115 protein-coding genes (2 of these 115 running past the window's edge) are annotated in these 111,465 nt (G+C 69.6%); 50 read left to right on the forward strand and 65 right to left on the reverse strand.

What is annotated here, in order from left to right:
* The 3 genes from ACWEIJ_RS15980 to ACWEIJ_RS15990 all read right to left on the reverse strand — a co-directional run.
* On the reverse strand, positions 1-609 hold the 5' portion of the coding sequence (locus tag ACWEIJ_RS15980) for a GntR family transcriptional regulator (protein ID WP_449837917.1). It extends 24 nt beyond the left edge of the window; only the first 609 of its 633 coding nucleotides appear in the window; its start codon is at positions 607-609; its stop codon lies off the left edge, out of view.
* 87 nt (positions 610-696) lie between these two features.
* The gene (locus ACWEIJ_RS15985; protein ID WP_449837918.1) at positions 697-1,260 is read right to left on the reverse strand and encodes a GNAT family N-acetyltransferase; all 564 of its coding nucleotides are present in this window, start codon (positions 1,258-1,260) and stop codon (positions 697-699) included.
* Entirely contained in the window at positions 1,257-1,745 is a 489-nt protein-coding gene (locus ACWEIJ_RS15990) for a YbaK/EbsC family protein (RefSeq protein ID WP_449837919.1), read from the reverse strand. Before ACWEIJ_RS15990 ends, ACWEIJ_RS15985 begins: the two co-directional genes overlap by 4 nt.
* A gap of 203 nt (positions 1,746-1,948) precedes the next feature.
* Between ACWEIJ_RS15990 and ACWEIJ_RS15995 the strand changes: the two genes are divergently transcribed.
* Together ACWEIJ_RS15995 and ACWEIJ_RS16000 are read left to right on the forward strand one after the other, a co-directional pair.
* On the forward strand, positions 1,949-2,353 hold the full coding sequence (locus ACWEIJ_RS15995; protein ID WP_449837920.1) for an SAV_6107 family HEPN domain-containing protein: 405 nt from the start codon (positions 1,949-1,951) through the stop codon (positions 2,351-2,353).
* The gene (locus ACWEIJ_RS16000) at positions 2,350-3,096 is read left to right on the forward strand and encodes a maleylpyruvate isomerase N-terminal domain-containing protein (RefSeq protein WP_449837921.1); all 747 of its coding nucleotides are present in this window, start codon (positions 2,350-2,352) and stop codon (positions 3,094-3,096) included. Before ACWEIJ_RS15995 ends, ACWEIJ_RS16000 begins: the two co-directional genes overlap by 4 nt.
* Here the strand turns inward: ACWEIJ_RS16000 and ACWEIJ_RS16005 are convergent.
* Complete coding sequence (locus ACWEIJ_RS16005; RefSeq protein WP_449837922.1) at positions 3,073-4,638, reverse strand: alkaline phosphatase D family protein; 1,566 nt, start codon at positions 4,636-4,638, stop codon at positions 3,073-3,075. The genes ACWEIJ_RS16000 and ACWEIJ_RS16005 overlap by 24 nt on opposite strands.
* A gap of 24 nt (positions 4,639-4,662) precedes the next feature.
* On the opposite strand from ACWEIJ_RS16005, the gene ACWEIJ_RS16010 reads away from it, so the two are divergent.
* Positions 4,663-5,157, forward strand: a complete 495-nt coding sequence (locus tag ACWEIJ_RS16010; RefSeq protein ID WP_449837923.1) for a VOC family protein — start codon at positions 4,663-4,665, stop codon at positions 5,155-5,157.
* An 85-nt stretch (positions 5,158-5,242) separates the two neighbouring features.
* Here the strand turns inward: ACWEIJ_RS16010 and ACWEIJ_RS16015 are convergent, their stop codons facing one another.
* Positions 5,243-6,895: a DUF885 domain-containing protein gene (locus ACWEIJ_RS16015; RefSeq protein WP_449837924.1), complete on the reverse strand. Its 1,653-nt coding sequence runs from the start codon at positions 6,893-6,895 to the stop codon at positions 5,243-5,245.
* A gap of 97 nt (positions 6,896-6,992) precedes the next feature.
* Between ACWEIJ_RS16015 and ACWEIJ_RS16020 the strand changes: the two genes are divergently transcribed.
* Entirely contained in the window at positions 6,993-7,655 is a 663-nt protein-coding gene (locus ACWEIJ_RS16020; RefSeq protein WP_449837925.1) for a DUF3153 domain-containing protein, read from the forward strand.
* Here ACWEIJ_RS16020 and metF read toward each other — a convergent pair.
* On the reverse strand, positions 7,652-8,533 hold the full coding sequence (gene metF, locus ACWEIJ_RS16025) for a methylenetetrahydrofolate reductase [NAD(P)H] (protein ID WP_449837926.1): 882 nt from the start codon (positions 8,531-8,533) through the stop codon (positions 7,652-7,654). The genes ACWEIJ_RS16020 and metF overlap by 4 nt on opposite strands.
* 95 nt (positions 8,534-8,628) lie before the next feature.
* On the opposite strand from metF, the gene ACWEIJ_RS16030 reads away from it, so the two are divergent.
* The 3 genes from ACWEIJ_RS16030 (at position 8,629) to ACWEIJ_RS16040 (ending at position 12,196) form a co-directional block, all read left to right on the forward strand.
* Positions 8,629-9,705: a polyprenyl synthetase family protein gene (locus ACWEIJ_RS16030; RefSeq protein WP_449837927.1), complete on the forward strand. Its 1,077-nt coding sequence runs from the start codon at positions 8,629-8,631 to the stop codon at positions 9,703-9,705.
* A gap of 104 nt (positions 9,706-9,809) precedes the next feature.
* Complete coding sequence (gene mptB, locus ACWEIJ_RS16035; RefSeq protein WP_449837928.1) at positions 9,810-11,324, forward strand: polyprenol phosphomannose-dependent alpha 1,6 mannosyltransferase MptB; 1,515 nt, start codon at positions 9,810-9,812, stop codon at positions 11,322-11,324.
* Positions 11,321-12,196: a phytoene/squalene synthase family protein gene (locus ACWEIJ_RS16040; RefSeq protein ID WP_449837929.1), complete on the forward strand. Its 876-nt coding sequence runs from the start codon at positions 11,321-11,323 to the stop codon at positions 12,194-12,196. Before mptB ends, ACWEIJ_RS16040 begins: the two co-directional genes overlap by 4 nt.
* 8 nt (positions 12,197-12,204) lie before the next feature.
* Here the strand turns inward: ACWEIJ_RS16040 and ACWEIJ_RS16045 are convergent, their stop codons facing one another.
* Positions 12,205-12,606: a hypothetical protein gene (locus ACWEIJ_RS16045; RefSeq protein WP_449837930.1), complete on the reverse strand. Its 402-nt coding sequence runs from the start codon at positions 12,604-12,606 to the stop codon at positions 12,205-12,207.
* A 69-nt stretch (positions 12,607-12,675) separates the two neighbouring features.
* Entirely contained in the window at positions 12,676-13,041 is a 366-nt protein-coding gene (locus ACWEIJ_RS16050) for an Rv2175c family DNA-binding protein (RefSeq protein ID WP_355444013.1), read from the reverse strand.
* A gap of 77 nt (positions 13,042-13,118) precedes the next feature.
* Between ACWEIJ_RS16050 and pknB the strand changes: the two genes are divergently transcribed.
* The gene (gene pknB, locus ACWEIJ_RS16055; protein ID WP_449837931.1) at positions 13,119-15,143 is read left to right on the forward strand and encodes a Stk1 family PASTA domain-containing Ser/Thr kinase; all 2,025 of its coding nucleotides are present in this window, start codon (positions 13,119-13,121) and stop codon (positions 15,141-15,143) included.
* A gap of 81 nt (positions 15,144-15,224) precedes the next feature.
* On the opposite strand, the gene ACWEIJ_RS16060 is transcribed toward pknB, so the two are convergent.
* Positions 15,225-16,613 (reverse strand): class II 3-deoxy-7-phosphoheptulonate synthase, encoded by a 1,389-nt coding sequence (locus ACWEIJ_RS16060; protein WP_449837932.1) that lies wholly within the window; start codon positions 16,611-16,613, stop codon positions 15,225-15,227.
* Positions 16,614-16,778: 165 nt separating this feature from the next.
* On the opposite strand from ACWEIJ_RS16060, the gene ACWEIJ_RS16065 reads away from it, so the two are divergent.
* Positions 16,779-17,786 carry a DUF2891 domain-containing protein gene (locus tag ACWEIJ_RS16065; RefSeq protein WP_449837933.1) on the forward strand — a complete coding sequence of 336 codons (1,008 nt, stop codon included), beginning with the start codon at positions 16,779-16,781 and terminating at the stop codon, positions 17,784-17,786.
* A gap of 355 nt (positions 17,787-18,141) precedes the next feature.
* On the opposite strand, the gene ACWEIJ_RS16070 is transcribed toward ACWEIJ_RS16065, so the two are convergent.
* From ACWEIJ_RS16070 to ACWEIJ_RS16080, 3 genes are all read right to left on the reverse strand, one after another.
* Positions 18,142-19,170 carry a 6-phosphofructokinase gene (locus ACWEIJ_RS16070; protein WP_449837934.1) on the reverse strand — a complete coding sequence of 343 codons (1,029 nt, stop codon included), beginning with the start codon at positions 19,168-19,170 and terminating at the stop codon, positions 18,142-18,144.
* A 76-nt stretch (positions 19,171-19,246) separates the two neighbouring features.
* Positions 19,247-19,759, reverse strand: a complete 513-nt coding sequence (locus ACWEIJ_RS16075; RefSeq protein WP_449837935.1) for a polyadenylate-specific 3'-exoribonuclease AS — start codon at positions 19,757-19,759, stop codon at positions 19,247-19,249.
* Positions 19,760-19,781: 22 nt separating this feature from the next.
* Positions 19,782-20,516, reverse strand: a complete 735-nt coding sequence (locus tag ACWEIJ_RS16080; protein ID WP_449837936.1) for a lysophospholipid acyltransferase family protein — start codon at positions 20,514-20,516, stop codon at positions 19,782-19,784.
* A 178-nt stretch (positions 20,517-20,694) separates the two neighbouring features.
* Here ACWEIJ_RS16080 and ACWEIJ_RS16085 point away from each other — a divergent pair, with 178 nt between their 5' ends.
* Together ACWEIJ_RS16085 and ACWEIJ_RS16090 are read left to right on the forward strand one after the other, a co-directional pair.
* Entirely contained in the window at positions 20,695-21,165 is a 471-nt protein-coding gene (locus tag ACWEIJ_RS16085; protein ID WP_449837937.1) for a hypothetical protein, read from the forward strand.
* A 66-nt stretch (positions 21,166-21,231) separates the two neighbouring features.
* Positions 21,232-21,363 (forward strand): hypothetical protein, encoded by a 132-nt coding sequence (locus ACWEIJ_RS16090; protein WP_449837938.1) that lies wholly within the window; start codon positions 21,232-21,234, stop codon positions 21,361-21,363.
* Between the two features lie 43 nt (positions 21,364-21,406).
* Here ACWEIJ_RS16090 and ACWEIJ_RS16095 read toward each other — a convergent pair whose 3' ends face one another.
* From ACWEIJ_RS16095 to ACWEIJ_RS16120, 6 genes are read right to left on the reverse strand one after another with little or no spacing between them, the layout of a single operon-like run.
* Positions 21,407-22,366 carry an ROK family glucokinase gene (locus ACWEIJ_RS16095; RefSeq protein WP_449838196.1) on the reverse strand — a complete coding sequence of 320 codons (960 nt, stop codon included), beginning with the start codon at positions 22,364-22,366 and terminating at the stop codon, positions 21,407-21,409.
* A 14-nt stretch (positions 22,367-22,380) separates the two neighbouring features.
* A complete protein-coding gene (locus tag ACWEIJ_RS16100; protein ID WP_355443985.1) occupies positions 22,381-22,731 on the reverse strand; it encodes a hypothetical protein in 351 nt (116 codons plus the stop codon).
* A gap of 25 nt (positions 22,732-22,756) precedes the next feature.
* Entirely contained in the window at positions 22,757-23,965 is a 1,209-nt protein-coding gene (locus ACWEIJ_RS16105) for an ArsA family ATPase (RefSeq protein ID WP_449837939.1), read from the reverse strand.
* Positions 23,962-24,402, reverse strand: coding sequence for an SRPBCC family protein (locus ACWEIJ_RS16110; protein WP_449837940.1), 441 nt, complete (start codon positions 24,400-24,402; stop codon positions 23,962-23,964). Before ACWEIJ_RS16110 ends, ACWEIJ_RS16105 begins: the two co-directional genes overlap by 4 nt.
* Positions 24,403-24,425: 23 nt before the next feature.
* Complete coding sequence (locus ACWEIJ_RS16115; protein WP_449837941.1) at positions 24,426-25,214, reverse strand: metallophosphoesterase family protein; 789 nt, start codon at positions 25,212-25,214, stop codon at positions 24,426-24,428.
* Between the two features lie 58 nt (positions 25,215-25,272).
* Positions 25,273-25,653, reverse strand: a complete 381-nt coding sequence (locus tag ACWEIJ_RS16120) for a polyketide cyclase / dehydrase and lipid transport (RefSeq protein WP_355443972.1) — start codon at positions 25,651-25,653, stop codon at positions 25,273-25,275.
* A gap of 98 nt (positions 25,654-25,751) precedes the next feature.
* Between ACWEIJ_RS16120 and ACWEIJ_RS16125 the strand changes: the two genes are divergently transcribed.
* A complete protein-coding gene (locus ACWEIJ_RS16125; protein WP_449837942.1) occupies positions 25,752-27,548 on the forward strand; it encodes an AMP-dependent synthetase/ligase in 1,797 nt (598 codons plus the stop codon).
* Positions 27,549-27,793: 245 nt separating this feature from the next.
* On the forward strand, positions 27,794-30,652 hold the full coding sequence (locus tag ACWEIJ_RS16130; RefSeq protein ID WP_449837943.1) for a BTAD domain-containing putative transcriptional regulator: 2,859 nt from the start codon (positions 27,794-27,796) through the stop codon (positions 30,650-30,652).
* Between the two features lie 450 nt (positions 30,653-31,102).
* Here the strand turns inward: ACWEIJ_RS16130 and ACWEIJ_RS16135 are convergent, their stop codons facing one another.
* The 4 genes from ACWEIJ_RS16135 to ACWEIJ_RS16150 form a co-directional block, all read right to left on the reverse strand.
* The gene (locus tag ACWEIJ_RS16135) at positions 31,103-32,212 is read right to left on the reverse strand and encodes a glycosyltransferase family 4 protein (RefSeq protein ID WP_449837944.1); all 1,110 of its coding nucleotides are present in this window, start codon (positions 32,210-32,212) and stop codon (positions 31,103-31,105) included.
* Between the two features lie 10 nt (positions 32,213-32,222).
* The gene (locus ACWEIJ_RS16140) at positions 32,223-32,990 is read right to left on the reverse strand and encodes a hypothetical protein (RefSeq protein ID WP_449837945.1); all 768 of its coding nucleotides are present in this window, start codon (positions 32,988-32,990) and stop codon (positions 32,223-32,225) included.
* A gap of 10 nt (positions 32,991-33,000) precedes the next feature.
* Positions 33,001-34,005, reverse strand: a complete 1,005-nt coding sequence (locus ACWEIJ_RS16145) for an NlpC/P60 family protein (RefSeq protein WP_449837946.1) — start codon at positions 34,003-34,005, stop codon at positions 33,001-33,003.
* Between the two features lie 65 nt (positions 34,006-34,070).
* Positions 34,071-35,414, reverse strand: a complete 1,344-nt coding sequence (locus ACWEIJ_RS16150) for an NYN domain-containing protein (RefSeq protein WP_449838197.1) — start codon at positions 35,412-35,414, stop codon at positions 34,071-34,073.
* A gap of 184 nt (positions 35,415-35,598) precedes the next feature.
* Between ACWEIJ_RS16150 and ACWEIJ_RS16155 the strand changes: the two genes are divergently transcribed.
* Positions 35,599-37,299, forward strand: coding sequence for a DEDD exonuclease domain-containing protein (locus ACWEIJ_RS16155; RefSeq protein WP_449837947.1), 1,701 nt, complete (start codon positions 35,599-35,601; stop codon positions 37,297-37,299).
* 4 nt (positions 37,300-37,303) lie between these two features.
* Here the strand turns inward: ACWEIJ_RS16155 and ACWEIJ_RS16160 are convergent, their stop codons facing one another.
* Positions 37,304-38,017, reverse strand: coding sequence for an MIP/aquaporin family protein (locus tag ACWEIJ_RS16160; protein WP_449837948.1), 714 nt, complete (start codon positions 38,015-38,017; stop codon positions 37,304-37,306).
* Positions 38,018-38,147: 130 nt separating this feature from the next.
* Here ACWEIJ_RS16160 and ACWEIJ_RS16165 point away from each other — a divergent pair, with 130 nt between their 5' ends.
* Complete coding sequence (locus ACWEIJ_RS16165) at positions 38,148-38,435, forward strand: Lrp/AsnC family transcriptional regulator (protein ID WP_045309335.1); 288 nt, start codon at positions 38,148-38,150, stop codon at positions 38,433-38,435.
* 108 nt (positions 38,436-38,543) lie between these two features.
* Here ACWEIJ_RS16165 and qcrB read toward each other — a convergent pair whose 3' ends face one another.
* The 4 genes from qcrB to ctaE are packed head-to-tail and all read right to left on the reverse strand — an operon-like array spanning position 38,544 to position 42,802.
* Positions 38,544-40,208, reverse strand: a complete 1,665-nt coding sequence (gene qcrB, locus ACWEIJ_RS16170) for a cytochrome bc1 complex cytochrome b subunit (protein WP_449837949.1) — start codon at positions 40,206-40,208, stop codon at positions 38,544-38,546.
* The gene (qcrA, locus tag ACWEIJ_RS16175; protein ID WP_449837950.1) at positions 40,205-41,329 is read right to left on the reverse strand and encodes a cytochrome bc1 complex Rieske iron-sulfur subunit; all 1,125 of its coding nucleotides are present in this window, start codon (positions 41,327-41,329) and stop codon (positions 40,205-40,207) included. The genes qcrB and qcrA overlap by 4 nt, the downstream gene beginning before the upstream one ends.
* Positions 41,326-42,138 carry a cytochrome bc1 complex diheme cytochrome c subunit gene (gene qcrC, locus ACWEIJ_RS16180; protein ID WP_449837951.1) on the reverse strand — a complete coding sequence of 271 codons (813 nt, stop codon included), beginning with the start codon at positions 42,136-42,138 and terminating at the stop codon, positions 41,326-41,328. Before qcrC ends, qcrA begins: the two co-directional genes overlap by 4 nt.
* A gap of 52 nt (positions 42,139-42,190) precedes the next feature.
* The gene (gene ctaE / locus ACWEIJ_RS16185) at positions 42,191-42,802 is read right to left on the reverse strand and encodes an aa3-type cytochrome oxidase subunit III (RefSeq protein WP_355443939.1); all 612 of its coding nucleotides are present in this window, start codon (positions 42,800-42,802) and stop codon (positions 42,191-42,193) included.
* A gap of 93 nt (positions 42,803-42,895) precedes the next feature.
* Here ctaE and ACWEIJ_RS16190 point away from each other — a divergent pair, with 93 nt between their 5' ends.
* The 4 genes from ACWEIJ_RS16190 (at position 42,896) to ACWEIJ_RS16205 (ending at position 45,614) form a co-directional block, all read left to right on the forward strand.
* Positions 42,896-43,297, forward strand: coding sequence for a hypothetical protein (locus ACWEIJ_RS16190; RefSeq protein ID WP_449837952.1), 402 nt, complete (start codon positions 42,896-42,898; stop codon positions 43,295-43,297).
* Positions 43,298-43,340: 43 nt separating this feature from the next.
* Positions 43,341-43,751 carry a hypothetical protein gene (locus ACWEIJ_RS16195; protein WP_355443933.1) on the forward strand — a complete coding sequence of 137 codons (411 nt, stop codon included), beginning with the start codon at positions 43,341-43,343 and terminating at the stop codon, positions 43,749-43,751.
* A 7-nt stretch (positions 43,752-43,758) separates the two neighbouring features.
* Entirely contained in the window at positions 43,759-44,799 is a 1,041-nt protein-coding gene (gene trpD / locus ACWEIJ_RS16200; RefSeq protein ID WP_449837953.1) for an anthranilate phosphoribosyltransferase, read from the forward strand.
* A 143-nt stretch (positions 44,800-44,942) separates the two neighbouring features.
* The gene (locus tag ACWEIJ_RS16205) at positions 44,943-45,614 is read left to right on the forward strand and encodes a lysophospholipid acyltransferase family protein (protein ID WP_449837954.1); all 672 of its coding nucleotides are present in this window, start codon (positions 44,943-44,945) and stop codon (positions 45,612-45,614) included.
* Positions 45,615-45,914: 300 nt separating this feature from the next.
* On the opposite strand, the gene ACWEIJ_RS16210 is transcribed toward ACWEIJ_RS16205, so the two are convergent.
* Positions 45,915-46,331, reverse strand: coding sequence for a cytochrome c oxidase subunit 4 (locus ACWEIJ_RS16210; protein WP_449837955.1), 417 nt, complete (start codon positions 46,329-46,331; stop codon positions 45,915-45,917).
* 14 nt (positions 46,332-46,345) lie between these two features.
* Positions 46,346-47,278, reverse strand: a complete 933-nt coding sequence (ctaC, locus tag ACWEIJ_RS16215; protein ID WP_449837956.1) for an aa3-type cytochrome oxidase subunit II — start codon at positions 47,276-47,278, stop codon at positions 46,346-46,348.
* A gap of 168 nt (positions 47,279-47,446) precedes the next feature.
* Here ctaC and asnB point away from each other — a divergent pair, with 168 nt between their 5' ends.
* Positions 47,447-49,375, forward strand: coding sequence for an asparagine synthase (glutamine-hydrolyzing) (asnB, locus tag ACWEIJ_RS16220; RefSeq protein WP_449837957.1), 1,929 nt, complete (start codon positions 47,447-47,449; stop codon positions 49,373-49,375).
* 36 nt (positions 49,376-49,411) lie between these two features.
* Here asnB and ACWEIJ_RS16225 read toward each other — a convergent pair whose 3' ends face one another.
* The gene (locus ACWEIJ_RS16225; protein ID WP_449837958.1) at positions 49,412-50,176 is read right to left on the reverse strand and encodes a class I SAM-dependent methyltransferase; all 765 of its coding nucleotides are present in this window, start codon (positions 50,174-50,176) and stop codon (positions 49,412-49,414) included.
* 7 nt (positions 50,177-50,183) lie between these two features.
* Positions 50,184-51,116 carry a carbohydrate kinase family protein gene (locus tag ACWEIJ_RS16230; protein WP_449838198.1) on the reverse strand — a complete coding sequence of 311 codons (933 nt, stop codon included), beginning with the start codon at positions 51,114-51,116 and terminating at the stop codon, positions 50,184-50,186.
* A gap of 159 nt (positions 51,117-51,275) precedes the next feature.
* On the opposite strand from ACWEIJ_RS16230, the gene ACWEIJ_RS16235 reads away from it, so the two are divergent.
* Complete coding sequence (locus ACWEIJ_RS16235) at positions 51,276-51,449, forward strand: hypothetical protein (RefSeq protein WP_449837959.1); 174 nt, start codon at positions 51,276-51,278, stop codon at positions 51,447-51,449.
* A gap of 91 nt (positions 51,450-51,540) precedes the next feature.
* On the opposite strand, the gene ACWEIJ_RS16240 is transcribed toward ACWEIJ_RS16235, so the two are convergent.
* Positions 51,541-51,909, reverse strand: a complete 369-nt coding sequence (locus tag ACWEIJ_RS16240) for a HesB/IscA family protein (protein ID WP_109640568.1) — start codon at positions 51,907-51,909, stop codon at positions 51,541-51,543.
* A gap of 209 nt (positions 51,910-52,118) precedes the next feature.
* Positions 52,119-53,165, reverse strand: coding sequence for a glycerate kinase family protein (locus ACWEIJ_RS16245; protein ID WP_449837960.1), 1,047 nt, complete (start codon positions 53,163-53,165; stop codon positions 52,119-52,121).
* Between the two features lie 42 nt (positions 53,166-53,207).
* Here ACWEIJ_RS16245 and ACWEIJ_RS16250 point away from each other — a divergent pair, with 42 nt between their 5' ends.
* Genes ACWEIJ_RS16250 through ACWEIJ_RS16260 form a run of 3 tightly spaced genes read left to right on the forward strand, consistent with a single transcriptional unit; the run spans position 53,208 to position 55,487 of the window.
* Complete coding sequence (locus ACWEIJ_RS16250) at positions 53,208-53,834, forward strand: DUF3043 domain-containing protein (protein WP_449837961.1); 627 nt, start codon at positions 53,208-53,210, stop codon at positions 53,832-53,834.
* Positions 53,835-54,467, forward strand: coding sequence for a class I SAM-dependent methyltransferase (locus tag ACWEIJ_RS16255; protein WP_449837962.1), 633 nt, complete (start codon positions 53,835-53,837; stop codon positions 54,465-54,467).
* A 33-nt stretch (positions 54,468-54,500) separates the two neighbouring features.
* The gene (locus ACWEIJ_RS16260) at positions 54,501-55,487 is read left to right on the forward strand and encodes an aldo/keto reductase family protein (RefSeq protein WP_449837963.1); all 987 of its coding nucleotides are present in this window, start codon (positions 54,501-54,503) and stop codon (positions 55,485-55,487) included.
* A 12-nt stretch (positions 55,488-55,499) separates the two neighbouring features.
* Here the strand turns inward: ACWEIJ_RS16260 and ACWEIJ_RS16265 are convergent, their stop codons facing one another.
* The gene (locus ACWEIJ_RS16265) at positions 55,500-55,700 is read right to left on the reverse strand and encodes a hypothetical protein (RefSeq protein WP_449837964.1); all 201 of its coding nucleotides are present in this window, start codon (positions 55,698-55,700) and stop codon (positions 55,500-55,502) included.
* A 17-nt stretch (positions 55,701-55,717) separates the two neighbouring features.
* Between ACWEIJ_RS16265 and cobU the strand changes: the two genes are divergently transcribed.
* Genes cobU through cobS form a run of 3 tightly spaced genes read left to right on the forward strand, consistent with a single transcriptional unit; the run spans position 55,718 to position 58,027 of the window.
* Positions 55,718-56,257 (forward strand): bifunctional adenosylcobinamide kinase/adenosylcobinamide-phosphate guanylyltransferase, encoded by a 540-nt coding sequence (cobU, locus tag ACWEIJ_RS16270; protein ID WP_449837965.1) that lies wholly within the window; start codon positions 55,718-55,720, stop codon positions 56,255-56,257.
* Positions 56,258-56,269: 12 nt separating this feature from the next.
* The gene (cobT, locus tag ACWEIJ_RS16275; RefSeq protein ID WP_449837966.1) at positions 56,270-57,313 is read left to right on the forward strand and encodes a nicotinate-nucleotide--dimethylbenzimidazole phosphoribosyltransferase; all 1,044 of its coding nucleotides are present in this window, start codon (positions 56,270-56,272) and stop codon (positions 57,311-57,313) included.
* A gap of 12 nt (positions 57,314-57,325) precedes the next feature.
* On the forward strand, positions 57,326-58,027 hold the full coding sequence (gene cobS, locus ACWEIJ_RS16280; protein WP_449837967.1) for an adenosylcobinamide-GDP ribazoletransferase: 702 nt from the start codon (positions 57,326-57,328) through the stop codon (positions 58,025-58,027).
* Here cobS and ACWEIJ_RS16285 read toward each other — a convergent pair.
* Positions 58,024-59,112, reverse strand: a complete 1,089-nt coding sequence (locus tag ACWEIJ_RS16285; RefSeq protein ID WP_355443890.1) for a branched-chain amino acid aminotransferase — start codon at positions 59,110-59,112, stop codon at positions 58,024-58,026. The genes cobS and ACWEIJ_RS16285 overlap by 4 nt on opposite strands.
* 91 nt (positions 59,113-59,203) lie before the next feature.
* Between ACWEIJ_RS16285 and ACWEIJ_RS16290 the strand changes: the two genes are divergently transcribed.
* Entirely contained in the window at positions 59,204-59,485 is a 282-nt protein-coding gene (locus tag ACWEIJ_RS16290) for a hypothetical protein (RefSeq protein ID WP_449837968.1), read from the forward strand.
* On the opposite strand, the gene ACWEIJ_RS16295 is transcribed toward ACWEIJ_RS16290, so the two are convergent.
* Positions 59,412-60,659 (reverse strand): amino acid permease, encoded by a 1,248-nt coding sequence (locus tag ACWEIJ_RS16295; protein WP_449837969.1) that lies wholly within the window; start codon positions 60,657-60,659, stop codon positions 59,412-59,414. The two genes, ACWEIJ_RS16290 and ACWEIJ_RS16295, sit on opposite strands and share 74 nt — an antisense overlap.
* Positions 60,660-60,861: 202 nt before the next feature.
* Here ACWEIJ_RS16295 and ACWEIJ_RS16300 point away from each other — a divergent pair, with 202 nt between their 5' ends.
* The 3 genes from ACWEIJ_RS16300 to ACWEIJ_RS16310 all read left to right on the forward strand — a co-directional run bounded on the left by ACWEIJ_RS16300 (position 60,862) and on the right by ACWEIJ_RS16310 (position 63,741).
* On the forward strand, positions 60,862-62,334 hold the full coding sequence (locus ACWEIJ_RS16300; protein ID WP_449837970.1) for a leucyl aminopeptidase: 1,473 nt from the start codon (positions 60,862-60,864) through the stop codon (positions 62,332-62,334).
* 178 nt (positions 62,335-62,512) lie between these two features.
* Positions 62,513-63,244 carry a S1 RNA-binding domain-containing protein gene (locus tag ACWEIJ_RS16305; protein WP_449837971.1) on the forward strand — a complete coding sequence of 244 codons (732 nt, stop codon included), beginning with the start codon at positions 62,513-62,515 and terminating at the stop codon, positions 63,242-63,244.
* A 32-nt stretch (positions 63,245-63,276) separates the two neighbouring features.
* Positions 63,277-63,741, forward strand: coding sequence for an OsmC family protein (locus ACWEIJ_RS16310; RefSeq protein WP_449837972.1), 465 nt, complete (start codon positions 63,277-63,279; stop codon positions 63,739-63,741).
* Here the strand turns inward: ACWEIJ_RS16310 and ACWEIJ_RS16315 are convergent.
* Positions 63,738-64,064: an oxidoreductase gene (locus ACWEIJ_RS16315; RefSeq protein WP_449837973.1), complete on the reverse strand. Its 327-nt coding sequence runs from the start codon at positions 64,062-64,064 to the stop codon at positions 63,738-63,740. The genes ACWEIJ_RS16310 and ACWEIJ_RS16315 overlap by 4 nt on opposite strands.
* 179 nt (positions 64,065-64,243) lie before the next feature.
* Here ACWEIJ_RS16315 and lpdA point away from each other — a divergent pair, with 179 nt between their 5' ends.
* The 6 genes from lpdA (at position 64,244) to ACWEIJ_RS16345 (ending at position 70,258) form a co-directional block, all read left to right on the forward strand.
* Positions 64,244-65,632, forward strand: coding sequence for a dihydrolipoyl dehydrogenase (gene lpdA, locus ACWEIJ_RS16320; protein WP_449837974.1), 1,389 nt, complete (start codon positions 64,244-64,246; stop codon positions 65,630-65,632).
* Positions 65,633-65,682: 50 nt separating this feature from the next.
* Entirely contained in the window at positions 65,683-67,407 is a 1,725-nt protein-coding gene (gene sucB, locus ACWEIJ_RS16325) for a 2-oxoglutarate dehydrogenase, E2 component, dihydrolipoamide succinyltransferase (RefSeq protein ID WP_449837975.1), read from the forward strand.
* 135 nt (positions 67,408-67,542) lie between these two features.
* Positions 67,543-68,433, forward strand: coding sequence for a TIGR01777 family oxidoreductase (locus ACWEIJ_RS16330; RefSeq protein WP_449837976.1), 891 nt, complete (start codon positions 67,543-67,545; stop codon positions 68,431-68,433).
* Complete coding sequence (locus ACWEIJ_RS16335) at positions 68,430-69,008, forward strand: phosphatase PAP2 family protein (RefSeq protein WP_449837977.1); 579 nt, start codon at positions 68,430-68,432, stop codon at positions 69,006-69,008. Before ACWEIJ_RS16330 ends, ACWEIJ_RS16335 begins: the two co-directional genes overlap by 4 nt.
* Positions 68,965-69,693, forward strand: coding sequence for a lipoyl(octanoyl) transferase LipB (gene lipB / locus ACWEIJ_RS16340; protein ID WP_449837978.1), 729 nt, complete (start codon positions 68,965-68,967; stop codon positions 69,691-69,693). Before ACWEIJ_RS16335 ends, lipB begins: the two co-directional genes overlap by 44 nt.
* 40 nt (positions 69,694-69,733) lie before the next feature.
* Entirely contained in the window at positions 69,734-70,258 is a 525-nt protein-coding gene (locus tag ACWEIJ_RS16345; protein WP_449837979.1) for a hypothetical protein, read from the forward strand.
* 519 nt (positions 70,259-70,777) lie between these two features.
* On the opposite strand, the gene ACWEIJ_RS16350 is transcribed toward ACWEIJ_RS16345, so the two are convergent.
* The 3 genes from ACWEIJ_RS16350 to ACWEIJ_RS16360 are packed head-to-tail and all read right to left on the reverse strand — an operon-like array spanning position 70,778 to position 73,006.
* Positions 70,778-71,710 (reverse strand): LLM class F420-dependent oxidoreductase, encoded by a 933-nt coding sequence (locus tag ACWEIJ_RS16350; protein WP_449837980.1) that lies wholly within the window; start codon positions 71,708-71,710, stop codon positions 70,778-70,780.
* Positions 71,711-71,720: 10 nt separating this feature from the next.
* A complete protein-coding gene (locus ACWEIJ_RS16355; protein ID WP_449838199.1) occupies positions 71,721-72,719 on the reverse strand; it encodes a CaiB/BaiF CoA transferase family protein in 999 nt (332 codons plus the stop codon).
* Positions 72,716-73,006 carry an antibiotic biosynthesis monooxygenase family protein gene (locus ACWEIJ_RS16360; RefSeq protein WP_449837981.1) on the reverse strand — a complete coding sequence of 97 codons (291 nt, stop codon included), beginning with the start codon at positions 73,004-73,006 and terminating at the stop codon, positions 72,716-72,718. The genes ACWEIJ_RS16355 and ACWEIJ_RS16360 overlap by 4 nt, the downstream gene beginning before the upstream one ends.
* 87 nt (positions 73,007-73,093) lie before the next feature.
* Here ACWEIJ_RS16360 and ACWEIJ_RS16365 point away from each other — a divergent pair, with 87 nt between their 5' ends.
* Positions 73,094-73,888 (forward strand): cyclase family protein, encoded by a 795-nt coding sequence (locus ACWEIJ_RS16365; protein ID WP_449837982.1) that lies wholly within the window; start codon positions 73,094-73,096, stop codon positions 73,886-73,888.
* A 132-nt stretch (positions 73,889-74,020) separates the two neighbouring features.
* Here ACWEIJ_RS16365 and ACWEIJ_RS16370 read toward each other — a convergent pair whose 3' ends face one another.
* The 8 genes from ACWEIJ_RS16370 to ACWEIJ_RS16405 form a co-directional block, all read right to left on the reverse strand.
* A complete protein-coding gene (locus tag ACWEIJ_RS16370) occupies positions 74,021-74,923 on the reverse strand; it encodes an acyltransferase domain-containing protein (RefSeq protein ID WP_449837983.1) in 903 nt (300 codons plus the stop codon).
* 94 nt (positions 74,924-75,017) lie between these two features.
* Positions 75,018-76,232, reverse strand: coding sequence for a ketosynthase chain-length factor (locus ACWEIJ_RS16375; RefSeq protein WP_449837984.1), 1,215 nt, complete (start codon positions 76,230-76,232; stop codon positions 75,018-75,020).
* Complete coding sequence (locus ACWEIJ_RS16380; RefSeq protein ID WP_449837985.1) at positions 76,229-77,497, reverse strand: beta-ketoacyl-[acyl-carrier-protein] synthase family protein; 1,269 nt, start codon at positions 77,495-77,497, stop codon at positions 76,229-76,231. The genes ACWEIJ_RS16375 and ACWEIJ_RS16380 overlap by 4 nt, the downstream gene beginning before the upstream one ends.
* Complete coding sequence (locus tag ACWEIJ_RS16385) at positions 77,494-78,204, reverse strand: hypothetical protein (RefSeq protein WP_449837986.1); 711 nt, start codon at positions 78,202-78,204, stop codon at positions 77,494-77,496. The genes ACWEIJ_RS16380 and ACWEIJ_RS16385 overlap by 4 nt, the downstream gene beginning before the upstream one ends.
* A complete protein-coding gene (locus tag ACWEIJ_RS16390) occupies positions 78,205-78,390 on the reverse strand; it encodes a hypothetical protein (RefSeq protein WP_449837987.1) in 186 nt (61 codons plus the stop codon).
* A gap of 9 nt (positions 78,391-78,399) precedes the next feature.
* Positions 78,400-79,335 carry an aromatase/cyclase gene (locus ACWEIJ_RS16395; RefSeq protein ID WP_449837988.1) on the reverse strand — a complete coding sequence of 312 codons (936 nt, stop codon included), beginning with the start codon at positions 79,333-79,335 and terminating at the stop codon, positions 78,400-78,402.
* Positions 79,336-79,360: 25 nt separating this feature from the next.
* A complete protein-coding gene (locus ACWEIJ_RS16400; RefSeq protein WP_449837989.1) occupies positions 79,361-79,612 on the reverse strand; it encodes an acyl carrier protein in 252 nt (83 codons plus the stop codon).
* A gap of 168 nt (positions 79,613-79,780) precedes the next feature.
* Positions 79,781-80,590 carry an AfsR/SARP family transcriptional regulator gene (locus ACWEIJ_RS16405; protein ID WP_449837990.1) on the reverse strand — a complete coding sequence of 270 codons (810 nt, stop codon included), beginning with the start codon at positions 80,588-80,590 and terminating at the stop codon, positions 79,781-79,783.
* Between the two features lie 222 nt (positions 80,591-80,812).
* Here ACWEIJ_RS16405 and ACWEIJ_RS16410 point away from each other — a divergent pair, with 222 nt between their 5' ends.
* Genes ACWEIJ_RS16410 through ACWEIJ_RS16425 form a run of 4 tightly spaced genes read left to right on the forward strand, consistent with a single transcriptional unit; the run spans position 80,813 to position 86,301 of the window.
* Positions 80,813-80,998, forward strand: a complete 186-nt coding sequence (locus ACWEIJ_RS16410) for a hypothetical protein (protein WP_449837991.1) — start codon at positions 80,813-80,815, stop codon at positions 80,996-80,998.
* A gap of 17 nt (positions 80,999-81,015) precedes the next feature.
* Positions 81,016-83,265, forward strand: coding sequence for a TOMM precursor leader peptide-binding protein (locus ACWEIJ_RS16415; protein WP_449837992.1), 2,250 nt, complete (start codon positions 81,016-81,018; stop codon positions 83,263-83,265).
* A 29-nt stretch (positions 83,266-83,294) separates the two neighbouring features.
* Positions 83,295-83,954 (forward strand): hypothetical protein, encoded by a 660-nt coding sequence (locus ACWEIJ_RS16420; protein ID WP_449837993.1) that lies wholly within the window; start codon positions 83,295-83,297, stop codon positions 83,952-83,954.
* Positions 83,955-84,009: 55 nt separating this feature from the next.
* Complete coding sequence (locus ACWEIJ_RS16425; protein WP_449837994.1) at positions 84,010-86,301, forward strand: sensor histidine kinase; 2,292 nt, start codon at positions 84,010-84,012, stop codon at positions 86,299-86,301.
* An 84-nt stretch (positions 86,302-86,385) separates the two neighbouring features.
* Here the strand turns inward: ACWEIJ_RS16425 and ACWEIJ_RS16430 are convergent, their stop codons facing one another.
* Entirely contained in the window at positions 86,386-86,991 is a 606-nt protein-coding gene (locus tag ACWEIJ_RS16430) for a response regulator transcription factor (RefSeq protein ID WP_449837995.1), read from the reverse strand.
* 140 nt (positions 86,992-87,131) lie between these two features.
* Between ACWEIJ_RS16430 and ACWEIJ_RS16435 the strand changes: the two genes are divergently transcribed.
* Complete coding sequence (locus tag ACWEIJ_RS16435) at positions 87,132-87,719, forward strand: flavodoxin family protein (protein ID WP_449837996.1); 588 nt, start codon at positions 87,132-87,134, stop codon at positions 87,717-87,719.
* A 4-nt stretch (positions 87,720-87,723) separates the two neighbouring features.
* Complete coding sequence (locus tag ACWEIJ_RS16440; RefSeq protein WP_449837997.1) at positions 87,724-88,758, forward strand: ketoacyl-ACP synthase III family protein; 1,035 nt, start codon at positions 87,724-87,726, stop codon at positions 88,756-88,758.
* Positions 88,759-88,818: 60 nt separating this feature from the next.
* On the opposite strand, the gene ACWEIJ_RS16445 is transcribed toward ACWEIJ_RS16440, so the two are convergent.
* Genes ACWEIJ_RS16445 through ACWEIJ_RS16460 form a run of 4 tightly spaced genes read right to left on the reverse strand, consistent with a single transcriptional unit; the run spans position 88,819 to position 92,354 of the window.
* Positions 88,819-90,027 (reverse strand): NAD(P)/FAD-dependent oxidoreductase, encoded by a 1,209-nt coding sequence (locus tag ACWEIJ_RS16445; protein WP_449837998.1) that lies wholly within the window; start codon positions 90,025-90,027, stop codon positions 88,819-88,821.
* 1 nt (position 90,028) lies between these two features.
* The gene (locus ACWEIJ_RS16450) at positions 90,029-90,796 is read right to left on the reverse strand and encodes an SDR family NAD(P)-dependent oxidoreductase (RefSeq protein WP_449837999.1); all 768 of its coding nucleotides are present in this window, start codon (positions 90,794-90,796) and stop codon (positions 90,029-90,031) included.
* A 9-nt stretch (positions 90,797-90,805) separates the two neighbouring features.
* Entirely contained in the window at positions 90,806-91,129 is a 324-nt protein-coding gene (locus ACWEIJ_RS16455; protein WP_449838000.1) for a 2Fe-2S iron-sulfur cluster-binding protein, read from the reverse strand.
* A gap of 13 nt (positions 91,130-91,142) precedes the next feature.
* A complete protein-coding gene (locus ACWEIJ_RS16460; protein WP_449838001.1) occupies positions 91,143-92,354 on the reverse strand; it encodes a cytochrome P450 in 1,212 nt (403 codons plus the stop codon).
* Between the two features lie 217 nt (positions 92,355-92,571).
* On the opposite strand from ACWEIJ_RS16460, the gene ACWEIJ_RS16465 reads away from it, so the two are divergent.
* On the forward strand, positions 92,572-93,780 hold the full coding sequence (locus ACWEIJ_RS16465; RefSeq protein WP_449838002.1) for a cytochrome P450: 1,209 nt from the start codon (positions 92,572-92,574) through the stop codon (positions 93,778-93,780).
* 19 nt (positions 93,781-93,799) lie between these two features.
* The gene (locus ACWEIJ_RS16470; protein ID WP_449838003.1) at positions 93,800-94,819 is read left to right on the forward strand and encodes an MDR family NADP-dependent oxidoreductase; all 1,020 of its coding nucleotides are present in this window, start codon (positions 93,800-93,802) and stop codon (positions 94,817-94,819) included.
* A 47-nt stretch (positions 94,820-94,866) separates the two neighbouring features.
* On the opposite strand, the gene ACWEIJ_RS16475 is transcribed toward ACWEIJ_RS16470, so the two are convergent.
* The 4 genes from ACWEIJ_RS16475 to ACWEIJ_RS16490 form a co-directional block, all read right to left on the reverse strand.
* The gene (locus ACWEIJ_RS16475) at positions 94,867-96,012 is read right to left on the reverse strand and encodes a winged helix DNA-binding domain-containing protein (protein WP_449838004.1); all 1,146 of its coding nucleotides are present in this window, start codon (positions 96,010-96,012) and stop codon (positions 94,867-94,869) included.
* A 35-nt stretch (positions 96,013-96,047) separates the two neighbouring features.
* Positions 96,048-97,169 (reverse strand): epoxide hydrolase family protein, encoded by a 1,122-nt coding sequence (locus ACWEIJ_RS16480; protein ID WP_449838005.1) that lies wholly within the window; start codon positions 97,167-97,169, stop codon positions 96,048-96,050.
* Entirely contained in the window at positions 97,166-98,323 is a 1,158-nt protein-coding gene (locus ACWEIJ_RS16485) for a nucleotide disphospho-sugar-binding domain-containing protein (protein ID WP_449838006.1), read from the reverse strand. The genes ACWEIJ_RS16480 and ACWEIJ_RS16485 overlap by 4 nt, the downstream gene beginning before the upstream one ends.
* A 76-nt stretch (positions 98,324-98,399) precedes the next feature.
* Positions 98,400-99,872: an MFS transporter gene (locus ACWEIJ_RS16490; protein WP_449838007.1), complete on the reverse strand. Its 1,473-nt coding sequence runs from the start codon at positions 99,870-99,872 to the stop codon at positions 98,400-98,402.
* Positions 99,873-100,068: 196 nt separating this feature from the next.
* Here ACWEIJ_RS16490 and ACWEIJ_RS16495 point away from each other — a divergent pair, with 196 nt between their 5' ends.
* Positions 100,069-100,665 (forward strand): malonic semialdehyde reductase, encoded by a 597-nt coding sequence (locus ACWEIJ_RS16495; RefSeq protein ID WP_449838008.1) that lies wholly within the window; start codon positions 100,069-100,071, stop codon positions 100,663-100,665.
* A gap of 76 nt (positions 100,666-100,741) precedes the next feature.
* Here the strand turns inward: ACWEIJ_RS16495 and ACWEIJ_RS16500 are convergent, their stop codons facing one another.
* The 4 genes from ACWEIJ_RS16500 to ACWEIJ_RS16515 all read right to left on the reverse strand — a co-directional run bounded on the left by ACWEIJ_RS16500 (position 100,742) and on the right by ACWEIJ_RS16515 (position 105,349).
* A complete protein-coding gene (locus ACWEIJ_RS16500; protein WP_449838009.1) occupies positions 100,742-101,950 on the reverse strand; it encodes an acyltransferase family protein in 1,209 nt (402 codons plus the stop codon).
* A gap of 152 nt (positions 101,951-102,102) precedes the next feature.
* Entirely contained in the window at positions 102,103-102,951 is an 849-nt protein-coding gene (locus ACWEIJ_RS16505) for a superoxide dismutase (RefSeq protein WP_449838010.1), read from the reverse strand.
* Positions 102,948-103,913, reverse strand: coding sequence for a Gfo/Idh/MocA family protein (locus ACWEIJ_RS16510; protein ID WP_449838011.1), 966 nt, complete (start codon positions 103,911-103,913; stop codon positions 102,948-102,950). Before ACWEIJ_RS16510 ends, ACWEIJ_RS16505 begins: the two co-directional genes overlap by 4 nt.
* A gap of 2 nt (positions 103,914-103,915) precedes the next feature.
* Entirely contained in the window at positions 103,916-105,349 is a 1,434-nt protein-coding gene (locus ACWEIJ_RS16515; protein WP_449838012.1) for an NDP-hexose 2,3-dehydratase family protein, read from the reverse strand.
* A 130-nt stretch (positions 105,350-105,479) separates the two neighbouring features.
* On the opposite strand from ACWEIJ_RS16515, the gene ACWEIJ_RS16520 reads away from it, so the two are divergent.
* Together ACWEIJ_RS16520 and ACWEIJ_RS16525 are read left to right on the forward strand one after the other, a co-directional pair.
* Complete coding sequence (locus tag ACWEIJ_RS16520; protein ID WP_449838013.1) at positions 105,480-106,886, forward strand: MFS transporter; 1,407 nt, start codon at positions 105,480-105,482, stop codon at positions 106,884-106,886.
* 18 nt (positions 106,887-106,904) lie between these two features.
* Positions 106,905-108,323 (forward strand): alpha/beta fold hydrolase, encoded by a 1,419-nt coding sequence (locus tag ACWEIJ_RS16525; protein ID WP_449838014.1) that lies wholly within the window; start codon positions 106,905-106,907, stop codon positions 108,321-108,323.
* A gap of 61 nt (positions 108,324-108,384) precedes the next feature.
* On the opposite strand, the gene ACWEIJ_RS16530 is transcribed toward ACWEIJ_RS16525, so the two are convergent.
* The gene (locus ACWEIJ_RS16530; protein ID WP_449838015.1) at positions 108,385-109,506 is read right to left on the reverse strand and encodes a hydrolase; all 1,122 of its coding nucleotides are present in this window, start codon (positions 109,504-109,506) and stop codon (positions 108,385-108,387) included.
* Positions 109,507-109,541: 35 nt separating this feature from the next.
* Positions 109,542-109,964, reverse strand: coding sequence for a nuclear transport factor 2 family protein (locus tag ACWEIJ_RS16535; protein WP_449838016.1), 423 nt, complete (start codon positions 109,962-109,964; stop codon positions 109,542-109,544).
* Between the two features lie 155 nt (positions 109,965-110,119).
* Here ACWEIJ_RS16535 and ACWEIJ_RS16540 point away from each other — a divergent pair, with 155 nt between their 5' ends.
* A complete protein-coding gene (locus ACWEIJ_RS16540; protein WP_449838017.1) occupies positions 110,120-110,605 on the forward strand; it encodes an SRPBCC domain-containing protein in 486 nt (161 codons plus the stop codon).
* Positions 110,606-110,679: 74 nt separating this feature from the next.
* Here ACWEIJ_RS16540 and ilvN read toward each other — a convergent pair whose 3' ends face one another.
* Both ilvN and ACWEIJ_RS16550 read right to left on the reverse strand, forming a co-directional pair.
* A complete protein-coding gene (gene ilvN / locus ACWEIJ_RS16545) occupies positions 110,680-110,949 on the reverse strand; it encodes an acetolactate synthase small subunit (protein WP_449838018.1) in 270 nt (89 codons plus the stop codon).
* 7 nt (positions 110,950-110,956) lie between these two features.
* Positions 110,957-111,465, reverse strand: the 3' end of a protein-coding gene (locus tag ACWEIJ_RS16550) for an acetolactate synthase large subunit (protein WP_449838019.1). It continues 1,210 nt past the right edge of the window; 509 of the gene's 1,719 nt are visible here — the last part of the coding sequence; the start codon falls outside the window, past its right edge; it ends in the stop codon at positions 110,957-110,959.

The raw sequence follows: 111,465 nt of genomic DNA on the forward strand, positions 1-111,465 counted from the left end.
CCAGTTCTCGTCGACCAGGCGGGCGGCGAGCGCGTGATCGCCCTGCTCGCACGCGTCGATGATCTGCTGGTGCTGGGTGACGGAGTGGCGGGCGCTGGGCGAGGAGAAGCGGCTGTGCTCGGCCCGGCGGACCAGCGGCGTGTAGCGGTCGATGGTCGCGGTGATCGCGAAGTTGTCGCAGCGGTGGACGGCTACCGCGTGGAACTCGTCGTCGGCGGCCAGGGCGGCGACGGCGTCGTTGGCGTCGAGAGCCTTCTTGAACGCCTTGTTCGCGGCGCGCATCGCGGCGATGTCCTCGGCCGGCATCTCCCTCTTGACCGCGATGCCGATGGCGAGGGAGTGCATGGACTGCACGACGACGAGAGCGTCGAGCACCGGTTCCGGTTCCAGCGCGGTCACGCGGGTGTACGCGTGCGGCTTGGTCTCGACGAGACCTTCGTCGGTCAGCGTGGCGAGCGCCTCGCGCACCGGGGTGCGGGAGAGGCCGAGCTTCTCCGCCAGCTCGACGTCCTTGATGGCCGTGCCCGGTTCCAGGTCACCCCGCACGATCGCCGACCTGATCTCGGCGGCGGCCCGCTCCTTCAGTGACCCATATCCAATATATTGCATATCAGTGAGCGTAGGGCGAGGGTCTGGTGATCGCAACAAAAAGGCCCCGAGTCGTGGACTCGGGGCCTGAAGTGGTTCCGGGGCGGGCTAGACGATCGGCAGGGTGCGGCCGAGCACCGCGAACGGGCGTGGGTCGCCGGTGAACTGGTAGTGCCGCAGCACGTCCTGGAAGCCGACGCGCCGGTAGAGCTTCCACGCCTTGCTCGGACCTTCCGGCGTGGACAGCAGCACGCGGGACGACCGCACGCCGTCCATGAGGTGGCGCAACAGGTCCTCACCGAGGCCACGGCCCTGGGCGCGGGGCAGCACGTGGAGCTCGGTCAGCTCGAAGTAGTCGGTGAGCCACGCCTCGACGACGGAAGGGGACGCGACGGCCATCAGGCCGCGCCGCACCTGTTCGTGCCACCACTGCCCGGCGGCGCCGCGGTAGCCGTAGCCGATGCCGACGAGCTCGTCCTGCTCCCCCAGTGCCACGACGCAACGCCAGTCCTCGCGCATCATGTGCGCGAGCCACATCGGGGCGCGTTGCTCGACCGTGCCGGGTGGGTAGTTCATCGCGGTCACGTACAGCGCGAGCGCTTCACCGAGCCGGACGTTCAGCTCGGACGCGGACATCTCGACGATGCGCTCCAGGCGCGGCGACGCCGTCATGCCGACACCACCGCCACGCGCCCGCCGGTCAGCGCCACCAGGTCCGCGAACGTCGTGGGGTACACGGCGTGCGGATGGCCCGCGGCCGCCCAGATCTCCTCGTAACCGGACAACGCCTCGTCCACCAGGGTCTCGATCGGCGCGGGGTGCCCGACCGGCGACACACCACCGATCACCTGTCCGGTGTGCTCACGCACGAACTCGGGATCGGCGCGCTTCACCGCGTCCGCGCCGACCAGCTCGGCCACCAGCGACGTGTCCGCCCGGTGCGCGCCCGAGGTCAGCACCAGCAGCGGGGCCGCCACGCCATCGCGCACGGCGGCGAACAACAGGCTGTTCGCGATCGCCCCGACCTGCACGCCCACCGCCTCGGCCGCGGCCGCCGCGGTCCGCACGGCGTCCGGCAGCACGACGATGCGTTCGGCGGTGGCGACCGGGAGGGCTTCCGCGACTTTGCGGATTCCGGGGTGTTCGAGCGCGCTCACATCACCATCAGACCACGACTGGCCGCTACGTGGTGGGCCGGGTTGAGGAATCCATCGGCCGGGAGCTACGCTGGACGTGGCTCGAACATGTGTTCGAGTCTCACCATGCCTCGGAGGTGGGGTGGGGGAAGCACCCCACCTCCGAGAGCCGCCGGCTTCCCCTCGGCGGAGACGTCGTTCACCGACGCCACGAGGAGGCCGAGATGACTGCCATCGACTTCCCCATCCCGTTACCGCCCGCTTCCGCGCTCGCGCTGCTGCAGCAGGCCCGCGACTCGCTCGCCGAGTCCGAACGCACGCCCGAGCCGCCGGAGCGGTTCGCCACCGCCTACCTCGCCGCGTTGCGTGCTGCCGCCGCGGTGCTCGCGTTGCGCGGACGACCCCATCGCGGACGTTCGAAGCCGACCAGCGCCTGGGTGCTGCTCGCCTCGATCGCGCCGGAAATGCGTGAGTGGGCCACCTTCTTCGCGTCGTGGTCGTCCACGCGGGCCGCTGTGCTCGCGGGAATCACACGGCATGTCAACGCGCGCACGGCCGACGACCTGGTGCGTCAGACCGGTCAGTTCGTGACCCTCGTCGGCCGCGTCATGAACGAGGCCAAGCAGTGAACGCTCTGGAAGTGCTGCGCCGTGAGGCAGAACTGTTCGCCATGTCCGCGATCGGCCAGCCACCGCACAAGGGCGTGCCCGCCTGTCCCGGGCTGAACCTCGGGGAGACCGTCCGGCACGTCGGCAGCGGTTATCGCAGGGCGCTGGAGTGGATCAGACTCGGCCGCGAGCCGGAAGCCGGGGAATGGCAGGACTTTCCCGCGCAAGGAGAGGACCCGCTGGACTTCATGCGGTCGGGTGCGGAGGCCGTGCTCACCGAACTCGAGGCGCACGAGGAGCACGAGCCGTGTGCGACGTGGTGGCCGGAGCAGCAGAACTACGGGTTCTGGCGGCGGCGGCTCGCACACGAGACCACGTTGCACCGCATGGACATCCAGGGCGCCGCGGGCATGGAGGTGGGCGCGGTCACCGACGAGGTCGCGGTCGACGGCGTCGACGAGGTGCTGACGTTGTGGCTGGGGCACAAGCTGGACGTGCTCGGGGTGCGCGGTTCGCGGGAGAGCCTGGTCGCCATCCAGGTCGAGGACGACGTGTGGCTCACGCGCTGCGGTCCGCGCGGTGCGTCGGCGTGGCGCGTGGTCAACCCGGAGGACGCGCACGCCGCCGATGCGCAGGTGTCGGCGAGCCCGATGACGATGTACCGCTGGCTGTGGGGAAGGCTGCCCGACCGGATGGTCACACCGTTCGGCGACGACGACGCGATCGCGCAGCTGTGGGCGCTACTGCGGCTCGCGACCAAGTAGCACGTTCGCGGTTTCCGCGCCCGTTGCCGACAACAGCCGGTAGCGGGCGCGGCGGCCGTCGAACTCCAGCAGTGCCACGGAGTTCCCGAAGTGCGGCCCGCTGGTCTTGCGCCACCGCATCAGGTCCTTCGGCACACCGGCCAGCGTGGCGAGACCGCGGAACAACCACGCCGCGGCACGGGACCACGACAGCCGGAAGGCGGGCTCGAACACCTTCGGCGGCTCGTTGTGCACCGGCGAGCACACGAGCTGCGTCACCGTCGCCTTGGTGGGCGCGGGGAACTCGGCCTCGGCGACGTAGCTGTGGTGGACGTCGCCGGAGAGCACGCACACCGTCGCGGCGCCGTCGTTCGCGGCCTTCTCGATCATGCGGGTGAGCCGGTCGAACGACTCGCGGAACGCCGGCCAGTGCTCCAGGTCGGCCGCCTGCCGGATCTTCTCCGCGGCCCTGCCCTGCCAGCCGGGTTTGCGCGCGCCGATCTCGTTCAGGGACTGGAAGTGACTGAGCGCGTGCGGCATCAGCCACGGCAGCGACGAGCCGATGAGCAGGTGATCGCAGTCGCCTTGGGCGTTGCGTTCGAGCCAGTCGAACTCCTCGTCGCCGACCATCTGCCGCTTGCCGTCACCGAGGATGCGGCCGCAGCGCGTGTCGACCATCAGCAGCCGGGCGCGGCCGAAGTCGCGGCGGAAGCTCCACCACGTGGACTTGCGGCCCCCAGCCTCCCGGTCCGCCTCCTCGGCGAACTCCTCCAGCAACGGCAGGACGTCCGTGCCCTGCGCCTTCACCTTGGCGTACAAGGGATCCCGGGCGAGCTCCTCCGGACCGAGGTTGCCGAGGTGCTGGTACACCCAGTAGGACGCGATGGCGCCGCGGATCCTGTCGCGCCACCACGGTTTCGCGGCCATCTCCTGCCGCCACACCGCGGAGGTGTTCCAGTCGTCGCGCACGTCGTGGTCGTCGAAGATCATCGACGACGGCACGACCGACAGCAGCCAGCGGATCTCCGGGTCGCCCCAGGTCTCGTGGTAGAGGTGGGCGTACTCGGCGAAGTGCACGACCTCGCCGTCGGGTTCCTCCGTGCCGCGCCTGCGTTCGCGCAGCCACTGCTTGGTGGCCTCGGTCGGTTCGTCGGCGTAAACCTGGTCTCCCAACAGGATCAGCGCTTGCGGCCACTCCTCCTCCGGCATGCGCATGAGCCGTTGCGCGAAGGCGTCGAGGGCGTCGGGCCCGACCGGCTGGCTCGGTGCGGCGCGGCACGACCCGAAAGCGATCCTGGTGACCTCACCGGTGCGGATGACCGGTTTCGGGAACGTGCTGCCGGGCTCCGGCCAGACGAGCTCCTGGTCGAGCCGGACGTCGTACTCGGTGCGCGGGCCCAGGTTCTCCAGCCGGACGAGGGCGAAGTGCTGGCCGCCTGCCTGGAACGTCCTCGCCGTGTGCCCCGCGACCGTGACGTCGCAGGACGCGTCCGTCTCGACCCACACGGTCGCGGACGTCTCGTGCACATGCCTGAGGAGCGGTCCGAGCACCAGCTTCGCCACCCGCGAGACAGTACCCTCGCACGGGTGGAAATCACGTTCGACGCAGCAGATCCCCCCGCTCTGGCCGCGTTCTGGTCCGAGTTCGCCGGCGACGAGATCGAGCTGACGTTCGTGTGGAGCGACGCCCCGAAGATCGAGAAGAACCGGGTGCACATCGACCTGGCCTCGACCTCGCTCGAACACCAGGCGGACATCGTGGCACGCGCCCTGAAGCTGGGCGCCGAGCACGCCGACGTCGGCCAGCGCGATGTGCCGTGGGTGGTGTTGCGCGATCCGCAGGGCAACGAGTTCTGCGTCCTGGAGCCCCGGCCCGAGTACACCGGCGCGATCGCCGCCGTCGTCGTCGACTCGCCGGATCCGCTGGCCTCGGCTCAGGCGACCGGGCACCCGGTGGTGCGCAGCGGTGACGGGTGGGCTTCCGTGCGGCCGGAGCCCGGCCCGTGGCTCGAGTTCGTGCGGACCGACGACTCCGAGCCGATCACGAACCGCGTGCGCGTGCGGTGGGCCGACCCAAGCTGATATCCAATATGCGATATATCAGTTGTGCAAAAGACGTTTGCGGTCGTCCGCAAACGCCTTTTGCAAAGGCACGAATTTACGCAGGTCAGAGGGCGGCCAACCGCTCACGCAAGGTGTCGAGGCCCATCGAGCCCATCTCCAGCGCGTCCTTGTGGAAGCGCTTGAGGTCGAAGTCGGCGCCCTTGCGGGCACGGGCGTCCTCGCGGGCGGCCAGCCAGAGCCGTTCGCCGATCTTGTAGGCCGGTGCCTGGCCCGGCCAGCCGAGGTAGCGGTCGATCTCGTCACGGGCGGCCGCGGGTTCCTGCAGCGTCCTGGTGAGCATGAACTCCAGCCCCAGCTCGGGGGTCCAGCGCTCACCGGGGTGGAAACCGGTGCCCGCCGGGATCTCCAGCTCCAGGTGCATGCCGATGTCGACGATCACGCGGGCCGCGCGGAACAGGTGCGCGTCGAGCATGCCGAGCAGGTCACCGTCGTCGTCGAGGTAGCCGAGCTCGCGCATGAGGCGTTCCGAGTAGAGCGCCCAGCCCTCGCCGTGCCCGGAGACCCAGCACAGCAGGCGCTGGAAGTCGTTGAGCGTCTCCGACTGGTACACGGCCGTCGCGCACTGGAGGTGATGGCCCGGCACGCCCTCGTGGTAGACGGTCGAGGTCTCGCGCCACGTCGGGAACACCGTCTTGCCCTCGGCGATCGACCACCACATGCGGCCGGGACGGGAGAAGTCTGCCGTCGGCGGCGTGTAGTAGGCGCCGACGCCACCGCCGGGCGGCGCGATCCGGCACTCGAGGTTCATCAGCGCGTCCGGCAGGTCGAAGTGCACGTCGCGCAGGTCGAGCAGGGCCTTGTCGGACAGTTCCTGCATCCACGCCTGCAGGCCGTCCTGGCCGTGGACCTGGTAGCGCGGGTGCTCGTCGAGGTGGGCGGCGGTCTCCGCCAGCGAGGCGCCCGGCTTGAGACGGGCCGCGACCTGCTTCATCTCGGCCTCGATGCCGAGGAACTCCTCCCAGCCCCACGCGTAGGCCTCGGCCAGGTCGAGCCGCGACCCCGTGAAGTAGCGCGAGCCGAGGCGGTACCGCTCCTCGCCGACGGCGTCCTTCTCGGGTGCCTGCGGCGCCAGCGTCGTGCGCAGGAAGGAGGCGAACTCGGCGTACGCGGACGACGCGGCGGCGGCACCGGCGTCCAGCGACGACCGCAGCGCGCCCTCGGCACCGGACGAGGCGACGAACGAGGTGAAGAACGTCGAGGCCCAGACGTCGCACTGCGCGGCGACCTTGGTCACCTGGCGCAACGCGGAGACGTGACCGCGGGAAGCGGCGTGCGAGAGAGATGCGCGGAGACCGTCGAGTGCGGCGGGCACAGCGGCAAGACGGCGCCCGATCGTGGCCCAGTCGTCCGGCGTGCTGGTCGGCATCTGGTCGAAGATGTCGCGCACCGACTGGATCGGGCTCGCGATCACGTTCAACGACGACTCGGTGCGGCCGGCCTCGTAGAGCTCGTGCTCCAGACCCGTTCGCTCCAGGAAAACGGCACGCGCCGCCTCTTCCGAGGAGGACGCAGGCGTCGCGGCGGCGATGTCGGCGAGCGCGCGGACGGCGAGTTCGTCCCGTGCCGCGTGGCCCTCCGGTGAGAAGTCCGTCAGCTGGTCCTCGGATCCGGCGAAGCCCAGGTTGGTGGCGGCGATGGGGTCGAGCGCCACGTAGTCGCTGACGTACTTGTTGCTGATGTCGTGCACCGATGCCATGGCGCGAGACGCTACCTCGCGGCTGTCGACACCAAAAGGTAGTTAGTCAAGCTCACGACCAAAGGAGGGACTGCGTCGTTTGGACCGCCCTGGCAGGATGTCCGCCGTGCGTCGATCCCGGGCACTTCTCGTGCCGGTCTTCCTGCTGCTCACCCTGTTCTCGTTGAGCGGTTGTGTTCGCGTGTACGCGGCCATGGCCGTGTCGGACGACGACCGCATCTCGGGTGAGATCGTCGCGGCCACGCCGCCCACGCAGGACAACGACCCCGGTCCGCAGCTGAAGGTGCCGCCGGAGCTCGCGAGCCGGGTCACCACCAAGCCGTACCGGGTGGAGTCGTACTCGGGCACGCAGCTGTTCTTCAACGGCCTGTCGTTCGAGGAGATGCGCACGCTCACGTCGTCGACCAGCTCGTCGAACAGCCGGTACAACCTGAACTTCCGCCGGTCGGGTGATCTTGTCACGCTCTCGGGGTCGGTGGACCTCACCCAGGTGCCCGTGGAACGCGCGGACATCCAGGTGAAGGTCAGCTTCCCCGGCAAGATCGTGAACAGCAACGGCCGCGAGGAGGAGAACAACACGATCGCGTGGTCTCCGAAGCCCGGCCAGGCGTCGATGCTGCAGGCCACCGTGCAGTACGCCGGCGAGAACTCCGACTCGTTCCTCGGCTGGGCACTGCTCGTCGCCGGGCTCACCGGTGGTGCGGCGCTGATCGTCGTCGTGCTCGCCCTCATCGCGCACAAGCGCAACGTGATGACCTAGGCCCTGGCCACCAAACCCAGGCGCCCCAGCACTTCCCGCGTCGCCTTCGCCCGGTTCATCGTGTAGAAGTGCAGCGCGGGCACGCCCTCGTCGAGCAGCCGCTGGCACATCTCGGTCGCGATGTCGATGCCCGTCGCGCGGAAACCCGCGACGTCGTCGGCGTAGGGCTCAAGCCTGCGCGAGACCTCCGGCGGCAGGTCGGCACCGGACAGCTCCACGATCTTGGCCAGGCCGCGCGGCGACAGCATCGGCATGATCCCCGGCAGGATCGCCGCGGAACAGCCGGCGGCAGCCACCCTGTCGCGCAGCCGCAGGAACGGCTCCGGCGCGTGGAACAGCTGCGCCACGGCGTAGTCCGCGCCCGCGTTCAGCTTGCGCAGCAGGAACTTCAGGTCCGTGTCGAGGTCCGCCGAGCGCGGGTGGCCGTACGGGAACGCGGCCACGCCCACGCAGAAGTCACCGAGCTCGCGGACGAGCCGCACCAGCTCGTCGGCGTAGTTGAGGCCCTCGGGATGCGCGACCCACTCGCCCATCGGGTCGCCGGGAGGGTCGCCGCGCAGCGCGAGGATGTTGCGCACGCCGATGGCCGCGTACCAGCCGATCACGTTGCGCAGCTCCGCCACCGAGTGGTCCACGGCCGTCAGGTGCGCGACCGGCAGCAACGTCGTCTCCTGCGCGATCCGCCCGGTGGCGCGGATAGTGCGGTCCCGGCGCGAGCCCCCGGCGCCGTACGTGATCGACACGAACGCCGGGTCGAGCCCCTCCAGCTCGCGGACCGCCTTCCAGAGGACCTTCTCGTCCTCGGCGTCCCGCGGTGGCAGGAACTCGACCGAGAACTTGGGAGACTGCCCCTGCAGCCGATCGACCACCGACGTCATGGGCACAACCCTAGTGCCACTTCCGCCAGGTGGGACACCAGCTCATGATGTGGACGCGGGCCCCGGCATGCGCGTGGTCCGGGACACAGCGGACCATGGAGGACGTGTCCCACCACCCCATCGACGTTGCGTTGCCCCAGAGCGTCGAAGAAGCGTTGACCACGTACCTGGCCTCCCGGCGCGCGTCCGGCGAGGCGATGGACCCCAGCTTCGCGAGCGCGGTGGACGCGCTTTCGGACTTCGTGCTGGGCGGTGGCAAGCGCATCCGCCCGACGTACGCGTGGTGGGGCTGGCGCGCGGCGGGTGGCGATCCCGACGGTGAGCTCGCCGACGAGGTGCTCACGGCGGTCAGCTCGCTGGAGCTCATCCAGGCGTGCGCGCTCATCCACGACGACCTGATGGACGCCTCCTCGGTGCGCCGGGGCAAGCCGACCGTGCACATCGCGTTCGGCGCGCGGCACCGAGAGCAGGGCTGGCTCGGGTCGTCGGAGCGGTTCGGCATGTCGGCGGCCGTCCTGATCGGGGACATCGCGCTGGCGTGGGCGGACGACATGCTGTTCGCCGCCGGGCTGCCGGCCGAGGTGCTGCGGCGGATGAGCGAGCCGTGGCGGGACATGCGCACCGAGATGCTCGCCGGCCAGTACCTGGACGTGCTGACGCAGGCGCGGGGCGACTCCTCGGCGGACGCGGCGCTGCGGATCGACCGGCTCAAGACCGCCGCGTACACCGTCGAACGACCGCTGCACATGGGGGCGGCGATGGCGGGCGGCTCACCGGAGCTGATCGACGGGCTGCGGTCGTTCGGTGCCGACATCGGCGTCGCGTTCCAGCTGCGCGACGACCTGCTCGGCGTGTTCGGCGACCCGGAGGTCACCGGCAAACCCGCCGGCGACGACCTCGCCGAGGGCAAGCGGACGCTGCTCGTGGCGCTGGGCATGCAGTTCGGCGCCGATGTGTTGGACATCGCTCTGGGCAAGCCCGATCTCGACCTCGACACCGTCGAGGAGGTCCGCCGCGCGCTCGTGAAGGTCGGCGCCGTCGACGCCGTCGAGGAGCGCATCGAGGAGCTCACGAAGAGCGCGCTGGCCGCCCTCGACGCGGCTCCCGTGGCCGAGCCGGCCGCGACCAAGCTGGCCGACCTCGCGATCACCTCCACGAAGCGGGCCTTCTGAAGTCCACGACAGCTCACGCGACTGGTCGCTTGATTAACTCCTCGTGACCAGTCCGGGCCGTTGCTTGCTGACGCTTCCGCGCGTTGTGCAACGATGTTCGGGCGATGGCAGCAACTCCGTCCCTCCCCCGCACGAGCTCCGAGGTGTCTCCGCTGGAGCCCTCACCAGTCGTGCGCACGAACACCTACGCCATCCCCATCCGCACGACCATGCTCGGCCTGCTGGGCGTCGCGCTGATCGCGCTCGGCGGCATGGGCGCGGGCGCGATCCTGGAGCGCGATCCGCTGCTCGCCCAGGTCGGTCTGAGCTGGCTGCGCTACGGCCACGGCCGCGACCTCGCGAGCATGGTGCTGTACCTGGGTCTCGGCCTGGTCGTCTGGGCGTGGATCCGGCTCGGCCGGCTCGTGCGGTGGGGCGAGATCGGCGACTTCGCGGTGCTGGTCGCGGTGACGGTCTGGACGTTGCCGCTGCTCTTCGCGCCGCCGCTGTTCAGCAAGGACATCTACAGCTACCTGGCGCAGGGCCAGCTCGCGCTGAGCGGCTACGACCCGTACGAGGTCGGGCCCGCCGTGCTGCAGAGCACGCTGAGCGAGAACGTCAGCTGGGTGTGGCAGCACACGCCCGCACCGTACGGGCCGTTGTTCATCCTCGTCGCCAAGGCGATCGTGTGGATCACCGACGCCAGTGTGATCCTCGGTGTCGTCGCGATGCGCATCTCGCTCGCCGGCGGGCTGGTGCTGCTGTGCTGGGCGCTGCCGGGCCTGAGCCGGCACCTGGGCGGCCGGTCGGCGATCGCGCTGTGGCTGGTGGCGGCGAACCCGTTGCTGCTGATCCACCTGGTCGGCGGCGCGCACAACGACCTGCTGATGATCGGCCTGATGGCCGCGGGCGTACTGCTGGTGCTCGACCGCAGGCACGTGCTCGGCTTCGTGCTGCTCGGGCTCGCGTTCTCGGTCAAGGCGACGGCGGTCGTCATCCTGCCGTTCCTCATCTGGATCTGGGCCGCGCGCCTGGACGGCGACAAGCGCGCCCAGTTCCGCAAGGCGCTGCTGCCGGGGGCGGCGGCGTTCCTCGGGGCGTTCGTGGCGTGCACGCTGGTCGCCGGGGTGAGCCTCGGCTGGATTCCCGCGCTGCGCAGCTCGTCGATGATCATCAACTGGCTGTCGATCCCGAGCGCGGTCGGCGACTTCGTGCGCATGGTCGTGAACTGGTTCGTCTACGTCGACGGCGGCATCTTCATCGGTGTGGCGCGGGCGCTCGGGTCGGTCCTGCTGATCTGGATCGCCTGGACGCAGTGGTGGGCGGCCAGGGACGGCGAGGTCCGCGACGGCATCCGGCGCGGCGCGCTGACGATGCTGGCCGTCGCGCTGCTGTCCCCCGCGACGCTGCCGTGGTACTTCAGCTGGCCGCTGGCGCTCGCCGCCGGGTTCATGTGGACCACGGGCGCGCTGGTGACGGCGTCGCTCGCCTCGGTCTTCCTGCTGCTGGTGACGTTCCCGAACGGCGACACGGCGCTGTACTCGTGGGGCTACCTGTTCTTCGCGCTGATCGTGTCGGCGCTCGCGGCGCGGTCGCTGGTGAAGCCGGACCCGTTCGGCCTGTCCACCCGGTACGAATGAACGCCGATATATTGGATATCGGTGCCGCGTACGCCGCGTGCCGCCGGGTCAACGCGCGGTACGGCAAGACGTTCTTCCTGGCCACGACGCTGTTGCGCCCCGAACAGCGTCCCGCGGTGCACGCGTTGTACGCGTTCGCACGGTGGGCCGACGAGATCGTCGACGCCGCGGGAGTCGACGACCGCGAGGGCGAGCTGAACCGGCTGGAGCGGCTGCTCGACAAGCAACCGTCGAACCCGGTCCTGCACGCGCTGGCGGACACCATGCGCCGCTACGACATCGACCGGTCGCTCTTCACGGACTTCCTCGCGGCGATGCGGATGGACCTCGACGTCACCGAGTACGCCGACCTCGACGCGCTCGGCGTCTACATGCACGGCTCGGCGGAGGTCATCGGGCTGCAGATGCTGCCGGTGCTGGGCACCGTGGTGCCCCGCGCGGAGGCCGAACCGTACGCGGCCCGGCTCGGCGTGGCGTTCCAGCTGACGAACTTCCTGCGCGACGTCGGCGAGGACCTCGACCGCGGCCGCGTGTACCTGCCGCAGGACGTCCTCGGCGCGCACGGCGTCGACCGCGACCTTTTGCAATGGGTTCGCCATCATCGTCGCGCAAACATCCGGGTGCAACGGGCGCTCGACGAACTCGTTGCTCACTCGTATGCGATATATCAGTCGGCGCAGCCAGGCATTTCGATGCTGTCGCCGGCGTCGAGGCCGTGTGTGCAGACGGCGTACACCCTGTATCGCGACATCCTCGGCCTCGTCGGCTGCGAGGTGCTGTGGCGACGGGTCGCGGTGCCGAACTCCCGGCGTCTCGCGGTGGCAGTGCCCGGCGTCGGCCGGGCACTGCTCGCGCGTGTGATGACCAGATGAAACCGGCGTCAGATGACGACGACTCCGACGATGTTGGACGTCGCGGAGGCGTAGACACTGGTGCCCGGGAAGTAGAGGCGCAGGTCGGCGGAAGCGTCGATGGTCAGCTTCGCGGTGAACGTCGAGTTCGGCGTGCAGGACTTGGTGTAGATGTTCGTCCACGTCGAGGCGCCGACCTTGACCTGGGCGAACACGTCGAGGCCCAGGGTGAGCTGACGCCCGCCGCCCTCGGCGCCGAGCTTGCCCTTGATCTGAAGCTGGTTGCCCTTCTTCAGCTTGACCTTGGCGCCACCCGCGTCGAGTTCGAGCGTCGTCGGCTTGGCCTGCACGGCCGGGGCGGCCACGGCCGCGACCGGCGAGAGGAGCAGCCCGACCGCGGTGAGGCCGGCCAGCAGAGTCTTGGTGATCATGGGAACCAGTTCAGGGGTTCCGGACGTCTCACGCCTGCGGAGACGCCCGGAACCGCCACATCGTGTGAACTAGAAGCCCATGGCTTGCGCGCGTCGCTTTACCTCACGCCCACGGTCGCCGCGCAATGCTTCGATCGGAGTGCCAGGGAGGCTCGAGTCCTCCGTGAAGAGCCAGCGCAGGATCTCGTCCGTGGAGAAGCCCTGGTCGCGCAGCACCGTGATCGTGCCGGGCAGACCCTTCACCACGGTTCCGGCGGCGAGGAACGCTTCGGGAACGACGAGAACGCCGTCCCGCCGCTCGGCGAGCAGTTGCCCGTCGCGCAGCAGTTGGTGGACCCGGGTGACCGGAAGTCCCATTCGGTCGGCCACCTCGGGAAGAGGAAGAACCTCCAGGTCGGCAGCCAGTACATCCGCAGCGGCAGGAATCGCACTCACGGGGGTCACGATGCCATAACCGAACTGTGAACGCCCTTCCGCCAACCGGGTCATCCTGAGCTTTACCATCTCGCACTGTGGAGAGGTCGGTTTCGAACGTGATGGGTGGACTGCTCGAGCAGCGCTACCGGGTGGACGCCGTGCTCGCGCGCGGTGGCATGTCCACCGTCTATCGAGGTCGCGACACCCGCCTCGATCGCGATGTGGCCGTCAAGGTGATGGATCCGCACCTGACGGCGGACCCCGCGTTCGTCGCGCGGTTCGAGCGCGAGGCGCGCGCGGCAGCCCAGTTGCATCACCCGGCCGTGGTGTCCGTGCACGACCAGGGCGTCGACGGTGACCAGGTGTACCTGGTGATGGAGCTGATCGACGGCGGAAACCTCCGTGACCTGCTGAACCAGCGCGGCAAGCTGCCTCCCGCCGTTGCGTTGAGCATCCTCGGCCCCGTGCTGTCCGCGTTGGGCGCCGCCCACCGCGCCGGGCTGGTGCACCGCGACGTGAAGCCGGAGAACGTGCTGATCGGACCTGGTGGCCAGGTCAAGGTCGCGGACTTCGGACTGGCCCGCGCGGTCGCCGAGAACGGCGTCACGAGCGACAGCGAGATCCTCGGGACTGTGGCGTACCTCTCACCTGAACAGGTGGAGACGGGGGCCGCGGACGCGCGCAGTGACGTCTACTCGGCCGGAATCGTGCTCTACGAGATGCTGGCGGGCCAGGCGCCGTATCGCGGCGAGACGCCGATCTCGGTGGCCTACCAGCACGTGAACTCGGACGTCCCGTCCATCCCGGAGATCCCGCTGGCGCTCGACACGCTGGTGCGCAAGGCGACGCGGCGCGACCCGTCGCTGCGCCCGGCGAACGCGGACGCGTTCCTCGCCGAGCTGGAACGGGTGGGATCGGAGCTGGGACTCACGCCGCAGCCGGTGCCCGTTCCCGGCACGGCGCCGGAGAACGACAGGACCGTGATCATGCGGCCGGTTCCGGTCGCGGTCGGCGCCACTCCCCCGTCGGTCGCCGAGGCGACCCGGCCGGTCCAGCCGGTTCAGCCGATGCAGTCCGCGATGACCACCGTCCACACGGGCCCGCCGACGCCACCTCCCGGCATCTCCGCCACGCGCACGATGGCGCGGCCCGAGCAGCCACGTCGCCGCCCGCCCCAGGCCCGTGCCAAGAAGCCGAAGGTCGATCCCGTCGAGGAGGAGCGCAAGCGCCGCAAGAGGCTCTTCATCATCTGGGGATCCGTCGTCGCGGTGCTGGCGGTGATCGTCGGACTGTTCGCCTGGTACCTCGGCGCCGGCCGCTGGACGGCGATGCCGGCGGTGGTCGGGCAGTCCGAGCAGAACGCGTCGCAGCTGGTTCGGGCGGCGGACCTGACCGCGTTGATCGACAAGGTCCCGTCGGACGACGTGCCGAACGGGCAGGTCATCAGCACCGAACCCGCCGCGGGCACGGAGCTGCGCAAGAGCCAGTCCGTGAAGCTCGTCGTGTCGCGCGGCAAGCCCGTGGTGCCGTTCATCAACGTCGGTGTCGACGTCGAGGCCGCGACCAAGGAGATCGAGGCGGCGGGCCTGAAGGCGGCCAAGGACCCCACCAAGGACGCGTTCCACGACACCGTGCCGATCGGCAAGGTCGTGGCGCTGGAACCGCGGGCCGGGACGTCGGTGAAGATCGGCAGCCCGGTGATCCTGGTGCTGAGCAAGGGACCCGCGCCGCGCAGGCCGGTGCCGAACGTGGCGGGCAAGTCGAAGGACGACGCGTTCGCCGAGCTCCAACGCGCCGGTCTGGAACCGGTCGAGGCTGGCGGTCAGGACGCCGCGAACGGCGACGACGCACGTGCGGTGCGCACGGACCCGCCCGCGGGCACCGTGCTGGACCCGACGGCGAACAAGCGCGTCACCGTGTTCTTCCAGGACAACTCGGAGGTCGAGGTCCCCGAGGTGACCCGGCTGAAGGTGCGCGAGGCCAAGGAGGAGCTCGAACGGGCCGGCCTGAAGGTGAAGGTCGAGTTCAACCGGAGCAACAACGCGACCGTCGTGAACCAGTCGATCCCGCCGCGGACGAAGGTGCGGCGAGGCACCGAGATCACGATCTTCGGCCTCTGACCCCGCGCTGGGAGCAAAGCGAAGGGCCCCGCGTTCTCGACGCGGGGCCTTTCGTTCTTCAGCTCGTCTTCAGCAAACCCGCTACGAGCGCAGCATCTCCGCGACGAGGAACGCGAGCTCCAGCGACTGCTGCGTGTTCAGGCGCGGGTCGCACGCCGTCTCGTAGCGGCCGGCGAGGTCGTCGTCGGAGATCTCCTGCGCGCCACCGAGGCACTCGGTGACGTCCTCACCCGTGAGCTCGATGTGGATGCCACCGGGGTGCGTGCCGAGCCGGCGGTGCACCTCGAAGAAGCCCTGCACCTCGTCGACGATCCGGTCGAAGTGCCGGGTCTTGTAGCCGGTGCTCGACTCGTGGGTGTTGCCGTGCATCGGGTCGCACTGCCAGATGACCTTGTGGCCGGACGCCTCGACCTTCTCGATGATCGCCGGCAGCACGTCGCGCACCTTCTGGTTGCCCATGCGCGAGATCAGCGTCAACCGGCCCGGCTCGTTGCGCGGGTCCAGCCGCTCGACGTACTCCACCGCCATCTCCGGCGACGTCGTCGGGCCGATCTTGAGACCGATCGGGTTCGCGAGCATCTCCGCGAACGCGATGTGCGCGCCGTCGAGCTGACGGGTGCGCTCGCCGATCCACACGAAGTGCGACGACAGGTCGTACAACCGCGGCTGCTCACCCGTGGTGTCCAGGCGCAGCAGCGCGCGCTCGTAGTCGAGCAGCAACGCCTCGTGCGAGGCGAAGATCTCCGTGCCGTGCAACGACTGGTCGGTGACACCGCACGCGGACATGAACTTCAGGCCGCGGTCGATCTCACTGGCCAGCGCCTCGTACCGCTCGCCCGCGGGCGAGGTGCGCACGAAGTCGCGGTTCCAGTCGTGCACCCGGTGCAGGTCCGCCAGACCCGCGCCGGTCAGCGCGCGCAGCAGGTTCATCGCGGCACCGGCGTTGGCGTAGGCGCGGATCATCCGGCTCGGGTCCGGGATGCGGGCCTCGGGCGTCGCGACCAGGGAGTTGATGATGTCGCCTCGGTAGGACTGCAGGCCGAGGGCGTCGATGTTCGACGACCGCGGCTTGGCGTACTGCCCGGCGATGCGGCCGACCTTGACGACCGGCAGGCTCGCGCCGTAGGTCAGAACCACGGCCATTTGCAGCAGGGTCCGGATGTTCGCGCGGATGTGCGGCTCGGTGTTGTCCGCGAACGTCTCCGCGCAGTCACCGCCCTGCAGAAGAAACGCCTCACCGTTCGCGACCTGCGCCAGTTGCGTGTGCAGCCGGTCGATCTCGGCGGGCACGGTGATCGGCGGCACGCTCTCCAGCACGGCCCGCACACGACGCACCTGTTCGGCGTCGGGCCACTCCGGCTGCTGGGCGGCGGGACGCGACAGTGCGTCGTCCAGGCGCTTGCGCATCTCGGGAGGCAGCGGCGGAAGCTCGGGAAGCGTGTCGATGGGCACGTCCACGGTCCAGTTCACGCTGCTCATCCTAGTTGTCCCACACTGAGAGACCGGGCCGGGCCTGTCAGCAGTTCGCGGGGTGTTGGCCTGGGCGTCATTCGATGGTGTAAAGCGCGGTGAGGTCTGTTACTTGTCAACCATCGACCTCTGCCCTGTTGAGACGACACATTGCATGATGTGGCCATGAATGCCACCCGATTGGATGACAGCACCGCGACCCGGCTGCTGGCCATCGCGATCGACAACATCCAACGCGACCACCCGGTGCATTGGACGCACGTCATCGACGGCGACGACCGGCTGATCCCGCAGCGGGTGCTGCACCCCGTGTTCGCCGGGTCGTTCGACTGGCACTCGTGCGTGCACCAGACCTGGCTGGCGGTGCGGCTGCTGCGGCTACGGCCGTCGCTTCCGGGGGCCGATCTGGCCCGCGACGCGCTGGACAAGGTGATCACGCACGAGAACTGCGCCGTCGAGGCCGCGTTCTTCGCCTCACCGGCGGGACGGCACTGGGAGCGGCCGTACGGGTGGGCGTGGCTGCTGCTGCTCGACGCGGAACTGCGCTCCTCCGGCCTGCCGTGGTCGGTGGCGCCGATCGCGGACGTCCTGCGCGACCGGTGGCTCGAGTGGATCTCGGCCGCGCGGCTGCCGGTGCGCACCGGGACGCACGGCAACACCGCGTTCGCGACCGCGCTGGTGTTCGACGCCGCTCAGGTGAACGGCGACTTCGAGCTGGCCTCGGCGTGCGTCGACGCGGCACTGCGGTGGCACCGCGACGAGTCCGCGTACGGAGGCTTCGAGCCGGACGCCGCCGACTTCCTGTCCCCCGCGCTGACGACGGCCGACCTGATGCGCCGGGCTCTCGACACCGCGGAATTCGGGACGTGGTTCGACGCGTACCTGCCGGAGCTCGACGCGGACCGGTGGCGCGTGCTGCGCGAGCCCTTCCCGGTCGACGACCCCGCTGACCCCTACGGCTCGCACCTGGCCGGGCTCGCGTTGTCCCGCGCCTGGAACTGGGAGGCGATCGCGGACGCCCTCCCGGCCGGGCACCGGTACGCCGAACTGGCCCGCACGGCCTCCGCCGCCCACCGCGAGGCCGGCTGGACCTACGTGTTCGGCGGCCACGGCTACATGGCCGACCACTGGCTGGGCACGTTCGCCGCCTACCTCGACGTGAAGGCCTTCTGACCAGCACAAACTCTCGTTGTGCAAAGAACGTTTGCGGACGTCCGCAAACGTTCTTTGCACAACTGATATATCGGATATCGCTCATCGAAGACGCGCTGCCGGTGATCGCACTGCTCGGCTCACGGGGGTGAGCGCGGTCGCTGACGTCCCGCAGCGCGTTGGCCACCCTCGTGGCGCCGAACACGACGTCGCGACCGGGTTGGACGTCGACGGTGTGCGCCTCGTCGTCCGGGGTCAGCCTGGGCAGACCGAACTCTCCCCGGCATGGCGGTCGTCGCTCATGCGAATGCCGTACGTCGGACGCGTCGCGCCCGACGTACGGCATCGGCGATATATCGGATATCAGCTTCGGCGATCAGGCGCCGAAGAAGACCTCGGCCTCTTCGTAGCGCTCCGCCGGAACGGTCTTGAGCTCGGCCGTCGCCTCGGACAGCTTCACGCGCACGATGTCGGTGCCGCGCAGCGCGACCATGGTGCCGAAGTCGCCGGCCGCGACGGCGTCGACCGCGTGCAGGCCGAAGCGGGTCGCGAGGACGCGGTCGTACGCGGTCGGCGTACCGCCGCGCTGGATGTGGCCGAGGATGGCCGCCCGGGACTCCTTGCCGGTGCGGTCCGCGATCTCCTCCGCGAGCCACTGGCCGACACCGCCGAGGCGGACGTGACCGAAGGCGTCGCGCTCACCGGAGTGCAGCACCTCGGCGCCGCCCTCGGGAATCGCGCCCTCGGCGACGACGATGATCGGCGCGAACTCGCTCTCGAAGCGGCGCTCGACCCACTCGACGACCTTGTCGACGCTGAACGGGCGCTCGGGCACGAGGATGACGTTCGCGCCACCGGCGAGACCGGAGTGCAGCGCGATCCAGCCCGCGTGCCGGCCCATGACCTCGACGACGAGCGCACGGTGGTGCGACTCGGCCGTGGTGCGCAGGCGGTCGATGGCCTCGGTCGCGATGTGCACGGCCGTGTCGAAGCCGAACGTGTAGTCCGTGGCGCCGAGGTCGTTGTCGATCGTCTTCGGCACACCCACGACGCCGATGCCGTCATCGGTGAGGCGCTTGGCGACACCGAGCGTGTCCTCGCCGCCGATCGCGATGATGGCGTCGATGTTGTTGGCCGCGATGGTCTCGCGGATGCGGTCGACACCGCCGTCGACCTTGTACGGGTTCGTGCGCGACGAGCCCAGGATGGTGCCACCGCGGGTGAGGATGTCCTCGACGTCCGCGAGGCCGATCGGCTTGGTGAGGTTCTCGATCGGACCCTGCCAGCCGTTGCGGAACCCGACGATCTCCCAGCCGTGTGCCTTGATGCCCTTGCGGACCACGGCCCGGATCACGGCGTTCAGACCGGGGCAGTCACCACCGCCAGTGAGCACACCGATGCGCATCTGCTTGCCCAATCTCTCGTGTTCTGTGTCACTCAGACTTTCACGAGCTGTATCGGTGCAGCAACGCGGGTCTCACTTATCGGACGGGAAACCCGATTTTGCGCCGATGTTCCTCGATCACCTTCCACCGCGCGAGGTTGTGGCGGGCGTCGGCGAGGGCGTCGTGCGCGTCGGCGGGAGGCGCGGGCAGCCGGGGGCGGCCGACGTCGTCCCAGCGCTGCCGCAGGTCGCGGGTGAACCGGGGCAGGGCGCGCGGCAACGCCGGCATGGCGCCCCACAGCTGTGCCAGCGCGACGTGGTCGTAGGCGGCGAACCACGCCCACAGTTCGATCTCGTCACGGGCGGCGTTGCGGGCGCCGAGGAAGTCGAGCAGGTCCTCGCGGATGCGGTCGCGGCTTCGCCACGCCTTGTCGGCGGGCGACGGCAGCTGGTTGAGGACGTTCTGCCGCACCCACGGACCGGCCCGCTCCGGGTCGAACTCGGTGGACACGGCGTAGAACTCGCGGCCTTCCTCGTCGACCACCCCGATCGACACGAGGTCGATCGTCACCCCGTCCTCGATGAACTCACAGTCGTAGAAGAACCGCACCGCGACACCCTAGGGGGTGCGGTCAGCTCGCCTTCGTCTCGGGCACCCGGTCGGCGGTCTTGCCCTGCTCGGGGACCTTCGTGGCCTCTTCCTTCGCCTTGGCCGCGTAGACGTCGACGTACTCCTGACCGGACAGCTCCATCAGCGAGTACATGATCTCATCGGTGATCGACCGCAGCACGAACCGGTCACCGGACAGCCCCTCGTAGCGGGAGAAGTCGAGCGGCTTGCCGATCTTGATGCGGATCGGGTACGGCTTCCACATCTTCGAGCCGATGGGGTTCGCCTTGTCCGTGCCGAACATCGCCACCGGGATCACCGGCGCACCGGACTCCAGCGCGATCCACGCGACACCGACCTTGCCCTTGTACAGCCGGCCGTCCGGCGACCGGGTGCCCTCGGGGTAGATGCCGAGGAGCTTGCCCTCGCGCACGATCCGCACACCCGTGTCGAGCGCGCCCTGCGCGGCCGAGGCGCTGGACCGGTCGATCGGCACCTGGCCGACGCCGGAGAAGAACCACTTCTGCAGCCGGCCCTTGAGTCCCGTGCCGGTGAAGTACTCGATCTTGGCGGGGAAGGTCACCCGCCGCGACAACATCAACGGCAGGAAGAAGGAGTCGGAGACGGCGAGGTGGTTGCTCGCCAGGATCGCGCCACCTTCCTTCGGGATGTTCTCGGCACCCTCGATGATCTTCGGCTGGAAGAACAGCCGGAGAATCGGTCCCAGGAGGACGTGCTTCATCAACCAGTACAGCACCGTGGGAAGCGCCTCCCTAGACACCACGAACCTTGATCCCGGCAACCAGCCTACGGAGCCGACCGCTCCTCACACAACGAGTCCCGAAGTTGAGCGTCACGGCTTCGACTGCGCCGACTGCCGTAACCCGCAACACATCCCGCCCGTGCAACGATGAGGGGTCAGAGGGTTGCGGCTCATGGAGAGGCTCTGGATGAACGCCCGGCGCGACTCGACCGACGGCCCCGAGAACGTCGACGAGCTCTTTGCCGAGATCGTCGCGGGTCTCGAGCGGGACGGGGTCGGCAAGGACTGGCTCGACCTCGACGAGGCGAGCCCGGAAGACCTCAGGACGCTCGACGACCCGGCCGGAGAGCCCGCTGCCGGCCTGGACGACGAGCCCGATCGGCGTGGCCGCGACGACGAGGACCACTACATCCCGCCGGAGCCGCCGCCGTTCCCGGTGCTGCGCGCTTCGACCATCGCGGCGCTCGGGCTGTTCGTGCTCGGGATCGTCCTGCTGGTCGCCCCCGGCCTCTTCGGACTGGAGTCGCGCATCGGCACCCCGCTGTCGCTCGTCTCGCTCTGCGCGGGCGTCGGCTGGCTGATCCTGCGCATGCGCAACACCCCGCCGCCGGACTCGGGATGGGACGACGGCGCTCAGGTGTGACGCGTCACGTCCCGGTTGGTAACGCCGTGATAACGGCCACTCAAACCTTCAGATAACGATTCGCGCATGCTTACCGTGTCCGGCATGGACCAGATGCAGCACCTGATGATGGCCCGCGCCCTGGCGACCCTGAGCAAGAAGGACGCGGAGCGCGCCAAGCGCCGCCGCCCGCGCATCCTGCGCCTCCTCGGCCGCTAGCCCCGGCCCGAGCGTTCGCGGCGGGCGAACGAACCCCTACCGATCAGGTGCGGCGTGAGCTGTTCTTGGCCATGGCCGCGGTCATCTCCCGGGCGAGGGTCGCCGCGCCCACGATGCCGGCGTCGTCGCCCAGTTGCGCGGTCCGGATCCGCGCCAGCGGACGGTGACCCGCGCCGGTGACCACGGACGCGTAGCGCTCGCGGGCGTCGTCGAGGAACATCGGCGCCGACTCCGACACGCCTCCCCCGATGACGATCACCTCGGGGTCGTAGACGTCGGCCACCAGGGCCAGCCCCTCACCGAGCCAGCGGGCCAGGTCGGCCATCGCGCGCTTGGCCAGCGGGTCGCCGTCACGGGCCGCGCCGGCGACGCGGCGGCCGGTCACCGCACGGGAGTCGCCCGCGGCCTCGCGGGCCAGGACGGTCGAGACGCCGGGGTGCTTGGCCAGGAGCTCGACCGCGGTGGCCGAAAGGGCCGTGCCGCTGCAGTAGCGCTCCCAGCAGCCGTTCTTGCCGCACGGGCACGGACGGCCGTCGGGCACGACGCGCAGGTGGCCCAGTTCGGGGGCCACGCCGTGGGCGCCGCGGAAGACCTCGCCGTCGAGCAGCAGTGCGGCGCCGATTCCCGTGCCGATGGCCACCAACACGGCTGTGCGGGCGCCACGAGCAGCACCGAACCGGTGTTCGGCCAGGGCGGCGGCGTTCGCGTCGTGCTCCAGCACGACGGGCATGCCCAGACGGTCGCTCATGCGGTCCGCCACGTCGGCCTGCCGCCACGCCAGGTGAGGCGCGAAACGGACCGTGCGGCGGTCGGAGGCGATGAAGCCCGCCACGGCCAGACCGACGGCGTTCACCGCGTGCCGGTCCGCCACCTCCTCCACGGCGGCGACGATCGCGTCTTCGAGAGCCCGTTCGCCGGCGGGCGTTGGGGCGCGTGAGGTGTCCAGCACCGAGCCGCGCGCGTCCACGACACCAGCGCGCACGCTGGTGCCACCGATGTCCACTCCGACGGTGAGCACTAGTCCGTCTTCCTGACGACCTTGATGTGCTGCACCCGCTGGCCGGGTTCAGCCGGTTCAGCACCTGACGGCGGTGGCGGCGTGGGCGGGGCGCCGGGCTCGCGCAGGGCCGCGCGCAGCACCGCCACCAGGCCCGCGGCGTGCTCGGCGGCCTTCGCGGCGAGCTCGGAGCGGTCGCCGCGCAGCAGCGCCACGCCGTTGCACAGAGGGCACCAGCCGCACGTCTCGGGCGTGTGCGAGCCATCGCCCGCCTCCGCCACCCGCTGCAGCCACGGCTGCATGCGCTCAGCCGCGGCGTCGATGAGCAGCCGCAGCTCCTCGGCGAGCTTGCCGGTGTTGTCCTGGGTCATCCCAAACTCCTGATCAGCGCCGCACTCAGCGCCACAGCGACGGGTCCGGGCGGAACCCCACGGTCACGCCACCCGAGTCCATCTCCGCATCGGTCACGATGCAGCGCTTCAGCAACGACGGCAGCGCCACGAGCCGACGCCGGCCGTCGATGGTCAACGCGAGGTCGTCGCCCACGCGCGCGAGGTCCAGTTCTGTGTCGTCGGACAGCGGCAACACGATCCGCAGCGAGTATCGGGCGTCGAGACCACGTCCGCTGCCCGACATCTCCAGCAACGACTCGGCGACGGCCGCACCGGGCAACGGGTCTTCTGAGCCGTAGAGCTGCGCGGCGACCTCCAGCAGCGCCGGCACGCCCACGGGCTCGGACGCACGGTGGTCGACCGTGCGGATCTCCCCGATGCCGGTCAGCTCGGCCAGCACCGCGTCCTGCTCGTGCCGGCGCGTCCGCAGCCACGTGGCGGCCGCACCGCGCGCGGAACCCGGCGACGGCACCAGCCGGTTCGCGATCACACTGTCGACGCGGATTCCCTGCAGCGCCAACGCGGTCAGCGTGCGCCGGGTCTCGGCGGCGACCACCCGTTCCGGCGTCAGCACCAGCCGCACCGAGCACGAGGACGGGTCCGACAGCATCGTCCGCAACGAGTCCAGCCGCTCCGCGAGCCGGCTCAACGCGTCCGCGGTCGCGTCCCACTTCTCGACGGTCCCGGTGCCCGCGACGCCGGCCAGCAGCCCGCGCACCACCCGCCGGTGCGTCGGGAACAGTCTCTCCAGATAGCCCGCGAACGCCTCCGGCAACGACAGCAGCCGCAACGTCTCCGCCGTCGGCCCGCAGTCGACGACCACGACCTCCCACGGACCGCTGGATGCCAGCCGCCGCACCTCCGCCAGCGCGAGGAGGTCCTCGACGCCCGGCAGCACGGTCAGCTCCTCGGCGTCGAGCTCGTCGACACCGGCGCCCGCCAGCACGGTCCGCAGGTGCCCGCGCAGCTCACCCCACGCCTCGTCGACGAGGCCGCGAGGGTCGATCTGGCACGCGAAAAGCCCGTCCGCCGTGTCTACTTCGGACGGTGCGGCACCCAGACGGACGTCGAGGGCGTCGCCCAGCGAGTGCGCGGGATCGGTCGACACCACGAGCGCCTTGCGGCCGTTCGCCGCCAGCGAGGCCGCCGTCGCGGCGGCCAGCGTCGTCTTGCCGACCCCGCCCTTGCCGGTGAAGAGCAGGACGCGGCTCAAGCCGCCTTCTCCGCGCGCTTCTTGAGCTCCTTGAGCGCGGTGTCGAGGATCAGCTTCTCGGCCTTGCGGCGGAACAGCCCGATCATCGGGATCACCAGCTGCACCGACAGCGTGTAGGTGACCTTGGTACCGGTACCGGATGGCTCCAGCACGTAGCTGCCGTGCTGCGACTTCTGCATGGTGCCCTTGACGAGGTCCCACTGCACCGAGAGACCGTCGGCGGCCCAGTCGTACTTCAGGACGTACTCGTCCTTGACGGGACCCTGGTCGATCGCGAACCGGACCTGCTCCGCGCGGCCGTCATCGCGCGTGTCGAGGACCTCCACGTCTTTCATCCCGTTCGCCCAGTCCGGGTACGACGGGAAATCCGCGATGATCGCCATGATCTTCTCAGGCGGCGCGTCGATGACGATGGACTGAGTGGACTCGTCGGCCATGTGTGAGGAGGTTACTCGCGTCTTTACCAACTTAGGACGTGAGGCTTGCCGCTGCGCTGGAAGTGCCCGACGTTGACGCACTCGGTGTAGCCGATCCGCACGCGCCGGGCCAACGGCTGGTGCACGTGGCCGAACACGGACCAGCGCGGACGTTCCCGCACGATCTTCTCCAGCGCGGGCCGCGATCCCCATTCGGGACGGCGCGCCACGACGTCGTAGGTCAGGTCCGGGACGGCGGGCGGGATGTGCGTGCACAGGACGTCGACCGGGCCCATCCGGTCAAGCGCGGCCGCCATGTCCTCCTCCGTTCGGAGGTACGGGTACCACGGCGCGTTGGGGTTGCGCACGAGTCCGGGCACCATCAGCCCACCGCCCGCGAACCCGAACTTCAGGCCGCCGATCTCCGCCGTGTCGCCGTCGAGGACGTGCACGCCGTCGCGGGCGAACTGAGGCCACAGCTGCGGACTGTCCACATTGCCCGGTGTCGCGTACGTCGGCGCGGACATCGCGGCGAACAGCGCGTGGTACTGCTCCAGCACCGCCTCCTCGACCACCGAGCGGGCGTCGGCGAGACCGTCCCAGAGAGACCGGATGTAGCCCGCGGTGTCCGCGCGTTTGGTGCCGCGTCTCAACTCGGCGAAGATGCCGACCTTCTCCGGCCCGAAAACGCGCCCGAGGATCCCCTTGGAATGGTCGTGGTAGTCGACGAAGTCGATGAGGTCGCCGAGCACGACGAGCGCGTCCGCCCCGTCACCGGCGCGCGCGAGCGCCTCCGCGTTGCCGTGCACATCCGAAACCACGTGAACCCGCACGGTTGCCAACCTAGTTCACCGGGAGCGCGGTGGTTCTCCTGACGCGGCCAGAGCAAGATCACCCGTGCGGCGGGCAGCCCGCGGGACGACCGTCCTCCAGAGTCAGCTTGAGGCCCAGGGCAACGGACTTCGCGGCGAGCTGACGGCGTTGCACCTCACGAAGCGCGGCGCGCGGAGTGAACGAGCCGGCGGGTGGATCAGCGCGGAGGAAGTAGTGCAACAGGGTGCCGTCGAGCATCGGCTCGAGCCAGACCTCCATCGTGCCGACGAGCGCGCCGCCGACGGTCCAGCGCAGTCCCTCGTCGCCGCGGTCGGCGTAGACGTCGAGTTCGAGGTCCGGCCAGAACGCGCGCCACGACGAAGGCGCGGCGAAGGCGGCGGCGACCACGCTGGGTGGTACCGCCAGGAATGTCTCGTCGACGACGTCCACACTGGCCATGGGGTCAAAAGGTAACGGAAGGGCGTCCCGACCTTTGTATCAGCGGAATCACACGCTAAGTTTCCCCACCAGTAACAAATCACCGTACGGAGGTTGACGTGCGCGAGTTCAGCGTCCCCGCCACGGCCGCAGTGGCTCCGGAGGAGAACCTCACCGACATGGTGTGGGCCAACGCGGAGCGCTTCGGCAACGCCGTCAGCTTCCGCCGGCAGGTCGACGGCACCTGGGTCGACATCACGGCGCGTGATTTCGCCGCACAGGTCATGGCGGTCGCCAAGGGCCTGATCGCCGCGGGCATCGAGCACGGCGACCGCGTCGGCCTGGTCTCCAAGACCCGCTACGAGTGGCAGCTGCTCGACTTCGCCATCTGGGCGGCCGGCGCCATCACCGTGCCGATCTACGAGACGTCGTCGGCGGACCAGATCGAGTGGATCCTGTCCGACTCCGGCGCGAAGGCGGTGTTCGTCGAGACGCCCACGCACCGCTCCTACGTCGACGAGGTCGTCGGCACGCTGCCCGAGCTGCGCCACGTGTGGCAGATCGAGGGCTCGGCCGCCGCGGTCGACGAGCTCACCGCGCTGGGTGCCGAGATCGCCGACGACCAGGTGCACGAGCGCCGCAAGCTGGTGAAGGCGGACGAGACGGCGACGCTCGTCTACACGTCCGGCACGACGGGCCGTCCCAAGGGCTGCACGCTGACGCACCGCAACCTGCTGTCGGAGGTGCGGTCGACGCTGACGCGGTTCCCGGAGATCCTCACCGCGGGCAATTCGCTGCTGGAGTTCCTGCCGCTCGCCCACATCCTGGCGCGCGCTCTGTCGCTGGCGTGCGTGTACTCGCGTGCGACGCTGGGCCACACCGGTGACGTGAAGAACCTCGTCGCGGACCTCGGCCAGTTCCGTCCGACGTTCGTCGTCGCGGTGCCGCGCGTGTTCGAGAAGGTCTACAACGGCGCCAAGCAGAAGGCGCACGCCGGCGGCAAGGGCAAGATCTTCGACGCGGCCGAGGCGACCGCCGTCGAGTACTCGTCCGCGCTCGACAACGGCGGTCCCGGCCTGGTGCTGCGGCTCAAGCACGCGGTGTTCGACAAGCTGGTGTTCGCGAAGCTGCGCGACGCCCTGGGCGGCCGCGCGATCGCGGCGGTGTCCGGTGGCGCTCCGCTGGGTGACCGGCTGTCGCACTTCTTCCGCGGCGCGGGCATCCCCGTGTACGAGGGCTACGGCCTCACCGAGACGTCGGCGGCGGCGTGCGTGACGTTCCGCGGCCAGGAGAAGGTCGGCACGGTCGGCCTGCCGGTGCCCGGCACGTCGATCCGCATCGCCGACGACGGCGAGATCCTCATCAAGGGCGACATCGTCTTCACCGGCTACTGGAACAACGAGGCCGCCACCAAGGAGGCGCTGGAGGACGGCTGGTTCCACACCGGTGACATCGGCGAGCTCGACAGCGAGGGCTTCCTGAAGATCACGGGCCGCAAGAAGGAGATCATCGTCACCGCCGGTGGCAAGAACGTCTCCCCCGCGCAGCTCGAGGACCGCATCCGGGCGCACCCCCTGGTGTCGCAGTGCATGGTCGTCGGCGACAAGCAGCCGTTCATCGGCGCGCTGATCACGATCGACCCGGAGTTCTTCCCGTCGTGGAAGGAGTCGCACGGCAAGCCGGCCTCGGCCGAGGTCGCGGACCTGATCGAGGACGCGGAGCTGCTGGCCGAGATCCAGGCCGTGGTGGACGAGGCGAACAAGTCGGTGTCGAAGGCGGAGGCGATCCGCAAGTTCCGGGTGCTGCCGGTGGACTTCACCGAGGCGGGCGGCGAGATGACGCCGTCGCTGAAGCTGAAGCGCTCGGTCGTGGCGACGACGTACGCGTCGGACATCGACGCCATCTACGCGAAGTAGGGGTCCAATGCGCGAAAGGCCCAGGAGCTGCGAGAGAGCTCCTGGGCCTTTCGACCCCCAGCGATCGTGATCCGCGGATCTCCGCGGAACCCGAGAAGTTTGTTGCCCCGGCCCCCCGACCGGGACATGAAGAAGATTGCCGTATGGCGCTGACGTATCGCTGACGCGCCGATGTCACTCGGCGACAGCGCGCTAATAGGCTGTCCGGCAGGCGGGGGTCGTCCGGCGCTCACGAGGGGTTGGTAATGGCTTCGGGTCCGCAGTTCCGGCTGCTCGGCCCGTTGGAAGTGCGCCTGGACGACTCCTCCGTGGTGCTGCGGGCGGGCAAGCACCGGGCGTTGCTCGCGGCGTTGCTGCTGCGGCCCAACCGCGTCGTGCCCGTGACGGAACTGGTCGAGCACGTGTGGGGGGACGCACCGCCCGCGCGCACGCGTGGCACGTTGCAGACGTACGTGATGCGGTTGCGGGCGGCGCTGGGCGACCCGTCGCTGATCCAGACCGCCGCCGACGGGTACCGGATGCGGGTCGACCCGCTGGCCGTGGACGTGCACCGGTTCGTGGACGCGGCTGCTCGCGGGCGAGCGGCGGCCGGCGCTGACGACCTGGTCACGGCGCGGAAAGCGTTTGCCGAGGCGTTGGAGCTGTGGCGTGGCCCGGTGCTGTCCGACGTGCCTTCGGAGACGCTGTACTCGGAGCACGCGCCGCGGCTGACCGAGCTGCTGATGACGGTGCACGAGCAGCGGATCGACGCGGAGCTCGCGCTGGGCAACCACGCGGACCTGGTGCCGGAGCTGTTCGCGCTGACGCGGGACCACCCGTTGCGCGAGCGGTTCTGGGGGCAGCTGATGCTCGCGCTGTACCGGAGCAGCAGGCAGGCGGAGGCGCTGGAGGCGTTCCGGCAGCTCGACCGGACGCTCGACGAGCAGCTGGGCATCGACCCGTCCGCCGAGCTCCGGTCGTTGCACCAGGCGATCCTGGTGGGAGCGCCTTCGCTGGCCGCGCCGGTCGTCGCGCGCGAGCCGGACCGGGCGCCGGCGTCGCCGATGCGGCTGCCGGACGACATCGCCGACTTCGTGGGGCGCGCCCCGCACGTCGAGCGGATCTCCGCGCTGGTCACCGGTTCGGTGCCGATCGTGACGCTGGCGGGGCCGCCCGGCGTGGGCAAGACGACCTTGGCCGTGCACGTGGCGCACCTGCTGCGGGACCGATTTCCGGACGGGCAGCTGTACGTCGACCTGCGCGGATACTCGGTGGGGCCGCCCGCGGACGGGATGGACGTGCTGTCGCGGTTCCTGCGGGCGCTCGGCGTGCCGCCGGACGAGATCCCGCCGGACGCCGACGAGCAGAGCACGATGCTGCGCTCGCTGCTGTCGGGCCGCCGGATGCTGCTGGTGCTGGACAACGCGTCCGCTCCGGACCAGGTGCGGCCGTTGCTGCCGGGGACGGCGTCGTGCCGGGTGATCGTGACGTCGCGGGACGACCTGCGCGGCCTGATCGCCATGAACGGCGCGCGGACCGTGCCGGTGGACGTGTTCTCCCCCGCCGAGTCCGCGTCGCTGCTGTCCGAGCTGCTGGGGCCGGGTGATCACGCGGAGCTGGCCGACCGGTGCGGGCACCTGCCGCTGGCGTTGCGGGTGGCGGCGGCCTACCTGGCCGGACGCGACGACGTGACGATCTCGGGCTCGCCGATCGAGCTCGCCTACGCGGCCCTGCCCCCGGCGCCGCAGCGGTTGTTCCGGCTGCTCTCGCTCGTGCCAGGACCGGACTTCACGCCCGAGGCGGCCTCCGCGCTGGCCGACGTGGACGCCGAGGGCCTGCTGACCGTGCTGGCGATCGCGAACCTCGTGGTCCCGGTGGTGCCGGGCCGCTACCGGTTCCACGACGAGCTGGTGCGCTACGCGGCGACGTTGCGCGAGGAGTCGGACAGCCCGTCCGAACAGCAGCTGGCCTGGACCGCGCTGCTGAACCACTACCTGCGCGGCGTCGAACGCTGCGCCGAGCTGCTCTACCCCGGCATCGTGCGGCTGCCGTCGTCCGCCTCGGGCCCGGCGCCCCGGATCACGAGCCCGGCGGAGGCGCTGGCGTGGCTCGACGCGGAACGCCCGAACCTGATCGCCGCCATCCGGCACGCCGCCGAGCACGGCCCGGCCCCGATGGCGTGGCAGCTGGCCGACGCCCTGCGCGGCTACCTGTGGATCGGTCAGCACGTCGGTGAGTGGCTCGCGACCGCCCGCCACGGCCTGCAGGCCGCCCAAGCCTCCGCGCACCGCCCGGCCGAGGCCGCGATGCACGCCAACCTCGGCACCCTCTACCTGCGGCTGGGCGAGTACGCGCTGTCGGTGGAACACCACAACCACGCCATCGAGCTGTACCGCGCCCTGGGCGACAAGGACGCCGAGGCGAGCGTGCTGAACAATCTCAGCCTCGTCCACCGCCGCTCCGGCCAGCTGACCGAGGCCAAGGCCGCCCTGGTCCGCTGCCTGGAGATGCTGCGCTCGGCCGACAGCGTCAGCACCGGCCTGTACAACCTCGGCCAGCTCGCGGTGGAGCTCGGCGAGATCGACGACGCCGTCGACCACTTCGGCCAGGCCCTGGCGCTCGCCCCCAACGCCGACAGCCACACCTACCTCGGCATGGCACTGCGCCTGCAGGGACAGTTCGCCGAAGCCCGCACCCATCTCGAACGCGCCCTGGAAATCGGCAACGTCCCCGCCGGCGACGCCGAGGCCCTGGAGAACCTGGCCGCCGTGGAACTCGCCTCCGGCGACGCCGAGGCCGCGCTGTCCTTGGCCTCGCGCGCCCTCTCACTGGTCGCCGACGGCGGTGACCCGCAGGTGGCGACCTCGGTGCGGGTCACCCTGGGCGAAATCCACCGCGCGCTGACCGACTTCGCCGCCGCGGCCGACCTCTTCGACCAGGCTCTCGCGACGGCCCGCCGCATCGGCTACGCCTCCGGCGAGGTCCGCGCGCTGATCGGCCTGGCGGTGGTGTGGCGCGACCTCGACCGGCCTTCCGACGCCCGGTCCGCAGCCGACCAGGCCGTCCGCCGCAGCACCGAACTGGGCCTGCGCGCTTTGGAAGCCCGCGCTCGCGAACTCACCTGATCCGCACCGATATCCAATATATCGATCGCCGATATGTCATATACCGGCTTGCAGATGACAACGTTGTCATCTGCTGCGGCCTCGCACCGATATCGAGAAATCCTCCCGATATCCAATACATCGCACATCAGGATTGCCCGCCGCCAACGCTCAACACGTCATCGTCGATACTCCCGCGAGCCGTTTCCAGCATATTGGATATCAGTGCCGCGCGCCAAAACGCACCGAACACTCCGCCGATATATGGGATATCACCGGTCGCCCACCTGCAGCTGGTAGGCGAACCGCAGACAGTCACGTCCAGCCCGACACGAGAAGCGATATATCGGATATCAGATGCCAGCTGCGCTGCCCGTATATCGGATATCGGATATCGCATGCTGGACAGCGCCACCCAAAGCCGCGCGGGCGTCTCGCGCCGATATATGGGATATGGGGTATTGGATATCGTCAGCCGATGAGGCCTTCGAGGCGGTGTGCGAGCTGGTCCCATCGCCAGTGGTCGCTCACCCATTCCCGTCCGGCGCGGCCCATCTTGGCCGCCATTTCGGGATCGCCGAGCAGCGCGGCGACCCGCTCTGCGACGTTCTCGACGTCGAGGCCGTCGACGACGTTGCCGGTGATGCCGTCGCGCACGGTCTCCGGCGCACCACCGGACCGTCCGGCGATCACGGGCAGTCCGGTCGCCGAGGCTTCCAGGTAGACGATGCCGAGCCCCTCCACGTCGAGACCGCGGCCACGAGTGCGGCACGGCATGGCGAAGACGTCGCCGGCGTTGTAGTGCGCGGGCAGTTCCTCCCACGGCACCGAGCCGGTCAGCACGACGTCGCCGGGCTGCACGCCGGCGGCCAGCTTCTCCAACGTCCCCCGGTACGGCCCGCCGCCGACGATCAGCAACGCCGCGTCCGGCACCTTGCGCTGGATCAGCGGCAGCGCGCGGATCAGCACGTCCTGCCCCTTGCGCGGCACCAGGCGCGACACGCACACGATGACCGGGCGGTCGCCCAGCCCGTACCGGCGGCGCATCTCGGCGCGCGCGGCCGGGTCCGGGCGGTAGAGGTCGGTGTCCACACCGGACGGAAGGTGCTCCAGAGCGGCCATCGGCCCGAATGCCGCGGCGAACCGCGAGCGGGTGTAGCGGCTGACGTAGGTCACGACGTCCACACCGGACCCGATGGCCCGCAGCGCCTGCCGCGCCACCGGCAGCATCGACCAGCCGACCTCGTGCCCGTGCGTGCACGCCACCGCGCGGCTCAGTCCCAGCGATGGCGCGAGCAGCGCCAGCGGGGCCGCCGCGCCGAACCACGCGGCGTCGCACGACTCGGCGCGGGCGATGTCGCGTGCCCGCCGGAGGACGTCGGGCGTCGGCAGCATCAGCGAGGTGGGATGCCGCACCACGGGGAACGGCTGTGCGGCGTCGAACTCGGCCGCGCCCTTCCACTTCGGGGCGTACACGACGAGCGAGTCCGCGGGCAGCCGTGTGGCCAAAGCGTGCAGGTAGGACTGGATGCCACCGGGGCGAGGCGGGAAGTCGTTGGTCACCAGCAAGGTTCGGCGCACGGAACCAACGCTATCCGATGCTCGACCGCAGGAACTCGCGCCAGCCCGCGATGTCCACCGCACGCGCGTCCACAGCGGACGTCGACGCGTGCCGCAGGAAGAAGTCGACGACGCCCCGCTCCCCCAGCCGCGACTCCAGGTAGACCATGATCGAGTACGCCTGCTGGTAGGACAGGTCACGCCCGGCACCGCTGAAGTCGGACGGCAACGCCGACACGTCGGACCTGAGCAACGGCGCGGCCTGACGAAGCGACAACCCCAGGCCGTGGAACGCCACCCAGTCCGCGAACCCCTCCACCAGCCACAGCGGCGCCGAGTCGGACGTCAGGTCACGCGTCGCCACGTGCGTGATCTCGTGCCGCAGCAGCACACGCAGCTCCAACGGCGTCAACGCCGCCGCACGCGTCCGATTGAGCACCACGCGCTGCCCGGAACCGTCACGGATCGCGATCCCGGCCATGTCCGCGAACGCGGGCCCGACCAACGACACCAGTTCGGAGTCCGTCGCCGGAATGACGACGTCGACCCGGCGAGCCCAGCCGATATCCAATATATCGGCGACGCCGGTCACCGACTCGTTCACGAGCCCGGACACCCGCCCGGCCAGCTCTCCGTCACAAGAACTGCTGGTCACGGTGCCCGACGACACCGTCAGCACGGCCTCTTTGCAATGAGGTGTTTCCGTCGGCGGCAACTCAGCAGGCCGCATTGCAACGCTGAGGCCCAGCAGGAACGTCATGGCGACCGTGACGGCCAGCAACGTCCTCAGGTGCTTCACCGGCGTAACGCTAGCCCTCGATGCGCCGAATCACCGCGATGGGCCCGATGGCGTCGATCGGCGCGATCTTCACGGGCTGCCCCTCGGTGGAGGCGTGCACGGCCCTCGCGTTGTCGACCGCCATCGCGACGTGCGACCGGCTCGAGTAGTAGATGATCAGGTCGCCCGCGCGGACGTCGGCACGCGACACCGCACGTCCGACGGCGGCCTGGCCGCCCGAGGTGCGGGGAATCGCGTAGCCGGCGGCCGCGTAGGCCTTCATCGTCAGACCGGCGCAGTCCCACCGATCGGGCCCGGCCGCGCCGTACTGGTAGCCGTCGCCGCGATGCGCGAGCGCGAACTCCAGCGCGATGCCCGCGGTCCCCGCCGGCACGCTGATCCGCGACCGGTCTCCCGGATCCCGCAGCTGGTTCACGACCGGCGCCGGCAGCCGCGTCAACGCCGACCTCACCTCACCGATCTGCGCCTGCAGCGCGCGACTGCGCTCGTCGAGGTCGCTCTTCAGCCGTTCGGCCGCCGAGGTGGCCTCCGCGGCACGGGACCGCGCGTTCTCCGCCGCCTGGTGCGCCTGACGCGCCTTCTCCACCGCACCGGACAGCCGGGCCAGTGAGTCGGCCTTGTCGGAGGCCAGCACCCGCATCATCTCCAGGCGGTTCAGGAAGTCCTGCTGCGAGTCGGCCACGAGCAGCGCCGACAGCTGGTTGAACCGCGCGCCCTCGAACGACGCCTGGGTGATCAGGTCGACCTGGCCGCGGTAGTCGTCCTCGTCTGACTTCGCCTGACGCTCGATCTGCTGCGCCGCCGCCACGTCCGCGGTGGCGCGTTCGAGCTCGGCCCGCCGCAGGACGAGGTCCTCCTGCGCGCGCAGGACTTCCTCGTTGAGCTTCGTCGCCTGCGCGGTCAGATCCGCGTACGCGCGCGCCGGATCGGCCGGCTGCGCGGCGAACGACACGGCCGGAAGAGCCGAGAAGAACAGGGCGGTAACCAGAACACCGCGGGTGAGCTTGCGCGACATCACGTCGCCGATCCCCTTCGCGAGAACAAGACCGTCAAGATCGACGGCGTCAGGCTACCGGGTGATCAAACGCGGCCGAGACGGGCCAGCAACACGGCGGACGGCACCGGGTGCGCACCACGCCGGCGCACCGAGTCGGCGACCGCGCGGTCCGACGTCACCACCACCACGGGACGACCCTCGGGCTCCGCGGTGACCAGCGCGCGGATCACGTCATCGGCCAGCACACCGGGATCGCTGAAGAGCACGCGCACACCCCGCGGCGCCGACGCGGGCACGGCCACGACCCCGGCGCCGTCGAACACCAGCGTCACCTCCGCACCCGTGCGCGCCGCCAGCACGGCCAGCTGGTGCACGAGCCGATCACGCTGATCCGACAACGACAGTTCCGGATAGCCGGTCTTCGTGACGTTGTAGCCGTCCACCACCAAGTGCACCGCGGGCAACGCCAACAGCCGGTCCAGCGCCGCGGGATCCTCCACGCGTCCAACGGCTCCCTGCGACGCGCTCGCGCCCCGCACGAGGTCGGCGGGACGCGGCCCGGTGCCGCCCAGCGCCAGCTCACGGCGCAACCCCGTCACCGCACCGTCGAGCGTGTCCACGAGCAACGCGAGCCGCACCTCGTCCGCCTGCCGGGCCTCGCGCGCCGACTGACGGGCCACCTCGGCGTCCGCGATCGCCCGCTGCGCCTTGCCCCGCTCGGTCTCCGCGCGTTCCCGCTCCCGGTCGCGCTCGGCGGTGAGACGCTTGACCTCGTCGGCCGTGCGTTCCTGGATCTTGTCCACCTCGGCGGCGGCGGCCGCGGCGGCGTCCTTGGCCTCGCGCAGCTTCACGCCCTGCTCGCGCAACCGCTTGCGCAGGCGTTCCAGCTCGATCTCGGCATCCGCGCGGACGCGTTCGGCGGCACCGTCGAGCTGGTTGCGTTCGACCTTCAGCCGCTCCAGCTCGCTCTCCAGCCGTTCCGCCCGCGCCACCGCGGCGTCGCGCTCCGCCCGCAGCGTCGCGTCGCCGACCCGTCGCGACACCAGTTCCACGTAGTGCAGCGCGACGTCGTCACCGGTCAGCACCGCCGCGGCGGCCGCGGTGACCGGGTCCGGCGAGGTGACCTCCAGCGTCGACGGCCGGTTCTTGCGCAGCCACTCCACGACGGCGGTGCGGAAGTTCGCCGAGTCGCGCAGACCCGCGACGACCTGTGCACCGCCCAGCCGGGCGCGTTTGGTGGGAGCGAACTTCGCCACCGGGCGCAGGTGCTGGGGCACGTCGACCTTCGCCATCTCGCCCAGCGCGTCGGCACCGAGCTCCGCCAGCCTCACCCGCAACGGCTCCGGCAGGGTCGACCAGTCCACAGTGGAGTCGTCTGTGGACTCGCCCGCCTCCTCGGCAGGCTGGTCGAACTCGGGCTCGGGCATCGGGTCTGGCACCCCAACAGGCTAGAGCCCTCGCACTTGAGCAGAGCACGGACGTGTCCGCCCTGTGGAACAACGATCTGGAAAAGATCACCGAATCACCACCCCAACGGAGCAACCGCAGGTCAACGCCCCCGCGAATGATCGACACCGAAAATTGTCAGACCCCGTCGCTAACGTCCGAGCCGTGACCGGTCAACTGTCCTTCGACGAGCTCGGAACGCCCCTGCGCGATACGACGTTCGTCGTCTTCGACCTGGAGACGACGGGCGGGAGTGCCGAGGAGGACGCCGTCACCGAGATCGGCGCGGTGAAGGTGCGCGCCGGCGAGGTGCTCGGCGAGTTCGCGACGCTCGTCGATCCCGAACGCGGCATCCCCGTGCAGGTGGCGCAGCTGACCGGCATCACGCAGCTGATGGTCACCGGCGCGCCGACGCTGCGGACGGTGCTGCCGGCGTTCCTGGAGTTCGCGGCCGGAGCGGTGCTGGTGGCGCACAACTCCGGTTTCGACATCGGCTTCCTCAAGGCCGCCTGCGAACGCCACGGCTACCGCTGGCCGAAACCGTCCGTGGTGTGCACGGTGAAGCTGGCGCGACGCGTGCTCAGCCGCGACGAGGCACCGTCGTGCCGCCTGTCCGCGCTGGCGGACCTCTTCCACACCGAGACCAGGCCGACGCACCGCGCACTGGCCGACGCCCGCACGACCGTCGAGGTGCTGCACGCGTTGCTGGAGCGCGTCGGCAACGTCGGCGTGCACTCGCTGGAGGAACTGCTGGCGTACCTGCCGGAGGTGACACCGGAACAACGCCGCAAGCGCTCTCTGGCCGCGCACCTGCCGTCCAAACCGGGCGTGTACCTCTTCCGCGGCCCCAAGGAGGAGGTGCTCTACGTCGGCACGGCCTCGGACCTGCGCCGCCGCGTCCGGCAGTACTTCACGGCCAGCGAGGGCAGACGCAGGCTGCGCGAGATGGTGGCCCTCGCCGTGCGCGTGGACGCCGTCGAATGCGCGCACCCGCTGGAGGCCGAAGTCCGCGAGCTGCGGCTGTTGCGCGCGCACCGCCCCGCCTACAACCGCAGGTCCAAGAACCCGCACCACGCGTGGTGGCTGGTCCTGACCGATGAGCCGTTCCCGCGGCTGTCGCTGGTCAGGAACCCGCGCGACGGCGCCCTGGGCCCGTTCCGCACGCGCCAGGCGGCCGAGTCGGTGGCCGACGCCCTGCTCGACGCCGTCCCGCTGCGCTCCTGCACCATCAAGATCCCGGCGACGAACCAACGCGCGTCCCCGTGCGCGCTGGCCGAGCTGGGCCGCTGCCAGGCCCCGTGCGCGGGGCACCAGACCGTGGAGGAGTACTCCCCCGCCGTCGTGGCGGTGCGAGACCTCGTCGTCGGCCGCAGCGCCGACCCGTTACGCACGCTCATCGCTCAGCTGGGCGACCTGGCGTCGGCCGAGCGCTTCGAGGAGGCCGCCCGGCGCCGCGACCGCCTGGCCGGGCTCGTCCGGTCGCTGGACCGCGCCCAACGCCTGGCCGCGCTCGCCGCACTGCCCCAGCTCGTGGCCGCCCGGCCGGACCGCGAGGGCGGCTGGGAGTTCTCGGTCGTCCGCTACGGCCGGCTCGCCTCGGCCGGAGTGGCCCGCCGCGGCACCCGTCCGATGCCGGTGGTCGACGCACTCGTCGCATCCGCGGAAACGGTCGTCCCGACGGCCGGTCCCCTGCGCGGGGCGCCACCCGAGGAGACCGGCGTCGTGCTCCGCTGGCTCGACCAGCCGGGCACCCGCCTCGTGTACGCGGACGAGCCCTGGTCGTCCCCCGCCGGTGCCGCCGCGGCGTGGCTGCCGTGGGCCGAACAGGCCGCGGGCGCGCGTCCGTTGCACGACCGCTGGAACTGAGCGTTCAGCGGGTGCTCATCGCTTCCGTGCGGCGGGACACGGACGTCACCAGGGCGTAGAGGCCGGCTGCCAGGATGCCGCCGAACACCGGGGCGAGGAGGTACACCGGCAGCTGGCTCCAGGCCGGGTCACCGCCCGCGAAGGTGAGCACGACGTCGGGGCCGAACGTGCGGGCGAGGTTCACCGAGGCGCCAGCGACGGGGCCGAAGGCCAGGATCTGGGTGGCGAGGGCCAGGCCGATGCCGACGCCGTGGAGGCCGCGCGGCGCGTTCGGGTTCACCGCGAGCGCGAAGACGGCGGTCACGAGGATGAACGCGCCCAGCGCCTCGGCCACGACGGCCTGGGTCACGCCGACACCGGAGCCGAACGCGGTCGCGCCCAGGCCCGCCTCGACGGCCTTGGAGCCGTGCACGACGTGGGCGAGCGAAGCGGCCAGCACGCCGCCGGCGAGTTGCGCGCCGACGTAACCGGGCACCTCTCGCCACGGCAGGCGACCGGACACGGCGAGGGCGACCGTGACGGTCGGGTTGAAGTGCGCGCCGGAGATGGCGCCGAACGCGTAGATGCCGACCATCAACGCGAGGCCGTGGGCCAGGGCGACGATGAGAAGGCCGGAGGGTTCGTTGCCGGCCGCGACGACGGACACGGCGGCGGAGATTCCGAACAGGCAGAGGATGGTCGTACCGGCCACCTCGGCGATCAGCTTGCGTGCGAACACGGGTCACCTCGACAACAAAGGGGGAATGAGGAGACCCAAGGTCGCAGCGACGTCCTCACGTCAGCGATAAGCCGGTAGGGCAGACTACGAGTGCTTTAGTTACCCGTGCTGAGACCCAGAGGAGGACAGCGTGGTCACCGCCATCGTGCTGATCCAGGCCGCCGCCGAACGCATTCCCGAGGCGGCGCAGGAGATCGCCGACATCGACGGAGTCACCGAGGTGTACTCCTGCGCAGGTGACGTGGACCTGATCGCGCTCGTGCGGGTGAGCAAGCACGAGGATCTGGCCGCCCTGGTGCCCGGCAAGATCAGCAAGGTCGCGGGCGTGCTGAACACCGACACGCACATCGCGTTCCGCAGCTACTCCAAGCGAGACGACGAGGCGGCCTTCGCCATCGGCCTGGATGACGCCCAGTAGTCACAGCCACGCCACGAACGGCGCAGCGCGCGGAATCATTCGGCGCAACCGACGTAACGAAAAGCCCCCGTGAAGGTTCACGGGGGCTTTTCACAGTTTCAGAACAGCTCAGGCCTTCGGGTCGGCCGGCTTGCCCGCGAGCTCGCCCGCCTTGTCCTCGGCGCTGATCTCCTCGGAGACGTGCGCCTTCTTGCGCGCGTTCTCCAGCGCCACGGTCTCCTCGACCGGGTCCGGTGACCAGGTGCTGCCGGCGACCGGGTGACCGGCCGAACCGAGCTTGTTCATCTTCTTCGGCACCGACGCGCCCTGGTAGGCGAGCGGGATCGGGTGGCCGTGGTCGTCCACCGGGCCGAGCGGCTGGTGGATCTCGATGAACTCACCGTGCGGCAGGCGCTTGATGATGCCGGTCTCGACACCGTGCTCAAGCACCTCGCGGTCGCCGCGCTGCAGGCCGATGCAGACGCGGTAGGCGATGAAGTACGCGATCGGCGGCAGGATCAGCATGCCGATGCGGCCCATCCACGTCGTCAGGTTCAACGAGATGTTGAACTTGTACGCGAAGATGTCGTTGCCGCCCATGAGCAGCAGGACCATGAAGTACGTGATCGCCATCCAGCCGAGCGCGGTGCGGACGGGCACGTCGCGCGGGCGCTGCAGCAGGTTGTGGTGCGCGTAGTCCTTGGTCATCCTGCGCTCGATCCACGGGTAGACCGCCGCGATACCGGTCAGCAGCGGCAGACCGAGGATGAACGGCAGGAACGGCGCCGGGATCGTGTAGTTGCCCAGGTAGAACTCCCACGCGGGCCAGATGCGGACCAGGCCGTCGGTCCAGCCCATGTACCAGTCGGGCTGCGAGCCGGCGGAGACCTGCGCGGGGTTGTACGGGCCGAAGTTCCAGATCGGGTTGATCTGGAAGACGCCACCCATGATCGCGATGACACCGACGACGATGGCGAAGAAGCCACCGCCCTTGGCCGCGAACACCGGCATGATGCGGACGCCGACGACGTTGGTCTCCTTGCGGCCCACGCCCGGGAACTGCGTGTGCTTCTGGTACCAGACCAGCGCGAGGTGCGCCGCGATCAGACCGAGGATGATCGCCGGGATCAGCAGGATGTGGGCGGTGTAGAGCATCGGGATGATGTTCGTGCCGGGGAACTCCCCGCCGAACATCAGCCAGTTCAGCCACGTGCCGATGACCGGGAACGAGATCAGCAGCGCCGCCATGACGCGCAGACCGGTGCCGGAGAGCAGGTCGTCGGGCAGCGAGTAGCCGAGGAAGCCCTCGATCGCGCCGAGCATGAACAGCACGATGCCGATGACCCAGTTGATCTCACGCGGCTTGCGGAACGCGCCGGTGAAGAAGATCCGGAACATGTGCACGACGATCGCGGCCATGAACAGCAGCGCCGCCCAGTGGTGCACCTGGCGGACGAACAGGCCACCGCGGACCTCGAACGAGATGTTCAGGGTCGAGGCGAACGCGCGGGACATCTCGATGCCGCGGAGGTTGCCGAACGCGCCGTTGTAGGTGACCTCGGTCATCGACGGGTCGAAGAACAACGCCAGGTACGTACCCGACAGCAGCAGCACGATGAAGCTGTACAGCGCGATCTCACCGAGCAGGAACGACCAGTGCGTCGGGAAGACCTTGTTCAGCTGTTTGCGCAGGCCCGAGGCCGCGTGGAACCGCTCGTCGGCAGCGTTGGCCGCCGCTCCCGCGACGCGCGCGGCCGCGTTGGCCGGCTTCGTCGGCGTGGTGATGGCACTCATGACTTCCGCTCCCAGAACGCCGGACCCACAGCCTCGATGAAGTCGCTGCGGGCAACCAAGTATCCGTCTTCGTCCACAGTGATCGGAAGCTGAGGCAGAGGACGGGTCGCCGGGCCGAATCGCGGCTTGGCGTATTCGAAGACGTCGAACTGCGACTGGTGGCACGGGCACAGCAGCAGACCGGTCTGCTGCTCGAACAGCGACGTCGGGCAACCCAGGTGCGTGCAGATCTTCGAGTACGCGTACAGGTCGCCGTAGTTGAAGTCTTCCTGACCGGCGCGCTTGGTGATCGCCTGGTTCGGGCGCATGCGGATGAGCATGACCGGCGCGTCGGACCGCTTGAGGGCCGCGACCAGCGCCTCCTCGTTGTCGCGCTCCGACTCGCGGAACGGGAACACCGTCTCGAAGCCGCCCGGCTCGACGTCCTCGGGACGCACCAGGGAGACCTCGTGGAAGTTGCCGGTGTGGCGGCGGAGGTAGACCTTCTCGCCCTTCTCGGACTTCCAGCCGGTGTGCCACAGCGAGGCCTTGGTCTCGCTGTCCGAGTGCGGGTTCTTGATGAGCGCGCCCAGCGGGACGGCCGCGACACCCAGGCCCAGCACGCCGGCGCCGAGGCCGGCGGTGCGCTTGATCAGGCTGCGGCGGCCGATGCCGCTGCGCTCACCCGCGTCGGCCAGCTCGGCGACCAGCGTGGCGCGGTCGACCTCGGCCGACGAGCCGTCGTGCCGCTGCTGCACCGCGAGCTCGTCGGGGAGGAACTTCTTGGTGTAGAGCAGCGCGCCGACGCCCAGGCCCACCACCGACAGGCCCAGGAACAGGCCGATCAGCGGGTTGTAGAGCATGTGCAGCAGGTGGCCGTCGGTGTGCGGGGCCTCGTACTGCCACGGCCAGAACAGGAACACGCCGAGGAACGCGAGACCCGACAACGCGGAGATCAGGAACCACAGCGCGACGACGCGCTGGGCGCGGCGCTCGGCGCGGGTGCCGGGGACCGGCCACTTCTCCTCGTATTGGACGAGCTCGACGCCGTCCAGCTTGGTGCCGAGCCTGACGAGGTCGTCCCGGCTCATCTCCGCGAGCTCTGCCTCGCTGGGCAGCTCGGTCGGCTTGTCGCCGCTCATGCCTTGGCTCCGATCCAGAGGGTCACGCCGATGAGCGCGGCGATACCCACGATGAACGCGATCAATCCCTCGGACACGGGTCCGAACCCGCCCAGGGGGTTACCGCCGGAGTTGTTGTTTCCGTCGGTGACCGACTTGACGTACGCGATGATGTCTTTTTTCTCTTCCGGCGTGAGCTGCCGCTCGCCGAACTTCGGCATGTTCTGCGGCCCGGTCAGCATCGCCGTGTAGATCTGGTCCTCGGTCACGCCGTCGAGCGTCGGCGCGAACTTGCCGGACGACAGTGCGCCACCACGACCCGTGAAGTTGTGGCAGCTGGCGCAGTTGAGGCGGAAGAGCTCGCCACCGCGCGCCGGGTTGTCGCCGCGCAGGGCCTCACCGGACTCGGAAGGCTTCTTCGGGCCCTCGCCGCCGTTCGTGGTGATGTAGGCCATCAGCGCGTTGATCTCCTCGGGGGAGAGCTTCGCGGGCTTGCGCACGGCCTGCGCCTCCTGCCGCGCCATGGGCATGCGGCCGGAGGAAGTCTGGAAGTAGACCGCGGCGTCGCCGACGCCGATCAGGCTCGGCCCGCGGTCCTTGACACCCTCGAGGGACTTGCCGTGGCAGCCCATGCAGGTGTTCAGGTAGATCTGCTCGCCCTGGCGAACGAGAGCGTCCTGCTGCTGCGCCTGCGCGGTCTGCGCCGTGGGCGCGAACGCGGCGAACAGCATGCCGGCGCTCAGCAGGCCGAAGCCCAGCGCGAGCAGGCCGGCGACCCTGCGACGCAGCTTCGTGCGGGCGCCGCGGGGGCGTTTCGTAGTGGTGGTCATGGTGTGCGGCAACCCTTGCTGTCAGTTCGGGAGCTCGTGGCTGGGGAGCAGGTCAGGGCACGATGTAGATGATGGCGAACAGCCCGATCCACACGACGTCGACGAAGTGCCAGTAGTACGACACGACGATCGATGCGGTGGCCTGCGCCGGCGTGAACTTGCTGAGCTTCGTCCGGATCAACAGGAAGACGAAGGCGATCAGACCGCCGATGACGTGCAGGCCGTGGAAGCCGGTCGTCAGGTAGAAGACCGTGCCGTAGGCCGACGACGGGATCGTCGTGCCCTCCTGGACGAGGTGGTAGTACTCGCCAGCCTGGCCGCCGACGAAGATCGCGCCCATGATCAGCGTCACGATGTACCAGCGACGCAGACCGAAGACGTCACCCCGCTCCGCGGCGAACACGCCCCACTGGCACGTGAACGACGACGCCACGAGGATGATCGTGAAGAACGACGCGTAGGGGACGTTCAGCTCGGTGGGGGGCGGAGGCCAGTGCCCCGTGCTGTTCTGGGCCTTCACCGTGAAGAACATGGCGAAGAGGCCAGCGAAGAACATGAGCTCGCTGGACAGCCAGACGATCGTGCCGACGCTGACCATGTTCGGGCGGTTCAGCGAGTGCACGCGCTGGCCGATTGAAGGCGCTGCCGTGGTCACGGGCAGCATTATTGCCTGCGCTATTTCCGTCCGCCCATCGGGTCCTGGGCGGATCATGGGTCGGCTGGGTCACACAGCGGGTGATCGCGAGGAGATCAACGGATGGGCTTGCTGAGCCGATTGCGGGACAGGCTGCGCCAACGGGACGAGCCGTCGCTGTCGATCGACGACCCGGAGCTCGTCGTGGTCGTCGAGGCGTTCGACATCGCGGAGGCGGATTCGGCCGCTCTGGCCCGCTCCCCGCAGTGGCGCGCGGACGAGTCCGCCGTGCTGCGGCACCACGTGCGCATACCGCCTGACCAGGTAGAACGTGCGCGTGAGCTGCTGTCGCCGGACGGCTGGGTGCTAGTCGCCGGTGATATATCGCATATCAGCCGTGTGCAGAAGCTGGACGCCCTGCACTGCGCCCAGGAGCGGTCGCGGATGGCATCGCTCGCGCAACGGCTCGGTGGGGAGGCCCTGGGGTGGGACGCCCTGCAACCACGCTCCTCGGCCGCCCGATAGCATCGCGGCGACCTTGGTCACGTTCGCAGCGGAGGATCGCGACATGAGCACGCAGACCACGAAGATCCTGGTGTTCAGCCACCGGCCCGAGGTGCGTGAGACGATCATCACTGCCGTCGGCCGCCGCCCGGCGCCGGACCTGCCGCGCGTCGACTACGTCGAGGCGGGCGCGATCGCCGACGTCCTCTACGAGGTGGACAACGGCACCGTCGACCTGCTGATCCTCGACGGCGAGGCGCAGCCGACCGGCGGCATGGGCCTGTCGCGCCAGCTCAAGGACGAGATCACGAACTGCCCGCCGATCGTCGTGGCGGTGCGCCGCAAGGACGACCGCTGGCTCGCGACCTGGTCGCAGGCCGACGCGGTGCTCGTGCACCCGCTGGACCCGCTGGCCGCCGCCGAGACCGTGGCCGAGGTGCTGCGGGGCTCGGCTGTCCCTGTCGTCAAGGGCTGAGCTGACCATGAGCGAGCGCACCTGGCCTTCGCTGCTCAACAGGCTTCTGGACGGCGTCGACCTGACCGCGGACGACACGTCCTGGGGCATGGACCAGGTCATGTCCGGCGAGGCGACGCCCGCGCAGATCTCGGCGTTCATCGTCGCGTTGCGTGCCAAGGGCGAGACGCCGGAGGAGGTCGACGGCCTCGCGACCATGATGCTCAACCACGCGCGCCGCTTCACCGTGGACGTGCGGGCCACCGACATCGTGGGCACCGGCGGCGATCATTCCGGTTCGGTGAACATTTCGACGATGGCCGCGATCGTCACGGCCGCCGCGGGCGTGCCGGTGGTGAAGCACGGCAACCGCGCGGCGTCGTCCCAGTGCGGCACGGCCGACGTGCTGGAGGCGCTGGGCGTGGCGATCGACCTGCCGCCCGAGGGCGTGCAGGAGACCGTGCGCGAACTGGGCATCGGCTTCTGCTTCGCGCCGGTGTTCCACCCCGGCTTCCGGCACGCGGGCCCGGTGCGGCGCGAGATCGGCATCCCCACCTCGTTCAACCTGCTCGGCCCGCTGACGAACCCGGCCCAGCCGTCCGTCGGCCTGATCGGCTGCGCGCGGGCGGCCGCGGCGCCGCTGATCGCCGGTGTCTTCGCCCGCCGCCACAACACCGCCCTGGTGGTGCGCGGCGACGACGGCCTCGACGAGATCACCACGACCACGACGACCTCGGCCTGGCTCGCCCAGGACGGTGTCGTGCGCACGGAGACGATCGACCCGGCCGTGCTCGGGGTGAAGCCCGCGCGCGAGGAGGACCTGAAGGGCGGGGACGCGTCCGTCAACGCCCAGGTGGTCCGCGACCTGGTGGCCGGCAAGACGGGTTCGGTGCGCGACGCGGTGCTCGTGAACGCCGCCGGGGCCATCGCGGCGCACGGCGGGTTCTCCGACGACCTGCACGCCGACCTGACGGCCTCTCTGAGCCGCGCGGCGGACGCGATCGACTCGGGAAGGGCGGCTTCGCTGCTGAGCCGCTGGGTGGAACTCTCAACGGCACTGAAGGGCTGATCGGCGCTTTCGGTCACGCGTCGTCGTGGACGCGTGACCGTTCTCGCACGGCCGCCGCATCGGCGTAGCCCGAGCGAGTGACGGGCCGGAGATGCGCACCACGTGGTAACGCTTCGGCAATCGGCACCTGGAATGCTGGAGGCATGGTCCTCTACCCGGTGATGAAACATGTCGTCGCGCGCGCAGCCCGTCTTGTCTACCGCCCGGTGGTGGACGGTCTGGAGAACATCCCCACCGACGGCCCCGTCATCCTGGCGGCCAACCACCTCAGCTTCATCGACAGCGTCGTGATCCCCATGGTCGTGCCGCGCCGGGTGTCGTTCCTCGCCAAGGCGGAGTACTTCACCGGTACCGGGGTGAAGGGCTCGCTGTCGCGCTGGTTCTTCTCGTCGCTGGGCCACGTGCCGGTGCACCGCGGTAAGGGCCGGGACGCCCGCGCCGCGCTCGACACGGCCGCCGAGATCCTCGCGCGCGGTGAGGCGTTCGCGATCTACCCCGAGGGCACCCGTTCGCTGGACGGCAAGCTGCACCGCGGCCGCACCGGCGTGGCCCGGATGGCGCTCGAGTCCGGTGCCCCGGTCGTGCCGGTCGGCATCATCGGCACGGACAAGGTGCAGCCCGTCGGCAGCAAGTTCCCGAAGATCGTGCCTGTGACGGTCCGCTTCGGCGAGCCGCTCGACTTCAGCCGCTACGACGGCATGCAGGAGTCGCTGCCGGTGCTGCGCAGCGTCACCGACGAGATCATCTACCGCATCCTGGACCTGAGCGGCCAGGAGTACGTCGACGCGTACCAGAAGACCCCAGTCGCCGCCTAGCGCCTCCACAGCGCCCTGAGGACCCGTAAGGGCCCTTTCCGCCACCACGGCGGGAAGGGCCCTTCACGTTGTATGCGATATATCGGACACCACGCTGATATATCGGATACGGGATGTGGGGCTGATATATCGCATACGGGATATCGCGCGCTTGCCCGTCGGGCCCGTCGGGGCGGGGGGGTGATATCCCGTATGCGATACATCACATATTGGATATCGGCCGCGAACGGCCACGAACGACTGAGGCCCCCTCCGTCGCGGAGGGGGCCTCAGGCCGAGCGATATCCGATGTACGGGATATCAGTCGTGGTTGGGTCCGGTGTGGTACTCGAACACCAGGCCGCCGACCATGATCAGCACCATGACGATGGCGATCACGAGCAGCCACACGTGCCAGAACGCCACCGCGACACCAGCGGTCGCCGCTGCGGCCGCGAGGCCGACCGGCCAGTACGAGCCGGGGCTGAAGAAGCCCAGCTCACCGGCGCCGTCGGAGACCTCGGCCTCGGGGTTGTCCTCCGGCCGCACCTCGATGCGACGGGCCACGAACCGGAAGTAGGTACCGCTGATGAGGGCCAGGCCGCCGGTCAGCGCGAGCGCCACCGTGCCGACGGGCTCGACGTGGCCGGTCGCCGCATGCGTCCAGTAGCCGTACACGACGGCCATCAGGAACGAGAAACCCATCACCAGGTCGAATACGCGAGCTTCGATCTTCATCGCGGGGCGTGTCCCTACTTCTGACCCGCGCCGGAGGCCTCACGGGCCTTCCGGTCGGTGTTGAACGGGGTGGTCGTGGTGGCCAGCGGCGCGCACAGCTCACCGCAGTTGACCTGCGAAAGCGCCTCGGCCGTGGTGTACGGCTTGCCCGTCTTGGAGTTGATCTCCTTGCGGAGCTCGATGTACTTGTCGAAGTCGGCCTCGTTCAGGGCGCGGACCTCGAAGTTCATCACCGCGTGGTAGGAGCCGCACAGCTCGGCGCAACGGCCGACGAACGCACCGGGACGGTCGATCTGGTCGATCTGGAAGACGTTGTCCTGGTTGTTCTTCTCCGGCATCGGGAAGACGTCGCGCTTGAAGTGGAACTCCGGCACGAAGAACGAGTGGATGACGTCGGTCGAGCGCAGCGTGAACTGGATGCGCTTGTGCGCCGGCAGCACCAGGATCGGGACTTCACCCGAGGTGCCGACCGTGCTGACGACGTTGCCCTCTTGGGTCTTGTGCTCCGGGTACTGGAACTCCCAGTTCCACTGGAACGCGATCACGTCGACGTTCACGTCGGGCTTGCCCGACTTGTCCGTGACGTAGTTCTGCGTGATGGCGGTGAAGTAGAACAACACCGCCACGATCACCGTCGGCACGACGATGAGCACGATCTCCAGCGGAAGGTTGTACGCCGTCTGACGCGGCAGCTCCTCCGACTTCTTGCGGTGGAACACCACCGACCACAGGATCAGGCCCCACACGATGACGCCGACGACGAGCGCGGCGATCACGGACCAGGTCCAGAGCTCGCGCATCCTCTCGGCCTGCGGCGTGACGGCCACTGGCCAGCCGAAGCGCAGCACCTCGTCCGTGGAGCAACCGGTGGCCCCGATACCGACCAGGCCGACCAGCCCGGCGGTCTTCGCCAGCCGGGATGCCCTGGTGCCCTCCTTCAGGCCCACTGCTCGCCCGCCTCCTCGTTCCATGCCAACGGATCAAGCGGGAGCGTAGCCCAGCGCAACCGCGCTCACCCCTTGGGGGCACCGCGCTTGCGGTGCAGTTTCGGTCACACAGAGCAGCTTGGGCATACTGAGGCATTCCCCGTCGCTTTTTTGAGAGGTGCGAGAGCCTTGTGCGGCTTGGCAGGACTGGTATGCCCTAGCGAGAACGAGGCCGAATCCGCCCGCCCGGCTGTCGAGGCCGCGCTGCGCTGCATGCGCCACCGCGGGCCGGACGAGAGCGGCACCCGCCGGGTCGACGAGGTCGTCTTCGGCTTCAACCGCCTCGCCATCATCGACATCGAGCACTCCCACCAGCCCCTGACCTGGGGTCCGCCGGAGTCGCCGAGCCGGTACACGATCAACTTCAACGGCGAGATCTACAACTACCTCGAGCTGCGGGCCGAGCTCACCGAGAAGTACGGCGCGGTCTTCCACACCGACGGCGACACCGAGACCATCGTCGCCGCGTACCACTACTTCGGCCCCGCAGCGATCACGAAGCTGCGCGGCATGTTCGCGTTCATCATCTGGGACGCCGAGCGCCGGATCGTCTTCGGCGGCCGCGACCCGTTCGGCATCAAGCCGCTGTACTGGGCGAAGGGCCAGCTCGGGGTCGCGTTCTCCAGCGAGAAGAAGATCCTGCTGGAGATCGCCCGCACCATCGGCATCAACCCCGGCATGAACGTCAAGGGCCTGCAGCACTACCTCACGCTGCAGTACGTGCCGGAGCCCGCCTCGCTGCACGACCAGATCTTCCGCGTCGAGTCCGGTCACTCGTTCACGCTGGAGCCGGGCGAGGCGCCGGTGTTCGAGCGGTACTTCCCGGCGAGCTTCAAGGTGCGCACGGTCCGCAGCGAGGCCGAGGCGGACGCGCTGTACGACGAGATCACGGCGGCGCTGCGCGACTCGGTCGCCAAGCACATGCGCGCGGACGTGACGGTCGGTTCGTTCCTGTCCGGCGGCATCGACTCGACGGTGGTCGCGGCGCTGGCCAAGGAGCACAACCCGGACCTGATCACGTTCACCACGGGGTTCGAGCGCCAGGGCTTCTCCGAGGTCGACGTGGCCGCGGAGTCGGCGGCGCTGATCGGGGTGAAGCACGTCGTCCGCACGGTCAGCGCGCAGGAGATGATGGACTCGCTGCCGTTGATCACCTGGTACCTGGACGACCCGGTGGCCGACCCGGCGCTCGTGCCGTTGTGGTTCATCGCGCGCGAGGCACGTCAGCACGTGAAGGTCGTCCTGTCCGGTGAGGGCGCGGACGAGCTGTTCGGCGGATACACGATCTACCGCGAGCCGCTGTCGCTGGCGGCGTTCGAGAAGGTGCCCGGCGCGCTGCGCAAGGCGATGGGCGCGGTCTCGACGAAGATCCCGCAGGGCGTGCGCGGCAAGGACCTGCTGCGTCGTGGCGCGCTCACGCTGGAGGAGCGCTACTACGGCAACGCGCGGATCTTCCTCGACCCGCAGCTGCGCGAGGTGTTGCGCACGTACGACCCGAACGTCTCGCACATGGACGTCACGGCCCAGCCGTACCGCGAATCGGCCAACTGGGATCCGGTCACGCGCATGCAGCACGTCGACCTGTTCACGTGGCTGCGCGGCGACATCCTGGTCAAGGCCGACAAGATGACCATGGCGAACTCGCTGGAGCTGCGGGTCCCGTTCCTCGACCCCGAGGTCTTCAAGATCGCTTCGCAGGTCCCGAGCGAGTTGAAGATCACGAAGGACACCACGAAGTTCGCGCTGCGCAAGGCGATCCGCGACATCGTGCCCGCGCACGTGCTGAACCGCCGCAAGCTGGGCTTCCCGGTGCCGATCCGGCACTGGCTCAAGGACGAGATGCACGACTGGGCCGTTGACGTCGTGCGCTCTTCGCAGACCGACCAGTACCTCGACAAGCACGCGGTGCTGCGCCTCATCGAGGAGCACCGGTCCGGGATCATCGACCACAGCCGCCGCATCTGGGCGCTGCTGGTGTTCATGATCTGGCACGGCATCTTCGTCGAGGACCGCATCAAGCCGGTGGTGCCGGAACCGCACTACCCGGTCAAGCTGTAGCGAACGAGGGCCCCTCCGCGGAGGGGCCCTTTCGCTTCACCTGCGGCCTTGGGCGCTGCAGATCGCGTACGAGCTGACCACGGTCTCCGGTGAGGCCATCAGCTGCAGGTAGCGGTCGAACTCCTCGTCGGACAACGGCAGCTTCGCGCGCACCTGACGTGCGGTCGCGGCGAGCAGGCGGCAGCCCGGTGAGCCGCCCTGCCACTCCTGCACCTCGCGGGAGCCGCTGACGTCGTGCAGGCCGGTGTCGAGCAGCGCCTTCTCGATGCGCGCACCCCACGCCAGCTCCGCGCCGGCCTGGTCGAGCAACGTCAGCAGCGCGTTCTTCACCCGCATGATCAGCTCGGCGTCGCCCGGAGCGGCCTTCAGCACTTCGAGCGGAAGGCAGTCGAACTCGTCGAGGACGAGCCATCCGCCGGGCCGCAACGCGTCGCGCAGCTTGCGCAGGACCGCCTCGCGGGCGGGGAGGTAGAAGAGCACCAGGCGGGCGTGGACCAGGTCGAACGCGTTGCCCGGCAATATATTGGATACCACGTCGTGTTCCAGGACGGTGACGTTGTGCCGTTCCTCGAGCCGCGTGACGTCGATGTCGGTGACCGTCACGTGCCCGGACGGCGCGACGACGTCGGCGAGCCAGTTGGCCACCGATCCCCCACCACCGCCGATCTCCAGGCAGCGCCAGCCGTCCGCGATGCCCAGCTGCTCGACGCGGGCGAACGTGCCCGCGTCGAGCAGAGAGCTCAGCGCTTCGAACTGCGGATCGAGCAACTCACCGGTGCCGCCGAACAGGTACGTCCCCATTCTTCGATCATGGCAGGACGGGAGCGATCTCCTCAGCGGCTTCGTCACCGAATGCGCCGCGAATGCGGGCGAGCGCAGCCTCGCGGTGCAGCACCCACTCCTGCGTGCCCACGGTCTCCAGCACCTCGACCGCGATCAGGGAGCCGAGCTGAGCTGCGCGTTCGATGCTCAGTCCCGCGGTGATGCCGGCCAGGAAGCCCGCGCGGAAGCCGTCGCCGACGCCGGTCGGGTCGGTCTTCGCGACCTCGGCGACCGCGGGCACGTGCAGCGAGAAGCCGTCCCGGTCGACGATCTCGACGCCCTTGGCGCCGAGCGTGGTGATCCGCTTGCCGACTCGGGCCAGGACGTCGGCCTCGGACCAGCCGGTCTTCTGCAGCAGGAGTTCCCACTCGTAGTCGTTGCTGAAGAGGTACTCAGCGCCCTCGATGAACGCGCGCGCCTGCTCACCGTCCATGCGGGCGAGCTGCTGCGACGGGTCGACGGCGAACCTGTAGCCGCGCTGACGGCACTCCTCGGCGTGCCGGAGCATCGCCGCGGGGTCGTCGGGGCTGATCACGACGAGCTCGATGTTCTCGACGCGGTTCGCGATCGGCGCCAGCTCGATGTTGCGGGCTTCGGCCATCGCACCGGCGTAGAAGGAGGCGATCTGGCACATGTCGTCGTCGGTGGTGCAGACGAACCGCGCGGTGTGCGCGACCTCGGACACGTACACGCCCGACGTGTCGACGCCGTGCCGTTCGAGCCACGAGCGGTAGTCGTCGAAGTCCTTGCCGACGGCGCCGACGAGCACCGGCCGCACCCCGAGGACACCGAGGCCGAACGCGATGTTCGCGCCGATGCCACCGCGACGGACTACGAGGTCGTCGACCAGGAAGCTGAGCGACACACGGTCGAGACGCTCCGCGACCAGCTGGTCCGCGAATCGACCCGGAAAGTGCATCAGATGGTCGGTCGCGATGCTGCCGCACACGGCTACCGGCACGTCGGCTCTCCCTTACGTTGTTGCTCAAGGTGACTGATCACCCGGACGAGTGCAGCTGTGAAGACTACCGTTTGGTAGGGCTACCGCAGGTCAGACCGCCGTCATACGGTCGGTGGCGTGACGATCCCTGAGGCGACCACGATGAGTGAGCTGATCGAGGACTGCGCGCAGCTCCCCTTCGCTCTGACGCACCCCGAGCACCCCCTTCCCGCCCCGCGCGCGGCCGCGCCCTGGGAGGTCGACGAGCGGTGCACCCACCAGGTCGAAGGCCTGGCCGAGTACGGCGTCTGACCGCCAGAGCCGACCCTCGGCTCAGTTCCCGGTTGACACAGCGAAAGGCCGCGTTCCCGTGCGGGAACGCGGCCTCGCGCGTCTGGTCGCCTTAGTGGAACGAGTCGCCGCAGGCGCACGACCCGCCGGCGTTCGGGTTGTCGATCGTGAAGCCCTGCTTCTCGATCGTGTCCACGAAGTCGATGACAGCGCCTTCGACGTACGGGGCGCTCATCCGGTCAACGGCGACCTTCATGCCGTTGAAGTCGCGGAACGCGTCACCGTCGAGCGTGCGCTCGTCGAAGAACAGCTGGTACCGCAGACCCGCGCAACCACCGGGCTGGACGGCGATGCGCAGGTGCATGTCGTCGCGGCCCTCCTGGTCGAGCAGCGCCTTGGCCTTGACGGAGGCGGCGTCGGTCAGCGTCACGCCGTGGGTGGGCGCCTCGGAGGTCGAAGCGGCATCCTGAGCGGTCGTCATGGCACTCCTAAGAGGTCCTTGCGGGCGGTTCGCCCTTCAACAACACGGGCGTCTCCCGCTTTGTTCCACTGCCATGGTCCCACAGCACGCACGCATGTCGAACGTCACGTGGACCACCCCGAGTCGGGCCAACCGATATATCAGTTACCCCGAAATCGGCCCGCGACCCCTCAGCGCGACCCCTCAGCGCGACCCCTCAGCGCGACCGCTCAGCGCGACCACTGCCGCGCCACGTGCCGCGCCGTTGCAATGAGGCTTTTGCGGGCGTCCGCAATCGACTGTTGCACAGAGCCGACGTGCTCGGAGACGGAGTAGGCGTCCTGGACGCCGGCGGCGGCCATCTCGCGGCGGCCGACGCTGACCTGGCCGGCGATGGCGACACAGGGGATGCCGCGTTCGGCGGCGCCGCCGGCAACGGCGGTGATGAGCTTGCCGCGCAGTGACTGCCAGTCGAAGCTGCCTTCGCCGGTGATGACGACGTCGGCGTCATCGAGGGCGGCGTCGAGGCCGGTCAGCTCGCGGACGAGGCCGGCGCCGGATTTCACCGTGGCGCCCAGCGACAGCAGTGCGGCACCCAGGCCACCCGCCGCGCCAGCGCCCGGTACATCGGATACCGGTTTGAGGACGTCCATCGCGGCGAGCTTGGCTTCGAGTCGTTCGACGGCCTCCGGGGAAGCGCCCTTCTGCGGGCCGAACGTGCGGGCGGCGCCGTGCGGACCGAGGAGCGGGTTCTCGACGTCCGACGCGGCGACCAGCGATATATCAGTCAGGGAGACGCCCGCGTCGGAGAGTGCGGCGAGCATGCCGGCGCCGCCGTCCGTGGTGCCGGAACCGCCGAGACCCACGGTGATGACTGCGGGGATGACAACGTTGTCAGCGGCCGCTGCCGCGATCAGCTCGCCGACGCCTCGTGTTGTCGCCGTCTCGCAGGATTCCGCGCGCAGTTCCGCCGGGATCAAGTGCAGTCCACATGCGTCCGCAGACTCGATGTACGCGACATGTTGACCGTCAATGTTGACGCTGAGCCATCGTGCTTCGACAGGTTCGCCGAGCGGGCCGGTCACGGTGATATATCGGATATCGCCACCGAGAGCGGCGTGCAGGACGTCGACGAAGCCGGGGCCGCCGTCGGCCAGCGGGCGTTCGGTGACGGTGTCGTCGGGCTTGGCCTCGCGCCAGCCGGTGGCGATGGCGTCGGCGGCCTCGCGGGCGGTCAGGGTGCCGCCGAAGCAGTCCGGAGCGATGAGTACGCGCACCTCGCGAAAGGTACAGAAGAGCCGCTGTCCTACCCTGTTGCCGTGAGGTTCCTGCGCCGCAACTCCGCCGCTACCGAAGCCCCGGCCCCCGAGACGGCCCCCGAGGTCGCCGAGTCCGCCCGCACGTCGGGCAAGGGCAGGCCGACGCCGAAGCGGCGTGAGGCGCAGGGCAGGCGCACCGGTCCGGTGCCGCCGCCTCCCCGCACGCAGCGCGAGGCGTTCAAGCGCATGCGCGGCAACAAGGTCAGCAAGGAAGAGCGCCGCGCCGCGGCCGTCGAGCGTCGTCAGCGCATGATGGCCGGCGACGACAAGTACCTGCTGCCGCGTGACCGCGGTCCCGTGAAGGCGTACATCCGCGACCTGGTCGACTCGCGCCGCAACCTCATGGGCCTGTTCATGCCGCTCGCGATCCTCGTGTTCGTGGCGCTGCTGACGCCGTCGATCGCGGTGCAGCGGTACGCGACGCTGGCGACGACGTTCATGCTGATCGCGATGATCATCGAGGGTCTCGTGCTCGGCCGGATCGTCACGCGGCGGGTGCGGGCGAAGTTCCCGACCGAGCCGATCAAGGGTCTGTCGATCGGCTGGTACGCGTTCATCCGCGCCAGTCAGCTGCGCAGGCTCCGCGTGCCCAAGCCGCGGGTGAAGCCGGGCGAGGCCGTCAAGTAGGTGCGCGAGAAGCAGCGCAGGCTTCAACTGCCGGAGAAGCTGCGGTGGAACCACAACGAGTGGTACCGCCGCCGGCTGCTCCGGCAGTTGCCTTCCAGGGTCGGCTCGGCCCTCGACGTGGGCTGCGGGCTCGGTGATCTGGCCCGGTCGCTGCCGGCCGACGAGGTCACCGCGATCGACGCCAGCGCGCGCATGATCGAACGTGCGAGCGCCACCACCGACAGGGTCCGCTGGATCCACGGCGACGTGCTCACGCACGAACTCGGGCAGTACGACCTCGTCACCGCCGAGGCGAGCCTGCACCACCTGCCGTTGCGGGAAGGTCTCAGCAGACTGGCCGGGCTGGTCAGGCCGGGCGGCTTGCTGATCGTCATCGGGCTGTACATGACATCGACACGGGCGGATCGGGCGATGGAGCTGGTGACGTTGCCCGCGAACGCCGCGGTCGGCCTCGCCAAGGCGCTCAACGGCACCGGCGGCAAGCCGCACGACACCGAGATGCCGATCGTGACGACCGCTCCGACGTTGCCGGAGATCCGCGCGGCGGCCGCGGAGATCGTGCCGGGCGCGCGCATCCGCAGGCACGTGTTCTGGCGGTACTCACTGGTCTGGCGCGCACCCGAAGTTCATTAGCAGTACGAACGATTTCGGTTTAAGCTCCGATGTATGAAGTTCCGTCGACTCGGCCGCAGCGGCCTGTCCATCAGCGAGATCTCGTACGGCAACTGGCTCACCCACGGTTCGCAGGTTGAGGAAGAGCAGGCGCACGCCTGTGTGAAGGCAGCGCTCGAGTCGGGGATCACCACCTTCGACACCGCCGACGTCTACGCCAACACCGCCGCGGAGTCGGTGCTCGGCCGGGCGCTCAAGGGTGAGCGGCGCGAGTCGCTGGAGATCCTCACCAAGGTCTACTGGCCGACCGGTCCCGGCGGCCCCAACGACCGCGGGCTCGGCCGCAAGCACATCATGGAGTCGGCCAACGCGTCGCTGAAGCGCCTGCAGACCGACTACGTCGACCTGTACCAGGCCCACCGGTACGACCACAGCGTTCCGCTGGAAGAGACGATGCTGGCGTTCGCCGACCTCGTCCGCCAGGGCAAGGTCCTCTACGTCGGCGTCTCCGAGTGGACCGCGGAGCAGATCACCCGCGGTGCCGCGCTGGCGCGTGAGCTGCAGGTCCCGTTCGTGTCGCACCAGCCGCAGTACTCGATGCTGTGGCGCGTCATCGAACCGCAGGTCATTCCGGCGTGCGAGCGCGAGGGCCTGAGCCAGATCGTCTTCTCCCCCGTCGCACAGGGCATCCTGACCGGCAAGTACCTGCCGGGTGCCGAGGTGCCGGAGGGCTCGCGCCTGGCCGACGCGCGTGGTTCGCAGATGATCGCCCGCTGGATGCGCGACGACGTGCTGAACGCCGTGCAGCAGCTCAAGCCGATCGCCGAGGAGGCCGGCGTCACGATGGCGCAGCTCGCCGTCGCGTGGGTGCTGCGCAACCCGAACGTCGCGTCCGCGATCATCGGTGCTTCGCGTCCGGAGCAGGTCTTCGAGAACGTCAAGGCCATCGACATCACGCTCGACGACGACGTGCTCAAGCAGATCGACACCGTCCTCGACGGCGTCATCACCGACGACCCGAGGCTCACCGCCCAGGGCTAACTGCGCCTGTCCTCATTGGGCGGGGTGCAGGCTCATCGGGCCGTACACCTCGGACTCCGACCGCAGAAGCGTGACCTGGTCGACCCCGGCGTCGAGCAGGTCACGCCACTCGGCGTTGAACCACTGCTCGGCCTCGGTCTGGTCGGCGAACGCCACGTCCGGGCCCGCGACGTCGCGGCCTTGTGCATCCTGGTAGCGCCAGCGGAACTCCATGGGACGAAGGCTAACTCTTGTCATCTCGGACTCTGGTGCTCGGCGGAGCACGTTCAGGCAAGTCGGCGCACGCGGAAGGGCTGCTCACCGACGCGGCCGTGACGTACGTCGCAACCGCACGCCGCTATCCCGACGACCCGGACTGGGACGCGCGGATCGCGCTGCACGTCGCCCGGCGTCCGTCCACTTGGCACACGGTCGAGGCGCCCGCGCCGGGTGATCTGCCCGCGCTGCTCACCGCGACGTCCTACGAGGACCCGCCGATCCTGGTCGACGACCTCTCGACGTGGCTGGTCGGAGCGCTGGACGACGCGGACGCCTGGGAAGGGCACGGCCTCGGCGACGTGGAGCGCGACATCGACGAACTCGTCGGCGCGGTGGCCATGTGCCGGACGCGGCTCGTGCTCGTGACGGCGGAGGTCGGCCTCGGCGTCGTCCCCTCGACGCGCTCAGGCAGACTCTTCCGCGATCACCTCGGTGCGCTCAACGCACGCGTCGCCGAGGTGTGCGACGAGGTCCTGCTGCTCGTCGCCGGCATCCCACTGCGACTGCGTTAAAGGAGCGACCAGGTGAGCACCGAGTTCCCGCCGGTTGAACCGCCGGACGAGGCGGTTCTGCGCGAGGCCGAAGCCAGGCACGCGGTGCTGACCAAGCCGGTCGGCTCGCTCGGCCGGCTCGAAGAGCTGGGCAACTGGATCGCGGCCTGCCAGGGCGTCGTGCCGCCGAAGCCGTTCGTGCGGCCCCGCGTCGTCGTCTTCGCGGGCGACCACGGCGTCACGGCTCAGGGCGTCTCGGCGTTCCCGAGCGAGGTCACCGGCCAGATGGTCGCGAACTTCCTCACCGGCGGCGCCGCGGTGAACGTGCTCGCGCAGGTCGCGGGCGCCACCGTGCGGGTGGTCGACATGGCGGTCGACTCGGACACCCCCGACGCCGTGAGCACGCACAAGGTGCGCCGCTCGTCGGGCTCGATCGACCGCGAGGACGCGCTCACCCGTGAGCAGTGCGAGCAGGCGATCGCGGCCGGTCGCGCCATCGCCGACGAGGAGATCGACTCGGGCGCCGACGTGCTCGTCGCCGGGGACATGGGCATCGGCAACACGACTCCCGCGGCCGTGCTGATCGCGTCGCTGACCGGCTCGGAGCCGGTGGCGGTCGTCGGGCGCGGCACGGGGATCGACGACCAGGCGTGGATGCGCAAGACCGCGGCGATCCGGGACGCCCTGCGCCGCGCCCGGCTGGTGATCAGCGACCCGATCGCGCTGCTGGCCACCGCCGGTGGCGCCGATCTGGCCGCGATGGCCGGGTTCCTGGCGCAGGCCGCGGTCCGGCGGACCCCCGTCGTGCTCGACGGCGTGGTCGTCGGTGCCGCCGCCGTCGTCGCCGAGGAGCTGGCACCGGGTGCGCGCGAGTGGTGGGTGGCCGGGCACCAGTCGGCCGAACCCGCGCACGCGATCGCGCTCGGGCACCTCAACCTGAAGCCGTTGCTGGAGTTCGAGATGCGGCTCGGCGAGGGGTCCGGCGCGGTGACGGCGCTGCCGTTGCTGATCTCGGCGGTGAAGGTGCTCGCGGAGATGGCGACGTTCGAGAGCGCCGGCGTGACCAATAAGGAATGAAGCTCTGCCCAAGTGAAACTGGCACTGTCGTGGCTGACCGTCCTGCCGCTGCGCGTCGACGACGTTGATCGCAAGGCGGCGGGACGGGCCATTGCGTGCACGCCGGTCGTCGGCGTTCTGCTCGGCGCGTTCGTCGTCGGCGTGCTCGAACTGCTCGCAATATCCAATATATCGGCGCTCGTGGCCGGGTTCTTGGCCGTCGGCGTCGTCGCGTTGTCCACGCGCGGTATGCACCTCGACGGTCTCGCGGACACCGCAGATGGTCTCGGCTGCTACGGACCGCCGGAGCGCGCGCTTCAGGTCATGAAGGACGGCGGCGCCGGGCCGTTCGGGGTCGTCACGCTGATCGTCGTGCTCGGCGCGCAGGCCGCGGCACTCCCCCACGCTCACTGGGGTGTCGTCGTGCTCGCCTTCGCGACGAGCCGGGCGGCGTTCGGGATCTGTTGTGCGCGAGGTGTGTCCGCCGCGCGGCCTGAAGGACTGGGTGCGCTGGTGGCCGGTACGCAGCACCCGTTGGTGGTCATCGGGACCTGGGTGGTGCTGGCCGCGGCGGCGGTTCCGCTCGGGTGGCGGGCGGTCGTCGCCGTCGTCGTCGCGGCCGCGCTGGTGTGGTCGCTCGTGCAGCACACCGGAAAGCGTTTCGGCGGCGTCACCGGTGATGTGCTCGGTGCTGCCGCCGAAATCGCGCTTCTGGCCGTGCTGGTGATCGCCTAACCCAGCTTGGTCATCCAGCCGTGGGTGTCGGCGACGTGGCCGTGCTGGAGGCCGGTCAGGCGCTCGCGCAGCTTCATCGTCACCGAGCCGGTGCCGCCGTCGGCGACGTCGAACTCGCCACCGGCGTGCTTGACGTGGCCGACCGGCGTGATGACCGCGGCCGTGCCGCAGGCGAAGACCTCGGTGAGCTCACCGGAGGCGTTGGCCTTCTCCCACTCGTCGGTGGAGATCCGGCGTTCCTCGACGGTCAGGCCGAGGTCGGAGGCCAGCTGCAGCAAGGAGCTCCGGGTGATGCCGGGCAGCAGCGTGCCGGTCAGCTCCGGGGTGACGACCTTGTCTCCGAAGACGAAGAACAGGTTCATGCCGCCCATCTCCTCGACCCAGCGGCGTTCCACCGCGTCGAGCCAGACGACCTGGTCGCACCCCTTCTCGGCGGCCTGCGCCTGCGCCACGAGGGACGCGGCGTAGTTGCCGGCGAACTTGGCCGCGCCGGTACCGCCGGGGGCCGCGCGCACGTACTCGGTCGAGAGCCACACGCTCACCGGGCGGACGCCGCCCGCGAAGTAGGAACCGGCGGGGGAGGCGATCAGCACGTAGAGGTACTCGGACGCGGGTCGCACGCCGAGGCCCTTCTCCGTGGAGATCATGAACGGCCGCAGGTAGAGGGACTCCTCCTCCGCCGACGGCACCCAGCGGCTGTCGACCGCGAGGATCTGCCGGACGGACTCGAGGAAGAGCTCGTCGGGAAGTTCGGGCATCGCCATGCGGCGGGCCGAGGCGCGGAAGCGTTCGGCGTTGGCCTCAGGGCGGAAGGACGCGATCGACCCGTCGGGCTGGCGGTAGGCCTTGAGCCCTTCGAAGATCGCTTGGCCGTAGTGCAGCACCATTGCCGCGGGGTCGAGTGAGAGGGAGCTGTAGGGTCCGACTTGAGCGTCGTGCCAGCCCTTCTCGCGGTTCCAGCGGATCGTCACCATGTGGTCGGTGAAGTGCTGCCCGAAGCCCGGCTTGGCAAGTACCTCCGCTACGCGCTCCGGGGTCGCCGGGTGCGGGTGGGGAGTCCGGGTGAAAGGCAACTCGCTCGTCATGTGAGCACGGTAACCCGCTGGTCGGGATAGGGAAAATCGTCTTCCCAAAGCTCGGACGTCCTACTAAGTCGGACTCGATAAAGTCCCGGCCATGACCGAGGGGGAACGATCTTCCAGGGGTGCGGACGTCCGCACCGTGCTGCAGGCCGCGCTGCTCGTTCTGGGCACCGGGATGACGCTCATGGACGGCTGGGTTCTCGGCGGTGTCGGCGGGGTGGTCAGCGCCGTGGTCGCCGCCGTGACCTTCCTGCTCGTCTACCGGGCGTTCACGAAGGACAGCGAGGCCACCAACGGCCGCATCATCGGGCTTGCGGTGTGCGTTGGCGTGACGCTGCTCGTTTTCCTTTCAGTGACGCTCTCAGCGACGCGGTGAGTCCGATGACGCCCGTGCCGGCACCCAGTCCCGCGAGCGAGATCAGCAGGGCGGGGACCGGCGTGCTCATCGCGAGCAGCACCGAGAGCCCGAGACCGAGGCAGGCCGTGCGCATCGGCCACGTACGGTCGTTCTGCAGCAACACCCGAGCCGACGCGTTCGTGAAGGCGTAGTAGAACAACGTCGCGCACGCCGCCACGCCCAGTGCGGTCGCCATCGGCATGAAGACGATCGCGAGAGCGGAACCCGCGACCACGGCCAGGACGAGCACGCTCGGCTTGAGGCGCGTGGGCAGGTCGCCGTCCTCGGCGAGCCCCGTCAGCGTGCGGTGAGCGGACAGCAGCACGAAGTGCAGTGCGGCCACACCGGCGACCGCTGCCGCGATCTGCACGAGCGGCACCAATGCGGAGGCGTCCGCCGCGATGAGCGCGTCTCGCAACGGTGCCGGCGACAACGCGAGGCGCGCGCTGCCGAGCTGACGGAGCACACCGGCGCCCACGGCCAGACAGACCACGAAGGACAGTCCGATGAGGACTGGAACTGCGATCCTCAGCACAGCCGGCGAGTGCGGGCCCTCACCGCGGTGTGGCGCCGTGACGCGTTCGAACCCGGTGAACGCCATGAACATCAGGCCCGCGACACCGACGAGCTCGTTGGCCGTGCCCGTCTCCCCCGCCGACGCCACCGGAGCGATCGAGAAGGTCGACGCGACCACGAGAGCGAGCGCGCCGACGACCACGAGCGACACGAAGACGCTGACGCCCGTGTCGAAGCGGAACCCGGCCAGGCCGAGCAGCGCCGTGCCCGCCAGCAGAGCGAGCGCGCCGATCACCGGCCGGTCCGGCACGACGTACGCGCCGAACATCAACGCCACCGCCGCCGCCATCGCGCACCGGCCGAGCAGGTGGACGCTCGCTGTCATCCGTGCGGGCCACACGCCGAGCTGCGCGCGCACGTATCCGTAACCACCACCGACGTCCGGGTAAGCGCGGGACTGGTCAGCGGTCGAGAAGGCCGAGCACAGGGCGGCGCCCGCGGAGATGGCCAGCGCCGGGAGCAGCCACCAGCCCGCAAGACCTGCGGCGGGAGCGAATCCGGCGAAGACCCCCGCACCGAGCACCGCGGGCAGACCGAGCGCGACCGTGACAACGATCTCGCGTGGCTTGTGGGTCACCGGTACACATTCGCAGATGCGGCATCCGGCCGTAACCACCCGGTCGGCTGATGCGCGAAATGGGCGAATCGCCACCGTGCGCAACTGTCAACGTCACTGATTGCCGCCGAACGTGGCGGGCCTCGGCATTGGTGGACAGATGGACCTTTAGCATAGGTCACGATTCCGAGCACCCCTACCACGCACAACCCTGGAGCAGCACGTGACAGCCCCGAAGCTGGCCCTCACCGAAGGTGACCTGAGCACCACCGCCGCGGACGCAGTCGTCGTGGGCACCCTGCAGGGTGCGGACGGTCTGGAGCTCGCCCCCGGTGCCGAAGCTGTCAGCGCCGCGTTCGACGGCGCGCTGCTCGACGTGCTCGGCACCCTGCGCGCCACCGGCAAGGCCGACGAGCTGGTGAAGGTGCCGACGTTCGGCAAGATCGCCGCTCCGCTCGTGCTGGCCGTCGGGCTCGGCAAGGCCGCCGGTGAGGAGCAGGTGCGCCGCGCGTCCGGTGTCGCCGCCCGTGCGCTGGCCGGCAAGAAGCGCGCGGTGAACACCCTGGCCTCGCTGCACGTCGCGGCCGCCGCCGAGGGCACGCTGCTGGGTGCCTACACGTTCACCGAGTACAAGTCCGAGAAGGGCGAGGGCCCGGTCGCGAAGGTCGACCTGCACGCCGCCGGTTCCAAGGAGAACAAGGCCGCGCTGAAGGCCGCCGTCGCGATCGCCGAGGCCGTCGCCATCGCGCGCGACTTCATCAACACGCCGCCGAACGACCTCTACCCCGGCTCGTTCGCCGACCGCGCCGCCAAGCTCGCCACCGCCGCCGGTCTCGACGTCGAGGTGCTCGACGAGAAGGCGCTGAAGAAGCAGGGCTTCGGCGGCATCCTGGGCGTCGGCGGCGGTTCGTCGCGCCAGCCGCGGCTCGTGCGCATCTCCTACAAGGGCGCCAAGGCGGTCAAGAAGGTCGCGCTCGTCGGCAAGGGCATCACGTTCGACACCGGCGGCATCTCGATCAAGCCGGCCGCGGGCATGGACGAGATGACCTCCGACATGTCCGGTGCCGCCGCGATCGTCGCGACCATGGTGCTCGCCGCGAAGCTCAAGTACCCGCTGGAGATCATCGCGTCGATCCCGATGGCGGAGAACATGCCGTCCGGTGACGCCTACCGCCCCGGCGACGTGCTGACCATGTACGGCGGCAAGACCGTCGAGGTGCTCAACACCGACGCCGAGGGCCGCCTGATCCTGTCCGACGCCATCGTGCGCGCGTGCGAGGACGGCCCGGACTACCTGATCGAGACCGCGACGCTGACCGGCGCGCAGGTCGTGGCCCTGGGCAAGCGCACCTCGGGCGTCATGGGCTCCGACGAGTTCCGCGACCGCGTGGCGGCCATCGGCACCGCGGTCGGCGAGTCGGCGTGGCCGATGCCGCTGCCCGAGGAGCTGCGCGCGGACCTCGACTCCCGGCTCGCCGACCTGGCGAACGTGACCGGGCACCGGTGGGGCGGCATGCTCGCGGCCGGGCTGTTCCTGCGCGAGTTCGTGGCCGAGGGCGTGCAGTGGGCGCACATCGACATCGCCGGCCCGGCGTACCACACCGGTGGCGCGTACGGGTACACGCCGAAGGGCGGCACCGGTGTTCCGGTGCGCACCATCGCGGCCGTGCTTGCGGACATCGCGGCCAACGGCTGATTTCTTTCTTGGACGCGGGCGGAGTTCCTTTCGGGGACTCCGCCCCTTCCATTTCCGGCAGGTCGTCCGGTGCGCCTCTAGGCCCGGCGAGTCATGGCTGGTGGAGAGGTTGTCGCGGTTTACTGGCGGGGTGACGGACGCTGTTCGGGAATTTTTGAAGGGGTTGCGCGAAGGTTCTGTGGTGAGCGGGACCGTGCGGGCGGTGCACGACTTCGGGGTGTTCGTCCATCTCGACGGGGAACCGGATTCGGAGGATCCGCTCGGGTTCGTGCGAGTTCCCGAGATCAGCCGGCGACATTTCGGCGAGTTCGACGAAGTGATCGCGGTGGGTGACCGCGTGCGCGGTGAGGTGCTCGACGTCGATGAGCAGCGCGGGCAGGTGTCCGTGTCGCTCAAGGCGTTGCAGCCGGACCCGTTCGTGCCGCTCGCCGGCCGGATCGGCGAGGTGGTGCGCGGGCCGGTCACGAAGGTCTTCGAGAAGCTCGGGGTGTTCGTGCGGGTCGCCGACGGCGCGGAGGCGCTGGTGCCGCGCGCCCAGTTGCGGGGTGAGGTGCGCGAAGGCGACGAGATGACGGTCGAGATCGCCGAGGTCGACCTGGTCCGGCGGCGGGTGCTGGCGAGCCGGGTGCCGGTGGTGACCAGGTTTCTCACGAGCCTCACCAAGGGTGCGGTCGTGGAGGTGACCGTCGGCTCGATCCGCAACTTCGGGGCGTTCGTCCACCTCGACGGGGAGCCGGGTCCGGGACCGTCCGGCCTGGTCCGGATTCCGGAGGTCGCCTGGCCGCCGGTGGGGCATCCGAGTGAGGTGCTGTCGGTCGGCGAACGGGTGCGGGCTCTGGTGGTACACGTCGACCACGAGCGGGAGCAGGTGTCGCTGTCGATCGCGCAGGCGCGTGACTCGCGGGACTAGGACGGCGGTTCCGGCAAGAGGAGTATTTCCACATGGGGACGCATCAGTACGAGGTCGACGTCGTCTGGACCGGGAACGCCGGGAGCGGGACGTCCGGGTATAAGGCCTACGAGCGAGCGCACGAGGTCCGGGCCGAGGGCAAGGAGACGATCCTCGGGTCGTCCGACCCGTCGTTCCGCGGCGACCGGACGCGGTACAACCCCGAGGAGCTGCTCGTCGCGTCGCTGTCGCAGTGCCACATGCTCTGGTACCTGCACCTGGCCTCGGTCAACGGGGTGGTCGTCACCGACTACCGCGATCACGCGACCGGGACGATGGCCGAGCACCCGGACGGGTCCGGGCGGTTCACGGAGGTGGTGCTCAACCCCGTCGTGACGGTCGCCGATCCGGGGACTCTGGACACGGCGCAGGCGTTGCACGAGAAGGCGCACTCGATGTGCTTCATCGCGGCGAGCGTCAATTTCCCGGTTCGCCACGAGCCCTCGGTGAAGGTTTAGCGGTCGCCCGCGGCCTTTTTGCGCGCGGTGTAGTCGCGCATGCGCTTCGGGTAGCCGACGATGCCGGCGTCGTAGATCGGCATGCTCAGTTTGCGGGCGAACGAGCGCGCGGCGTCCGGGGAGGCGACGCGGCGGCGGGTCCACTCGCCGTCGTGAGCGACCAGCACCACAGTGGTTTCGGTCACCGTGGTCCTGGGCTCCACATAGGCCTCGACGCCGTGCCGGCTCGCGGCCCACTGCTCCAGGTGGCTCGTGTCCTGATTGGAGGCGGTCCGGAGCACGCCAGGACGCGACTTCCTGCGAAAACGATCGAACAGCCCCATCGAGCACCTCCACGGCTTCCCTCCACCATGGTGCCAGGTGCGGGTGTCATGAGTAGGTGAATGATCAGAACAGGGCGTGGTGTCCTATGCCGGATCACCATGCTCTGGCAACTAGTGACAAGATGGCCGCGTACCTCGCGCGCACCCGCGCGTAGTAAGTAATCCCGAGGAGATCCGAAGTGACTTCGCCGGAACTGGATTCGGCCACCAACGCCGACCTCGTGATCCTCGGCGGTGGTTCGGGGGGCTACGCCTGCGCGTTCCGCGCGGCTGAGCTCGGCCTGTCCGTCGTCCTGGTCGAGAAGGACAAGCTGGGTGGCACGTGCCTGCACCGCGGCTGCATCCCGACCAAGGCTCTGCTGCACGCGGCAGAGGTCGCGGACAACGCCCGTGAAGGCGACCAGTTCGGCGTGAAGAGCTCGCTCGAGGGCATCGACATCGCCGGCGTGAACTCGTACAAGGACGGCGTGATCTCGCGGCTCTACAAGGGTCTGCAGGGTCTCGCGAAGGCCAACAAGGTCACCCTGGTCGAGGGCGCGGGCACGTTCGTCGGCCCGAACACCGTCGTCGTGAACGGCCAGCGCTACGTCGGCAAGAACGTGGTGCTCGCGACGGGCTCGTACGCCCGCAGCCTGCCCGGTCTGGAGATCGGCGGCCGCGTCATCACCAGCGACCAGGCGCTCAACCTGGACTTCATCCCGGAGAAGGTCGTCGTGCTGGGCGGCGGCGTCATCGGCGTGGAGTTCGCGAGCGTGTGGCAGTCGTTCGGCTCGGACGTGACGATCGTCGAGGCCCTGCCCCGCCTGGTGCCGGCCGAGGACGAGTACGCGTCCAAGCAGCTGGAGCGCGCCTTCCGCAAGCGCGGCATCAAGTTCAAGACCGGGGTGAAGTTCACCGGCGCCACGCAGACCGACTCCGGTGTGTCCGTCACGCTGGAGAACGGCGACGTCCTCGACGCCGACCTGCTGCTCGTCGCGGTCGGCCGCGGCCCCAACAGCGCGGGCCACGGCTACGAGGAGGCCGGCATCACGATCGACCGCGGGTTCGTCATCACCGACGAGCGCCTGCGCACGAACCTGCCGAACGTCTACGCGGTCGGCGACATCGTGCCGGGCCTGCAGCTCGCGCACCGCGGTTTCCAGCAGGGCATCTTCGTGGCCGAGGAGATCGCCGGCCAGAACCCGAAGGTGATCGACGAGGCGGGCATCCCGCGCGTCACCTACTGCAAGCCCGAGGTCGCCTCCGTCGGTCTCTCCGAGGCCGCCGCGAAGGAGAAGTACGGCTCCGCCGAGGTGTTCATCTACGACCTCGCGGGCAACGGCAAGAGCCAGATCCTCAAGACCGCCGGTGGCGTGAAGCTGATCAAGGCTCCCGACGGCCCGGTCGTCGGCGTCACCATGGTCGGCGAGCGCGTCGGCGAGCTCATCGGTGAGGCCCAGCTGATCTACAGCTGGGAGGCTTACCCGGAGGACGTGGCTCCCCTGATCCACGCCCACCCGACCCAGACTGAAGCCCTCGGCGAGGCCTTCCTCGCCCTGGCCGGCAAGCCGCTGCACGTGCACGGCTGACCGTTCCCCATCCAAGTCAGCCACACGAGAGCACGAGGAGTCAGCGAACAATGGCCTTCTCCGTCCAGATGCCCGCACTCGGTGAGAGCGTCACCGAGGGCACGGTCACCCGGTGGTTGAAGCAGGAAGGCGACCGGGTGGAGGTGGACGAGCCGTTGCTCGAGGTGTCCACCGACAAGGTCGACACCGAGATCCCGTCCCCCGCGGCGGGCGTCCTGCAGAAGATCGTCGCGCAGGAGGACGACACCGTCGAGGTCGGCGGCGAGCTCGCCGTCATCGGTGACGGTGACGCCGCCGCGGCGTCCACGCCGGCCCCCGCCCAGGAGGCGCCCCAGCAGACGCAGCCGACCGCCGCTCCGGCCGAGGCCGTCCAGGAAGCCGCCCCGGCACCGGCTCCGGCCCAGTCCGGTGGTTCGGCCCAGGGCACCGACGTCACGATGCCCGCGCTCGGCGAGTCCGTCACCGAGGGCACCGTCACCCGCTGGCTGAAGCAGGTCGGCGACAGCGTCGAGGTCGACGAGCCGCTGCTCGAGGTCTCGACCGACAAGGTCGACACCGAGATCCCGTCGCCGGTCGCGGGCACGCTGCTCGAGATCAGCGCCGGTGAGGACGAGACCGTCGAGGTCGGCGGCAAGCTCGCCGTCATCGGTTCGGGCAGCCCGGCTCCGGCCGCCGCGCCCGCCCCCGCCCCGGCGCCCGCTCCCCAGGCCGCCCCCGCTCCGGCACCTGCGCCCGCCCCGGCTCCGCAGGCCGCTCCGGCACCGGCTCCGGCCCCCGCCGCTCCGGCACCGCAGGCCGCGCCCGCCGCGCCTTCTTCCGACGACGCGAACGGCACGCCGTACGTCACTCCGCTGGTGCGCAAGCTCGCGTCGGAGAACGGCATCGACCTGGGCTCGCTGAAGGGCACCGGCGTCGGCGGCCGCATCCGCAAGCAGGACGTGCTGGCCGCGGTCGAGGCCAAGAAGGCCCCGGCTCCCGCGCCCGCCGCCGCTGCTGCTCCGGCCGCTCCCGCCGCCCGCACCGCGACCGCCCCCGCGGTCGACAGCTCGGGCAAGCGCGGCACCGTGCAGAAGCTCCCGCGCCTGCGCCAGATCGTCGCGCAGCGCACGCGTGAGTCGCTGCAGATGTCGGCCCAGCTCACCCAGGTGTTCGAGGTCGACGTGACCAAGATCGCCCGGCTGCGCAACCAGGCGAAGAAGGCGTTCGAGGCGCGTGAGGGCGCGAAGCTCACGTTCCTGCCGTTCTTCGCCAAGGCCGCCATCGAGGCCCTCAAGGCCCACCCGGTGCTCAACGCGTCGATCGACGAAGAGCGCAAGGAGGTCACCTACCACGGTGCCGAGCACCTCGGCCTGGCGATCGACACGGAGCGCGGCCTGCTCAACGCCGTGATCCACAACGCCGGTGACCTGAACCTGTCGGGCATCGCCCACAAGATCGGTGACCTGGCCGCGCGCGCCCGTTCGAACAAGCTCACGCCGGACGAGCTCACCGGTGGCACGTTCTCGCTGACCAACCTGGGCAGCAACGGCGCGCTCTTCGACACCCCGATCATCCAGCAGCCGCAGGTCGGCATCCTGGGCGTCGGCGTCGTCAAGAAGCGTCCGGTCGTCATCACCGACGAGAACGGCGACGACACCATCGCGATCCGCTCGATGATGTACCTCGCGCTCACCTACGACCACCGCCTGGTCGACGGTGCCGACGCGGGCCGCTTCCTCACGACGGTCAAGAACCGTCTGGAGGAGGGCGCGTTCGAGGCCGACCTCGGCCTCTGAGCTGCGGTAATATCCGATATATTGGATTTCGCCTGAAGGCCATCCCGGTTCGCCGGGGTGGCCTTCAGCACATCCGGTGTCCCGTGGACGATGTGCGGCTGTGCACGAGATGGTTGAGTGCGGAACGATTCAGGCATGCGAGTTGTCATCGCCGGATCGTCGGGCCTGATCGGAACGAGTCTGGTGGCGTCGATGCGCGCTGCCGGTCACGAGGTGCTGCGGCTGGTGCGCCGCAAAGCCGCCGCTCCGGACGAGCGCGGGTGGGACCCGTACGCCGGGCGCGTCGACGACGGGACGTTCGACGGCGTCGACGCGGTCATCAACCTGTGCGGCGCGGGCATCGCCGACAAGCGGTGGGACGACGCGCGCAAGCAGGTGCTGCACGACAGCCGGATCGTGCCGGCCGAGGTGCTGTCGGCCGCGGTCGTCGAGCACGGCGTGCCGGTGCTGGTGAACTCGTCGGGCGCCCACTTCTACGGCGACACCGGGACGCGGCTCGCGGACGAGGACGCGCCGGGCGGGCACACGTTCATGTCGCGGCTGACCCAGGAGTGGGAGGCGGCGACGTCCGTGGCGCAGAAGGCCGGCGTGCGCGTGGTGCTGATGCGCACCGCCGTCGTCATCTCGCCTTCGGGTGGTGTGCTCGGCCGGTTGAAGCCGGTCTTCCAGTTCTTCCTCGGCGGCAAGCTCGGCACCGGCGAGCAGTTCTTCCCGTGGGTGTCACTCGACGACGTCGTGTCGGCGTATCGGTTCGTCGTCGAGCACGACGACATCAACGGACCGGTGAACGTCGCCGGGCCGACGCCGGTGACGAACGCCGAGTTCACCAAGGCGGTCGGGACCGCGCTGAACCGGCCGACGCCGTGGGTGGTGCCGGCGTTCGTGTTGAAGGCGTTGCTCGGCGGCGAGATGGCCGAGGAGCTGCTGCTGAGCGGTCCGGGCCTGACGCCGAAGGTGCTGGAGAGCCACGGCTTCCACTTCATGCATCCGGCGCTGCCCGCGGCGTTGAACGCGGCGGTCGCATGACTCGTGCTGTCGCGGCCGTGTTGGTGATCTCATGGGTGTTGCTGGGAATGCCCGAGGTCACCGGTCTCGACGTGTGGGTGCAGCACGAGCTGCCGCGGCCGGAGTGGCTGCGGGAGGCGGCGTTCGTGGTGAGCCTGGTGCTCGGGCCGACGCTCGGGTGGGCGTTCGCGGCGGTGCTGTTCGCGCTGGCGTGGCGACGGCGTGACGTGCGGTTGTGGAAGGCGTTGGTGTTGCATGCGCTGTGTTGCGCGACAGTGCTGACGCGCTGGTTGTTCGACCGAGTGCGGCCGGTGGAACACCATCTGCCGAGTTATCCGAGCGGGCACACGGTGGCGGTCGCGTCGGTCGGCTTCACGCTGGTGGTGCTGCTGAGACGCGGCGTGCTGTGGGCGGCGCTCGCGGTGCTCGTGTGCGGGTTCGCCAGGGTCGTCCTGGAGATGCACTGGGTCACCGACGTCATCGGCGCGGTGCTGGGCGTGACGGGCGTCGGGCTCTTGGCCGCACTGGCTCTGGGGTTGGTAACGTCGGGTCGTGAACTCGTGCCGCACCTCGTCAGACCCCGTCGTCGTCCGTGAGCTGGGGCTCATCGACTACATGGCGGCGTGGGACCTCCAGAAGGAGATCGCGGAAGAGCGCGCCAGCGGCACCGGCCCGGACACGCTGCTGTTGCTCGAACACCCGCCCGTCTACACGTGCGGCCGGCGCACCCTCGACGAGGAACGCCCGCGCGGCGGTGACACCCCGGTCATCGACGTCGACCGCGGCGGCAAGATCACCTGGCACGGCCCCGGCCAGCTGGTCGGCTACCCGATCGTGCGGCTGACCGAGCCGATGGACGTCGTGGACTACGTGCGGCGCATCGAGCAGGGCCTGATCGACGTGTGCGACCGGCTCGGCGTGCACACCGGCCGGGTCGAGGGCCGCAGCGGCGTGTGGCTGCCCGCCGACGACCGCGGTCCCGAGCGCAAGGTCGCCGCGATCGGCATCCGCGTGCAGCGCGGCGTCACCATGCACGGCTTCGAGATCAACTGCAACGCGAGCCTCGACGCGTTCGGCGACATCATCCCGTGCGGTATCAAGGACGCGGGCGTCGCCTCGCTCTCGCACGAGCTCGGCCGGGACGTCACGGTGGCCGAGGTGCTGCCGATGGCCCGTGACTCCGTGCTCGCGGCCCTGGACGGAACACTCCCCCTGACGGACCGCACTTTGGCCCGCACTGGCCCCATCGCACCGGGAATCACCTTCGCTAGCATTCCGTAGCCCCGCGCGGGGATCGCGGGCTTTCGGAGGAGGGTGCGTCGTGAGACTTTCTCGACGCCAGTTGTTCACGGCTGCCGGTTTCACGGCGCTCGCGACATCAGGACTGACACGAACCGCTTCCGCGTCCGGGCCGGTGGCGGTGGCCGCGCCCGTGCGCACGTGGGCCAGCGAGATCCAGGCCGGTGAGATCCGGGTCGGCGACTGGGAGCAGTACCACCTCGGGCTCGACGGTGGCGCGCACCAGAAAGCGCTCAGTGCGCTGGGGATCGCGCATCGCGACGGTGTCCGCGCCGACGAGCCGGAACTGATGGTGCCGGTCGAGTCCGTGCGACGGGCGGCGCTGGAGTTCGGTGACCACGCGGCGGCCGACGTGCTGCGCGACCGGTTCGCACTCGACTCGCCGTCGATGCTCGGGCGCGGGTTGAAGCTGGTGCTCGGCGAGGACGGGCTGGAGCGCCGGTATCTCGACGACCCGGGACTGCAGCTGCGATACATCGGATATCGGCGGCGCTTCGCGAACTACGCGATGCCGATGCCGGCGGCCGTCCGCCGAGCGCTCATCTGATATCCGATATATCAACCCAGCCCGGCCGCAACGCCGACGACGCCTCGCGAATCGCGATGCCAACGGCCGCGGCCAAGCGCCCACCCGACACCCGATGTCACTCAGCCGGGCCGCAACGCCTACGACGCCTCGCGCACCACGCGATGCCGATACGGTGGCTGTCCACCAAGCGCTCACCTGATATCCGATATACCACCCGGCTGAGCCACGACATCGGCGACGCTGCGCGAACCACGCGACGCCGATACCGACGGCCGGCCCCCAAGCATTCGACTGATATCCGATATATCAACCCAGCCGGGCCGCAACGCCGACGACGCCTCGCGCACCACGCGACGCCGATACCGACGGCCGGCCCCCAAGCACTCGGCTGATATCCGATATATCAGCCCGCCAGGTTGCGGCGCAGGCAACGCTTCGCGAACCGCACGACGCCTGATATCCGATATATCACTCAGCTGAAGTGCGGTGTCGGCGGTGCTTCGCGAAGCGTTCGCCTGATATCCGATACGCGATATATCAGCCCAGTTGCGGGGCGACGTCCGCGGCGATCTCGGTGAGGTGGTCGAGGTCGGACAGGTCCAGCATCTGCAGGTACACGCGCTGGACGCCGGTCGCCTCGCGCCACTGGCCGATGCGGTCGACGACCTCGGCCGGGGTGCCGCAGAGGCCGTTCTGCTTCAGCTCACCGACCTCGCGGCCGATCGCGGCGGCGCGGCGGGCGACGTCGGCGTCGGTGCGGCCCACGCACGCGACCAGCGCGACCGAGCGGGTGATCTCGCGCGGGTCGCGGCCGATCTCGGTGCACGCGGCGTCGACGCGGGCGTACTGCTCGACTGCGGCGTCGAGGCTGACGAACGGCAGGTTGAACTCGGTGGCGTAGGACGCGGCCAGTGCCGGTGTCCGGCGTGCGCCCATGCCGCCGATCAGCACCGGGATGCGGTCCTGGGCAGGCTTCGGCAGGGCCGGCGAGTCGGTCAGCGTGTAGTGCTTGCCCTCGAACGAGAACGTGCCGCCGAGCGGTGTCTCCCAGAGACCGGTGATGACGGCGAGCTGCTCCTCGTACCGCTCGAAGCGGACGCTGAGCGGCGGGAACTCGATGCCGTACGCGGTGTGCTCGGCCTCGTACCAACCCGCGCCGATGCCGAACTCCACCCGGCCGCCGGACATCTGGTCGACCTGGGCGACGCTGATGGCGAGCGGTCCCGGGTAGCGGAACGTCGCGGCGGTCATCAGCGTGCCGAGGCGGATCGTGCTGGTGTCGCGGGCCAGGCCGGCGAAGGTGATCCACGGGTCCGTCGGGCCGGGCAGACCGTCGACCGAACCCATCTTGAGGTAGTGGTCGGAGCGGAAGAAGGCGCCGTAGCCGGCGGCCTCCGCCGTCCTGGCCACCCGGAGCAGGTCGTCGTAGCTCGCCCCCTGCTGGGGCTCGGTGAAGATTCGCAGTTCCACGAAAAGCAATCTACTCAACGGAAAAGCGCGGTGCGGGGGTGGCGGCGCCTTCCTGGGTGAACACCCCGCGCGCGACGAGATGCGGGTGCGAGGCCGCTTCCGCCAAGGTCAGCACGGGGGTCACGCAGGCGTCGGACGACGCGAACACCTCGGCCCACTCGTCGCGGGTCCTGGTCAGGAACGCCTCGGCGAGCGTCTTGCGCACCAGCGGCCAGCCGTCACGGTCCATTTGAGACGGAAGTTCGTCCGGCGACAACCCCAAACCGGACAGCAACAATGCGTAGAACTGCGGCTCCAACGAGCCCACCGCAACGGAACGGCCGTCAGCGCACTCGTAGAGCGCGTAGAACGGGCATCCACCGTCCAGCAGGTTCGAGTCCGGTGCGTCCTCCCACACCGACTGCGCCTTCATCGACCAGATCATCTGCGCCAGTGACGCCACACCGTCGACGATCGCGGCGTCGACCACCTGTCCGCGTCCGGTGCGCCCGCGTTCCCACAACGCGGCCAGCACGCCCAGCACCAGGTACAGCGAACCACCGCCGAAGTCGCCGACCAGGTTCAGCGGTGGCTTGCCGATCGCGTGCAGCACGCCGGTCAGCGACAGGTAGTTGATGTCGTGCCCGGCCCGGTCGGCGAGTGGACCGGTCTGGCCCCACCCCGTCATCCGCGCGTAGACCAGGCCGGGGTTGACCGCCAGGCAGTCGGACGGCCCGAGGCCCAGCCGTTCCAGCACACCAGGGCGGAAGCCCTCGATCACCACGTCGGCGGCCGAGATCAGCGACAGCACCGAAGCACGCCCGGCAGCGGACTTCAGGTCCGCCGACACCGAACGCCTGCCGCGCAACAGGAAGTCGCGGGAGGCATCCGGCACCACGGACAGGCCGCCGGACGGGCGCTCGACGCGCACGACCTCCGCGCCGAGGTCCGCGAGCAGCATCGCGCCGTGCGGACCGGGGCCGATGCCGCCGAACTCGACGACCTTCAAACCCTCCAGCGGAGCCATCAGGCTTCGAACGAAAGGCGAGGGCTGAAGATCGCGCCGTGCGACTCGGCCAGGCCGCGCATCGCCTTGGCGTGGGCGCCGAAGTCCGGGTGCGCGAGAGCGCCGCGCAACGCGTCCGCGCTCTCCCACAACGCGATGTTCACGTACGAGGCCGGGTCGTCCAGCTGACGTGAGAGCGTGTACTCGATCAGGCCGGGCTGCTCGCGCAGGAACGCCGCCGTCTCGTCGAAGGCCTTCTCGAACTCCTCGGGGTCACCGGTGAGCGTGAAGCGGTTGACGAAGGTGATCATGGCCCCTCCAGAAGCGGTGTCAGCTGGGGAAACCATGCACACCGCGTCTTGAGACGTGCTCAAGGAACGCCCGCCAAGCTCGCAACCATGCGCATCATCGATCTGTCTTCCCACATTGACGCATCCGCGTACGAAGCGGACCCGGTGACGCACGAGGTGCTCACGGCCGCCCAGGGTGCCGAACACATGGCCGAGCAGCTCAAGCAGCGGCTGGGCATCGAGTTCGACGTGTCCGTGCTGCGGGACTCGGAGTTCCTGACGCTGGACCGGATCAGCCTCACCTCCCACACCGGCACGCACGTCGACGCGCCGTCGCACTACGGCTCGAAGACGACGTACGGCAACGGAATCCCGCGCCACATCGACGAGATGCCGCTGGAGTGGTTCCACAACCCCGGCGTGAAGCTCGACGTCCGCGGGCACGGCACCGGCGTCATCGGCCCGGAGGTCCTCGAAAAGGAGTTCGCCCGCATCGGGTACACGCCGAAGCCGATGGACATCGTCATCCTCGACACCGGCGCCGCGCAGCACGCGGGCACCCAGACCTACTTCACCGACTACACCGGGCTCGACGGCCCCGCCACGAACCTGTTGCTGGACCTGGGGGTCAAGGTGATCGCCACCGACGCGTTCAGCCTCGACGCGCCGTTCCCGGACATCGTCAAGCGCTATCTGGCGACCGAGGACCAGAGCGTGCTGTGGCCCGCGCACTTCGCCGGCCGCGACCGCGAGTACTGCCAGATCGAGCGCCTGAGCAACCTGGAGGCGTTGCCGGACTTCGGGTTCACCGTCGTCGCGTTCCCCGTCAAGATCAAGGGCGCGGGAGCCGGCTGGACGCGGGCCGTCGCCCTCCTCGACGACCAGGCCTCAAGTGAGAGCTGAATCACCATTCCTACCTTGAAAGGTATGGAGAACAACGAAATATGGCCACCCGAGAACGAAGACCACATCGTCCGCGGCATTGACTAGAACGAGCGAAGGGCCGCCCTCCAGGAGAGGGCGGCCCTTAATACGTCATGCCAACCGAGCGCGAGCGGACTCAACGGAATCCGCCGCGTCGAGCAACGGCAGCACCTGCGAAGCACCGGACCGCACCGCCTTCGTGCGGCGCGCGAACGACGTCAGCGTCTGGCCCGGCCCGGCTTCCACCAGCAGCACGTCGTACATCGCCACGAGCTCGTTCAACGCCGGTCCGAAGTAGACGGCGTCGGTGAGCTGCCGCGTCCAGAACCGCGCGGACAGCGCGTCCTCCGCGGTCATCAGCTTGCCCGTGTAACCGGAGTACACCGGGATCGAGGGCGCGGCAGGCGAAGCACTCCACGACGCCAGCGCCTCGTCCACGGCGGGCTGCATCGCCGGGCTGTGGAACGGCGTCGAAGCCGGCACCGTCACCACGATGAACTCGTCCGCCTCCAGCCGCGCACGCACGTCGGCCAGCGGCGCGTCCGACCCGGCCAGCATCGTCTGCCGCGCCGAGTTCACGGCGGCGATCGCCACGTCACCGACCAGGTACGGCACGAGCTCGGCCTCCGAAGCCGCCACCGCCAGCATGCCACCGGACGGGATGGGCACCGCCGACACCACCCGGTCCCGCACCAGCGAAACGGCTTCCTCCAACGAGAAGACGCCGGCCAGCGTTGCCGCGACCACCTCACCGGCGGAGTGCCCGATCAACGCCACGGGCTGCACGCCCCACGACAGGACCATGCGCCCCAACGCGTAGTCGACCGCGAACAACAACGGCTGCGCCCGGGACACGTGATCGATGTCGGCCCCGGCCAGCCAGTCCTCGCAGGCAACGGAACCGACCTCGCCGAACAGCTCGACCACCTCGTCGATCACCGAGGTGAACACGGGCTCCGCGCCGTACAGGGAGGCCGCCATCCGCGGGTACTGCGACCCCTGCCCGGGAAACATCAGAGCTACATCCATCTGGGCAACATCCACAAGAAGCCTCCAGAAAAGCGACAGGGGCCGCGAGGAAGACCTCACGACCCCTGTGCGGGTGACATCACCTGTACTCGCGAACCACCATGGCGGAGTTGAACCCGCCCTTGCCGCGCCCGAGCACCAGAGCGGCCTTCACCTTGCCGTGCCGCGCCTCGTTCATCACGAGGTCGATCTCGTACTCCGGCACGGGGTTCTCGACGTTGACCGTCGGCGGGATCGCGCTCCAGTAGATGGAGAGGATCGCCGACGCCACGTCCAGGGACCCGCCGCCGGCGAACAGGCGGCCGGTCATGGTCTTCGGCGCCGTCACCGGCACGCCGAACGGACCGAAGATGCCCTTGATCGCCTCGGCCTCCGCCTTGTCGAGCTCGGGAATCCCCGCCGCGTCCGCGAAGACGACGTCGATCTCCGAGGCGTCCATGCCGGCGTCGCGCAACGCGAGCTCCGCCGCCCGCCTCAGCCCCGGCTCGCGCGAGGGCATCCGCGAGTCGAACGTCGAGGCGTACCCGACGATCTCGCCGTAGATCCTGGTGCCGGGACGCCCGGCCGCCGACTCCGGCGTCTCGACCACCATGATCGCGCCGCCCTCACCCGCGACGTACCCGGAGGCGTCGCGGTCGAACGGCAGGTAGGCGCGCTTCGGGTTGTTGCTGCGGGACAGGCAACCCGACGCCTGGTGCGCCACCCAGGCCCACGGGCACAGCGAGGAGTCCATGCCGCCGGTCAACGCCAGCTGGACACCCTTGCGCAGCTGGCGCCGCGCGTGCCCGATGGAGTCGATGCCACCGGCCTGCTCCGACACGACGACCGCGCCGGGACCGCGCGTGCCGTGCCGGATGGAGATCTGGCCCGTGTTGACGGCGTAGAACCAGGCGAACGACTGGTACGCCGAGACGTACTCCGGCCCCTGGTGCCACAGCTTCTGCAGCTCGCGCTGACCGAACTCGTACCCGCCCGCCGTCGCCGCGGTGATCACCGCGATGTCGGTGTCCGGGATGTCGTTGGGCTGCACACCGGCGCCGCGCAACGCCCAGTCCGTGCCCACCAGCGTCAACCGCGTCATGTGGTCCGTCTGCGGCAGCAGCCGGCCCTGCAGGTGCCGGCCTGCCTCGAAGCCCGGCACCTCACCGGCGATCTTCGCCCAGTAGTTGGCACTGTCGAACCGGGTGATCGGCTTGATCGCCGCCTCCCCGTGCAGGGTCGCCCGCCAGTACGCGGTCGGCCCCAGCCCGTTCGGCGACGCGATGCCGATTCCCGTCACCACCGCCCGAGTCACCGGCCTGCCCCTTCCACCTTCTTGAGCACCATGGCGCTCTGGAATCCACCGAAACCACTGCCCACGGTCAGCACCGTGTCGACCTTCTTCTCGCGTGCGACCAGCGGTGTGTAGTCGAGGTCGCACTCGGGGTCCGGCTCGTGCAGGTTCGCCGTCGGAGGGATGAGGTCCTGCTCGAACGCCAGCAGGGAGCCGACGATCTCCAGGGACCCGATCGCGCCGAGCGAGTGCCCGATCATGGACTTGAAGCCCGAGACCGGCGTCTTGTAGGCGTGCGCGCCGAGCGAACGCTTGAACGCCGCCGTCTCGTGCAGGTCGTTCTGCTTGGTGCCGGAGCCGTGCGCGTTGATGTAACCGACGTCCGTGGCGTCCGACCGCGCCTGCTTCAGCGCGATGTTGATGGCGTCGGACATCTCGATGCCCTCGGGGTGCAGGCCGGTCATGTGGTAGGCGTTGCACCGCGAGGCGAAGCCGGCGACCTCACCGTAGATGTGCGCGCCGCGAGCGCGGGCGTGTTCCAGCTCCTCCAGCACGATGATCGCGCACCCCTCGCCCAGCACCAGTCCGTCGCGCGTCTTGTCGAACGGGCGGCAGGCGGTGGCCGGGTCGTCGTTGCGGGTGCTGGACGCGCGGATGACGTCGAAGCACACCACGGTGATCGGGGAGAGCGGGGCCTCGGTGCCGCCGGTGACGACGACGTCCGCGGAACCCTCCATGATCAGCTCGGCCGCGTACCCGACCGAGTCCAGGCCGGAGGTGCAGCCCGTGGAGACCACGGAGACCGGGCCTTCCGCGCCGACCGTCCACGCCAGCTCCGTCGCCATCGAGGACGGCGTGAAGTAGTCGTAGAGGTGCGGCACGGCGTAGGACTGGTCGACCTCCCAGTACTTGCCCCGGTCGGAGCCGACGATGAACTCGCGCTCCAGCGAGGTCGTGCAGCCGACCGCGGTGCCGAGCGAGACACCGATGCGGCCGGGGTCGAGCTGGTCGAACTCGATGCCCGAGTCGGCCATCGCCTCGCGGCCCGCGACGACCGCGAACTGCGCGGCGCGGTCGAGCCTGCGGATCTCCTGCGGCGTAAGACCTTCGCGCACGGGGTCGAAGTCTGCTTCACCCGCCATGCGGGAGCGGTACGGAGACGCGTCGAAGTGCGTGATGATGCGAGTCGCCGTACGCCCTTCGGACAGCAGTTTCCAATACGCCTTCGTTCCGATGCCACCAGGTGCGACCACGCCCACCCCGGTGATGACGGCGCGACGACTCATCGGACACCTCCAATCGCCTTCTGTGCGGACACGGTCTGCTCCAATCTCGGACAGGGCACGGGAGCGATACCTGTCTCTGCCGAATGAACCGATGGTGAAACGGCCCGATCGAGGCCACCTCGAACGACGGCGTAGGACCCCTGTACGAGTCCCGCCCCCGCATCGGCCGCGAACAGCTGTTTCGCCGCCGAGCCGCCGTCGTCGCAACCGAATCCCAGGGGCACACCGGTTTCCGCGACAGCGGCGACGATCTCGCCCACCTGGTCGGGCCACAACGCGCCCGCGGTGTCGTGCAGAATCACGGTTTCCGCCCCAGCCTCCGCGGCTGTCAGCACGACCTCCAACGCGTGTTCGGGGTCGATCAGCCAGCCGTCGAAGAAGTCCCGCGCCTCGACGATCACTCGCCGTCCGGCGCGCACGAGTTGACGCACGGCCTCCCGGAGGACCGAGAAGCCGTGCTCCTGCACAACTATTGCCACCGCGGGGGTTTCCGCGGCGAGCAGTGCGGTGAGGTCCTCCGCACCACCGGAAGCGATGAGGGTGGCGGTTCGCAACCGGAGTTCCCGAGCCGCGCGGCTGTAGAACCACCGCGAGGGCCGGCCTCCGTCGACGAACGCGACTCCGAGCGCGTCGAGGCGCCGCGCCGCGACCAGTCTGTCCGAAATGGACAGGCTGGTGCGACGCAGCGAGACGTCGTAGAGCTCCATCTAGAACCCCGACAGCAGTACGCGGGAGGCCTCGATCTCGTAGGCACAGGGCGCCACCTCGGAGGGGCATCCCTTGCGCTGGTGCTCGACCGCGGCCTTCTCCAGGTACATCGACACCACGTAGAGCCCGTTGCGGCTGGCGGCGCGCGCAGCGGCCGTCAGCAGGTCCACGCCACCCAGCCCCATCGCTTCACCTCACCCGTTCTCCGCGAATTCCTTCGCGTGCCGCAGAGTCGTGAGGCTGTTGGTCCCCAGCGCGTGGCGGATGAGCTCGCGGGCGCGCTCGATCGTGCCGTCGGCCCCCAGCACCTCGGGAACGACCTCCGGCCGGATGACGACCGTGTGGTGGGAGGTCGCCTCGATGCCGGCCTCGATGCCGTCGCCGATGTCCTTGAACGTCCACCGGCCGACGTGCGCCGCCATGATCGGCGGTGTGCGCGTCTGCTTGTAGACGATGCTGTCGTACGGGAAGCAGACCCGCACCGAGTGCGTGGTGTGGATCGACCCGTCCGGGCTGCGCGTGTCCATCTCCATGGACTGCACGCCGGTGACCGCTTCCTTCAGGTCCAGCCGCGCCACGTGCGGCAGGCGCTGAGGCCACAGGTCCGACCGGTAGAGGAACTCGAAGACGTCCCTGCGGCTCGCGTGGATCGTGATGCTGTCCGAGAACGACAGCACCAGCTTGTCGTAGTCGTCGCCGTACTCGGCCGCGCGCTTCAACGCGGCCAGCTCGGCGTCGCTGTTGTTGTTGACGGCGTTCAGGATGAGATCGACCGCTTCCGGCTGGGCCGCGGTGAAGTGGTGCAGCAGATCGACCCGGGTCGCCGAGTCGGCGATCGGGACGATCCGCCACTGTCCTCCCATGGTCTTCACCGGTGCCGCCGAACGTTCCTGCTGGAACTCGATGTGCAGGTTCGCCGGGTCGAGCTCGCGACGAGACGTCCACGTGCGCACGTCACCGTTGGCGAACGCGTGCAACCGCAACCGCTCGGTCGAGCCGTCCCGTTCGAACACCTCGGCGTGCACCGTGGGTCCGAAGGTGTACGGCCAGGTCGTCACGTCCGCGACCAGGTCGTAGACCACCTTGGCGGGAGCACCGATCATGACCGTGTGCGTGGTGGTGTGCGTCATGCCCGTCTCCGTTCCCGAGTCGCCGTCAGGCCGCGATCTGGCTGTTGACCTTGTCCAGCAGCTGACGCGGCGTCTCGATGTACGCCATCTCGTCGTCGGCGACGGCGACCCCGTGCTTGCGCTTGATCAGCGCGACCGTCTCCAGCAGGGCGAGGGAGTCGAAGCCCAGCTCGAGGAACGGGATGTCGAGAATGTCCTGGCCGGCCTTGAACGAGTCGTCCTCGCCGGCGGCCTCGTTGAGAATCTCCTTGAGACCCTCGATGGTCAGTGCGCTCACGGCTTTTTCCTTTCCTCACCGGGCGTTTCCGCGCGCCCACAAAGTGAGGTTGCCAGCACGCACTGGTAGTCCAGTGGAGACTTCCTCGAACTTTCCGGCCAGAAATCGTTGACCCACAACGAAAAAGCGGCCCCCACCACGGTGTGGTGCGGGCCGCTGGAATTCGGATCAGGCCAGAAGACCTTGCTGTTGCCGGTTTCCGGCCCAGTCGAGGCGCGGGTCGGACGAGACGATCGCCTGCTGCAGGTGCTGCATGCGTGCCGACGGCTCGACGCCGAGCTCGTCGACGAGCGTGCGCCGCAACGCTCTGAACGCGTCCAGCGCCTGCCACTGCCGTCCCGCGCGGAAGAGCGAGATCATGTACTGCGCGCACAGGTGTTCGTTCATCGGGTGCTGCGCGGTCAGCACGGCGAGCTCGCTCAGCAACGCCTTGTGCCTGCCCATCTGCACGTCCGCGTCGATGCGGGTCTCCAGCGCGCTGAGCCGCGCCTCCTCCAGGCGGACCGCCTCGATGCCGAGCGGCATGCCGGGCCGCACGTCGACCACGGCCGGGCCGCGCCAGATCTCCAGCGCGGAGCGCAGCAACCGGGACGCCACCGCGTAGTCCCCCGCGTCGTAGGCGTGGTGGCCCGACCGCAGGAGCCGTTCGAACTCGTGCACGTCGACGGCGGTCTCCGGCACGTCGAGCAGATAGCCGCCGTAACGGGTGACCAGCACTTCCTTGGCTTCGGTGTCGTCGGACGCGGCCAGCGCGTCCCCGATCAGCCTGCGCAGCTGCAGGATGTAGGTCTGCAACGTGGTGCGCGCACTGCGCGGCGGGCGGTCGCCCCACAGTTCCTCGACGAGCGTCGGGACCTGCACGACCTGTCCCGCGTTCAGCGCGAGCAGCGCCAGGATCTGGCGTGGCTTGGCGGCGGACGGAACGAACGACCTGCCGTTGACCGTGGCTTCCACCAGACCGAGGACCTTGATCTGCATCGTCGTCCCTCCTCCGCGATCGTGCTGTGAACTCATGAACAAGTTGACCGCAAGAGGGCGCAGAACGGCAGTGTCCCTGCCATCAAACGCGGATGAAGTCGGCCCGCCGCGGGCATGAGAACTTCACATGCCCGCGCATTAGTGGGTAACTACCGGGTTTCCCCTCGTCACACGGACGATTGGTGTCAACGCTACTTGGGATTCATGATCTGGGGAGTTGACATGGCTGAGAACCGCACCTTCGAACTGATCCTCTCGCCCGCCGAGTCGCACGTGGACGACGACGCGGTGGTCGCGATCTACGAGTTCGACCGCCCGACGCACGCCGGCGACAACGCGTTCCTGTTCTTCAGCATCTGCCAGGGGCCGGGCGGCATCGGCCACGCGGTCGAGCTGCTGGCCGCCTGAACACACCTGGAACGGTCGTGAGAGAACGCATCGGGTTCAAACGACACCTGCGCACCGAAATCGTGCGGGGTGAGGCCGTCTACCTGTTCTCCGAGAACGGGGTGACGGCTCTGCGCGGGCCACACGTGGAACTGATCGCCCCCTTGCTCGACGGGACGAGGGATCTCACCGCACTGCTCAGCGAGATGCCCTCCCACGTTCCCGCCGAGCACGTGGGACGCGTGCTGACCCGGCTGGGAGCAGCCGGGCTCATCGGTACGCGCGAACCCGATGACCACCCCGGCGATCCGGCCGGACGGGCGGCGGCACTGGCGTACTGGGACGCGGCGGGACTGGACGCCTCCTGCGCTCTCACCAGCACGAGCACCGCCCGCGTACGACTCCTCGCCGTGGGCGGGGCGAACACCGATGTCATGGCCAGCGCGCTGCGACGCGCCGGGCTCCTCCTCAGCGCCGAGGACGAGCCGGGTGCCGCGCTCACCGTCGTGGTCTGCGACGACTACCTCGCTCCCGACCTGAGGGAACTGGACGAGTCCCATCGCGCCACGGGCACGCCGTGGCTGCTCACCAAACCGACCGGCACGCAGGTGTGGGTCGGACCGATCTTCACGCCGGGGGACGGCGCCTGCTGGCGTTGCCTCGCGACCCGGTTGTCGGCCAACCGGCCGGCCGAGGCGCACGTGCAGGCCCGCTGCGGGCAGCGAGGTCCCGCGCCGCGCCCGGCCGTGCAGCTGCCGTCCGTGACCGCGACCGCCGTCGAGATCGCGGCGCTGGAGGCCACGAAGTGGCTGGCGGGCCACCGTCACCCCGGTCAGCGCGAGGTGTGGGCGTGCGACAGCCTCACCCTGCGCACCACGCACCACCAGGTCAGGGCGCTGCCGCAGTGCGAAGGCTGCGGCGACCCGGACATCGTGCGCAGGCAGGCGCACGAGCCGGTCCGGATCGGGTTCCGGCCCAAGCGGTCCCGCGACGGCGGCGGTCACCGGTCCGCGACGCCCGGCGAGGTGCTCGACGCGTACCGCCACCTGATCAGCCCCGTCACCGGCGTGGTCAAGGACGTCCGGCGCGACTCGCGCGGCCCGAGCATCTTCCACTCCTACCGATCCGGGCTGAACCACGCCGCGAACGGCAGCGGGTTCGACGGGCTGCGCTCGACCCTGCGGTGCGAGAACGGCGGCAAGGGCGTCACGGCGCTCGACGCCGAGGTCGGCGCGCTGTGCGAGGCGCTGGAGCGCTACAGCGCCGGCTACCACGGCGACGAGGCGCGGATCCTCGGCAGTTTCCGCACCCTCGGCGACGAGGCGGTGCACCCCGACACCTTCCAGCTCTACCACCCGCGCCAGTTCGAGAACCGGACGGCGTGGAACGCGACGCATTCGGCGTTCCAGCACGTGCCGGAGCCGTTCGACGAGAGCGGCGTGCTCGACTGGACGCCGGTGTGGTCGATGACGAACCAGTGCCACCGGCTGATGCCGACCGCGGCGCTCTACTTCGGCGCGCCCACGCCCCCGTCGATCGTGGCGAGCTCCAACGGGTGCGCGGCGGGCAGCAGCATCGAGGACGCCGTGCTGCAGGGCATGCTGGAACTCGTGGAACGGGATGCGGTCGCGTTGTGGTGGTACAACCGCAGCGCCGTGCCCGCCGTCGACCTGGACGCCGCGGGTGACCCGTTCGTCGACGAACTGCGCGAGGTCTACGCCGAGCTCGGCCGCGAGCTGTGGGTGCTCGACCTCACCGCCGACCTCGGCGTACCCGTGACGGCCGCGGTGTCCCGCAGGACCGGCGGGCCGCACGAGGACATCATGTTCGGCTTCGGCGCCCACCTGGACCCGCGGATCGCGCTGCGCAGGGCGCTCACCGAGCTCAACCAGGTGATGCCCGCGATCCTCGACCTCGACGACGCCGGACGGCGCGCGCTCGACGTCGACCTGCGGAGCTGGCTCACCGGTGCGACCGTGGAGAACCAGCCGTACCTCGCACCCAGCGGAGCCCCCGCCACCCGGCACGCCTACACCAGGCAGGCCGATCTCGGTGAGGACGTCCGGTCGTTGCAGGCCCGGATCGAAGCGGCGGGAATGGAGGTGCTGGTGCTCGACCAGACCAGGCCCGACCTCGGGCTGCCGGTCGTCAAGGTGATCGTGCCCGGCATGCGGCCGTTCTGGTCGAGGCTCGCTCAAGGGCGGCTCTACGACGTACCTGTAGCACTAGGACGTGCGAAGAGACCCGCGGCTTACGACGAGCTGAACCCGATCCCGATGTTCATGTGATCCACTTCCGCAGGAGCTGGGGTACTGCCGTGAAATCACACATTCCTTCGGCGCGGCCGTTGTGGTCACTCCTCGAGGACGCGGTCGTCGTGAGCGATCCGGAACACGGCCACCTCACCGTGCGCGGCCGATGGGGTGACATCGAGGTGCTCGACCGGAGCCCGGTGGTGCGGGAAGCCTTGCACCGCATGACACTCGGGCCCGTCTCGCTCGAGAACATCCCGGCGCTGTACGAGAACTTCGCGAGCTGGAAGGCGGGCTCCGGATACTGTCCCGTGTGGCGCAGGCTCAAGCGGACGCTCGACCGGCTCGGCGGCTGCGTCATCCCGTCGCTCGGCCTCGACGACGGCGCCGGCCCGATCCTGTCCGTGCTGGCGATCGCGGGCGACGCGATCTTCACGCTGCCGCACGTCGCCCACACGCAGCCGATCTGCATCCGGCCCGACACCAGCATCGAACGCCTCAACGGCGACCAGGCGATGGTGTGTCCCGGTCTCGACTACCAGGTGACGCTGCACCGGGCACCGTCGGCGGAAATCGCGAAGTCGTTGATGCACACCGAATCCACGATCGCCGACATCGCGAACACCCTCCAGCTCGACCGGCTGATCGTCGCCGACGTCGTCGCGTACCTCGCCGGCGCGGGATTCATCGTGTTACCGGCCAATGAAATCGGCTCCGTGGCGTGACCAGATAGGTACCATGGCCTGCGGTGCGACTCCAGACTCTCAGCAAGGAGTGGTTGTGGCGGTTCACCTGGACCCCGAAGTCGCGCGGGAGTTCCCGCGGACGGCTCCCCGGCTTGTCCAACTGGTGTTGACCGTCGTTTTCAGCGGCTACTTCGTGAGCGCCTTCACCTACCTGCTCGCCGGCACGACCGCGCTGACCACCCTCGTCCCCGCCGTCGCCACGCTCGCCGTGCTCGCGTTCCTGCAGTTCCGCATCTTCAGCAACCCCCACGCCGACGTGCGCGGCCGGAAGGGCCTCATCGCCCTGGGGGCACACGGCGTGCTGGCGTTCGGCGGGCTCGCGGTCTTCGGCCAGGGCTGGACGACCATGATCAGCCTCTTCGCCGGTTCCGCCGTGCTGGTGCTGCGGCCCGCCATCGCCTGGGCGGTGTTCGGCACCGTCTGCGTGTCGGCGGGCGCGCTCCAGTGGGAGATCGACCGGGATCTCGCGCACGTCGCGTACACGGCGAACATCGTCATGGTCACCGGCCTGGTCGTGTACGGCCTGTCGCGCCTGCGTTCCCTCGTCGAGGAGCTCGACGAGGCCAGGTCGGCGCTCGCGGACACCGCGGTCACCCAGGAACGGCTGCGGTTCGCCCGCGACCTGCACGACCTGCTCGGCTACAGCCTCTCCGCGATCACGCTCAAGACCGAGTACGCGCACCGGCTGATGCTCGGCCGCGGGGACTCCGCGCGCGAAGAGCTCTCCGAGGTGCTCAAGGTCTCCCGCCAGGCGCTCGCCGACGTCCGTTCGGTCGCGTCGAGCTACCGCGAGCTCTCCCTGGACGACGAGATGACCTCAGCCCGTTCCGTGCTCGACGCGGCGGGTGTCGCCGTCACCGTCGAGACACGGCATACCGCCGAGCTCTCGCCGAAGGTGCGCACGCTGTTCGCCACCGTGCTGCGCGAAGGCGTGACGAACCTGCTGCAGCACAGCAAGGCCGAGCGGTGCGAGATCACGATCTCCTCCGCGGACGACGCGGTGTTCATCGACGTCGTCAACGACGGCGTGCAACCCAGCGGCGACGCCCGGCCCGGCAGCGGCATCGGCAACCTCACCAGCCGCGTCGAGGCACTGGGCGGCACGGTCGCCGCGGGCGCCCAGGCGGACGGCACCTACCGGCTGCGGGCCCAGCTCCCCGTGCGGCCCAGCGAGCCCGCGGAGTCGTGGGAGCCCACTCCCGCGCGACGGGCGCCGCGCATCGCACCCAAGCGGGCGACCCTGCTGACGGCCGTGCTGTTCACCGGCTACACGATCAGCGCACTGACCCTGGTGTGGCACTCCGCGATCCCCCAGCAGGCGATGTTCGTCGCCGGGGCGAGCGTGATCTGCTCGCTGGCACTGGTGCTCGGCTACCTCTGCAGACCTGACGTCGAGGTCAGAGCCCCGCTGGGCTACGCGTTGCTGGCGATCCTGGTGGTCCTCACCTACGCGCCGATCATCGCGTTCGACAGCCCGTGGCTCGGTCTGCCCGGCTTCCTCGCCGGCGCCGCGCTGCTGGTGCTGCCGCCACGCCTCGGCGTGGTCGCGTTCGCGGGCGTCGTCATCAGCATCGGCCTGCTCTACACCTTCGAGACCGGCGGCGGAGGCCTGGTCAACAGCGCCTACGGCTTCATCGCCACCACGAACATCGGCCTCGTCGTCTGGGCCATCACCCGGTTGCGCTCGATGGTGTCGCAGCTGCACGACGCCCGATCCGAGCTCGCCGAGCTGGCCGTCACCAAGGAACGCCTCCGGTTCGCCCGCGACCTGCACGACCTGCTCGGTTTCAGCCTCTCCGCGATCACGTTGAAGAGCGAGCTGTCCCGCCGCCTGATCGGCAGGGACGACGAGCGGGCGCGGCAGGAACTGGACGAGATCCTCCAGATCTCCCGGCAGGCGCTCGCCGACGTCCGCGCGGTCTCGTCGAGCTACCGGGAACTCTCGCTGACCACCGAGAAGGAGTCGGCCCGCGCGCTGCTGACGGCCGCGGACATCGAGGTGAGGATGAACCTCGAGGAGTGCGAGCTGTCCCAGGAGGTCCGCACGACGCTCGCCACGGTGCTGCGCGAGGGCGTGACGAACCTGCTGCGCCACAGCAAGGCGGAGCACTGCGAGATCACCCTGGTCCGCGGCGACGACCGGCTGACGCTGGCGATCGTGAACGACGGGCTCGCCGGGCACCGCGAGCCCGACGGGAGCTCCGAGGGCGGCAACGGGATCGACAACCTCACAGCCCGCGTCGCCGACATCGGCGGCACGCTGGAGGCCGGCGCCATCTCCGCGGACACCTACCGGTTGTGCGCGGAGATCCCGCTGTCGCGGTGACCTGGAAGGCCGACGAGGTGATTCGCGCTCACCAGGGCGCCTCGTAGCCGTCTGACCGCGAGTCCCCGGCGAATTTCCGGACCCCTAGATCCAGCCCGCGTCCTGCGCCACGCGGATCGCGTCGACCCTGTTGCGGGCGTTCAGCTTGCTGATGATCATGGTCAGGTAGTTCCGCACGGTCCCGACCGACAACGACAGGGCCCGCGCGATGTCCGGCGCGTCCGTGCCGCTCGCGGCGAGCCTCAGCACGTCGAGCTCGCGGTCGGTCAGCGGGCATTCGCCCTGGTCCCAGGCCGCCAGCGCGAGCTGGCTGTCCACCACGCGCTTGCCCTGCTTGACGTCGCGGATGGCGGCGGCGAGCTGCGCGGGTGGCGCGTCCTTGAGGATGAAGCCGTCGACCCTGGCGGCGAGCGCCTTCCGCAGCGTGCCGGGCCGGGCGAGGCTCGTGAGCATCAGCGTGCGGACCTCGGGCAGGGTGTCCCGAATCGTGCCGGCGGCGGTCAGGCCGTCCAGGATCGGCAGGTCGATGTCGATCACGGCGACGTCCGGCTGGTGCCGCTGGACCATAGCGATGATCTTGTCACCGGAGTCGACCTCGGCGACCACCTCGATGTCCGGCTCCAGGTTGAGCAACGCGACCAGTGCGCCACGGACCATGTGCATGTCCTCGGCCAGCAAGACCCTGATCATCCCTGACGTCCCCTCGCCCCGATGCGGACACCTTATCCCCAGTGCTTCGACCTGCGCTCGATCTGACGTCGAGAGCGGACCGCGAGGGTGAGAACACCACACTCCGCGCCCGACCGGCCCCGAACCTCGAGGAACCCGACATGGACCTCAGCGTGAACGTCGCCGTTGTCTACTACTCCTCGACGGGCACCATCCACCGGATCGCCGCGGAACTGGCGGAAACGGCGGAGAAGGCCGGCGCGGAGGTGCGGCTGGTCAAGGCGGCCGAGCTGGCGCCGCGGGCCGCCATCGACTCCAGGCCGGCCTGGGCGGCCCATCTGGCCGCCACCGAGGACGTCCCGGTCGCACAGGTCGAGGACGTGCTGTGGGCCGACGCCGTGCTGTTCGGCACGCCGACCCGGTTCGGGAACATGGCGGCCCAGCTCAAGCAGTTCATCGACACGCTGGGGCCCGCGTGGTTCCGCGGCCAGCTCTCCAGCAAGGTCTACAGCGCCTTCACCTCCGGCGGCAGCTCGCACGGAGGCATGGAGACGACGCTCGTCTCGATCTACAACATGGTGTGCCACTTCGGCGGCATCATCGTGCCGCCCGGTCTGAACGAGAACCCCTACGGCACGTCACACGTGCTGGGCAGCGACAACCTCCCCGTCGGTGAGCTCGCGCTGCAGTCCGCGCGAGTGCAGGCAAATCGGGTCGTGCGGGTAGCACGGGCGCTCAAGGAGATCTGAACCGGTGCGAATCAACGAAAACGTGTACGTGCGCGGCAACGGGATCCGGCTGCCGTCGACGTTGTCGGTGGCCGACGCGATCGCTTCCGGCGAGTGCGAGCCGAAGCTGGTCGCCCGCACCGACGTGGTGTCGGTCGCGGTGTCACCGGAGGAGTCCGCCGCGGAGATGGCGGTCTCGGCCGCGCGGATGGCCTTGGGGCGGGCGGGATCGACGTCGGAGGACGTCGACCTGATCCTGCACGCCGACACCTACCACCAGGGCCAGGACCTGTGGCCGGTCGCGTCGTACCTCCAGCGGGAGACCGTGCGCAACGGCTGTCTGGCCCTGGAGATCCGCCAGATGTCCAACGGTGGCATGGCGGCGCTCGACCTCGCGGTGTCGTACCTGACGTCGCGCCAGGGCCGTGCGGACGCCTTGCTGACGACCGCGGACCGGTTCTGCCTGCCCGGCATCGACCGGTGGCGCACCGACCCCGGAACGCCCTATGCGGACGGTGCGACCGCGATCGTGCTGTCCCGCCGCGGCGGCTACGCGCGGCTGCTGTCGCTGGCCGTGCACGCCGACTCCGACCTGGAACCGCTGCACCGCGGCGACGAGCCGTTCGGGCCTGCCCCGTTCACGCACCGCATGCCGGTGGACTTCGAGGCGGCCAAGCACACGTTCAGCAGGCAGTACGGGCTGTCCCACGGCATCAACAAGGCCAACGCGGGCCAGAAGGTGGCCATCGAGGAAGCGCTCGCCGACGCGGACATGAAGATGGGCGACGCCGACTGGGTCGTGCTCCCCCACTTCGGGCGCCGCCGGCTCGACGTGAACTACCTGCGGCCCTACGACATCGACCCGGCGCGCACGACGTGGGAGTGGAGCCGGACCGTCGGTCATCTGGGCGCGGGCGACCAGTTCGCCGGGCTCGGGCACCTCGTGGACACCGGCCGGGCCCGGCCCGGTCACCGGGTCGTGCTGATCGGCGTCGGCGCCGGCTACAGCTGGGGCTGCGCGGTCGTGGAGATCACCGGGCGACCGTCCTGGGTGAGTTGAGGTTCCCCCGCAACGACTTCGGCCCCCTCGATCAGCGAGGGGGCCGAAGTCGTTGCGGGGTCAGGCGGCAGCGGCGCCGCCCTGCACGTACGTGCGGAGGTCGAAGCCGGGAGAAGCGACGACGTCGGGGGAAATGTTGCCGTCAGCGGAAAGCAGCCGCCGGGCCATCATGTAGTCGGCGGGCTTGTTGACCGCCTCCACGCCGAGCAGCCGGTCACCGCGGAAGCAGAAGACGGAGAACCGCCCGCCTTCCGGATCACCGGTGACGACGGTGTGGTCGTGACCGTCGACGAGCCCGGCGATCTGCAGCCGCACCGCGTACTGGTCGCTCCAGAACCACGGCAGGCCGGTGTACGGCTCGGCCGAACCCATGATCGACGCCGCGACGCAGGTGGCCTGGTCGGTGGCGTTCTGCACGGACTCCAGCCGGATGCGGCCGCCGGCGCGCGGACTGGAGAACCGCGCGCAGTCGCCGATCGCGTAGATCGACGGGTCGTCGGTGCGCAGGTGCGCGTCGACCACGATGCCGTCGTCCACGGTCAGCCCGGCTCCGGCGGCGAGCTCCGTGTTCGGGACGACGCCGATGCCCGCGACGACGAGGTCCGCGGGCAGCAGGGTGCCGTCGCCGAGCTCGACCACGCCGGGGCGCACGGACTTCACCTGCGTGCCGAGCACGATCCGGACGCCGGACCGCTCGTGCACGGAGACGACGTGGGCCGCGGTGAACGGGGTGACCGCGCGCGCCATTGCGCGCGGCAACGCTTCCACGACCGTGACGTCGTGGCCCTGTTCGTTCGCCACTGCGGCGAATTCCAGCCCGATGAACCCGGCACCGATGACGACGACCCGCGAAGGTCCGTCCAGGCGCGCCCGCACGGCGTCGACGTCGGCGATGGTGCGCAACGAGAACGTGCCGGGCAGCGTGCGCGGGGCGGCTCCGGTGGCGAGCACCAGATCACCGAACCCCAGCGTGCGGCCGGAGCTCAGCACGACGACGCGCGCGGCCCGGTCGATCACGGCGACGGGATCGTCCAGCACCAGTTCGACGTCGTTGGCCTGGTAGTAGGACTCCTCGCGCAGCAGGAGTCCCTCGACGTCGGTCTTGCCGGCCAGATACGCCTTCGTCAGCCCAGGACGCTGGTACGGCGCGACGGATTCGGCACCGACGACCGTGATCGGGCCGCGGTGCCCCTGCTCGCGCAGGGCCACCGCCACCTGACCTCCCGCGTGGCCGGCACCGACGACGACCACTGACGACTCGGCGGCCATCTCAGTAGTTCCCCAGCCCGCCGCACACGTTGAGCGCCTGTGCGGTGATGGAGGACGCGGTGTCGGTCACCAGGTAGGACACGAGCCCGGCGACCTCCTCCGGCGTGGAGTAGCGGCCCAGCGGGATCTTCGCGTTGAACTTCTCCTGCACGTCCTGCTCGGTCACGCCCCAGTAGTCGGCGTACCCCTGGCGGACCCGGCTCGCCATCGGCGTCTCGACGTAACCCGGGCACACCGCGTTGACCGTGATGCCGGTCTTCGCGAGCTCCAGGCCGACCGCCTTGGTGAAGCCGATGACGCCGTGCTTGGACGCCGAGTACGGCGCGGCGAGCACGACGCCCTGCTTGCCTCCGGTGGACGCGATGTTGATGATCCGCCCCCACGAGCCCTTGAGCATCTCGCCGGTGCTCAACACCTCCTTGGTGACGCGGAAAACGCTGTTGAGGTTCGTCTCGACGACGTCGAGCCAGAGGTTCTCGTCCAGCGCCGCGGTCTCACCGCCTCCACCACGTCCCGCGTTGTTGACGAGGACGTCGATGCGGCCGAAGCACGCCACGGCCTTGGCGACGGCGGCCCGAACGTCCTCTGTGGACTTCACGTCGCACGCCGCGCCGTCGGCCTGGTAGCCGTCCTCGCGCAGCTGCTTCACCGTCGAGGACACGTTCTCCTGGTTGCGCGAGACGACGAACACCGGTTTGCCCTGCGCGGCGAGGGACTGCGCGACGGCGAGGCCGATACCGCTCGTGGCGCCCGTGACGAAGGCGGTCATGCTCTTCTCCTAAATCTGCTTCTCGGGCACGTGCACCACGAGCCCGTCGACGTCGTCGGACACCGGGATCTGGCAGCTGAGCCTGCTGTTGTCCAGACGCGGGCTGGCCGTGCAGTACAGCAACTCGTCCTCGACCGCGTGCATGGCGGACAACGGCTTGGTGTTGTCCTTGTCGATGTAGACGTGGCAGGTGCCGCAGGACGCTCCCCCGCCGCACTCGGCGACGATGCCGGGCACGCCGTTCAGCTTGGCGCCGCGCATCACCGAGTCGCCGTCCTTGACGTCGACGATCGCCGAGGTTCCGTCGGGCTGGATGTAGGTGATCTTGGCCATGTTGGCCCCCTTCTCATGCGTCCCAGGTGACCGGGAGCTCCCACAGGCCGTAGATGACTGCGCCTTCCTTGCGCGGGATCTCGTTGAACGGCTTCGCGAGACGCAGGCTCGGGATGCGCTGGAACAGCGTCGTCCACACGATCTGCATCTCCAGCCGCGCGAGGTCGGCGCCGATGCAGTGGTGCAGGCCGTAGCCGAACCCGAGGTGCTTGCGGGTGCCGCGTTCGAGGATCAGCTTGTCCGGCTCCGGGAAGACCTCCGGGTCGCGGTTGCCCGCGAGACCCAGGCACAGGATGCCGTCGCCCTTGCGGATCACCTTGCCGGCGATCTCGATGTCCTCGAGCGCGACGCGCGGGATCGCGGTGTCACCGATGGTCGCGATGCGGACCAGTTCCTCGACCGCCGGGTCGATCATGCCCTCCGGGTCGTCCAGCAGCAGCTTCAGCTGGTCCGGGTTCTCCAGCAGGCACGCGGTGCCGAGCGAGAGCATGCTCGCGGTGGTCTCGTGGCCGCCGTTCATCAGCAGGCGGATCATGTTGAACAGGTCGCGCTTGGTGTACTCCTCGCCCGACGCCGCGTACTCGGCCATCGCCCGGCTGAGCAGGTCGTCACCCGGCTCGCGTTCCTTGATCGCGATCAGGTCGTTGACGTAGGCGTTCACCTCGACGATGGCCGCCTGCCGCTGCTCCGGCGTGCTGTGCCCGCCGAGCAGGCAGGTGCCGTGCTTGATGAAGAAGTCGTGCTCGTCGTGCGGGATGCCGAGCAACTCGCAGATCACCGTCATCGGCACCGGGAGCGAGAACTCGTGGTGGAAGTCGACCACGGGCCCCTTCTCGAGAAGCTTGTCGATGTGGTCGTTGACGATCTCCACGATGCGCGGCCGCAACCGCTTCACCTGGCGGTTGGTGAACGTCACCGCCGCCTTGCGTCGGGTCGTCGTGTGCTCGGGCGCGTCGTAGCCGATGAACGACGTCTCCGTGCGGAACTCCGGCGGCGCGATGAAGTAGAACGGGAAGTTGTCGTGCTTGCGGGACGCGCTGATCCGCGGATCCGTGAGGATCGTGCGGATCGTGTGGTAGCCGGTGATCGTCCAGATCCTCAGGCCCGACCCCGTCAACGTCACCTGCGAAACGTCTTCCTCGATCATCTTCTCGTACTGCGCGGGAGGAGTGAACGGGCACTGACGCTTGTAGGGAAACGTCTCCTCGGCCTCTGTGCCTGACACGGCGGCACCTGTGGTCATGGCTTGTCCTCCTGGTCGGGTAACGCGAGATTTCCACCGCTGCCTGGAAGTGAGCCGGAACACTGCTCGAAGACGACCGGACGCGTTCGAGTGGCGGACGAGGTCGCTTCGAGAGCGTGTGACGAGGCTTCGGAACGCGCCGTGCGCCCGCCGGCCACGTGCGGATCAACGCCGGCAAGAAATCCCGGAGGTGTTCGAGTTGGTCGCTCCAGAGGTGGCACTCACGTTCCCGTTCCCCGGTTCGACCTACCTCGGCCCTGACCCCGAATACGCGCGGATGCGCGCCGAGTGCCCGGTGGCGCCGGTCGCGCTGCCCGACGGCAGGCAGGTCTGGCTCGTGACGCGGTACGAGGACGTGAAGGCGGCGTCGACGGACCCGCGCTTCAGCCGCGCCGAGACGTTCCACCGCGGCGTCGAACCGTTCCCCGGCATGTCGCTCGTGCCGCCGGAGATGATCATCTCGACGGACCCGCCGGTGCACAGCAGGTTGCGCAGGCTCGTGATGAAGGTCTTCACCGCGCACCGCATCGAGGAGATGCGCCCGCACATCGAGAAGGTCGTCGAGAGCCTGCTCGACGACCTCGAGGCGGGCGAGCGGCCGGCGGACCTGGTCGCGACGCTCACCACCCCGTTGCCGCTCACGGTCATCTGCGACCTGCTGGGCGTGCCCGCGGCGGACCGCGGCCGGTTCCACGGCTGGGCCAGGCAGTTCGCCGCCGTCGGCGGACCGCCGGAGCAGATCCAGGAGGGCATCGCCCGGCTGAGCCAGTACATCGCCGAGCTCATCGAGGCCAAGCGGGAGAACCCGGCCGACGACCTGCTGTCGGCGCTGATCACCGCGCGCGACGAGGACGACCAGCTCACCGAGCAGGAGCTCGTCGTGTTCGGCTTCACGTTGCTGGGCGCGGGTTTCGACTCCTCCGCGAGCCAGATCGCGAACTCCGTGCTGGCACTGGTCGAGCACTTCCCCGACCAGTGGGAGCTGCTGTGCGAGCGGCCGGAACTGATCCCCGGCGCGGTCGACGAGCTGCTGCGCGTGGTGAACCTCTTCGGCACCGACACGACGGGCTTCCCGCGCATCGCCACCGAGGACGTCGAGATCGGCGGCACCGTGATCCCGGAGGGGGCGTTGGTCCTTTTCGGACTCACGTCGGCCAACCACGACGAGACGGTCTTCCCCGACCCCGACCGCGTCGACGTGACCCGCGAGGCACGCAGCCACGTCGCGTTCGGCCACGGCATCCACCGCTGCCTGGGCGCGCAGCTCGCGCGCACCGAGCTGCAGGTCGCCCTGACCGGCCTGGTCCGCCGCTTCCCCGGTCTGCGCCTCGCCGTGCCGGAGTCGTCACTGCAATGGCAGCAAGGCGATGTCAACCACACCGTGCTCTCACTTCCCGTCACCTGGTGACCGTTCAAGGAGATCTCCGATGACCGACTACACGATTCCGGCGACGGGCAAGGAAGTGCGGCTCGTGTCCTATCCGGACGGTGACGTCCGCGCGGACGACTTCACCGTGATCGACGCCGCGGTGGCCGAACCCGGCGACGGCGAGGTCCTGGTGCGCAACGAGTGGCAGTCGCTCGGCACCGGGGCCCGCGAGCTGCTGGTGCAGGACACCACCGTACCCCTGCCCACGTTCAAGATCGGCGAGCCGATGTGGGGCCGCATGGTCGGCACCGTGGTGAAGTCCAACAGCCCGGCGCTGGCCGTCGGTGACCTGGTGGAGAACTTCTACGGCTGGCGCGAGTACGCCACCGGGCCCGCCGAGTCGTTCCTCCGGCGCGACCGCGGCCAGCTGCCGTCCCCCGAGTACTTCCTGTCGAACGGGCCGACCGCGTGGCTCGGCATGGCGGACATGGCCGGCGTGGGTGAGGGCGACGTCGTGTTCGTCTCCGGGGCCAGTTCCGGTGTCGGGTCGCTGGCGGGGCTGATCGCCAAGGCCCGCGGCGCCAAGAAGGTCATCGGCAGCGCCGGCAGCAAGGCCAAGTGCGACTACCTGGTGAACGAGCTCGGCTTCGACGCCGCGTTCGACTACCACGACGGCCCGGTGATCGAGCAGCTCGCGGCGCTGGCGCCGGAAGGCATCACGGTGTTCTTCGACAACGTGGGCGGCGAGCAGTTCGAGGCCGCGGTGCTGCTGGCCGCACCGTTCGCCCGGTTCGCGTTGTGCGGTGCGCTGTCCGGGCAGCTCGGGGTCGGCGACGGAGCCCAGCCCCGGTTGAACCTGCTGGCCGCGATTCCGAAGCAGCTGCAGCTGCGGCCGTTCGCGTGCTACCACACGCCGGATCAGCTCGACGGCTGGAACAAGCAGTTCGGGCAGTGGCTGAGCGAGGGGAAGATCTCGTTCCCGCACACCGTCGTCGAGGGCGGGGTCGCCGCGCTGCCGGAGACCTTCGTCGCGTTGCTGAACCGGAAGTACAGCGGTACCACCGTGATCCGGCTCTAGTGGAGAAACGACAGAGGGGCGCCCGGTCCGGGCGCCCCTCTGTCGTTTCAGCGGTTCGGCAGGATCCGCACGTCGAAGGACTCGCCCTTCGGGAAGGCGAACTCCAGCAGGGCGCGGCCTTCCTTCTCCAGCACCCCGGAGTCCTTCTTGGACACCTTGGTGAACGGCTCGGCCACGAGCGTGTAGGACTTCTTCTCCTTGTCCACCCGCCAGATGCCCTGCAGCAGGCCGCCGATGAGGAGGTTGCCGCGCAACACGCCGCCGCGCACCGTCATCATCAGGCCGTACCGGCGGCACCACTCGGCGAACGACCAGCCCTCCGGGATGATCCGCTCCCTGTTGGCGTGCGAGAGCAGCACGTTGTCGAACTCCGGCAGATACCTCGGCGGAGCGGCCACCCCGGCGTCGGGCAGCTCGCCTTCCGGGACGTCGAACAGCTCCTTGCCGTTCTCGTCCAGGTACACCCGCAGGGTCGGCCGGATGCGGTCGACGACCTCGTTCAGCTTCGTCAGGCCGCACCAGGCCTGGACGTCGTTGACGCTCGCCGGCCCGAACGCGGCCAGGTAGCGGCGGATCATCGTCTCCACCGACGGCGCGGGGTCGAGCGGCCTGCCCAGCCACGTGGTCGCGGACGCGTGGATCGTGCGGCTCGTGCCGCCCCAGGTGCCGCGAGGCGGGATCTGCACCAGTGCGGCCAGGTTGCGGACGGCGTAGGCCAGCGTGTCCGGTTTGCGGTCCGGCCATTGCTCGTGCAGGGCCCGGCCGAGATCGGCGGGCGTCCGCGGTTGCTCGTCCAGCAGCTTCAGCCCGGCCGCGACGACCGCGTCCAGGTCGAGGCCCTTGACGACCGCACCATGGCTCGAGTTCGTGTAGAGGTCCCGGTCCAGCACCTGTTTCATCAGCGGGCGCAGCGTCATGCAGTCGTCCGGCGTCACCAGGTGGATCGTCGACCGCATCAGGGCCGTGCGCACCAGCTCACGTTCGGCGACCATTGTGGACAGTCGTTCCGGCCGATACCCGGCCAGCCTCGACCACAGGCCGACGTAGGGGCCGATCGGGATCTGCGCGTGCATGCCCACCAGGTGCTCGACCACGTCCCGTTCGGGGAGGTCGTGCCTGCGCAGGAGGTACTGCCGGGACAGCAGAGCACGGTTGAGCGTGCGGGCGCTCAACCGTGCCGTGGCCACGTTCATGCGGTGGAATCCTTCCAGAGGTTCAGCCCGGAAATCTAACGCAGCTCCCGGAAGAACTCGCGCAGTTCGTCGATCAGCACGCCCGGCTGTTCGACGGCCGGGAAGTGGCCGCCTTCGGCCAGGTCGCGCCAGTACCGCAGGTCGGTGAAGCGCTTCTCGCACCACGCGCGGGGCACCCAGGAGTTCTTCGGGAAGATCGAGCAGCCCGTCGGCACGTGGACCTGGTCGACCGGCACCTTCTGGTAGCTCTCCCAGTACAACCGCGCGGACGACGCCCCGGTGCCCGCCAGCCAGTGGCCGGTGACCGAGTCGAGCAGGCGGTCCCGCGGGATCGCCTGGTCCAGGTCGCCGTCGTGGTCCGCCCACTCCCAGAACTTCTCCGCCACCCAGGCCGCCTGCGCGGCGGGCGAGTCCGCGAGGCCGTAGCCGAGGGTCTGCGGGCGGGTCGACTGGATCGCGGCGTAGCCGGAGCCGTTCTGCCACATCGAGTACGCGACGCCGAGCCTGGCCTGGTCCGCCTCGTCCAGCTCGACGGGCTCCTCCGGCTTCGGTGCCACCGGCATGGTGAGGTGGATGCCGGTCAGGCGTTCCGGGTGGCGGATCGCGAGGGTCGCCGTCGTGTACGAACCCCAGTCGCCGCCGTGCGCCGCGAACCTGTCGTAGCCGAGCCGGGTCATCAGTTCGGCCCACGTGTCGGCGATCTTCGGGATGTCCCAGCCGGTGGTGACGGGTCGTTCGCTGAAACCGTAGCCGGGCAGTGACGGCACGACGACGTGGAACGCGTCCGCCGGGTCGTCGGGGTCGGCCAGCGCGTCGATGACGTCGAGCTGCTCGACGACCGAACCCGGCCAGCCGTGGGTGATCAGCAACGGCAGCGCGTGCTCGTGCTTCGAGCGGACGTGGATGAAGTGGATGCCGAGGCCGTCGAAGTCGGTGCGGTACTGGGGGAACGAGTTCAGCCTCGCCTCGGTGGCCCGCCAGTCGTACTTGTGCAGCCAGTACTCGCAGAGCTCCTTGGCGTAGGAGAGCGGCACGCCCTGCGACCAGTCACCGACGGTCTCCGCCTCCGGCCACCGCGTGCGGGCGAGCCGGTCGCGCAGGTCCTGCAGCGCTTCCTCCGGCGTCTCCACGCGGAACGGTCGCACCTCGGCGCTCATGCCCTTCCTCCCCCGGCGACCAGCTTCTCCAGCAGAGTGAGCACCTCGATCGGCAACGGCAGCGCGTGGATCTCCCTGGCGAGCTCCTGCGACTTCAACCGGTACGAGGGGTTGGTCAGCAGCTCGCGAACGGCCTCCGCGCACCGTTCCGGCGTGTCCTCGCCGCGGGGGATCGTCAGCGCCGCGCCGTAGTCGGTCCAGCGCTCGGCCGGGGCGACGGTGTGCATCAGGGTCGGCACCAGCAGCTGCGGCACGCCGGCGTTGGTCGCGGTCATGCTCGTCACGCCACCGCCGTGGCTGACGATCACGTCGCAGGTGGGTGCCAGCACGTCGAGCGGGATCCAGCCGATGCGCACGCCCGGCAGCTCGTCGCGCAGGTCGGCGGCGATCGACTCCGGTGCGGCGACGACGATCTCGGCGTCGACGGACTTCAGGTTCTCGTACATCTCGCGCAGCAGCCCGCCGTACTGGCCGCGGGCGACCTTGCCACCCGCCTGGCTGCCGGCGGTGATGGCGACGCGGCGCTTGCCGGACCTGGTGTACATCCACGGTTCCAGCCGCTTCTGCTGGTTGCCGGGGATCCAGCGCATCATCTGCGCGGGCACCGAGTCCGGCGGCCGCAGGCTCGGCGGGCAGATGTCGATCCACAGGTCGGGTTCCGGCAACGCGTCGAGCCCGAGCTCGTCGAGTTCCGGGCGCAGCACCTGGTTCGCGCCGAAGTCCATTTCGGTCGGTGCGGCCGGGTCCCACGCGTGCCGGACGAACGGGATGCCGTACCGCGTGCAGATCAGGCCCGCCGCGTAGGACAGCATGCCGGCCACGACCAGATCGGGCCGCCACGCCTCGACGAGCGCGGTCAGTCTCGGCAGGCTGTGCACGCCGAGGCGGGCGAAGCCGCGGCCGGCGAACCGCATCTCCTCGACGGGCTCGTGCGGCAGCGCGAGCTTGCTGCCGTCGCGGTCGGTGAACATCCACTCCGGCGGGGTGACGTCGGTGACGGGCACGGCGGGCAGGCCGGCGCCGGCGACGTAGGGGAGCATTTCCTCACTGGAGGCCATGAAGACCTCGTGGCCCGCGTTGCGCGCGGTCTGCGCGAGCGGAGCGAGCGCGAACACTGTCGCCGGGCTTCCACCGGCCAGGAACAAGATCTTCATGGCTCCTCTTCACGTGCGCGAACGACGGATCGGTGGAAGGCCTGGGACGCCAGGCCTTCCACCGAGTGGGCACCGATCAGACGGCCGGGGTCTCCAGCTGCTCCTCGGCGGCGCGCTTGGGCAGCGCGAACGTGAGCAGGAGGATCACCGCGACCAGTCCGAGCGTGCTGTACAGCGCGGGCTGGAACGCCGTCGCGAACTTCTCGGCCGTGGTGCCGGTGGCCGAGTCGAGCGGGGTGAGGAAGACGAACGACACCAGCGCGATGCCGAACGCGAGGCCGAGCTGCTGCATCGTGTTGATGACACCGGAGGCCGACCCCGCGTGCTCGTGCGGGACGTCGGTCAGCGCGAAGACCGTGATGGGCGGGGCCACCAGGCCGAAGCCGAGACCGATGATCGCCAGCGGCATCAGCATCTGCCAGGTGCTGACCTCCGGGCCGAGCACCAGGAGGAAGACGCCGAGGCCGGCCGCGGCCACCACGGCGCCGATCTGCAGCACCGTCCGGCCGAACTTCTGCACCAGCACCGTCACCGACATGCCCGAGGTGATGAACGCGCCGACGCAGAACCCGAGCGCGGTCAGACCGGCGTGCAGCGCCGTCCAGCCCAGGCCCATCTGCATGAACAGGTACCAGGCGAGGAAGAACGCACCGGTGAACATGAACAGGCCGAGCTGCAGCGCGTTGCCGGCGGCGAAGCTGCGCGCCTTGAACAGGCCGAGCGGGACGAGCGGCGCGTCGTCCTTGCGCTCCTTGGCGCGCTCGAACGCGATGAACGCGACGAGCAGCACCGCGGACGCGCCGAGGGACCAGAACGTCCACGCGGGCCAGCCGAGCTCGTGGCCGAGCGTGAGCGGGTAGAGCAGGGTGACGACGAAGCCCATGGCGAGCACGACGCCGAGCACGTCGAGCTTGGTCTTCTTCTCACCCCTGGACTCGGTGATGTACTTCCACCCCGCGACCAGGCCCAGGACGCCGATCGGGACGTTCATCAGGAACACCGGGCGCCAGCCGAGCCCGAACAGGTCGGCCTGCACGACCACGCCGCCGATCAGCGGCGCGACGGTGGCCGCGAGACCACCGATGATGCCGTAGATGGCGAACACCTTGCCGCGCTCACCGGAGCTGAACGTGACGTGGATGATCGAGAGGACCTGGGGCACCATCAGACCCGCCATCGCACCCTGCAACAGGCGCGAGGCGATCAGCACCTCGGGGTTCACGGCGATGCCGCACAGCAGTGACGCCACCACGAAGCCGACCACACCGGTCTGGAAGATCCGCTTGCGGCCGTAGATGTCGCCGAGCCTGCCGCCGGTGATCAGCATCAGGGCGAACGCGAGCACGTAGCCCGCCGAGATCCACTGGATGGAGGAGTAGCTCGCACTCAGTGTTCGCTGGATCGACGGAATGGCCACGCTGACGACGTTGCCGTCGAGCATGTCCATGAACACCGCCACGAGCAACGTGACGAGCGCGAACCAACGGGCTCGGTCGCCGGCGGGAGTCGCCTCCCGCGACGTCACCTGCCTGGCTTCGGTCGTGGTCATGTGAATCTCCTCTGTGCGGCTGGCCGCATGAAGACAGTTGTCTGCCACCTGAGGGTCACCCTCCGCACTCGAACCGCGCTCGAGCCGAGACGGCCCGATTCCCGCTCTAGCACCGCTCGAGAGGCCGGCTGGATCGTGGGCGCGAAAACCTGACGGACTGACGTCTGTCCACGATTCAGAACTGAGAGGGACCGCGATGGCCAATCTCGCGATCGATTCAGCAGCCCAGGACATTCTCTTCCGCGAGGCGCACTCGGCCCACAGGTTCACCGACGAGCCGGTGTCGGACGAGGCGATCAAGACGATCTACGACCTGATCAAGTACGCACCGACCTCCATGAACATGCAGGCACTGCGTGTTGTACTCGTCCGGTCGGACGACGCTCGCGAGCGCCTGGTCCGGCAGATGATCGACACCAACAAGGAGAAGACGGCCACCGCGCCGCTCGTCGCCATCGTCGCCGCCGACCTCGACTTCCACGAGGAACTGCCCCGCCTGTTCCCGCACTTCCCGCAGGCGAAGGACATCTTCTTCGCCCAGCGCGACGACCGGGTGCCGCACGCGGTGAGCAGCGCGACGCTGCAGCTGGGCTACTTCATCGTCGGCGTGCGGGCCGCCGGCCTCGGTGCGGGCCCCATGGCGGGGTTCGACGTCGAGGGTGTCAACAAGGAGTTCTTCGGCGACGGCAAGCACCACGCGGTCTGCGTGATGGTCATCGGCAACCCGGCCGAGGACGCCTACTACCCGCGGCTGCCGAGGCTGGACTACGACGAGGTCTTCACGACCGTCTGAGGGAACGTGAGCCGGGCCGCCTCCCGAGAGTTCTCGTGAGGCGGCCCGATTCGTGTGCGCTGAACAGGCACCGGCGTCAGGACACGAGCTGTTCCTCGGCCTGGGCGGCCTTGGCCGCTCTGGCCGCCGCCCGTTCCCGCTTCTCCGCCGCGCCGGCCGACCACCGCACCATCGCCGGCTGCTCGACGAAGCGGAACGTCAGGTAGGCGACCCCGAGCGAGACGAGGAACGCGCCCGCCAGGAACAACACCGCGACCGGCGTGCTCCAGGTGGGCCCGGCGAGCCCGCCGTACGGACCGGGTTGCACCCCGAAGGCCCGGTGCGCGTTCTTCAGCACCAGGTCGTGCACCAGGTAGAAGCTGAACGTCAGGTCTCCCAGGAAGAACATCTTCTTCCCGTTGACCCACGTCTTGCGCCCCTTGATGTCCGCGGCCGCCGCGGCGGGCACGAGCAGCGCGATCGGGATGATCATCGAAGCCGCGTAGTTGTACAGGAAGCTCCACGGGGACAACGTGGTGAGCGCGTACCCGACGATCGTCAGCACCATCGCGCCGACCAACGGGAAGCCGATCCAGCGCCCGGTCATCACGATCCGCGCGAGCAGCATGCCGACGAAGAACTCGAGCAGCCGCACCGGCGGGAACAGGTAGACGAACCAGATCTGCGTCCACGACGCGCCAGGGCCCCAGATCCACTGCGGCGTGCTGGGCAGGAACGTCTTCGACACCAGCGGCATCAGGATCACCAGTGCGACCGTGGCGATCACGGCCAGCCACAGGCGGTTCTCCCTGATCCTGCGGGCCAGGAAGATCAGCGCGGGGAACGTCAGGTAGTAGAGCAGATCGACCGACAGCGACCAGCTCACGCCGTTCGCGCTGTCCAGGAAGGAGTTGTCGGGGATCCAGGCCTGCACCAGGAAGAGGTTCGCGAGCGACTGCCAGATCCCGACCTGCGCGCCGAACGCGATCAGCGAGACGATCGCGATCGTCCACGTCACGACGTGCACGGGCACGATGCGCATGAGCCTGCGGCGCAGGAACCTCGGCGTCGTGTCGTTCGGCCGGTAGGACCAGGTCAGCACGAAACCGCTGAGCACGAAGAAGAACGAGACGGCGGCCGACGCACCGCTGGTGAGCCAGATGTAGATGCCGCCCACGGTCTGGTCGGAGAAGACGAACGAGATCGCGCCGTGGAACGCGAACACGAGCAGCGCCGCGACGAAACGCATGCCGTGCAGGGACGGGAGCTTGGGTGGCGCCTTGGTTGTCTCGGTTGTCTCGGACACGGTGGATCACCTTTCGGTACGGCGACGCGGCACTGAGAAGAGATTCGTCCCAATGTCACCGGAGTCCACTCGCGACTGTCTTGAACTGCGAAAGAGCGCGCACAGCGAGGAGCCCCCGCCGGGTGGGGCGGGGGCTCCTCGCCGGACACCGGCTACCCGCGCGGGAACACCACCGCGGTGTAGGGCGTCGTCGGCGTCGCTTCCGTGGTGATGCGGGAGTTGACGACCACGAGGTGGTCGTCGTACGCGGCGACGGCGGTCGGGATGTCGAACTCGTGCAACGAAATCCGCTCCACCACCACGCCCTTGCCGCCGCTGGGATCGAGTTGCACGACGACCATGGTGTTGTCCATGCCGAGGGTCACGTAGAGCGTCATGCCGGAGCGCAGCATCCCGTCACCGCTGGGGAGAACGGCTCCCGCGAGGTCGACCCTCGTGGTGACCCCGGTCGCCGGGTCGACCCTGAACAGCCCGCCGGTGCTGGCCTGGACCACGAGCAGCCCCGAGCCGTCCGGAGTGGTCGTGATGCCGCAGATGTTGAAGCCGTCGGTGTAGACGAGATCGCCGGAGAGGGTGAGCGTCTCGACGGCGTCCGCACCGGGAAGCTCCCCGTCCGGCCCGATCGGGAGACGGTAGAGCACGGGGTTGAACGAGTCGGTGAACCACGCGGCGTCGTCGGTGAGGATCACGTCGGCGACCACGGTGGGATGTGTGCGCGCCAGCTGGTAGGAGGCGAGCAGCTCACCGGTCTCCGCGTCGACCACCTTGGCGTCACCGCGGAAACAGCCCGCGACGAACAGCCTGCCCCTGCGGTCGAGCTGCAACCCTCCCGCCTGGCCTCCGCCGCCGGCGCTGACCGTGCGCCCGGTGCCGTCGCGCAGGTCCACCGAGTGGATCGCGCCGTCCTCCAGCGAGCCGAAGTACGCGACGGGTTCGGTGCCGATCGCGAGCGACTCCGGCCGGAAGCCGTCCGGGAGCGCGAGTGTCCTGCGAGCGATCATGGTTGGGGGATCCTTTCGGGATCGGCGGCGCGACGGACGTCGTCCAGCAACCTGGCCAGGGCCACCGGATCGGCGGCTCGTTCTTGCTCGCCCGGGGCGTGCACGGCGGCCGCGAAGGACTCGACCGCGTTGCCGTACTGGTCGTCCGGCGCGAGCACGACCTGCCGCACGCCGTCGCGGCCGGTGAGCCGGGCGGGAGGCGCGAGGTCGGCCGGTGGTGCGAAGGCACGGTCCACAGCGACCGCGCCCGCACTCCCCCACAGCTCGTAGCAGCTGCGGTAGGAGTGCTCCATGCCGAACGTGAGCTGCGCGGTGACGCCGTCCGGACGGGCCAGCAGCACCGCGCCCGCCACGTCGACACCGAGCTTCTCGTCGACGCGCAGCCGTGCGCCGACGACCTCAAGCTCGTTGCCCAGGAACAGTTGTGCGGTGCGCAACGGGTACACGCCGAGATCGAGCAACGCCCCACCGCCCAGGTCGCGCCGGTGCCGGAAGTCGCCGGCGGGGCGCGGCGGCACGGTGAACGCGGCGGTGAGCCCGACGAGCTCGCCTTCCAGCAGCGTGAGCGCCTCGGCGTGCTGGCGGTGGAAGGAGAACATGAAGTTCTCCCGCAGCACCAGGCCCTTCTCCGCCGCCAGCTCGGTCAGCCGGACCGTCGAGGCGAGATCACCGGTCAACGGCTTCTCGGCGAGGACGTGCTTTCCGGCCAGCAACGCACGTTCGACCCACTCCGCGTGCAGCGCCACGGGCAGCGGGACGTACACGGCGTCCACATCGGACCGTTCCAGCACCGCCTCGTACCCGGCGACCGCGGCACAGCCGTAGGGCTCCGCGGCCGCCTTCGCCTTCGCCAGGTCACGGCTCGCGACGACCACCACCTCGACGGCGTCCGACGCCGCGAACGCGGGCAGCATCCGCCGCCGTGCGATGTCCGCACACCCCAGCACCCCGATGCGCGGCACGGTCAGCCGATCGCGTTGACGCAGGCGATCAGCGTGCGCGCCTGGGAGTTGACGTACTGGCCGTGCCGCAGCAGGTCCGTCATCTGGCCGACGGTCAGCCACGCGTAGCCGGGAGGCGGGTCGGCGGCGATCTCGCCGTCCGCCTCCACGACGAGGTAACGGGTCTCGGCCTCGTAGAACCGGCCGCCCTCCTCGGCGTGCACCGCCTCGTACCGGATCTTGGACTTGTCCGCCTGCAGCACGGTGTCCAGGAACAGCGGCGCCTTGGCGTGCTGGTAGTTCCACGGCACGCACTGCACGGTCGGGCCCAGCTCGATCACGTCGATGAAGCCGCCCTCCATCCGTGCCTGCGCCAGCACGTGCAGCACCCCGCCGAACTCGCGGACGACGAACGCGGCGATGCCCACGCCGTGCGGCTGGAACAGCGGCTGGCTCCAGCCGGTGACCTCACGGCTGCCCGCCTTCACGTCGATGCCGATGACCCGGAAGAACCTGCCGTCCTCGCGAGCGATCTCCTTGTCGGTGCGCTGCCAGTTCGGCACGTCGTAGAGCGGCACGCGGGTGATGTCGAGGTCGTAGGTGGAGCGCTCGACGGTGAACCAGCTCAGCACCTCGCTGTTGGCGTGCAGCGCGCCCTTGTCCGGGTCGCGGGACGCGGCAAGGGCGGCGCGGAACGCGTCGGGCTGCGCGGTGTGGTCCTGTTCGGGTTGCGGCAGGCACGACAGCACCGACCTGGCCGGCATGTTCACCACGTTGTCCCGCTTGACGAGCTCGTTGACCTGACCGAGGGTCAGCCAGCAGAAGTCGTCGCCGACCTCGATGTCGCCCTCGATCTCCACGACCATGTTGCGGTTGCGCTTGCGGTAGAACCACGCACCGCACTCGGACTGCAGGACGTCCAGGATCACGCGGGTGCCCTGCCTGCCCGCGAAGTAGTCGAGGTAGCGCACCGGCGAGCCCTTGTGCACCTGGCTGTAGTTGCTCTTGGTCGCCTGCACGGTCGGCGAGAGCTGCAGCAGGCCGGGGTTGCCCGGCTCCATCTTGGCCTGCATCAGGCAGTGCAGGACGCCGTCGAACTCCTTGACCAGGATGCCGAGGATGCCGACCTCGGGCTGGTTCATGATCGGCTGGTGCCAGACGGGGAACTGGTCGTCCTTCGACCGCACCCGCAGTCCCTCCACGCTGAAGAACTTGCCGCTCTGGTGGACCAGGTTGCCCGTCTCGGTGTTGAACAACCAGCCCTTCATCTCCTGGAAGGGGATCTGGCTGACCTCGAACGAGTACGCGTCGGCACGTTCGGCGAGCCAGCCGTCGAACTCGTCGGTGCGCATCTGCGCACCACGGTCGGTCGCCGCGGCGGACAGCGCGAGCCGGGCGGGCAGCCCGCGGTCCTCCCGCTGCGTCAGTGTGGTCAGCTGTCGTTCCTGGGCAGTCACGTGGACACCTCCGCCTGATGACGTTCGCCGATGCCGAGGGTCCGATCGGCCGCTAGAGCGGCGGGACAGCGCGAGCGGAACGATCCGCGCTCAAGAGACGCACCACCGATGGTCGGCAAGGTGCGGTCGCATGACTGCTCAGCTGACGCGGCCGACCGCCGCCACCCGGCTCGGACTGGTGCTGGCCGCCTGTTGCCTGGGCCAGTTCATGGTCGTGCTCGACGCTTCCGTGGTGAACGTCGCCCTGCCCAGCATCGCGGCCGAACTGCACTTCGAGGTGCACGACCTCCAGTGGGTGAACAACGCCTACGCGATCGCGTTCGCGGGCTTCCTGATGCTGGGCGGCCGGCTCGCGGATCTGCTGGGGCAACGCCGGATCTTCCTCGCCGGTGTCGGGCTGTTCACGCTCGCGAGCAGCGTCGGCGGCCTCGCGGGCGATCCCGTGACGCTCGTGCTCGCCCGCGCGTTCCAGGGACTCGGCTCTGCGGTGATGGCGCCCGCCACGCTCACCGTGCTCAGCACGACGTTCACCGATCCCGGCGCCCGCGCCAGGGCGTTCGGTCTGTGGAGCGCGGTGTCCGGTGCGGCGGGCGCGATCGGGGTGCTGCTCGGCGGCGTGATCACCGAGTGGTTCTCGTGGCGGTGGATCCTGCTGATCAACGTCCCGATCGGCGTGGTGCTGCTCGCCGGGGTGTGGTGGGCGGTGCCCGAAACCCCCGGCAGGCGGCAGAAGCTCGACGTGCCCGGCGCGTTGCTGGTGACCGCGGGACTGCTGGCGCTCGTCTCCGGCATCTCGGGCAAAGCGCCGTACGCGGCACTCGCCGGGGTGCTGCTGCTGGGGATCTTCCTCGTGCACCAGGCGAAGTTCGCCCCGCAGCCGCTGGTACCGCTCGGCATCTTCCGCACCCGGTCGGTGTGGTCGGCCAACCTGGTGGCGTTCTTCGGCATCGCGGCGTTGTTCAGCACCTTCTACTTCTTCACGCTGATCGCGCAACAGGTGCTGGGCTACAGCCCGTTGCAGACGGGGCTGAGCTACCTGCCGTTGTCCGCGGGCATCGCGATCGCCGGCTGGCGCGTCTCGTCCGTCGTGCCGCGCACCGGACCTCGTCCGATCGTGCTGATCGGGCTCGCGCTGTCCTGCACGGGCCTGCTGTGGCTGTCCACTGTGGACGAGCACGCCACGTTCGCCGGGCACCTGCTCGGGCCCGCGCTCCTGCTGGGGTCCGGCATGGGCATGGTCCTCAACGCGACGACGAACGCCGCCACGTCGGGACTGCCGCGAGAGCAGGCGGGTCTCGCCTCGGGGCTGCTCAACACGACGCGGCAGCTCGGCAGCGCGCTCGGCCTGGTGACGCTCGCGACGATCTCCGCCACCCGCATCGACTCCGAAGGCGGGCACGGCACGCACGCGCTCGTCTCCGGGTACGGCCTCGCGGTGTTCGGCGCGGCGGTGTTCACCGCCGCCGGGTTCGCCGCCGCGGTGATGGTGCCGCGTTCGAGGGCGGCTCGAGGCGCCGGCGAAACGCTGAACACCTGACAAGACCGGAGGATTGTGGTGACAACCAGCGAGTTCTACGCACAGCGGCCGCGATGGTCGGCAGACGGGGACGGCGTCGAGTCCGCGATCGTCGAGGTGCCGCGCGACTACGCCGATCCCGGCGGCGAGCGGATCGAGATCGCGGTCACCAGGCGCCGCGCGCAGGACCCCGCGCGCCGCCGCGGCATCCTGCTCTCCGTCAACGGGGGTCCCGGCGGTGACTGGGGACTCGGCCGCGACCTGGCGGGCAAGTTCGCGGACACGCCCGTGCACGAGGTCTACGACCTGATCGGGTTCGACCCGCGCGGCACCGGCGAGTCGACCAGGCTCCACGCCGAGGTGACCGTCGCCAAGGCACCCTTCGACTCGCGACCGCCGGACTCGGCGTTCGACGCGCTGGCCGAGGACATGCGCCTGCGCGAGCTCGGCTGCGAACGCGGCGGCGGCGAACTGCGCCGGCACATCAGCACCCGCAACACCGCGCGGGACATGGACGTCATCCGCGCGGTGCTCGGTGAGGACCGGCTGAGCTTCGTCGGCTACGCCTACGGTGCGTACGTCGGCGCCGTGTACGGCAGCATGTTCCCCGAGCACCTCGACCGCACCGTGCTCGACTCGTGCGTGCACCCCGGCTGGACGTGGCGCGAGCAGTTCCTCTGGCAGGGCGACGCCGTGCAGCGCAACGTCGACCGGTGGGCCTCGTGGGTCGGCGAGCGCAACGGGCACTTCGGTCTCGGCGAGAACGCCGCCGCCGTGCTCGGCGTCGTGGAGGAAGTCGTCGCCGCGCTGGAGGTCCAGCACGACACACCACAGCCGCGCACGTTGTTCGACGGCGCCGTCGGCACGCGTGCCGGCGACCGGTCGCGGTGGGAGGAGCTCGGCAGGCTCGTCGGCGACCTGCGTGCGGCCACCCGGGCCGGCGACGCCGCGCGGTCGAACGAGCTGCTGCGGGAGCAGGGCACCTGGCGGCCGCAGGACCAGGAGGGCGACCTGCGCATCGGGGTGCTGGAGGCCATCACGCTCGAACACGAGTGGCCCTCCGACATCGAGGTCTACTACCAGGACATGCGGGACTTCCGGAAGCGCTTCCCGTACGGCTACGGCGTGCTGCGCGCCCAGCCGTGGGTCGGCGCGTTCCGCACGTTCACCGCGCCCGAGCCGCCGACCGAGATCAGCCGCGACGGCTACCCGGTCGGGCTCATCGTGCAGGCCGACGGTGACCCGCTGGACCACTACGCGGGCGGCGTCGCGATGGCCGAGCTCCTCGGGCACCACCTGATCACGGTGGAGGACTCGGGCGAGCACGAGGTCTACGCGCTCGCGGGCAACGCCGAGCTGGACGCGATCGTGCACCGCTACCTCGTCGACGGCGAGCTGCCGGCCGAACGGGTCTCCGTTCCCGGCACGGTCAAGCGCCCGGACATCCCCGTCGGCTGACTCCTCGCACGAAGAAGCCCTCCTGGACTCGGTCCGGGAGGGCTTTCTTCAGGGAGGAGTCTCAGGTGCCGAGCAACGCGGCCGGGTAGGTGCGGGCGGAGGCCGTCTCGTAGCGCAGCGCCACGTGGCTCGCGGCACCGACGACGTCACGCCAGAACCGTTGCAGCGCACCGCCTTCGCTGAGCCCGCTGGTACCGGCGGCACGGACCAGCGCGCCCACGGCCTCGACCAGCGTGTCGGCGGAGTAGGCGGCATTGCGCTCGTTGCGCGCCATCAGCTCGGGCGTGAAGGTGCGTTCGTCGAGCACCGCGGTGTTCTGCTCGACGAGCAGTCTCGCCGACTCGATCTGCGCGGACGCGCGCACCAGGTCGATGCCCGCGCTGGTGGAGAGCTTCTTGCCCGCCAGCGCGGCCACGCAGGCGTTGAGAGCGCCCCGCGCCGCACCGACCGCGGGCACGACGAACGTGAGCCCGCCGACGGCCTGGAACGGCACGTTGTGCGAAGGCACGTCCGACCAGCCGTTGTGGCCGGTCAGCATGTCCGTGCGGGCGTAGGAGAGGTGGTCCGGCACGAAGACGTCGTCCACGACCACCGAGTGACTGCTGGTCGCCTTCATGCCGACGCTGTCCCACGTCTCAACCACGGTGAAGCTCTTGCGCGGCAACGCGAAGAACCGCGCCTCCGGCTCGCCGCCGGTGGCCACCATGCCGCAGAGCAGGGCCCATTCCGCGAAGTCGGCACCGCTGACGTAGGTCCAGCGCCCGCTCAGCCGGTGCCCTCCGTCCACTGTGGACGCCTTACCCATCGGCGGTTGACCGGTGACCACGAACGTGTCCGCGCTCGCCCCCCAGATCTCCTGGTGGCCCTCGGCGGGCAGGTGCGCGGCGAACCGCGAGGACAGCGCGGCGAGCGAGGCGCACCAGGCCGTCGACGCGCAGGCCTCGCCGACGATCTGCACCGCACGGGAGAGCTCGGTGAAGGTCCCCTGGCTGCCGCCGAGGCCGGCGGCGACGAAGTGCCGGGCGAACCCCGCGTCCCGCAGGGCCTCGACCACCTCCGGCGCGAGCCTGCGGTCGCGGTCGGCGGCGCCCGCGTGCTCGGCGGCGAGTAGACGGACCTTCTCGGCCACCGGCACGAGCCCGGTGTCCGGCTCGGCCCCTGCCGGATCAGTCCCTGCAGACATCTGACACCTCCTGGAAGCGGTTTGTCCCGACGCGATCAGATGGCGACCGGCAGGTCCCGGTGAATCGTGCGCGACTTGGTGAGGAGCTCGCCGTCGACGCGCACCAGCACGTCCTCGATGGCGAAGGTCGGCTCGAAGTCGACCTTGCCGTCCGCGGTGGTCCGCGTGACGAGCGAGCAGTAGGTCACGTTGAGGGTGTCCTCGTCGACCTCTTCGATCAGGTAGTGGTCGTTCCAGTGCCGGACGGCCACGCCCTTGTAGCGCGGCAGCGCGTGCTTCGCGCCGGCGATGAGCGCGGCACGGCCCTCGACCTTCTCGCCGCGGTGGGCGTGGTCGGTGACGCCGTCCTCGGTGAACGTCGCGGCGTAGCCCTCGACGTCCAGCCGGTCCAGCAGCCGCATCTGCCGTGCGTAGAAGGTCTGCACCTCGAAGTAGATCTGCGCGCTGACGTTGGGCACGACGGGCTCCTCCCGATCCGGTGGTCGCCCACCACAGTGCTCACCAGGACTGGAAACGCGGTGGAGCGCCGGACAAACCCGCTCGATCGGCGTTCGACCCGATGTCCAGACGAACCGGAAACCCTTGCCGGGAAACCGAATCGCAGGGAGGGTCCATGTCCAACGACGTTCGGGACGTCGCCAAGTCCGTCGTGGTGCACGCCACGATCGACCAGGCCTTCACGATCTTCGCGGAACGGCCGCTGGAGTGGTGGCCGGAGAAGCACGTGTTCGTCGAGGACCGCCAGGCGATCACGATCGAGCCCCGCGTCGGCGGCCGCTACTACGAGCGCGGTGCCGATGGCGAGGAGATCGCGTGGGGCACCATCACCGAGTGGAACCCTCCCCAGCGCCTCGTCATGACGTGGCGCGTAGGCCCCTACTGGCAGCCCATCCTCGACGACGAGAAGGCGAGCTTCATCGAGGTCGACTTCGAGGAGGTCGGCCCCGGCACCACGAAGGTGACGCTGACGCACGCCCAACTGCACCGCCACGGCGAGATCGCGCAGAGCATCCACTCCGCTCTCGACGGTCCGAGCCCTGGCGAGACGCTGGAGAAGTACGCGGAGGTCGTGGCGAAGTACGTCCCCCAGCCGGCCTGATCAGCGCACTCCAGCACGAAGCCCCGCGGCTCACGTCGAGCCGCGGGGCTTCTTTCTCGTACCGGCCGATCGGCTCAGGCGCTGATCTGGTCCATGTTCACAGCGGGGGTCACGTCGACGACGCGGACCACGTCCACCAGGCGGCTCAGCTGCTTGACGAGCTGGTCCACCACGCGTTCCGCGCGCAGGCCCACGACGACGTCCACCCGGAACAGGTCACCGTGGCCCGCCCGGTCGAAGCCGAGCGACTCGACCTCGACTCCGCGCGTCGAGAACATCACCACCACGCGAGCCAGCACACCAGGCTTGTCGCGCACCAGAATCATCAGCTCGTGCCTCGTCATGGCCATGTCATTCCTCGCAGAAGTCGCTGTCGAAGAGCGGCCTGATCCCGCGTGCCGCCATGATCTTGTCGTTGCCGGTGCCCGCGGCCACCATCGGCCACACCTGGGCGTTCTCGCCGACGACGAAGTCGACGACGACCGGCACGTCGTTCACCGCCATGGCCTCGCGCACGACGTCGTCCACGTCCTCTTCGGACTCGCAGCGCAGGCCGACGCAGCCGAGCGCCTCGGCGAGGCGGACGAAGTCGGGGATCCGCCGGGTGTGCGTGCCGAGGTTCGTGTTGGAGTAACGGCCGCCGTAGAACAGGTTCTGCCACTGCCGGACCATGCCCAGGTTGCCGTTGTTGATCACGGCGACCTTGATCGGGATGTGCTCCAGCGCGCACGTGGCGAGCTCCTGGTTGGTCATCTGGAAGCAGCCGTCACCGTCGATCGCCCACACCTGCCGGTCCGGCGCGCCGCACTTGGCCCCCAGCGCGGCCGGCACCGCGAAGCCCATCGTGCCGAGGCCTCCCG

The organism is Lentzea sp. NPDC004789 (assembly GCF_053601075.1).

Coding starts and splice junctions, on each gene's coding strand:
- ACWEIJ_RS15995 (WP_449837920.1), top strand. CDS start 1,949: ATGACTGCCATCGACTTCCCCATCCCGTTACCGCCCGCTTCCGCGCTC.
- ACWEIJ_RS16490 (WP_449838007.1), bottom strand. CDS start 99,872: ATGACCACGACCGAAGCCAGGCAGGTGACGTCGCGGGAGGCGACTCCC.
- ACWEIJ_RS16290 (WP_449837968.1), top strand. CDS start 59,204: ATGACCGAGGGGGAACGATCTTCCAGGGGTGCGGACGTCCGCACCGTG.
- ACWEIJ_RS16410 (WP_449837991.1), top strand. CDS start 80,813: ATGGCTGAGAACCGCACCTTCGAACTGATCCTCTCGCCCGCCGAGTCG.
- ACWEIJ_RS16265 (WP_449837964.1), bottom strand. CDS start 55,700: ATGGAGTTCCGCTGGCGCTACCAGGATGCACAAGGCCGCGACGTCGCG.
- ACWEIJ_RS16385 (WP_449837986.1), bottom strand. CDS start 78,204: ATGGAGCTCTACGACGTCTCGCTGCGTCGCACCAGCCTGTCCATTTCG.
- sucB (WP_449837975.1), top strand. CDS start 65,683: ATGGCCTTCTCCGTCCAGATGCCCGCACTCGGTGAGAGCGTCACCGAG.
- ACWEIJ_RS16365 (WP_449837982.1), top strand. CDS start 73,094: ATGCGCATCATCGATCTGTCTTCCCACATTGACGCATCCGCGTACGAA.
- ACWEIJ_RS16405 (WP_449837990.1), bottom strand. CDS start 80,590: ATGCAGATCAAGGTCCTCGGTCTGGTGGAAGCCACGGTCAACGGCAGG.
- ACWEIJ_RS16015 (WP_449837924.1), bottom strand. CDS start 6,895: ATGGCATCGGTGCACGACATCAGCAACAAGTACGTCAGCGACTACGTG.
- ACWEIJ_RS16370 (WP_449837983.1), bottom strand. CDS start 74,923: ATGTTTCCCGGGCAGGGGTCGCAGTACCCGCGGATGGCGGCCTCCCTG.
- ctaE (WP_355443939.1), bottom strand. CDS start 42,802: ATGCTGCCCGTGACCACGGCAGCGCCTTCAATCGGCCAGCGCGTGCAC.
- ACWEIJ_RS16485 (WP_449838006.1), bottom strand. CDS start 98,323: ATGAAGATCTTGTTCCTGGCCGGTGGAAGCCCGGCGACAGTGTTCGCG.
- ACWEIJ_RS16480 (WP_449838005.1), bottom strand. CDS start 97,169: ATGAGCGCCGAGGTGCGACCGTTCCGCGTGGAGACGCCGGAGGAAGCG.
- ACWEIJ_RS16360 (WP_449837981.1), bottom strand. CDS start 73,006: ATGATCACCTTCGTCAACCGCTTCACGCTCACCGGTGACCCCGAGGAG.
- ACWEIJ_RS16520 (WP_449838013.1), top strand. CDS start 105,480: ATGACTGCTCAGCTGACGCGGCCGACCGCCGCCACCCGGCTCGGACTG.
- ACWEIJ_RS16145 (WP_449837946.1), bottom strand. CDS start 34,005: ATGTCGCGCAAGCTCACCCGCGGTGTTCTGGTTACCGCCCTGTTCTTC.
- ACWEIJ_RS16450 (WP_449837999.1), bottom strand. CDS start 90,796: ATGACCGCCTTCGTCACGGGCGCCACGAGCGGTATCGGCCTCGCCGTC.
- ACWEIJ_RS16040 (WP_449837929.1), top strand. CDS start 11,321: ATGAACGCCGATATATTGGATATCGGTGCCGCGTACGCCGCGTGCCGC.
- ACWEIJ_RS16455 (WP_449838000.1), bottom strand. CDS start 91,129: ATGGCCAAGATCACCTACATCCAGCCCGACGGAACCTCGGCGATCGTC.
- ACWEIJ_RS16285 (WP_355443890.1), bottom strand. CDS start 59,112: ATGACGAGCGAGTTGCCTTTCACCCGGACTCCCCACCCGCACCCGGCG.
- ACWEIJ_RS16205 (WP_449837954.1), top strand. CDS start 44,943: ATGGTCCTCTACCCGGTGATGAAACATGTCGTCGCGCGCGCAGCCCGT.
- ACWEIJ_RS16435 (WP_449837996.1), top strand. CDS start 87,132: ATGGACCTCAGCGTGAACGTCGCCGTTGTCTACTACTCCTCGACGGGC.
- qcrB (WP_449837949.1), bottom strand. CDS start 40,208: ATGAGTGCCATCACCACGCCGACGAAGCCGGCCAACGCGGCCGCGCGC.
- ACWEIJ_RS16120 (WP_355443972.1), bottom strand. CDS start 25,653: ATGGCCAGTGTGGACGTCGTCGACGAGACATTCCTGGCGGTACCACCC.
- ACWEIJ_RS16495 (WP_449838008.1), top strand. CDS start 100,069: ATGGCCAATCTCGCGATCGATTCAGCAGCCCAGGACATTCTCTTCCGC.
- qcrC (WP_449837951.1), bottom strand. CDS start 42,138: ATGACCACCACTACGAAACGCCCCCGCGGCGCCCGCACGAAGCTGCGT.
- ACWEIJ_RS16190 (WP_449837952.1), top strand. CDS start 42,896: ATGGGCTTGCTGAGCCGATTGCGGGACAGGCTGCGCCAACGGGACGAG.
- ACWEIJ_RS16030 (WP_449837927.1), top strand. CDS start 8,629: ATGGAGGACGTGTCCCACCACCCCATCGACGTTGCGTTGCCCCAGAGC.
- ilvN (WP_449838018.1), bottom strand. CDS start 110,949: ATGACGAGGCACGAGCTGATGATTCTGGTGCGCGACAAGCCTGGTGTG.
- ACWEIJ_RS16390 (WP_449837987.1), bottom strand. CDS start 78,390: ATGGGGCTGGGTGGCGTGGACCTGCTGACGGCCGCTGCGCGCGCCGCC.
- ACWEIJ_RS16130 (WP_449837943.1), top strand. CDS start 27,794: ATGGCTTCGGGTCCGCAGTTCCGGCTGCTCGGCCCGTTGGAAGTGCGC.
- ACWEIJ_RS16260 (WP_449837963.1), top strand. CDS start 54,501: ATGAAGTTCCGTCGACTCGGCCGCAGCGGCCTGTCCATCAGCGAGATC.
- ACWEIJ_RS16150 (WP_449838197.1), bottom strand. CDS start 35,414: ATGCCCGAGCCCGAGTTCGACCAGCCTGCCGAGGAGGCGGGCGAGTCC.
- ACWEIJ_RS16505 (WP_449838010.1), bottom strand. CDS start 102,951: ATGATCGCTCGCAGGACACTCGCGCTCCCGGACGGCTTCCGGCCGGAG.
- ACWEIJ_RS16470 (WP_449838003.1), top strand. CDS start 93,800: ATGACCGACTACACGATTCCGGCGACGGGCAAGGAAGTGCGGCTCGTG.
- ACWEIJ_RS16195 (WP_355443933.1), top strand. CDS start 43,341: ATGAGCACGCAGACCACGAAGATCCTGGTGTTCAGCCACCGGCCCGAG.
- ACWEIJ_RS15985 (WP_449837918.1), bottom strand. CDS start 1,260: ATGACGGCGTCGCCGCGCCTGGAGCGCATCGTCGAGATGTCCGCGTCC.
- ACWEIJ_RS16310 (WP_449837972.1), top strand. CDS start 63,277: ATGGGGACGCATCAGTACGAGGTCGACGTCGTCTGGACCGGGAACGCC.
- ACWEIJ_RS16065 (WP_449837933.1), top strand. CDS start 16,779: ATGAATGCCACCCGATTGGATGACAGCACCGCGACCCGGCTGCTGGCC.
- ACWEIJ_RS16380 (WP_449837985.1), bottom strand. CDS start 77,497: ATGAGTCGTCGCGCCGTCATCACCGGGGTGGGCGTGGTCGCACCTGGT.
- mptB (WP_449837928.1), top strand. CDS start 9,810: ATGGCAGCAACTCCGTCCCTCCCCCGCACGAGCTCCGAGGTGTCTCCG.
- ACWEIJ_RS16225 (WP_449837958.1), bottom strand. CDS start 50,176: ATGGGGACGTACCTGTTCGGCGGCACCGGTGAGTTGCTCGATCCGCAG.
- ACWEIJ_RS16110 (WP_449837940.1), bottom strand. CDS start 24,402: ATGGCCGACGAGTCCACTCAGTCCATCGTCATCGACGCGCCGCCTGAG.
- ACWEIJ_RS16315 (WP_449837973.1), bottom strand. CDS start 64,064: ATGGGGCTGTTCGATCGTTTTCGCAGGAAGTCGCGTCCTGGCGTGCTC.
- ACWEIJ_RS16045 (WP_449837930.1), bottom strand. CDS start 12,606: ATGATCACCAAGACTCTGCTGGCCGGCCTCACCGCGGTCGGGCTGCTC.
- ACWEIJ_RS16395 (WP_449837988.1), bottom strand. CDS start 79,335: ATGACGCACACCACCACGCACACGGTCATGATCGGTGCTCCCGCCAAG.
- ACWEIJ_RS16430 (WP_449837995.1), bottom strand. CDS start 86,991: ATGATCAGGGTCTTGCTGGCCGAGGACATGCACATGGTCCGTGGCGCA.
- ACWEIJ_RS16070 (WP_449837934.1), bottom strand. CDS start 19,170: ATGCGCATCGGTGTGCTCACTGGCGGTGGTGACTGCCCCGGTCTGAAC.
- ACWEIJ_RS16240 (WP_109640568.1), bottom strand. CDS start 51,909: ATGACGACCGCTCAGGATGCCGCTTCGACCTCCGAGGCGCCCACCCAC.
- ACWEIJ_RS16090 (WP_449837938.1), top strand. CDS start 21,232: ATGCTTACCGTGTCCGGCATGGACCAGATGCAGCACCTGATGATGGCC.
- ACWEIJ_RS16475 (WP_449838004.1), bottom strand. CDS start 96,012: ATGAACGTGGCCACGGCACGGTTGAGCGCCCGCACGCTCAACCGTGCT.
- ACWEIJ_RS16020 (WP_449837925.1), top strand. CDS start 6,993: ATGTCCGCCGTGCGTCGATCCCGGGCACTTCTCGTGCCGGTCTTCCTG.
- ACWEIJ_RS16085 (WP_449837937.1), top strand. CDS start 20,695: ATGGAGAGGCTCTGGATGAACGCCCGGCGCGACTCGACCGACGGCCCC.
- ACWEIJ_RS16100 (WP_355443985.1), bottom strand. CDS start 22,731: ATGACCCAGGACAACACCGGCAAGCTCGCCGAGGAGCTGCGGCTGCTC.
- qcrA (WP_449837950.1), bottom strand. CDS start 41,329: ATGAGCGGCGACAAGCCGACCGAGCTGCCCAGCGAGGCAGAGCTCGCG.
- trpD (WP_449837953.1), top strand. CDS start 43,759: ATGAGCGAGCGCACCTGGCCTTCGCTGCTCAACAGGCTTCTGGACGGC.
- metF (WP_449837926.1), bottom strand. CDS start 8,533: ATGACGTCGGTGGTCGATCGGCTGCAGGGGCAGTCTCCCAAGTTCTCG.
- ACWEIJ_RS16335 (WP_449837977.1), top strand. CDS start 68,430: ATGACTCGTGCTGTCGCGGCCGTGTTGGTGATCTCATGGGTGTTGCTG.
- ACWEIJ_RS16530 (WP_449838015.1), bottom strand. CDS start 109,506: ATGTCTGCAGGGACTGATCCGGCAGGGGCCGAGCCGGACACCGGGCTC.
- ACWEIJ_RS16230 (WP_449838198.1), bottom strand. CDS start 51,116: ATGCACTTTCCGGGTCGATTCGCGGACCAGCTGGTCGCGGAGCGTCTC.
- ACWEIJ_RS16445 (WP_449837998.1), bottom strand. CDS start 90,027: ATGGCCGCCGAGTCGTCAGTGGTCGTCGTCGGTGCCGGCCACGCGGGA.
- ACWEIJ_RS16210 (WP_449837955.1), bottom strand. CDS start 46,331: ATGAAGATCGAAGCTCGCGTATTCGACCTGGTGATGGGTTTCTCGTTC.
- ACWEIJ_RS16540 (WP_449838017.1), top strand. CDS start 110,120: ATGTCCAACGACGTTCGGGACGTCGCCAAGTCCGTCGTGGTGCACGCC.
- ACWEIJ_RS16330 (WP_449837976.1), top strand. CDS start 67,543: ATGCGAGTTGTCATCGCCGGATCGTCGGGCCTGATCGGAACGAGTCTG.